This is a genomic window from Streptomyces sp. NPDC006134, assembly GCF_040628835.1.
Classification (GTDB): Bacteria; Actinomycetota; Actinomycetes; order Streptomycetales; family Streptomycetaceae; genus Streptomyces.
The window spans coordinates 1-115,343 of the sequence record NZ_JBEXTV010000003.1 but is presented as its reverse complement, the minus strand read 5'-3'; the positions used below and the strand labels follow the sequence as shown (position 1 = coordinate 115,343).

Annotated in this window: 94 protein-coding genes, 4 tRNA genes, 3 pseudogenes and 1 riboswitch (1 of these 102 running past the window's edge); of the genes and pseudogenes, 72 read left to right on the top strand and 29 right to left on the bottom strand. The window is 71.8% G+C overall.

The genetic code is table 11. The features are described 5' to 3' along the window. The 5 genes in view from ABZ340_RS03065 to nuoN are tightly spaced (at most 16 nt apart) and all read left to right on the top strand, a layout consistent with a single transcriptional unit that may run on beyond the window. Window positions 1-463, top strand: partial view of an NADH-quinone oxidoreductase subunit J gene (locus ABZ340_RS03065; protein ID WP_358779982.1) — the 3' portion only. It extends 380 nt beyond the left edge of the window; the window shows 463 of its 843 coding nt (coding positions 381-843); the start codon falls outside the window, past its left edge; the stop codon is at window positions 461-463. Further along, window positions 460-759, top strand: coding sequence for an NADH-quinone oxidoreductase subunit NuoK (gene nuoK, locus ABZ340_RS03060; RefSeq protein ID WP_030401737.1), 300 nt, complete (start codon window positions 460-462; stop codon window positions 757-759). Before ABZ340_RS03065 ends, nuoK (ABZ340_RS03060) begins: the two co-directional genes overlap by 4 nt. A gap of 16 nt (window positions 760-775) precedes the next feature. Beyond that, entirely contained in the window at window positions 776-2,746 is a 1,971-nt protein-coding gene (gene nuoL / locus ABZ340_RS03055; RefSeq protein WP_358779981.1) for an NADH-quinone oxidoreductase subunit L, read from the top strand. Window positions 2,747-2,751: 5 nt separating this feature from the next. Continuing rightward, complete coding sequence (locus ABZ340_RS03050; RefSeq protein WP_358779980.1) at window positions 2,752-4,323, top strand: NADH-quinone oxidoreductase subunit M; 1,572 nt, start codon at window positions 2,752-2,754, stop codon at window positions 4,321-4,323. Beyond that, window positions 4,320-5,978: an NADH-quinone oxidoreductase subunit NuoN gene (gene nuoN / locus ABZ340_RS03045; RefSeq protein WP_358779979.1), complete on the top strand. Its 1,659-nt coding sequence runs from the start codon at window positions 4,320-4,322 to the stop codon at window positions 5,976-5,978. The genes ABZ340_RS03050 and nuoN overlap by 4 nt, the downstream gene beginning before the upstream one ends. 91 nt (window positions 5,979-6,069) lie before the next feature. Here nuoN and ABZ340_RS03040 read toward each other — a convergent pair whose 3' ends face one another. Beyond that, entirely contained in the window at window positions 6,070-6,756 is a 687-nt protein-coding gene (locus tag ABZ340_RS03040; protein WP_358779978.1) for a hypothetical protein, read from the bottom strand. Window positions 6,757-7,043: 287 nt separating this feature from the next. Here ABZ340_RS03040 and recQ point away from each other — a divergent pair, with 287 nt between their 5' ends. Then, entirely contained in the window at window positions 7,044-9,038 is a 1,995-nt protein-coding gene (recQ, locus tag ABZ340_RS03035; protein ID WP_358779977.1) for a DNA helicase RecQ, read from the top strand. Between the two features lie 55 nt (window positions 9,039-9,093). Here the strand turns inward: recQ and ABZ340_RS03030 are convergent, their stop codons facing one another. Together ABZ340_RS03030 and fahA are read right to left on the bottom strand one after the other, a co-directional pair. After that, window positions 9,094-10,032: a M56 family metallopeptidase gene (locus ABZ340_RS03030; RefSeq protein WP_358779976.1), complete on the bottom strand. Its 939-nt coding sequence runs from the start codon at window positions 10,030-10,032 to the stop codon at window positions 9,094-9,096. Window positions 10,033-10,259: 227 nt separating this feature from the next. Further along, window positions 10,260-11,471 carry a fumarylacetoacetase gene (gene fahA, locus ABZ340_RS03025; protein ID WP_358779975.1) on the bottom strand — a complete coding sequence of 404 codons (1,212 nt, stop codon included), beginning with the start codon at window positions 11,469-11,471 and terminating at the stop codon, window positions 10,260-10,262. A gap of 452 nt (window positions 11,472-11,923) precedes the next feature. Here fahA and ABZ340_RS03020 point away from each other — a divergent pair, with 452 nt between their 5' ends. The 5 genes from ABZ340_RS03020 (at window position 11,924) to ABZ340_RS03000 (ending at window position 20,043) form a co-directional block, all read left to right on the top strand. After that, on the top strand, window positions 11,924-13,186 hold the full coding sequence (locus tag ABZ340_RS03020) for a DegT/DnrJ/EryC1/StrS family aminotransferase (protein WP_358779974.1): 1,263 nt from the start codon (window positions 11,924-11,926) through the stop codon (window positions 13,184-13,186). Then, window positions 13,179-15,827, top strand: coding sequence for a lipopolysaccharide biosynthesis protein (locus tag ABZ340_RS03015; RefSeq protein WP_358779973.1), 2,649 nt, complete (start codon window positions 13,179-13,181; stop codon window positions 15,825-15,827). The genes ABZ340_RS03020 and ABZ340_RS03015 overlap by 8 nt, the downstream gene beginning before the upstream one ends. A 503-nt stretch (window positions 15,828-16,330) precedes the next feature. Then, window positions 16,331-18,265: a glycosyltransferase gene (locus tag ABZ340_RS03010; protein ID WP_358779972.1), complete on the top strand. Its 1,935-nt coding sequence runs from the start codon at window positions 16,331-16,333 to the stop codon at window positions 18,263-18,265. 15 nt (window positions 18,266-18,280) lie between these two features. Continuing rightward, window positions 18,281-18,898, top strand: coding sequence for a hypothetical protein (locus tag ABZ340_RS03005; protein ID WP_358779971.1), 618 nt, complete (start codon window positions 18,281-18,283; stop codon window positions 18,896-18,898). Then, on the top strand, window positions 18,895-20,043 hold the full coding sequence (locus ABZ340_RS03000) for a glycosyl hydrolase (protein ID WP_358779970.1): 1,149 nt from the start codon (window positions 18,895-18,897) through the stop codon (window positions 20,041-20,043). The genes ABZ340_RS03005 and ABZ340_RS03000 overlap by 4 nt, the downstream gene beginning before the upstream one ends. A 228-nt stretch (window positions 20,044-20,271) precedes the next feature. On the opposite strand, the gene ABZ340_RS02995 is transcribed toward ABZ340_RS03000, so the two are convergent. The 3 genes from ABZ340_RS02995 to ABZ340_RS02985 all read right to left on the bottom strand — a co-directional run bounded on the left by ABZ340_RS02995 (window position 20,272) and on the right by ABZ340_RS02985 (window position 24,058). Continuing rightward, window positions 20,272-21,027: a polysaccharide deacetylase family protein gene (locus tag ABZ340_RS02995; RefSeq protein WP_358780075.1), complete on the bottom strand. Its 756-nt coding sequence runs from the start codon at window positions 21,025-21,027 to the stop codon at window positions 20,272-20,274. A gap of 95 nt (window positions 21,028-21,122) precedes the next feature. Further along, the gene (locus ABZ340_RS02990) at window positions 21,123-22,292 is read right to left on the bottom strand and encodes a glycosyltransferase (RefSeq protein WP_358779969.1); all 1,170 of its coding nucleotides are present in this window, start codon (window positions 22,290-22,292) and stop codon (window positions 21,123-21,125) included. Window positions 22,293-22,993: 701 nt separating this feature from the next. Then, on the bottom strand, window positions 22,994-24,058 hold the full coding sequence (locus ABZ340_RS02985; RefSeq protein WP_358779968.1) for a GNAT family N-acetyltransferase: 1,065 nt from the start codon (window positions 24,056-24,058) through the stop codon (window positions 22,994-22,996). A 330-nt stretch (window positions 24,059-24,388) separates the two neighbouring features. Here ABZ340_RS02985 and ABZ340_RS02980 point away from each other — a divergent pair, with 330 nt between their 5' ends. Then, window positions 24,389-25,201, top strand: coding sequence for an HAD family hydrolase (locus ABZ340_RS02980; RefSeq protein ID WP_358779967.1), 813 nt, complete (start codon window positions 24,389-24,391; stop codon window positions 25,199-25,201). A gap of 120 nt (window positions 25,202-25,321) precedes the next feature. On the opposite strand, the gene ABZ340_RS02975 is transcribed toward ABZ340_RS02980, so the two are convergent. Beyond that, a complete protein-coding gene (locus tag ABZ340_RS02975; RefSeq protein ID WP_358779966.1) occupies window positions 25,322-25,813 on the bottom strand; it encodes a transglycosylase SLT domain-containing protein in 492 nt (163 codons plus the stop codon). Window positions 25,814-25,817: 4 nt separating this feature from the next. Then, window positions 25,818-25,987, bottom strand: a riboswitch (cyclic di-AMP (ydaO/yuaA leader). 765 nt (window positions 25,988-26,752) lie between these two features. Here ABZ340_RS02975 and ABZ340_RS02970 point away from each other — a divergent pair. From ABZ340_RS02970 to ABZ340_RS02955, 4 genes are all read left to right on the top strand, one after another. Next, a complete protein-coding gene (locus ABZ340_RS02970; RefSeq protein ID WP_358779965.1) occupies window positions 26,753-27,763 on the top strand; it encodes a polyprenyl synthetase family protein in 1,011 nt (336 codons plus the stop codon). A gap of 494 nt (window positions 27,764-28,257) precedes the next feature. Further along, entirely contained in the window at window positions 28,258-29,526 is a 1,269-nt protein-coding gene (locus ABZ340_RS02965) for a DUF2092 domain-containing protein (protein WP_358779964.1), read from the top strand. Window positions 29,527-29,577: 51 nt separating this feature from the next. Next, window positions 29,578-30,582, top strand: coding sequence for an ABC transporter ATP-binding protein (locus tag ABZ340_RS02960; protein ID WP_358779963.1), 1,005 nt, complete (start codon window positions 29,578-29,580; stop codon window positions 30,580-30,582). After that, a complete protein-coding gene (locus ABZ340_RS02955) occupies window positions 30,569-31,603 on the top strand; it encodes an ABC transporter permease (RefSeq protein WP_358779962.1) in 1,035 nt (344 codons plus the stop codon). The genes ABZ340_RS02960 and ABZ340_RS02955 overlap by 14 nt, the downstream gene beginning before the upstream one ends. Before the next feature lie 30 nt (window positions 31,604-31,633). Here the strand turns inward: ABZ340_RS02955 and ABZ340_RS02950 are convergent, their stop codons facing one another. After that, window positions 31,634-32,245, bottom strand: a complete 612-nt coding sequence (locus ABZ340_RS02950; protein ID WP_358779961.1) for an NAD(P)H-dependent oxidoreductase — start codon at window positions 32,243-32,245, stop codon at window positions 31,634-31,636. Window positions 32,246-32,402: 157 nt separating this feature from the next. Between ABZ340_RS02950 and ABZ340_RS02945 the strand changes: the two genes are divergently transcribed. Next, window positions 32,403-33,158, top strand: a complete 756-nt coding sequence (locus tag ABZ340_RS02945; protein WP_358779960.1) for a flavin reductase family protein — start codon at window positions 32,403-32,405, stop codon at window positions 33,156-33,158. A 192-nt stretch (window positions 33,159-33,350) separates the two neighbouring features. On the opposite strand, the gene ABZ340_RS02940 is transcribed toward ABZ340_RS02945, so the two are convergent. Continuing rightward, on the bottom strand, window positions 33,351-34,931 hold the full coding sequence (locus ABZ340_RS02940; protein WP_358779959.1) for an MFS transporter: 1,581 nt from the start codon (window positions 34,929-34,931) through the stop codon (window positions 33,351-33,353). A 284-nt stretch (window positions 34,932-35,215) separates the two neighbouring features. On the opposite strand from ABZ340_RS02940, the gene ABZ340_RS02935 reads away from it, so the two are divergent. Both ABZ340_RS02935 and ABZ340_RS02930 read left to right on the top strand, forming a co-directional pair. Further along, the gene (locus tag ABZ340_RS02935) at window positions 35,216-35,587 is read left to right on the top strand and encodes a helix-turn-helix domain-containing protein (protein ID WP_358779958.1); all 372 of its coding nucleotides are present in this window, start codon (window positions 35,216-35,218) and stop codon (window positions 35,585-35,587) included. A gap of 383 nt (window positions 35,588-35,970) precedes the next feature. Beyond that, a pseudogene (locus tag ABZ340_RS02930) lies at window positions 35,971-36,555 on the top strand (tetratricopeptide repeat protein); the annotation flags it as partial. Here the strand turns inward: ABZ340_RS02930 and ABZ340_RS02925 are convergent. Next, on the bottom strand, window positions 36,552-36,995 hold the full coding sequence (locus ABZ340_RS02925; protein WP_358779957.1) for a VOC family protein: 444 nt from the start codon (window positions 36,993-36,995) through the stop codon (window positions 36,552-36,554). The pseudogene ABZ340_RS02930 and the gene ABZ340_RS02925 sit on opposite strands and share 4 nt — an antisense overlap. 108 nt (window positions 36,996-37,103) lie before the next feature. On the opposite strand from ABZ340_RS02925, the gene ABZ340_RS02920 reads away from it, so the two are divergent. Then, on the top strand, window positions 37,104-37,715 hold the full coding sequence (locus ABZ340_RS02920; protein ID WP_358779956.1) for a CGNR zinc finger domain-containing protein: 612 nt from the start codon (window positions 37,104-37,106) through the stop codon (window positions 37,713-37,715). A 138-nt stretch (window positions 37,716-37,853) separates the two neighbouring features. Here the strand turns inward: ABZ340_RS02920 and rarD are convergent, their stop codons facing one another. The 6 genes from rarD to ABZ340_RS02890 all read right to left on the bottom strand — a co-directional run bounded on the left by rarD (window position 37,854) and on the right by ABZ340_RS02890 (window position 46,385). Next, the gene (gene rarD / locus ABZ340_RS02915) at window positions 37,854-38,894 is read right to left on the bottom strand and encodes an EamA family transporter RarD (RefSeq protein ID WP_358779955.1); all 1,041 of its coding nucleotides are present in this window, start codon (window positions 38,892-38,894) and stop codon (window positions 37,854-37,856) included. Between the two features lie 239 nt (window positions 38,895-39,133). Next, window positions 39,134-40,213 (bottom strand): 2-oxoacid:ferredoxin oxidoreductase subunit beta, encoded by a 1,080-nt coding sequence (locus ABZ340_RS02910; RefSeq protein ID WP_358779954.1) that lies wholly within the window; start codon window positions 40,211-40,213, stop codon window positions 39,134-39,136. Further along, complete coding sequence (locus ABZ340_RS02905; protein ID WP_358779953.1) at window positions 40,206-42,134, bottom strand: 2-oxoacid:acceptor oxidoreductase subunit alpha; 1,929 nt, start codon at window positions 42,132-42,134, stop codon at window positions 40,206-40,208. The genes ABZ340_RS02910 and ABZ340_RS02905 overlap by 8 nt, the downstream gene beginning before the upstream one ends. A 285-nt stretch (window positions 42,135-42,419) precedes the next feature. Continuing rightward, window positions 42,420-43,109 (bottom strand): response regulator transcription factor, encoded by a 690-nt coding sequence (locus ABZ340_RS02900; protein ID WP_358779952.1) that lies wholly within the window; start codon window positions 43,107-43,109, stop codon window positions 42,420-42,422. 460 nt (window positions 43,110-43,569) lie between these two features. Continuing rightward, window positions 43,570-44,934, bottom strand: coding sequence for a sensor domain-containing protein (locus ABZ340_RS02895; RefSeq protein WP_358779951.1), 1,365 nt, complete (start codon window positions 44,932-44,934; stop codon window positions 43,570-43,572). 260 nt (window positions 44,935-45,194) lie between these two features. Further along, window positions 45,195-46,385 carry a sensor domain-containing protein gene (locus ABZ340_RS02890; protein WP_358779950.1) on the bottom strand — a complete coding sequence of 397 codons (1,191 nt, stop codon included), beginning with the start codon at window positions 46,383-46,385 and terminating at the stop codon, window positions 45,195-45,197. A gap of 426 nt (window positions 46,386-46,811) precedes the next feature. Between ABZ340_RS02890 and ABZ340_RS02885 the strand changes: the two genes are divergently transcribed. The 13 genes from ABZ340_RS02885 (at window position 46,812) to ABZ340_RS02825 (ending at window position 59,522) form a co-directional block, all read left to right on the top strand. Next, window positions 46,812-47,222, top strand: a complete 411-nt coding sequence (locus ABZ340_RS02885) for an NADH-quinone oxidoreductase subunit A (RefSeq protein WP_358779949.1) — start codon at window positions 46,812-46,814, stop codon at window positions 47,220-47,222. After that, a complete protein-coding gene (locus tag ABZ340_RS02880) occupies window positions 47,213-47,905 on the top strand; it encodes an NADH-quinone oxidoreductase subunit B family protein (protein WP_358779948.1) in 693 nt (230 codons plus the stop codon). Before ABZ340_RS02885 ends, ABZ340_RS02880 begins: the two co-directional genes overlap by 10 nt. Then, entirely contained in the window at window positions 47,902-49,155 is a 1,254-nt protein-coding gene (locus ABZ340_RS02875) for an NADH-quinone oxidoreductase subunit C (protein ID WP_358779947.1), read from the top strand. Before ABZ340_RS02880 ends, ABZ340_RS02875 begins: the two co-directional genes overlap by 4 nt. Continuing rightward, on the top strand, window positions 49,152-50,120 hold the full coding sequence (locus ABZ340_RS02870; RefSeq protein ID WP_358779946.1) for a complex I subunit 1 family protein: 969 nt from the start codon (window positions 49,152-49,154) through the stop codon (window positions 50,118-50,120). Before ABZ340_RS02875 ends, ABZ340_RS02870 begins: the two co-directional genes overlap by 4 nt. Window positions 50,121-50,122: 2 nt before the next feature. Continuing rightward, window positions 50,123-50,848 carry a 4Fe-4S binding protein gene (locus ABZ340_RS02865; RefSeq protein ID WP_358779945.1) on the top strand — a complete coding sequence of 242 codons (726 nt, stop codon included), beginning with the start codon at window positions 50,123-50,125 and terminating at the stop codon, window positions 50,846-50,848. After that, window positions 50,845-51,678 (top strand): NADH-quinone oxidoreductase subunit J, encoded by an 834-nt coding sequence (locus tag ABZ340_RS02860; RefSeq protein ID WP_358779944.1) that lies wholly within the window; start codon window positions 50,845-50,847, stop codon window positions 51,676-51,678. Before ABZ340_RS02865 ends, ABZ340_RS02860 begins: the two co-directional genes overlap by 4 nt. Then, window positions 51,678-52,067, top strand: coding sequence for an NADH-quinone oxidoreductase subunit NuoK (gene nuoK / locus ABZ340_RS02855; RefSeq protein ID WP_358779943.1), 390 nt, complete (start codon window positions 51,678-51,680; stop codon window positions 52,065-52,067). Before ABZ340_RS02860 ends, nuoK (ABZ340_RS02855) begins: the two co-directional genes overlap by 1 nt. Then, window positions 52,064-54,058, top strand: coding sequence for an NADH-quinone oxidoreductase subunit L (locus ABZ340_RS02850; protein ID WP_358779942.1), 1,995 nt, complete (start codon window positions 52,064-52,066; stop codon window positions 54,056-54,058). Before nuoK (ABZ340_RS02855) ends, ABZ340_RS02850 begins: the two co-directional genes overlap by 4 nt. 6 nt (window positions 54,059-54,064) lie before the next feature. Beyond that, window positions 54,065-55,639: an NADH-quinone oxidoreductase subunit M gene (locus ABZ340_RS02845; RefSeq protein WP_358779941.1), complete on the top strand. Its 1,575-nt coding sequence runs from the start codon at window positions 54,065-54,067 to the stop codon at window positions 55,637-55,639. Continuing rightward, entirely contained in the window at window positions 55,636-57,171 is a 1,536-nt protein-coding gene (locus tag ABZ340_RS02840; protein ID WP_358779940.1) for an NADH-quinone oxidoreductase subunit N, read from the top strand. Before ABZ340_RS02845 ends, ABZ340_RS02840 begins: the two co-directional genes overlap by 4 nt. A gap of 334 nt (window positions 57,172-57,505) precedes the next feature. Next, window positions 57,506-58,369 (top strand): zinc metalloprotease HtpX, encoded by an 864-nt coding sequence (gene htpX / locus ABZ340_RS02835; protein WP_358779939.1) that lies wholly within the window; start codon window positions 57,506-57,508, stop codon window positions 58,367-58,369. Continuing rightward, window positions 58,366-58,758: a YccF domain-containing protein gene (locus ABZ340_RS02830; RefSeq protein ID WP_358779938.1), complete on the top strand. Its 393-nt coding sequence runs from the start codon at window positions 58,366-58,368 to the stop codon at window positions 58,756-58,758. The genes htpX and ABZ340_RS02830 overlap by 4 nt, the downstream gene beginning before the upstream one ends. Before the next feature lie 170 nt (window positions 58,759-58,928). After that, the gene (locus ABZ340_RS02825) at window positions 58,929-59,522 is read left to right on the top strand and encodes an SMI1/KNR4 family protein (RefSeq protein WP_358779937.1); all 594 of its coding nucleotides are present in this window, start codon (window positions 58,929-58,931) and stop codon (window positions 59,520-59,522) included. A gap of 259 nt (window positions 59,523-59,781) precedes the next feature. Here the strand turns inward: ABZ340_RS02825 and ABZ340_RS02820 are convergent, their stop codons facing one another. Continuing rightward, a complete protein-coding gene (locus ABZ340_RS02820) occupies window positions 59,782-61,032 on the bottom strand; it encodes an APC family permease (protein ID WP_358779936.1) in 1,251 nt (416 codons plus the stop codon). A 223-nt stretch (window positions 61,033-61,255) separates the two neighbouring features. Here ABZ340_RS02820 and ABZ340_RS02815 point away from each other — a divergent pair, with 223 nt between their 5' ends. Next, complete coding sequence (locus ABZ340_RS02815; protein WP_358779935.1) at window positions 61,256-61,522, top strand: GlsB/YeaQ/YmgE family stress response membrane protein; 267 nt, start codon at window positions 61,256-61,258, stop codon at window positions 61,520-61,522. A gap of 225 nt (window positions 61,523-61,747) precedes the next feature. Here ABZ340_RS02815 and ABZ340_RS02810 read toward each other — a convergent pair whose 3' ends face one another. Further along, complete coding sequence (locus ABZ340_RS02810; RefSeq protein ID WP_358779934.1) at window positions 61,748-62,236, bottom strand: YajQ family cyclic di-GMP-binding protein; 489 nt, start codon at window positions 62,234-62,236, stop codon at window positions 61,748-61,750. 225 nt (window positions 62,237-62,461) lie between these two features. Between ABZ340_RS02810 and ABZ340_RS02805 the strand changes: the two genes are divergently transcribed. Together ABZ340_RS02805 and ABZ340_RS02800 are read left to right on the top strand one after the other, a co-directional pair. Next, window positions 62,462-62,543, top strand: a tRNA-Tyr gene (locus ABZ340_RS02805). Window positions 62,544-62,841: 298 nt separating this feature from the next. Further along, window positions 62,842-63,063, top strand: coding sequence for a hypothetical protein (locus ABZ340_RS02800; RefSeq protein ID WP_358779933.1), 222 nt, complete (start codon window positions 62,842-62,844; stop codon window positions 63,061-63,063). An 87-nt stretch (window positions 63,064-63,150) separates the two neighbouring features. On the opposite strand, the gene ABZ340_RS02795 is transcribed toward ABZ340_RS02800, so the two are convergent. Continuing rightward, complete coding sequence (locus ABZ340_RS02795) at window positions 63,151-63,807, bottom strand: SDR family oxidoreductase (RefSeq protein WP_358779932.1); 657 nt, start codon at window positions 63,805-63,807, stop codon at window positions 63,151-63,153. 332 nt (window positions 63,808-64,139) lie between these two features. After that, a complete protein-coding gene (locus ABZ340_RS02790) occupies window positions 64,140-65,405 on the bottom strand; it encodes an amidohydrolase family protein (protein ID WP_358779931.1) in 1,266 nt (421 codons plus the stop codon). 281 nt (window positions 65,406-65,686) lie between these two features. On the opposite strand from ABZ340_RS02790, the gene ABZ340_RS02785 reads away from it, so the two are divergent. The 9 genes from ABZ340_RS02785 (at window position 65,687) to ABZ340_RS02745 (ending at window position 71,091) form a co-directional block, all read left to right on the top strand. Beyond that, a tRNA-Thr gene (locus ABZ340_RS02785) sits at window positions 65,687-65,759 on the top strand. 47 nt (window positions 65,760-65,806) lie between these two features. Next, a tRNA-Met gene (locus tag ABZ340_RS02780) sits at window positions 65,807-65,879 on the top strand. A gap of 88 nt (window positions 65,880-65,967) precedes the next feature. Further along, entirely contained in the window at window positions 65,968-66,132 is a 165-nt protein-coding gene (gene rpmG, locus ABZ340_RS02775; protein ID WP_003948671.1) for a 50S ribosomal protein L33, read from the top strand. Between the two features lie 175 nt (window positions 66,133-66,307). Then, window positions 66,308-66,760, top strand: coding sequence for a MaoC family dehydratase N-terminal domain-containing protein (locus tag ABZ340_RS02770; protein ID WP_358779930.1), 453 nt, complete (start codon window positions 66,308-66,310; stop codon window positions 66,758-66,760). Between the two features lie 8 nt (window positions 66,761-66,768). Then, window positions 66,769-67,197, top strand: a complete 429-nt coding sequence (locus ABZ340_RS02765) for a MaoC family dehydratase (protein ID WP_358780074.1) — start codon at window positions 66,769-66,771, stop codon at window positions 67,195-67,197. 115 nt (window positions 67,198-67,312) lie between these two features. After that, window positions 67,313-67,906: a TetR/AcrR family transcriptional regulator gene (locus ABZ340_RS02760; RefSeq protein ID WP_358779929.1), complete on the top strand. Its 594-nt coding sequence runs from the start codon at window positions 67,313-67,315 to the stop codon at window positions 67,904-67,906. Window positions 67,907-68,006: 100 nt separating this feature from the next. Further along, on the top strand, window positions 68,007-69,464 hold the full coding sequence (locus tag ABZ340_RS02755) for an MFS transporter (RefSeq protein WP_358779928.1): 1,458 nt from the start codon (window positions 68,007-68,009) through the stop codon (window positions 69,462-69,464). Window positions 69,465-69,549: 85 nt separating this feature from the next. Further along, window positions 69,550-69,930, top strand: coding sequence for a DUF3291 domain-containing protein (locus ABZ340_RS02750; RefSeq protein ID WP_358779927.1), 381 nt, complete (start codon window positions 69,550-69,552; stop codon window positions 69,928-69,930). A gap of 105 nt (window positions 69,931-70,035) precedes the next feature. Further along, window positions 70,036-71,091 carry a UDP-N-acetylmuramate dehydrogenase gene (locus ABZ340_RS02745; protein ID WP_358779926.1) on the top strand — a complete coding sequence of 352 codons (1,056 nt, stop codon included), beginning with the start codon at window positions 70,036-70,038 and terminating at the stop codon, window positions 71,089-71,091. A gap of 21 nt (window positions 71,092-71,112) precedes the next feature. Here ABZ340_RS02745 and ABZ340_RS02740 read toward each other — a convergent pair whose 3' ends face one another. Further along, window positions 71,113-71,745 (bottom strand): NAD(P)H-binding protein, encoded by a 633-nt coding sequence (locus ABZ340_RS02740; protein WP_358780073.1) that lies wholly within the window; start codon window positions 71,743-71,745, stop codon window positions 71,113-71,115. Window positions 71,746-71,854: 109 nt separating this feature from the next. Between ABZ340_RS02740 and ABZ340_RS02735 the strand changes: the two genes are divergently transcribed. Beyond that, window positions 71,855-72,445, top strand: coding sequence for a helix-turn-helix domain-containing protein (locus ABZ340_RS02735; RefSeq protein WP_358779925.1), 591 nt, complete (start codon window positions 71,855-71,857; stop codon window positions 72,443-72,445). 370 nt (window positions 72,446-72,815) lie between these two features. Here ABZ340_RS02735 and ABZ340_RS02730 read toward each other — a convergent pair whose 3' ends face one another. Both ABZ340_RS02730 and ABZ340_RS02725 read right to left on the bottom strand, forming a co-directional pair. Next, window positions 72,816-73,874, bottom strand: a complete 1,059-nt coding sequence (locus tag ABZ340_RS02730; RefSeq protein WP_358779924.1) for an adenosine deaminase — start codon at window positions 73,872-73,874, stop codon at window positions 72,816-72,818. Window positions 73,875-74,006: 132 nt separating this feature from the next. After that, entirely contained in the window at window positions 74,007-75,233 is a 1,227-nt protein-coding gene (locus ABZ340_RS02725; RefSeq protein ID WP_358779923.1) for a pyridoxal phosphate-dependent aminotransferase, read from the bottom strand. A gap of 282 nt (window positions 75,234-75,515) precedes the next feature. Here ABZ340_RS02725 and ABZ340_RS02720 point away from each other — a divergent pair. From ABZ340_RS02720 to ABZ340_RS02675, 10 genes are all read left to right on the top strand, one after another. Beyond that, window positions 75,516-75,588: transfer RNA gene (locus ABZ340_RS02720), tRNA-Trp, on the top strand. 108 nt (window positions 75,589-75,696) lie between these two features. Then, window positions 75,697-75,984 (top strand): preprotein translocase subunit SecE, encoded by a 288-nt coding sequence (gene secE / locus ABZ340_RS02715; protein WP_358779922.1) that lies wholly within the window; start codon window positions 75,697-75,699, stop codon window positions 75,982-75,984. A gap of 80 nt (window positions 75,985-76,064) precedes the next feature. Beyond that, a complete protein-coding gene (nusG, locus tag ABZ340_RS02710; protein ID WP_358779921.1) occupies window positions 76,065-76,922 on the top strand; it encodes a transcription termination/antitermination protein NusG in 858 nt (285 codons plus the stop codon). Window positions 76,923-77,104: 182 nt separating this feature from the next. After that, window positions 77,105-77,539 carry a 50S ribosomal protein L11 gene (gene rplK, locus ABZ340_RS02705; protein WP_028420794.1) on the top strand — a complete coding sequence of 145 codons (435 nt, stop codon included), beginning with the start codon at window positions 77,105-77,107 and terminating at the stop codon, window positions 77,537-77,539. Between the two features lie 76 nt (window positions 77,540-77,615). Next, a complete protein-coding gene (gene rplA / locus ABZ340_RS02700) occupies window positions 77,616-78,341 on the top strand; it encodes a 50S ribosomal protein L1 (RefSeq protein ID WP_029386970.1) in 726 nt (241 codons plus the stop codon). Between the two features lie 207 nt (window positions 78,342-78,548). Further along, on the top strand, window positions 78,549-79,400 hold the full coding sequence (locus ABZ340_RS02695; RefSeq protein ID WP_358779920.1) for a DUF1396 domain-containing protein: 852 nt from the start codon (window positions 78,549-78,551) through the stop codon (window positions 79,398-79,400). Between the two features lie 297 nt (window positions 79,401-79,697). Further along, window positions 79,698-80,228: a 50S ribosomal protein L10 gene (gene rplJ, locus ABZ340_RS02690; RefSeq protein WP_358779919.1), complete on the top strand. Its 531-nt coding sequence runs from the start codon at window positions 79,698-79,700 to the stop codon at window positions 80,226-80,228. Window positions 80,229-80,342: 114 nt separating this feature from the next. After that, window positions 80,343-80,732 carry a 50S ribosomal protein L7/L12 gene (gene rplL, locus ABZ340_RS02685; RefSeq protein ID WP_103781429.1) on the top strand — a complete coding sequence of 130 codons (390 nt, stop codon included), beginning with the start codon at window positions 80,343-80,345 and terminating at the stop codon, window positions 80,730-80,732. Window positions 80,733-81,280: 548 nt separating this feature from the next. Next, window positions 81,281-84,766: a DNA-directed RNA polymerase subunit beta gene (gene rpoB / locus ABZ340_RS02680; RefSeq protein ID WP_358779918.1), complete on the top strand. Its 3,486-nt coding sequence runs from the start codon at window positions 81,281-81,283 to the stop codon at window positions 84,764-84,766. A gap of 94 nt (window positions 84,767-84,860) precedes the next feature. Then, window positions 84,861-88,760, top strand: a complete 3,900-nt coding sequence (locus ABZ340_RS02675; RefSeq protein WP_358779917.1) for a DNA-directed RNA polymerase subunit beta' — start codon at window positions 84,861-84,863, stop codon at window positions 88,758-88,760. A gap of 89 nt (window positions 88,761-88,849) precedes the next feature. Here the strand turns inward: ABZ340_RS02675 and ABZ340_RS02670 are convergent, their stop codons facing one another. Beyond that, window positions 88,850-90,211: a glycosyltransferase family 39 protein gene (locus ABZ340_RS02670; RefSeq protein WP_358779916.1), complete on the bottom strand. Its 1,362-nt coding sequence runs from the start codon at window positions 90,209-90,211 to the stop codon at window positions 88,850-88,852. A gap of 174 nt (window positions 90,212-90,385) precedes the next feature. Between ABZ340_RS02670 and ABZ340_RS02665 the strand changes: the two genes are divergently transcribed. From ABZ340_RS02665 to ABZ340_RS02615, 11 genes are all read left to right on the top strand, one after another. Then, a complete protein-coding gene (locus ABZ340_RS02665; RefSeq protein WP_358779915.1) occupies window positions 90,386-91,411 on the top strand; it encodes a glycosyltransferase family 2 protein in 1,026 nt (341 codons plus the stop codon). A 369-nt stretch (window positions 91,412-91,780) separates the two neighbouring features. Next, the gene (rpsL, locus tag ABZ340_RS02660; protein WP_003948652.1) at window positions 91,781-92,152 is read left to right on the top strand and encodes a 30S ribosomal protein S12; all 372 of its coding nucleotides are present in this window, start codon (window positions 91,781-91,783) and stop codon (window positions 92,150-92,152) included. 2 nt (window positions 92,153-92,154) lie between these two features. Next, entirely contained in the window at window positions 92,155-92,625 is a 471-nt protein-coding gene (gene rpsG / locus ABZ340_RS02655; protein ID WP_003998848.1) for a 30S ribosomal protein S7, read from the top strand. 39 nt (window positions 92,626-92,664) lie between these two features. Further along, window positions 92,665-94,791, top strand: coding sequence for an elongation factor G (gene fusA, locus ABZ340_RS02650; protein ID WP_358779914.1), 2,127 nt, complete (start codon window positions 92,665-92,667; stop codon window positions 94,789-94,791). Between the two features lie 156 nt (window positions 94,792-94,947). After that, window positions 94,948-96,141, top strand: a complete 1,194-nt coding sequence (gene tuf, locus ABZ340_RS02645; protein WP_358779913.1) for an elongation factor Tu — start codon at window positions 94,948-94,950, stop codon at window positions 96,139-96,141. Between the two features lie 574 nt (window positions 96,142-96,715). Then, window positions 96,716-96,826 carry a keywimysin-related RiPP gene (locus ABZ340_RS02640; protein WP_104532192.1) on the top strand — a complete coding sequence of 37 codons (111 nt, stop codon included), beginning with the start codon at window positions 96,716-96,718 and terminating at the stop codon, window positions 96,824-96,826. A gap of 26 nt (window positions 96,827-96,852) precedes the next feature. Then, entirely contained in the window at window positions 96,853-98,730 is a 1,878-nt protein-coding gene (locus ABZ340_RS02635) for a lasso peptide isopeptide bond-forming cyclase (protein ID WP_358779912.1), read from the top strand. A 32-nt stretch (window positions 98,731-98,762) separates the two neighbouring features. After that, complete coding sequence (locus ABZ340_RS02630) at window positions 98,763-99,017, top strand: lasso peptide biosynthesis PqqD family chaperone (protein ID WP_358779911.1); 255 nt, start codon at window positions 98,763-98,765, stop codon at window positions 99,015-99,017. Then, complete coding sequence (locus ABZ340_RS02625; protein ID WP_358779910.1) at window positions 99,014-99,466, top strand: lasso peptide biosynthesis B2 protein; 453 nt, start codon at window positions 99,014-99,016, stop codon at window positions 99,464-99,466. Before ABZ340_RS02630 ends, ABZ340_RS02625 begins: the two co-directional genes overlap by 4 nt. Beyond that, window positions 99,463-101,562, top strand: a complete 2,100-nt coding sequence (locus tag ABZ340_RS02620; RefSeq protein WP_358779909.1) for an ABC transporter ATP-binding protein — start codon at window positions 99,463-99,465, stop codon at window positions 101,560-101,562. Before ABZ340_RS02625 ends, ABZ340_RS02620 begins: the two co-directional genes overlap by 4 nt. 160 nt (window positions 101,563-101,722) lie before the next feature. After that, window positions 101,723-104,851: a glycosyl hydrolase 115 family protein gene (locus ABZ340_RS02615; protein WP_358779908.1), complete on the top strand. Its 3,129-nt coding sequence runs from the start codon at window positions 101,723-101,725 to the stop codon at window positions 104,849-104,851. A gap of 66 nt (window positions 104,852-104,917) precedes the next feature. Here ABZ340_RS02615 and ABZ340_RS02610 read toward each other — a convergent pair whose 3' ends face one another. The 3 genes from ABZ340_RS02610 to ABZ340_RS02600 all read right to left on the bottom strand — a co-directional run bounded on the left by ABZ340_RS02610 (window position 104,918) and on the right by ABZ340_RS02600 (window position 108,072). Then, a complete protein-coding gene (locus ABZ340_RS02610; protein WP_358779907.1) occupies window positions 104,918-106,306 on the bottom strand; it encodes an alpha-lytic protease prodomain-containing protein in 1,389 nt (462 codons plus the stop codon). Between the two features lie 67 nt (window positions 106,307-106,373). Then, window positions 106,374-107,366 carry a LysR family transcriptional regulator gene (locus ABZ340_RS02605; protein ID WP_358779906.1) on the bottom strand — a complete coding sequence of 331 codons (993 nt, stop codon included), beginning with the start codon at window positions 107,364-107,366 and terminating at the stop codon, window positions 106,374-106,376. A gap of 76 nt (window positions 107,367-107,442) precedes the next feature. Beyond that, entirely contained in the window at window positions 107,443-108,072 is a 630-nt protein-coding gene (locus ABZ340_RS02600) for a Uma2 family endonuclease (protein WP_358779905.1), read from the bottom strand. A gap of 157 nt (window positions 108,073-108,229) precedes the next feature. Here ABZ340_RS02600 and ABZ340_RS02595 point away from each other — a divergent pair. Beyond that, window positions 108,230-108,981: pseudogene (locus tag ABZ340_RS02595) on the top strand (IS5 family transposase); the annotation flags it as partial. Here the strand turns inward: ABZ340_RS02595 and ABZ340_RS02590 are convergent. Continuing rightward, on the bottom strand, window positions 108,968-109,480 hold the full coding sequence (locus ABZ340_RS02590; RefSeq protein WP_358779904.1) for a MarR family transcriptional regulator: 513 nt from the start codon (window positions 109,478-109,480) through the stop codon (window positions 108,968-108,970). The pseudogene ABZ340_RS02595 and the gene ABZ340_RS02590 sit on opposite strands and share 14 nt — an antisense overlap. A gap of 114 nt (window positions 109,481-109,594) precedes the next feature. Between ABZ340_RS02590 and ABZ340_RS02585 the strand changes: the two genes are divergently transcribed. Then, complete coding sequence (locus ABZ340_RS02585) at window positions 109,595-111,097, top strand: MFS transporter (RefSeq protein WP_358779903.1); 1,503 nt, start codon at window positions 109,595-109,597, stop codon at window positions 111,095-111,097. A 144-nt stretch (window positions 111,098-111,241) separates the two neighbouring features. Here ABZ340_RS02585 and ABZ340_RS02580 read toward each other — a convergent pair whose 3' ends face one another. Then, window positions 111,242-112,177 carry a helix-turn-helix domain-containing protein gene (locus ABZ340_RS02580; protein WP_358779902.1) on the bottom strand — a complete coding sequence of 312 codons (936 nt, stop codon included), beginning with the start codon at window positions 112,175-112,177 and terminating at the stop codon, window positions 111,242-111,244. 386 nt (window positions 112,178-112,563) lie between these two features. Between ABZ340_RS02580 and ABZ340_RS02575 the strand changes: the two are divergent. The 3 genes and pseudogenes from ABZ340_RS02575 (at window position 112,564) to gdhA (ending at window position 115,193) form a co-directional block, all read left to right on the top strand. Next, a pseudogene (locus ABZ340_RS02575) lies at window positions 112,564-113,438 on the top strand (helix-turn-helix transcriptional regulator). Further along, complete coding sequence (locus ABZ340_RS02570; protein WP_358779901.1) at window positions 113,435-113,647, top strand: DUF397 domain-containing protein; 213 nt, start codon at window positions 113,435-113,437, stop codon at window positions 113,645-113,647. Before ABZ340_RS02575 ends, ABZ340_RS02570 begins: the two are co-directional and overlap by 4 nt. A gap of 187 nt (window positions 113,648-113,834) precedes the next feature. After that, window positions 113,835-115,193, top strand: coding sequence for an NADP-specific glutamate dehydrogenase (gene gdhA / locus ABZ340_RS02565; RefSeq protein WP_358779900.1), 1,359 nt, complete (start codon window positions 113,835-113,837; stop codon window positions 115,191-115,193). The last annotated feature ends 150 nt before the right edge of the window (window positions 115,194-115,343 follow it).

Here is a 115,343-nt window from a genome sequence, read left to right as displayed (position 1 = left end):
GGAGTTCAGCGGCATCGGCCAGGCGAATGCCGGAGGCAACGTCGAGGGCCTCGCGGCCCTCCTCTTCACCCGGTACGTCTTCGCGTTCGAGATCACCGGCGCGCTGCTCATCACGGCCGCCGTCGGCGCCATGGTGCTCACCCACCGGGAGCGCACCGAGCGGGCCAAGACCCAGCGGGAGCTGGCCGAGCAGCGGGTGCGGGAGGGCACGTACCTGCCGCCGCTGCCCGCGCCCGGCGTGTACGCCCGGCACAACGCCGTCGACATCGCGGGCCTGCTGCCCGACGGCACCCCCTCCGAGCTCACCGTCAGCAAGACGCTGCGCGAGCGGGGCCAGGTCCGGGACGTGTCGCAGGAGGCCCTCAACGACCTGCGGGCCCTCGAGCAGCGTGCCGAGGAGCGCCTGGAGCGCAAGGGCATCGCTCCGGCGACCTTCAAGCGGTCCGAGGAGGCGTCGAAGTGAACCCCGTCAACTACCTGTATCTCGCGGCCCTGCTGTTCACGATCGGCGCCACCGGCGTGCTGGTGAGGCGCAACGCGATCGTCGTCTTCATGTGCGTGGAGCTGATGCTCAACGCCTGCAACCTCGCGTTCGTGGCCTTCTCCCGCATGCACGGCAACCTCGACGGCCAGATCATCGCCTTCTTCACGATGGTCGTCGCCGCCGCGGAGGTCGTGGTCGGACTCGCGATCATCGTGTCCCTGTTCCGTTCCCGCCACTCGGCCTCGGTCGACGACGCCAGCCTGATGAAGCTGTAAGGGGCGCTGGACCCGAATGAACACTGAGAACCTGCTGGCGCTGCTGGTGGCGGCGCCCCTGCTCGGAGCGGCGGTCCTGCTGTGCGGCGGACGCCGGCTGGACGCCGTCGGCCACTGGATCGGCACGCTGCTGGCCGTCGTCTCCTTCGCGCTCGGCCTGGTGCTGTTCACCGACATGCTCGGCACGGACGCCGCCCACCGCACCCTGACGCAGCACCTGTTCAGCTGGATCCCCGTCGAGGGCTTCCAGGCCGACGTCGCCTTCCGGCTCGACCAGCTCTCGATGACGTTCGTGCTGCTGATCACCGGCGTCGGCTCCCTGATCCACCTGTACTCGATCGGGTACATGGAGCACGACGAGCGGCGCCGCCGCTTCTTCGGCTACCTGAACCTGTTCCTCGCGGCGATGCTGATCCTCGTCCTCGCCGACAACTACCTGCTGCTGTACGTCGGCTGGGAGGGCGTCGGTCTCGCCTCCTACCTGCTGATCGGCTTCTGGCAGCACAAGCCGAGTGCCGCGACGGCCGCGAAGAAGGCGTTCCTGGTCAACCGCGTCGGTGACATGGGCCTGTCCATCGCGATCATGCTGATGTTCCTGTGGTTCGGCACCTTCGCCTTCGGGCCGGTGCTCGGCACCCACGAGGACCCCGGGCTCGCCGGGGCGGCCGGCGAGGGCAAGCTGACCGCGATCGGCCTGATGCTGCTGCTCGCCGCCTGCGGCAAGTCCGCCCAGGTGCCGCTCCAGTCCTGGCTCGGGGACGCGATGGAGGGCCCGACCCCGGTCTCGGCCCTCATCCACGCCGCGACCATGGTGACGGCGGGCGTCTACCTGATCGTCCGCTCCGGCGCGATCTTCGACGGCGCCCCCGACGCGCAGCTCGTCGTCGCCATCGTCGGCGCGGTCACGCTGCTGTTCGGTGCGATCGTCGGTTGCGCCAAAGACGACATCAAGAAGGCGCTGGCCGGGTCGACCATGTCGCAGATCGGCTACATGGTGCTCGCCGCGGGCCTCGGCCCCGTCGGCTACGTCTTCGCGATCATGCACCTGGTGACGCACGGCTTCTTCAAGGCCGGGCTGTTCCTCGGCGCGGGCTCGGTCATGCACGGCATGAACGACGAGGTCGACATGCGCCGCTACGGCGGCCTGCGGAAGTACATGCCGGTCACCTTCGTCACCTTCGGCCTCGGCTACCTCGCCATCATCGGCTTCCCGGGCCTGTCCGGCTTCTTCTCCAAGGACAAGATCATCGAGGCGGCGTTCGCCAAGGGCGGCACCGAGGGCTGGATCCTCGGCGGCGTGGCCCTGCTGGGCGCGGCCATCACGGCGTACTACATGACGCGCGTGATGCTGATGACCTTCTTCGGCGAGGAGCGCTGGCGCCACGCCCCGACGCCGTCCCCGGCCGAGCCGGACGTGGAGCCCGCCGCCGCGACGCGCGGCGAGTACAGCGCACCGCACCCGCACGAGTCCCCGAAGATCATGACGATCCCGATGATCGTGCTGGCGGTCGGATCGGTGGCCGGCGGTGCCTTCTTCAGCATCGGCGACCGCTTCCTGCACTGGCTGGAGCCCATCACCGGCCACGACCACGGGCACGCGCCGGTCAGCGCCCTGACGGTCACGCTGTGCACGGTGGCCGTGATGGTCGTCGGCGTCGCGCTCGCCTGGGCGCAGTACGGCCGCCGTCCGGTCCCGGCCGTCGCCCCGCGCGGGTCGCTGCTCACCCGGGCCGCCCGGCGGGACCTGCTCCAGGACGACTTCAACCACGTCGTCCTGGTCCGCGGCGGCGAGCACCTCACGCGCTCCCTGGTCTACGTCGACCACACCCTGGTCGACGGCGTCGTCAACGGCACGGCGGCCTCGGTCGGCGGCCTGTCCGGGCGGATGCGCAAGCTGCAGAACGGCTTCGCGCGCTCGTATGCGGTCTCGATGTTCGGCGGTGCGGCGGTCCTCGTCGCCGCGACCCTGCTGATGAGGGCGGTCTGATACCGATGTCCTTTCCCCTGCTGACAGCGACGGCGGTGCTCCCCGCCGTCGGGGCGATCGCCACGGCCGCCGTGCCGGCCGCGAAGCGCACCGCGGCCAAATGGCTGGCGCTGCTGTTCTCGCTGGCCACGCTCGTCCTGGCGATCGTGGTGCTGGTGCGCTTCGATCCGGACGGCGACCGCTACCAGCTCACCGAGTCCCACTCCTGGATCGCGGAGTTCGGGGTCCGCTACGAGCTCGGTGTGGACGGCATCGCGGTGGCGCTGATCGCGCTGACCGCCGTGCTCATCCCGTTCATCGTCCTCGCGGGCTGGCACGACGCCGACCCGCTGGAGACCGGGAGCAAGCGCTGGCGGCCCACGCAGGGCTTCTTCGCCCTGATCCTGGCCGTCGAGGCGATGGTGATCCTCTCCTTCGCGGCCACCGACGTCTTCCTCTTCTACATCTTCTTCGAAGCCATGCTGATCCCGATGTACTTCCTCATCGGCGGCTTCGGGGACCGGGCCCACGAGCACGGCGAGAAGACGGCGGCGACGCAGCGGTCGTACGCGGCGGTGAAGTTCCTCCTCTACAACCTGGCCGGCGGCCTGATCATGCTGGCCGCGGTGATCGGCCTGTACGTCGTCGCCGGGAACTTCTCCCTCACCGAGATCGCCGAGGCGCGCGCCAGCGGCGAGCTGACCATGGCGACCGGCACCGAGCGCTGGCTCTTCCTCGGCTTCTTCCTCGCCTTCGCGGTGAAGGCGCCGCTGTGGCCGCTGCACACCTGGCTGCCCAACGCGATGGGGGAGGCCACCGCCCCGGTCGCCGTGCTCATCACGGCGGTCGTCGACAAGGTGGGCACCTTCGCAATGCTCCGCTTCTGCCTCCAGCTCTTCCCGGAGGCGAGCAAGTGGGCGACGCCCGTCGTCCTCGTCCTCGCCCTGATCAGCATCATCTACGGGGCGCTGCTCGCGGTCGGCCAGCGCGACATCAAGCGGCTGGTGGCGTACGCGTCGATCTCGCACTTCGGCTTCATCATCATGGGCATCTTCGCGATGACCAGCCAGGGCCAGTCCGGCGCCACGCTCTACATGGTCAACCACGGCATCTCCACCGCCGCGCTGATGCTGGTGGCGGGCTTCCTGATCTCGCGGCGCGGCTCGCGGCTCATCGCCGACTACGGAGGGGTGCAGAAGGTCGCCCCGGTCCTCGCCGGCACGTTCCTGATCGGGGGCCTGGCGACCCTGTCGCTGCCGGGCCTGGCGCCCTTCGTCAGCGAGTTCCTCGTCCTGGTCGGCACGTTCACGCGCTACCCGGTCATCGGCATCATCGCCACCTTCGGCATCGTCCTCGCCGCGCTCTACACCCTCGTCCTGTACCAGCGGACGATGACGGGCCCGGTGAAACCCGAGGTCGCCACGATGCCCGACCTGCGCGTGCGTGAGCTCGCGGTCGTCGCGCCGCTGATCGCCCTGCTGCTCTTCCTGGGCGTCTACCCGAAGCCCGTCACGGACATCGTGAACCCGGCGGTCGAGCAGACCATGTCCGACGTACAGAAGAAGGACCCCCAGCCCGAGGTGGAGGCGGCCAAGTGAGCGCATCAGCCGTCCACAGCCTGTGGACAACGGCGGCCACCGCGGCCGAACCGATCTCGAAGATCGACGCGCCCAAGTTCGAGTATGGGCAGATGGCGCCCACCCTGATCGTCGTCGGCGCGGCGATCGTCGGAGTGCTCGTCGAGGCGTTCGTCCCGCGCAAGTCCCGCTACGTCGCCCAGATGTTCGTGTCCGTCGTCGCGCTGGCCGCCGCGTTCGCCGCGGTGGTCGCGCTTGCGGCCGACGGATACGGCACGACCAAGGCGCGGATCGCGGCGATGGGCGCGATCGCCGTCGACGGACCGGCCCTGTTCCTGCAGGGCACCATTCTGCTGGCCGCGCTGGTCGGCCTGTTCACCTTCGCCGAGCGGCGGCTGGACCCGGCGGCGCACGGCAACCGGGTCGACTCCTTCGCCGCGCAGGCCGCCTCCGTGCCGGGCAGCGACAGCGAGAAGGCGGCCGTGAAGGCCGGGTTCACCACCACCGAGGTGTTCCCGCTGCTGCTGTTCGCGGTCGCCGGCATGCTGGTCTTCCCGGCCGCCAACGACCTGCTGACCCTGTTCGTGGCCCTGGAGGTCTTCTCCCTCCCGCTGTACCTGCTGTGCGCGCTGGCCCGCCGCAAGCGCCTGATGTCGCAGGAGGCCGCGGTCAAGTACTTCCTGCTCGGCGCGTTCGCCTCCGCGTTCACCCTGTTCGGCATCGCGCTGCTGTACGGCTACGCGGGCTCGATGTCGTACGCGCGGATCGCCCAGGTCGTCGACGGCACGGTCCCCGACATCACCCCGGCCCTCGCCGACACCATGGGCAACGACGCGCTGCTCCTCGTCGGCGCCGGGCTGCTCGTGATGGGCCTGCTGTTCAAGGTGGGCGCGGTGCCGTTCCACATGTGGACGCCGGACGTGTACCAGGGCGCGCCGACGCCGGTGACCGGGTTCATGGCGGCGGCGACCAAGGTCGCGGCCTTCGGCGCGCTGCTGCGGATCCTCTACGTCGTCCTGCCCGGCCTGCGCTGGGACTGGCGGCCGGTGATGTGGGGGGTGGCGATCGTCACCATGCTGGGCGGCGCGATCGTCGCGATCACGCAGACCGACATCAAGCGGCTGCTGGCGTACTCGTCGATCGCGCACGCGGGCTTCATCCTCGCGGGTGTCATCGCGACCACGCCGGATGGCGTCTCGTCGGTCCTCTTCTACCTGGCCGCGTACTCGTTCGTGACGATCGGCGCCTTCGCGGTGGTGACGCTGGTGCGGGACGCCGGCGGCGAGGCGACGCACCTGTCGAAGTGGGCCGGGCTGGGCCGCCGGTCGCCGCTGGTGGCCGCCGTGTTCGCGGTGTTCCTGCTGGCCTTCGCGGGCATCCCGCTGACCTCCGGTTTCGCGGGGAAGTTCGCCGTGTTCAAGGCGGCGGCGGAGGGCGGCGCGGCGCCGCTGGTCGTGGTCGGCGTGATCTCGTCGGCGATCGCGGCGTTCTTCTACATCCGCGTCATCGTGCTGATGTTCTTCAGCGAGCCGCGCCCGGAGGGGCCGACGGTGGCCGTGCCGTCGCCGCTGACGATGACGGCGATCGGGGTCGGGGTCGCGGTGACGCTGGTGCTGGGTGTGGCGCCGCAGTACTTCCTGGATCTGGCGGGGCAGGCGGGCGTGTTCGTGCGCTGACGCTCCACCGGGCCGTACACGCCGGCGGGACCCGGCCTCCTCGGGGGAGGCCGGGTCCCGCCGTACGTCCGGGCTCAGCCGCGCGGGCCGGTCACGGGCACGTCACCTTCGGGTTCCAGGGGTAGAAGACGCCGCGGGGGTTGTCCTTGTAGATCCACGCGTGCAGCGTGTAGACGACGCCGAGGCCGGGGAGCTTCTGCGGCCCGTCGAACTTCACGTCGCCGAACATGACCGGGCGGTCCCAGTCGGTCTTCACGTTCTGGTCGGCGTCGCGGACGATCCACTCCACGGCTCCGAGGCGGAGCTTTCCGTGCTCGTCCTTGTGGCCGTGCTCGTCGTTCTTGCCGTCCTTGCCGTCCTTGCCGTTCTCGTCCTTCTGGCTCTTGTGGCCCTTCTCGCCCTTGTGGCCGTTCCCTTCCTTGTGGTCCTTGTGGCCCGTCTCGTTCTTGTGGCCGTTCTCGTCCTTCTTGTCCTTGTGGTAGACCATCGCGGCGGGCCGGGCCGGGTCGGTGGAGTTGATGAGCTGCTGGTTGACGTAGTGGTACCCCATGCCGCCCTCGCCGGGGAGCTCGGTGCACGGGCCGAGCGGACGGTAGCCGTCCTTCCGGGCGTGCGACACGTCCCGGTACTGGTTCGTCGCGGCGTAGGTCTTGTCGAGCTGGTTCCGGTCGCCCTTGTCGCCGTGACCGTGACCGTGGCCGTCGGCGTGGGCGGGGACGGCGACGAGTGAGAGGGCGGTGGTCAGGGCGAGGGCACAGGCGGCCTTGAGAGGGGACATGTTCTCTGTCGCTCCTTGCAGGAGGAAGGGCGCCGAGAGGCACCCGTCGGGGGCGCCGAGGGGCGCCGGTACAGGGAATGGCGGGCCTCCCCCGTCCCGCGTCAGCAGCATGGCCCGGCGTGTGGCGGTGTGCCAGGCGAGCCGCCCATTGGGCTGAGAGCGGGCGTGTCGGCCCCGGAGGGCACAGCCTGTGGATAACTCCGGGGCTGTCGGTGCGGGCCCCTATCGTGGACGCAGTGGAGGCAGTGCACGCAGTGGACGAGGCAGGACATACGGGGGACGGGACGATGAGCGGGACGGGCGTGATCGGCGAGATGACAGGGACGACGGCGAGCGAGGCACTGGCCACACTGCACCGGGTCTTCGGGTACGAGGCGTTCCGGGGTGAGCAGGAAGCCGTCGTCGAGCATGTGATCGCGGGCGGCGACGCCGTCGTGCTCATGCCCACCGGCGCCGGGAAGTCCCTGTGCTACCAGGTTCCGGCCCTGGTCAGGCCGGGCACGGGCGTCGTGGTGTCCCCGCTCATCGCGCTGATGCAGGACCAGGTGGACGCGCTGCGGGCGCTCGGGGTCAACGCCGGGTTCGTGAACTCCACCCAGGACTTCGACGAGCGGCGGGTGGTGGAGGCCGAGTTCCTCGCCGGTGAGCTGGACCTGCTGTACCTGGCCCCGGAGCGGCTGCGCCTGGACAGCACCCTCGACCTGCTCTCGCGCGGCAAGATCTCGGTCTTCGCGATCGACGAGGCGCACTGCGTGTCCCAGTGGGGCCACGACTTCCGGCCCGACTACCTGGCCCTGTCCCTGCTCGGCGAGCGCTGGCCGGACGTCCCCCGGATCGCCCTCACGGCGACGGCGACGCACGCCACACACCGGGAGATCACCGAGCGGCTGAACATGCCGGCGGCCCGGCACTTCGTGGCCAGCTTCGACCGGCCCAACATCCAGTACCGGATCGTTCCCAAGACGGACCCGAAGAAGCAACTGCTGGGCTTCCTGCGGGAGGAGCACCCCGGCGACGCGGGCATCGTGTACTGCCTCTCGCGTAACTCCGTGGAGAAGACGGCCGAGTTCCTGACCCGCAACGGCATCGAGGCGGTGCCGTACCACGCCGGGCTGGACGCGGGCACCCGCGCCGCGCACCAGTCCCGGTTCCTGCGGGAGGACGGCCTGGTGGTCGTGGCGACGATCGCCTTCGGCATGGGCATCGACAAGCCGGACGTGCGCTTCGTCGCCCACCTCGACCTGCCCAAGTCGGTCGAGGGCTACTACCAGGAGACGGGCCGCGCCGGACGCGACGGACTGCCGTCGACGGCCTGGATGACGTACGGGCTCAACGACGTCATACAGCAGCGCAAGCTGATCCAGTCCGGCGAGGGCGACGAGGCGTTCCGGCGGCGGGCCGCCCAGCACCTGGACGCGATGCTCGCGCTGTGCGAGACGGTCCGGTGCCGCCGCGGCCAGCTGCTCGCCTACTTCGGCCAGGAGGCCGACCCGGCGGGCTGCGGCAACTGCGACACGTGCCTCACCCCGCCGGAGACCTGGGACGGCACGATCGCGGCGCAGAAGCTGCTGTCGACGGTGGTGCGGCTGAAGCGGGAGCGCGGGCAGAAGTTCGGCGCCGGGCAGATCATCGACATCCTGCTGGGCAAGCGCACCGGCAAGGTGATCCAGTTCGACCACGACCAGCTGTCCGTCTTCGGCATCGGTACGGAGCTGACCGAGGGCGAATGGCGGGGCGTCGTGCGGCAGTTGCTGGCGCAGGGGCTGCTCGCGGTCGAGGGGGAGTACGGCACGCTGGTGCTGACCGACGCCAGCGGGGCGGTGCTGCGGCGGGAGCGGGAGGTGCCGCTGCGCAAGGAGCCGAAGAAGCCGGCGGCCTCGCGGGCGGCGGCGTCCGGCTCCGGGCGCGGCGAACGCAAGCCGCGGGCCGCGGCGGCCGAGCTGCCGGAGACGCTGCTCCCCGCGTTCGAGGCGCTGCGGTCCTGGCGCGCCGAGCAGGCCCGCGAACAGGGCGTCCCGGCCTACGTCATCTTCCACGACGCCACGCTCCGGGAGATCGTCACGGCCTGGCCCACGTCGGTGGCGGAGCTCGGCGGGATCAGCGGGGTGGGGGAGAAGAAGCTGGTGACGTACGGGGAAGGGGTGCTGGAGGTCCTGGCCTCACTGGGCGGGCCGGCTGGTGGACCGGCCGGCGGACCGGCCTCGGCGTCCGCGCCGGAGGAGGACGCCGAGCCGGCGCCGGACGCCTGGTCCGAGCCCGAGCCGGAGCCGGTGGACTGGTGACGTGAACCGGGCTCCGTGCGGCTGACGCGGGCCGGCTCCCGGCGGCGTGCCGCGGTTACGCCAGCGCCGTCAGCCCCGGCGCGAAGGTGATCAGCACGGGCAGCAGGGGGACCAGCGCCGCCACCGTCGTCGTCAGGGCCCGGTGGCGGCGGCCGAGGCGGGGCGGGGGCTCCAGGAGGCGGTCCACCCGTTCGCCGAGGAGGCGGTGGCTGGAGGCGCAGGACAGCACGCCCCGGTGCTGGTTCAGCTCGATCAGGGCCAGGGCCGTGGTCAGGTGGCCGCAGCGGCGGGAGGCGGTGTCGTCGGCGGCGAGTTCGACCAGGCGGTGGGTCTGGTCGCAGAAGTGGGTGAAGAGCGGGATACGGGGGAAGCCGGTGGCCAGTGCGGTGGACAGGTGCAGCAGCCAGTCGTGGCGGGCACGGGCGTGGCCGCGCTCGTGGGTGAGGACGGCGTCGAGCTGGTGGTCGGTGAGGCGGTGCAGGGCGCCGGTGGTGACGATCAGCTGGGGAGGGGTGCCGGGCATCCACCAGGCGTCCGGGTACTCGTCCTCCAGCACCAGGAGGGGGCCGCGCGCGTGGGGGAGGTCGCCGGGCAGGTCGGGGGCGCGTTCGCGCAGGTGGGCGCGGGCCTGGGCGTGGCGCCGGCGGGCCTCGACGAGCTGGCGGGCGAGCATCGCGGTCGTCCAGGCCGCGCCGCAGGCCAGCAGCACCGTGAGGGCGGCGGCCCACGGCGAGCCCGAGGAGAGGTCGTACGCCGCGGTCACCGCGGGCGGCGCCGGGGCGAACAACTGGGCGCGGACGGTGCCGAAGACGGCCGCGGCGGCCAGCGCCAGTGCCGTCAGGCAGCACAGCAGGACGGTCGCGACCAGGCACTGCCACACCCACAGCGCGACCACGGGTTCCCGCTCGGGCCACGTGGCCCGCGTCAGCGCACGCGGGACCGGTACGGCGGCGGTCAGGGCGACGACGCTCAGCAGGAGCAGGCAGACGGTCATGCCACGGGCTCCGGATCCTGGTCGGAAGGGCGGCTTCGGCTCTGGGACGTGCTCGGGGGCGGAGGGGCGCGGCGGACACCGCGACCGCGACGACCGCGTCCGGCGTGCCGCCGCGCACACCGCCCGCCGCCAGTATGACGGGGGCGGGCGGCGGGAGTCAGGCCTCGGCGGTCACCGGTTCCGTGACGGCGGTCACCGGGTACGTGACGGCGTTCGCACGCCCGGCGTCACCCGGCGACCACCCGTCCGGTCACCTCGCCGAGGCCCACCCGGGTCCCGGCCGGTCCCGGCGCCCACGCCGACAGGGTCACCACGTCTCCGTCCTCCAGGAACGTGCGCTTGCCGTCGGGGAGTTCCAGCGGGTCGCGGCCGTTCCAGGTCAGTTCCAGCAGCGAGCCGCGCTCCCGCTCGGACGGGCCGCTGACCGTGCCCGAACCGTACAGGTCGCCGGTGCGCAGACCGGCGCCGTTGACGGTCATGTGGGCGAGCTGCTGGGCGGCCGTCCAGTACATGGTGGAGAAGGGCGGCTCGGACACGACGTGACCGTTGACGGCGACGGAGAGGCGCAGGTCGTAGCCGCCGGGTTCCTCACCGGTGTCGTCGAGGTAGGGCAGCAGCCCGTGCGTCCGCTCCGGCGGCGCCACCCGGGCCTCCTCCAGGGCGTCCAGCGGCGTGATCCACGCCGACACCGACGTGGCGAAGGACTTGCCGAGGAACGGGCCGAGGGGCACGTACTCCCAGGCCTGGATGTCGCGCGCGGACCAGTCGTTCAGCAGGCACAGGCCGAAGACGTGCTCGCGGAAGCCGCCGAGCGGCACCGGCCGGCCCAGCTCCGACGGCACACCGACCACGAAACCGACCTCGGCCTCGATGTCCAGGCGGACGGACGGCCCGAAGACGGGGGCGGGATCGGCGGGTGCCTTGCGCTGGCCCGAGGGCCGCACGATGTCCGTGCCCGACACGACGACCGTGCCGGAGCGGCCGTGATAGCCGATCGGGAGGTGCTTCCAGTTCGGGGTGAGGGAGTCCGGGGCGTCGGGGCGGAAGATGCGGCCGACGTTCCGGGCGTGGTTCTCGGAGGCGTAGAAGTCGACGTAGTCCGCGACCTCGAAGGGCAGGTGCAGGGTGACCGAGGAGAGCGGGTGGAGCAAGGGCTCGACGGTCTCCCGGTGGGAGGGGACCGTCACCCACGCCGTCAGCGCGCGCCGGACGTCCGACCACGCGGTGCGGCCCGCGGCGAGCAGCGGGTTGAGGGTCGGCCGGGCGAGCAGGGAGGCGTACGGCGAGCCGAGCGCCCGCGCCGCCGCGCCGGCGTCGAGGACGTGGTCGCCGAGACGGACGCCCACCGTCCGTTCCTGGCTGCCGGGGATCGAGAACACGCCGTAGGGAAGGTTGTGCGGACCGAAGGGGTGGCCCTCGGGGACATCGAAGGGGGGCATGGGGTGCTGCCTCGCTTTCGTGCTCGATGTGCTCGATGTGCTCGATGTGCTTGAGGTGTCTGACGTGCTCGATGTGCTTGAAGTGCCTGGCGTGCTTGAAGTGCCTGATGTGCTTCAAGTGTCTGGCGTGGTTGTGGTGTCTGGCGTGGTTGTGGTGCCTGTTGTGCTTGATGTGTACGCGGGGACGCGGGTACGCGGGGTGTGCCCCCGTGCTCCGTGGTCTGTGGTTCGCGGTCTGTGGCCGGGCCACACGTTACGGGCGGCACCGGGGTCTTGGGCAGAGCACGAGGGCGTGCCGGGGCCCGGCAGGTGGCGCTCCGCTTCCGTTTGAGTGCGGGAAGTTGTCCACGGAGCGGTACGCAATCTTGACGGAGCGGTGCGAACGGGGTGACTCTGGGCGGGTGCCGGAAGGCCTCGGGGAGGGGGCGTTCCGATGGCACACAGGGGGGCGAATGGCCATGCGGGAGGGGGCCGGCCCGGGTTCGGCGCGGCCGGGATCACAGCCGGAACGGCTGGAAGAGACCATGCGCCGGCGACTCGGCCGGGAATGCGTGTACGTGCCGTCGTGCCGGTACGGGCTGTATGTGGCGCTGCGCCACTGGTGTCCGCCGGGCGGCAGGGTGCTGATGTCACCGGTCAACGACGACGTCATCTTCTTCGTCGTGCTCGCGGCAGGACTGCGGCCGGTGCAGGCGCCGGTGAACCCGGTGGACGCGTCCATCGACATCGATGCCGTGCCCGACGAGGTGTGGGGTTCGCTGTCCGCCGTGCTCACGACGAACCTGTACGGGAACCCGGACCCGGCTCCCCAACTGCGGGAGAGATGCGACGCGTTGGGCATCCCGCTGTTCGAGGACGCGGCACACGCCATCGGCAGCGAGATCGGCGGGCGCCCCGTCGGAGCCTGGGGCGACGCCTCCGTTTTCAGCCTGTCCAAGCACGTCGGCGCCCAGGCCGGGGGCATGCTGTCCGTCGCCGACCCGGGGCTGCGGGAAGCGCTGGCCAAGTCCTGCGAGGACCTGCTCCTGCCGCAGCGGGCGACGGCCGAAGCCGCCTACGCCGTACGGCCCTACGCGGAGGCCGCCGTGCGGGCGCTGCGGCTGCGGCGCGCCGCCTGGGCGACGATGCGGCTGCTGGGGCTGGCGGAGCGCGAGGAGATCCGGATGCCGTTGCGCCCGCGGGAGCTGGCCCGTGCGGTCGCCGCGGCGCCGGACCTCGGGGCGCACGATCCCTGGGTCCGGGTGGACATGCACGACTACCGGCTGCGCTCCGGCCGGCTGCGGCTGGCCCGCATCGGCCGCAGGCTGGACCGGCTGGACGAGGTGCTCGCGGCCTGCCGGGCAGGCACGGAGCTGCTGCTGTCGACGCGCTGGGCGCCGCCCGCCGCACGGGGGGCGACGGGGCAGCGGACGCGGCCACCGGAGCGCGCGCAGCCGTTGTTCCGGGTGCCGTTGCTGGTGGCCGACCGGGACGCGGCGATCGCGGCGCTGGCGAGGCGGGGCATCGTCGTCGGCTACCTCTACGACCCGCCCCTGGACGACTACGCGGGCGAGGAGTTCACCGACGTGTCTCCGGCTCCGGAGGGGGCGCGCTGGTTCGCGCGGCACGCGCTGCCCGTCGATCCGCTGCACGCCCGGGCGGCCGTAGAGGTGCTGGAGGAGTCCGGGGTACGGCCTGCCGGGTTGCCGGAGGGGCGGGGTCCGTCCCGTGGCTGAGACACAGGTGCACGAGGCCGCCGCGGCTCCCGCCGGCGGCGGCTCGAAGGCGCCTGGCGGCGGGCCCGCCGCCGACTCGCTGTTCAAGAACGCCTACTTCCTCATGCTCAGCACCGGCGTGTCCGCGGTGCTCGGGCTGGGGTTCTGGCTGGTGGCCGCGCGCTACTACTCGGAGGAGGCCGTCGGCCAGGGGTCGGCCGCCATCGCCGCGATGCGGCTGCTCGCCAGCATCACGGCGACGACGATGATCGGCGCGGTCGTCCGTTTCGTGCCGCGCGCCGGCCGGGCCACCGCGTCCCTGGTGTGGCGTACGTACGCGGCCAGTTCGGTCGTCGTCATCCTGGCCGCCCTGGTGTTCCTGCTCACGCTCGACCTGTGGGGCGCGTCGTACGCGCCGCTGGGCACGCCCGCCGCGGGCGCGGTGTTCGTCGCGGCGTGCGCGGCGTGGGCGCTGCTCACCCTTCAGGACGGGGTGCTGACCGGGCTGCGCAAGGCCGAGTGGGTGCCGGCCGGCAACGCGGTCTTCTCGGTCGGGAAACTGGTCCTGCTGGCCGTCTTCGCCGGCACCCTGCCGGTGCTCGGCGTCTTCGTCTCCTGGGCCGTGGCGATCGCCTTCTCCACCCTGCCGCTCGGCTGGCTCATCTTCCGCCGGCTCATCCCGCGCCAGGCCGCCGCCGACCGCCATCTGGAACCGCCCGGACTCACGGAGATGGGCCGCTTCCTGGCCGGGGACTCGCTGGGCGCGCTGTTCAGCCTCGCCATGATCAACCTGCTGCCGGTGATGGTCGCCGTGCGCTTCACCGCCGCGGAGAACGGCTACTTCTACGTGGCGTACACCGTCGGCGGGACGATGGAGTTCATGGCCATCAACATGGCCTCGTCGCTCACCGCCCACGCCTCGCACGACCCGCGCCATCTGGCCGACGGAGTCCGCGGGGCGCTGCGCCGCATGACGCTGCTGCTGGTGCCCGTGGTGCTGGTGCTGGTGGTCTTCGCCCCGCAGATCCTCGCCCCCTTCGACGCGGACTACGCCGAACACGGCTCCGCGGTGCTGCGGCTGCTCGCCCTCGGAGCGCTGCCGCGCGTCGTGGTCGAGCTGTACATCGGGGTGCTGCGGGTCCAGGGCCGTACCGGGGTGCTCGCCGTCGTCCAGGGCACCATGTGCACCCTCGTGCTGGGCAGCGCGGCCGTGCTGTTCACCCCGGCCGGGATCGCGGGAGCGGGCTGGGCGGTGCTGCTGAGCATGACGGTGGTCGCCGCCGGCTGTGTCCCCGGCCTGCGTACCGCGCTGCGCGGAACCGGCAGACCTGGCGGGCTTGGCGGGCTTGGCGGATCTGGCGGATCTGGCGGAACCGGTGCCTCCGGCAGCTCCGGTCCCGTCGGCCGCCTGCGCGGCGACCGGAAGGCGGTCTCCGGCACCCCCGCCTACGGAACCCGGTGGGCCCGGCTGAACGCCACCGCCGGATACGGCACGGCCTGGGCCCGCCGGGCGGCGTACGAAGACGGACAGGCCGGCGGGGAGCCGCGTGAGGACACCGTCACCCTGTTCATCGGGGTTCCGGGGTACGAGCGGGAGGCGCTGGAAGCGGACACCCTCGCGGTGATCGTGCGGCCCCAGGAGCCGGGCGGACCCGAGGCCGAGGCCGAGGACGAGTCCGGGACCGGGGCCGGGTCTGGCTCCGGTACCGGATCCGATTCCGGTACCGGATCCGATTCCGGCTCCGGGGCCGGGTCCGGCTCCGGAGCCGGGCAGGTCCCCGAAGGGCGGAGCCGGGCGGAATCCCGGCCGGAGGAGCTTGGTGAGCGGGAGAGACCCGCAGGGCGTGAGAAGGCCGTGGGAGGCGGGGAGCCCGCACGCGGCGAAGAGCAACCTGGTCGGTGGGAGGGGACCGGTCGGCCGGAGGGGTCCGGTCGGCGGGAGGGGGCTGAGTGGTCCGCCGGGCCCGGTGAGCAGGCGTTCGAGGATGATTTCTGGGAACGGCGTCTGCGGCCGGTCCTGTGGGCGGTACTCGGCATCGCCACCGTGGTGTTCTGGGCGGTGCTGCGCGACCTTCCGTGGCTGGGCGGCGGAACGTCCGGCACCGCCGCCGGGGAGGAACTCACCGGGCGGCGCCTGCTGGACGGTCTGCCCCTGCCGGCGCTGGTCGCCGGGGGTCTGCTGCTCGTCGTGTTCGCGGCGTCCGTGACACTGACCACCCGGCGTGACCTGTGGCTGCCCGGAGCAGCGCTGGGCTCGGCCGTCCTCGCCCTGTACGCCGCGCCCGTCGCCCTCGGCCGGGAACCACGCCCGGTCGGTGGGACGTTGTACACGGAGACGGCCGGATTCCTCGCGGACGCGATCGGGCTCGACGGGCCCGGGCCGCTGCTGCGCTGGTCGCCGCTCGTCTTCCAGCTGCTGTGTCTCGTACCGCTGTGGCTGCTGCTCGCGCACGTGGGCGGGCGGCTGCCGTGGGCGGGACACTGGGGGGTTCTTTATCTCGCCGCGGTGGGGGGCTGGGTGTGGCGGGAGGCGCTCGCGCCGGCAGCGCCGCCCCTCCTTCTGCTGCTCGTCCTGACCGTCCTGCTTCTCTCACTGCGCCGTCCGGCACCGTCGGCGGATCCCCCACACCGCACCAGACCGAACGGCAGATCCAGGGACTGATCAAGCACAGAGCCGAATTCCGCCAGGGGGGAACCGTCGTGCGTCCGCCAGCAACTCCACGGGAGAGAACCAGCTCAGAGCCCGCGCCCGAGTCCGGGCGGGAAACCCCGGGCGCGCCGGAAATCCCGAAGACCTCAGAGGTCTCGGAGACACCGGAAACGGGAGAGGCTTCGGAAGCGGCAGGGACCACCGCGGTCACGGAGGGGCCGGTAGTTCCGGAGGAACCAGAGGGCTCAGGGGGGTCGGCGGGTCCAACGTGTACAACGGGTCCAGTGGGTTCAGCGGGGGCAAAGGGTCTGGTGGGTTCAGCGGGGGCAAAGGGTCTGGTGGGTTCAGCGGGGCCAGTGGATCCAGCAGAGCCAGTGGGAGCAGCGGTTCCAGTGGGGTCAGCGGGTCCAGCAGGTTCCGAGGGTGCGCATGAAGCGGCTGCCGCTCGGACCTCGCAGGAATCCGCCGGCCGGAGTACGGAGGAGACCTCCCCCCGCCCCACCGGAAAGGTGGCCGTGCAGGATCCCGACCCCCGCCCCGGACGGACCCCGGACACCCGGCAGCCGGCCACCACCACCCCGGAGTCCCCCGGCTCCACACCCGAGCCCGTGAGCGATCTCTCCGACCTCTCGCCCGCCCCGTCCCGGCGCGGTGCCGCCGTCTGGCCCGCCGTGCCGCTGCTCGCCGCCCTCGCGCTGTGGGCGTACGCGGTGTGGCACACGGACGTCTCCGCCCTCGACGACTTCGGCCTCGTCACCGCGGTGCACCCCGCCTTCTGGGCCGGGCTCGGCGTGCTGACCGCCGGCTTCTGGTTCACCGTCCGCGACCCGCGGCGGCGCGGCGGCTGGCCGGCGGTGTACGTCCTCGGGCTGCTGGTGATGGAGCGGGCCACCCAGGCCCTGGTCTATCCCACCCCGCTGTACGCGTGGGCGTGGAAGCACGACGCGGTCATCGACCACCTGCTGACGTCCGGCGGACTCGGCACCGAGGAACAGCTCGGTGACATGGCCGTCTACGACCAGTGGCCGGGCTTCTTCGCCGCCCAGGCGGCACTGGTGCGGCTGCTCGGCGTGGACAACGCCGCGATGTACATGGCCTGGTGGCCGCTGGTCTCCAGCGTGCTGCTGCTGCTTCCGCTGCTGCTGATCTACCGCACCTTCACCGAGGACCGCCGGCTGATCTGGACCGCGGTATGGCTGTTCTGCGTCGGCAACTGGGTGGGCCAGGACTACTTCTCCCCGCAGTCCGTCGCCTTCGCGCTGCACCTGGGCGTCCTGGCCGTCGTACTGCGCCGGTTCGGCCGTTCCGGCGGGCGGCGCGGGCGGCAGGGGCAGGCCGTGTGGACGGTGGTGATCACGCTGCTGGTCACGGCCGTCGTCATCTCCCACCAGCTGACACCGGGCATGCTGGTCGTCTCGCTGGTGGCCCTGTGCCTCACCCGCCGCTACCGGGACTGGGTGCCGCTGGTCACCACGGTGGTCCTCTTCCTCGCCTGGTGCCTGACGGCCGCGCTGCCCTTCCTGTCCGCCGCGATGCCGGACATGATCCGCTCGGTCGGTGACGTGGGCGGCAACGTCGCCACCGGATACGGCGCCACACCGACCGGCACCGGAGCGGTGGCGACCTCCTGGGCGGCCCGGCTGCTGTCGGGCTCGGTCCTGCTGCTCGCGCTGCTCGGCGTGGTGCGCCAGCGGGTGCTGCGGCGCCGGGCGCTGCCGCTGCTGCTGGTCGCGGCGGCACCGCTGCCGATGATCGTGGCGAGCAGCTACGGCAGCGAAATGATCTTCCGGGTGCTGATGTTCATGCTGCCCGGTGCCGCGTTCTTCGGCGCCGCCGCGCTGCTGCCCAAGGTGCGCACCCTGGCCGCCGACGCCGCCGACGCCGCCGCGCGGGAGGCCGGTGAGCGAGTGCCCGCCCTGGCCCCGGCCCCGGCAGGGCGCCGCAGGGCGTTCGGGGTGCCGGTGCCGCGGTACGGCACCTGGTTGCCGCTGCTGGTCCTGCTCGGCGGAACGCTCGCGTTCGTGCCGAGCTATTCCGGCAAGGACCGGATCAACTACTTCCCACCGCAGGAAGTCGCCCTCGTACGCCAGCTGTTCGACCAGGCGCCCGACGGGTCCCTCGTCGTCGCCGCCAACCGGAACTACCCGCTCGCCTACGACTCGTACTGGCGGATCGACCACTACTGGTTCCTCGACGACGACCGGCGCCACGTCGACCGGATCGTGCGGGACCCGGCCGCCACCCTGGCCCGTGACATGGCCGGGGTGGAGTCGCCGGGCCGGGCCTACGTGCTGCTCACCCAGGGACAGTGGGCCAACTCGGAGATGAACGGGCAGCTCGGCGAGGCCCAGTTGAGACGGATCCAGGAGTCCGTCGCCGCCTCGCCGCGCTTCGAGCTGGTGGCGCGCAACAGCGCCGGCGTGCTCTACGCCCTGAAGCCGGCGAGCTGAGGAGGGAGCCAGCCGATGCGCCGGTCCTCGCCCCACGACACGGTCGGCAATCCGGCCGACCACACGACCGACCACACGACCGACCACACATCCGACCACACGACCGACATGCCCGACAGGACCGACTCGACCGAGCGGACGGCCCACTCCATGACTCCGCAGGACCTCGTGATCCGTATGCTGCCCCCGTTCGGCGGCTGGCTGGCCCTGGCCGCGCTCGCCCTGCCCGGCGGGTCGCCGCTGCGCGGCGCGGCGGTCGCGGTGTTCCTGGCCGTGGGCCCGGGTGCCGCCTTCGTCAGAATCTGCGGGCCCGCGCTGCGGGCGCGGCCCGCCGAGAAGCCCGTCGAACGCCGGGACCCCGATTTCGAACGCCACTCCGGCCTGCTGGAACGGCTGATGCTGGCCGTCCTGCTGAGTGTGAGCGCCGCGATGCTCGTCTCCACGGTGCTGATCTCCGCGCATGCCTTCAGCGGGCAGCGGGTGCTGCTGACGCTCACCCTGCTGACGACGCTCGCCGCGTTCTGCCCGCGCCTGCGCGCCACATCGACGCCGACGCCGAGGACGGGAACGGGAACGGGGACGGGGGCGGGGACGGGGACGGCGCAGAGGACACGGAAGGGATCGGCTCTGTGAAATTCGCCCGTCCCTTTCGCCGCCCCCCTGCGGCGAAGGCCCCCGCGGGCCCGACCGGCCGGCACCGCCGTCCGATCGGCCACGGCCGGCGCCGGCTGCTGCTCACGTCCGCCGCGGTGACCTGCGCGGTCCTCTTCGCCGTACTCGCTCTCCGCAACGCCTCCGGCCCCGACGACGGTTCGGAGGCGCAACCCTCCGCACACGGCGGCGAGTGCCGTCCCACCGCCCTCCTCGAACCGCCCTGCGGCGCCTGGTTCGGCGCGTTCGTGCCGCACGACAAGTCGAACCTCGGGGAGAAGGTGCGCGCCTACGAGAAGCGCGTGGGCCGCAAGCTCGACATCGTGTACACGTACCACGACATGTCCGCGGTCGAGGGCACCCGGCTGGAGGGCCAGCTGCTGACCGAGGAGGAGCAGCGCGTCGGCGAGGACCGCATGCTGCTGCTGTCCTGGGAGAGCAAGTGGTGGGGCGGTACGAAACGCCAGCAGCCGACCTGGAAGCAGATAGCCGACGGTGAGCTGGACGCCTCCGTCATCGACGTCCAGGCCCGGCGCGTCAAGGACTACGGCGAGCGCACCGGCAAGAAGGTCTTCCTCTCCTTCGACCTGGAGATGGACACCCGGACACCGGACAACGGCACCCCGGCGGAGTACGTCCGGGCCTACCGGCACATCCACGACCGGTTCCGCGAACTGGGCGTGGACAACGTCGTGTGGACCTGGATCATCACCGGCTATCTGGGGCACGCCGACCTGTTCGAGCGGATGTACCCGGGGGACGAGTACGTCGACTGGATCGGCTACAACCAGTACAACTACTACCTCTGTCACAAGACCGGCTGGCTGTCCTTCGCCCAGACCCAGCGGGCCACGCACGACTGGATCCGCACCCACCTGTCCGCCGACAAACCCCTGATGCTGTCGGAGTTCGGCAGCGCGGCCGACCCGGACCGGCCGGACCGGCAGGCCGACTGGTACGCGCAGGTGCCCCCGGTGCTCAAGAGCCTGGACGGCGTCAAGGCGGCGCTCCAGTGGAACTACCGGGACCCCGGACCGCACTGCAACCTCGCCCTGGCGAACGACCGTTCCTGGGCCAGCCTGCGCAAGGCGGTCTCCGACCCCTACCTCAACCAGCCACGGAAGTGAGGGGACCGGCCACGGGAGGGGGAGGGGGTGCGGGTGGGGTGGGGCGGACATCTCGCTCCCACCCCTCCCGCACCCCCTCCCGCTTCCCTTCCCGCCGCTCGCTCAGCCCGCGAAGACCCGTCCGCTTCCCTTCCTGTCGCTTGCTCAGCCCGCGAAGACCCGCCCGCTTCTCTTCCTGTCGCTCGCTCAGCCCGCGAAGACCCGCCCGCTTCTCTTCCCGCCGCTCGCTCAGCCCGCGAAGGACGGCCCCTGCACGGCCGTCCGGGCCCGCCGGTACCAGCGCCAGGCGACCGTCTTCGGCCCGTCGCGGTAGGGGGCGACGCGCGCGCCCCCGCCCGCCAGCCAGGCCCGGACATCGGCGACCGTGTGGCTGCGCCGCACGATGAGCCGGGCGATGCGGTACCGCTCGTCGCGGTCGGAGCTGAGCGCGTGCCGCACGGCGGTCGCCGTCTCGTAACCGGCGCGGGCGGCCATGGCCCGGACCTTCGCGCTGTTGTAGCCGTGCGGGTAGGCGAGATGCCGGACCGCGTGACCGAGGGTGTCCTCCAGGACGTCCTTGGAAGCGCGCAGTTCGTACGCCAGCCGCCGGGCGGACAGGGTGTCCAGCTGGGCGTGGGTGACGGTGTGGCTGCCGATCTCCATGCCGGAACGTTCCAGCTCCGCCACCCGGTCCAGCGTCATCATCGGGGCGGGCGGCAGCAGACTGCGCCCGCCCGGCGCGAGGGCACCGGTGGTGAGGTAGGCGGTGGCGGGCAGGGAGCGCGCGGCCAGGGCCTCGGCGGTGGGGCCGGGCAGGTCGGCGAAGCCGTCGTCGAAGGTGAGCAGCACCGGCCGGGGCGGCAGCGGCGCCCGCCCGGCCAGATGGTCGGCGAGCGCGCTGATGGTCAGCGGAGTACGGCCGCTGTCGACGACGGCGTCCAGATGAGCGGCGAACTCCTTGGGACCGACCGTGAACTCGGCGATCCAGGACGGCGGGTCGTCCATCACGGCGTGATAGAGGAAGACGGGGATGGCGGCCCTGTTCCCGCCCTCGGTGCCGGGACCCGCCGGCCGTCTGCCGCCGCCGTCCGCCGCTGTCGTCATCTCGCCTCCCGGGTGAGCGTGCGCAGGGCGCGTCGCGCCCGCAGATAGCCGACGGGGCCGTACAGCATCCCCCGGCGCTGCAGGCGGGAGAGGCGGTGCGGCCAGGGGTGCGTGCGTGCGTCGTGTGCGCCCGGCGCGCCGGTCGTGCCGCCCGCACCGGTTGCGTTGACCCAACCGGCCGTGCTCTCCGTGCCGTTCGCGCCTGCCACCGTGCCGTTCGCGCCTGCCACCGTGCCGTTCGCGCCTGCCACCGTGCCGTCCGCGTGCCGGGCGGCGCTCAGGGCGCGGGCGTGGGCCAGGCCGCGGGGCAGCCGGGCGAGGAAGGCCGGCAGCAACGTGGGGCGGTTCACCAGGATCGCCGTGAGATAGGCGGTGAGGCCGGCGCCGTAGCCGTACGCCTGGGTCTCCAGGTCCTTCCAGGTCTCCCGGTGGTGGTGCCACACGAGCGCCTGCGGGGTGTAGTGCAGCCGATGCCCCTGGGCGAGGACCCGGACGAAGCCGTACAGGTCGTCGCCGCCCCGGGCGCGTGTGCCGGCGCCGGTGGCCGGGTCGAAGCCGCCGACGGAGCGCAGTACCTCCGTGCGGAAGGCCATGTTGGCGCCCGAGCCGAACCGGCCCGCGGTGAACGGGAACAGCGGCTCGTCGTCGGGCGGGTCCTTCGGGTCGTACGTCCGCGGCGTGAAGCCCTTCGCGAAGCCGCCGTGGCTCTCCAGCAGCACCTGGGCCGGGGTGCGCAGCCGCGCGGGCAGGATCAGCCCGGTGGCGCAGCCCAGGCGCGGGTCGGTGGCGAAGGGCGCGGTCAGCTCGGTGAGCCAGCGTGGGTCGGCGACCACGTCGTCGTCGGTGAAGGCGACCACCTCGCCCCGGACGGCCGCGAGCCCCCGGTTGTGCGCGATGGCGAGCCCGGGCACCGGTTCGCGCACGTACCGCACGCGCTCGCCGTACTTCCGCTCGACCAGTTCCCGGGTCTCGTCGGTCGCGGGCGCGTTGTCGACGACGACGATCTCGAAGTCCGGGTGGTCCTGGGCGAGGAGCGAGTCGAGGGCGCGGGCGAGCTGCCCGGCACGCTCCCGGGTGGCGACGACGACACTGGCGGACGGTGGCGCGTGTGACGGCGGCGCGGATGACGGTGGCGCGTGTGACGGCGGCGCGGATGACGGTGGCACGTGTGACGGCGGTGCGGATGACGGTGGCACGTGTGACGGCGGTGCGGATGACGGTGGCACGTGTGACGCCGGCGCGGACGACGGTGGCGCGGACGACGGCACCACCTCGCGCGCCGTGTCTCCGGCCCCTTGACCACCGCTCTCGGCGCCCCGGCTGCCGCCCCCGGCCCCTTCTCCGCCGGATGCCCCTTCCGCGCGCTCCACATCCCGGCGCTCAGCATCCCGATGCTCCGCGTCCCGGCGTACCGCGTCCCGGCGTACCGCGTCCCGCGCGAGCCCGGCGAGCACCTCCTTCGGGTCGGCGCCCTCGGGTACCCGGCCGAGCAGCGTACCGACGGGCCGTCCGCCCCTCCTGACCAGCACGAACACCTCTCCGGACGTCACCGGAGGACTGCCCGGCCCGGGTCTGAGGGAGACCTCCGGGTCCCGGCCGGCCGCCCCCTCCCCTCCGTCCGGTCCCAGGTCCAGCTCGGCGACCTGCACGGGCTCGATGCCCTGGAACAGCGCGATCTCCCGCCGCACCCGCGCGGTACGGGCCGCACGCCCGCCCCCCTCCGTCACGCGCCCTCCCCCTTCGTCACGCGTCTTTCCTCTCCCCGTCACGTTCCTTCCCCCTCCGCCATACGCCCTCCCCCTCCGTCACCCTCCGTCATCCCGGATCTCACCCCTGAATCCGATGTCGGGGGCGACCGGACCTGACATCAGGGCCGGCGCAGCCGTGCCGCGCCCTTCAGCGTCCGTGCCGCCAGCGAGGCCAGTCGCGGCCGGCTCCGGACGAAAGCGTGCGTGCGGCGGGCCGGCTCGCGGCCCAGCCAGTGCAGCGCGGCCCCCGCACCCGGACGCGTCACCGCCCCTTCGTACACGGGCAGTTCGCCCGTCCTCAGCGATTCCTTGTACTCGGCCCGGCCCCGCCCCATGTCCAGCAGGCCGATGCCCTGCGCGGCGGCGGCCTCGGCCATCCGCAGATGCAGCACCAGCCCCGGCGAGTACTTCGCGAAGTGCGGGTCGTAGGCCGGGAACCAGCAGGCCAGTACGGACGCCGAGCGCAGCCCGAAGTGGGCGGCGACCGGCCGGCCGCCGGCGTAGAGCACGGACAGCGTGCCGCTGCACTCCGCTGCCCGGGTCGCGGCGAGCCGCCCGACGAGCCGGGTGATCCACTCCTGCGCGAACCGGTCCCGGCGGCCCGTACGGCGGTACTGCGCCGACTTCCACGCCATGAGCGTGCGCAGCGCGGCCGGGTCGCGTTCGTCGAAGACGAACCGGACCTCCCCGACCTGGCGGCCGAGCCTGCGCTCCTTGGCGAGCGTGGTCTTCAGGAACTTCGGCGACTGGGTGCGCAGGACGGACTCGTAGGCCTCGTACCCCTTCTCCACGTCGATGACGTAGGCGGGGTGCTCCTCGGCGGCGTACGGCACGAACAGCCCTTGTTCCGCTTCGAGGTTGTCGAAGGCGAAGCTGGACAGCGAGCAGGATCGCAGCAGTTCGCGGGTGTCCGGCCGCAGGCCCGGACGCAGCACCACGCCCTGGCAGTCCGACACCCCGAGCCCGATCGCCCGGCCCTGGCCCAGCGGCCCGCGCTCGTGCGGCAGGAAACCGGCCGCCTCGCCGCCCTCGTAGAGCACCGCCACCCGGGCCCGCGGCCGCACCAGGCCCACGGCGTCGGCGAACTCCGGTTCCATGAAAGGGTTCCGCGGCGCCGAGGACTTCGCGCGCAGTTCCCGCCAGTGCTCCCGTTCCCCCTCGCCCAGCTCCTGTGGCCTCAGCACACGGATACGTCCACTGCTCAACCTGACCCCCCGATCAAGTCCCCCCTGGACACATGGGACGGTACCGCCGAGCCCGCCCGGGCGGTAGGTAGCGGAAGATGTTGTTGCCAACCGGTGCAGACGCCCTCAACCGTGCGCAGCCGGTGATGCGTCAGCTTTCGGACACCCGGTTCCCTCCCCCGGGGTCCATGTCCTCTTCCGGTTCACGGTGAGGACGGACGGCCGGGCGGCCCCGCCGGCCGCCGCCCGCCGCCCTCGGGCGTGCGGGGAGCCGGGAACCGGCCGCTTCCGCGGTGAAACGGCGGGGCGTGTTGTCCGTATTCTCTGATCATGGACCGGACTGCGTATGCCCTCATCGCCACCGACCTGGACGGAACGCTGCTGCGCGGCGACGACACCGTCTCCGACCGGTCGCGCGCGGCCCTCGCGCGGGTGGCCGAGGCCGGCGCCCGCCACCTGGTGGTCACGGGCCGCCCGGCACCGAGAGTGCGGTCACTGCTCGACGACCTCGGCTGCACGGGGCTCGCGGTGTGCGGTCAGGGGGCACAGTTGTACGACGCCGGCGCGGACCGTCTGCTGTGGTCGGTCACGCTGGACCGGGAGCTGGCCGAGACCGCGCTCGGCAAGATCGAGGCCGAGGTGGGGCAGGTCCACGCCGCGGTCGACCAGGACGGCGTCGACGGGCTCACCCTCATCGAGCCCGGGTACCTGATGCCGCACCCGACCCTGCCCGCGGTGCGGATCGAACGGCGCGACGACCTGTGGTGCGCGCCCATCAGCAAGGTGCTGCTGCGCCATCCCGAGCTGTCCGACGACGAGTTGGCGGCGACGGCGCGCGCGGTGATCGGCTCGCTGGCGACGGTCACCATGTCGGGTCCCGGGACCGTCGAGCTCCAGCCGTGCGGTGTCACCAAGGCGACCGGTCTCGCGCTGGCCGCCGAGCACCTCGGCCTGAGCCCGTGGCAGACCCTCGCCTTCGGGGACATGCCCAATGACATCCCGATGTTCGACTGGGCGGCGCACGGCGTCGCGATGGCCAACGCCCATCCCGAGCTCAAGGCGGTCGCCGACGAGGTCACGGAATCGAACGAGGACGACGGCATCGCCGTCGTCCTCGAACGACTGTTTCCCGCGGTTCGTTAGGGCCCGGAGCGGCCCGTCAGCACCTGGCGCGGTCCGTCAGCACCTGGAGCGCCCGTCAGCACCTGGAGCGCCCGTCAGCGCCCGGCGCGGTCCGTCAGCACCCGGAGCGCCCGTCAGCGCTCAGTACGCCCCGAAGACGTTGTCGATCGAGCCGTACCGGTGGGCCGCGTAGTTGCAGGCGGCGGTGATGTTCGCGACCGGGTCGTACGGGTCCCACGAGGTGCCGGGCACGTGGTAGGCCCGGAACGTCGGGTCGATGACCTGGAGCAGGCCCTTGGACGGGGTGCCGTTGATGGCGTTGATGTCCCAGTTGTTGATGGCGTACCGGTTGCCGGACGACTCGCGCATGATGTTGCGGTGGATGCCGTTGTACGTCCCCGGGATGCCGTGCTGCGCCATGACGTCGAGCGACTGCCGGATCCAGCCGTCGAGGGTGTTCGTGTAACCCGCCGTCCCGGTGACGACGGTGGGCGTGGCGGCCGGGGTGGCCGCGGAGGCGGTGGCGGCGCCGGCGAGCGGCAGGGCGAGTACGGCGGCGCCCGTGCCGAGGAGGGCCAGCTTGCGGGCGAGTCGGGCGGTGGTGGCGTGCCGGTTCTGACCGGATGCGCGCATGACGAGTTCCTCTCCTGCCGCCTGCGAGGTGAGCTGTCGGGTTCGGGCGGGAGGTGCCCGGCCGTGGCCCTGACGGGCACGGCTTCACCCCAAGCCGCTCCGGTGTGGTGTCCGGCGCGGCGACTTACCTGGGTCCCCCGCTCCTGCCGTGCGTGAGTTGGTCGGTCGATGGGTGTGCGTCCGGGCGGCGGCAGGATTCGGCGTCCGCCCGACAGGCCGGGAACGTATGCGAGGGCACATGTCCGAAACAAGTGCAGGAATCACCTCTCGGGCATGTTGACCTTGTTCTGAGGTGTTTGGGGTGCTTGATCCTTTACGGCCGCCAAGGGTCAACTGGCTTGCGGGGTACAGGGAGGCGGGCGGATGTGGGGGGTGTGGCCGCCCGGGCGTCGGCGTGAGCCAATTCACGGCAAGCGGAAAGAGTGGCAAATCGGGCAATAAGGCCAACTAGTCCTTAAATGGCTTCTCGTGGGGACTGTTGTCGTATGCGGGCGGGCGGGCGGGCGGGCGGGCGGGCGGGCGAGCGGGCGGGCGGTGCGGTGAGGGGTGGGTCCTGGAGTCGCGCCGAGGAGCGGAACGCGGGTTTGCGTGTCGAATGGGTGACCTTCCCGGGGTGCCGGCCGTTGGGCGCGGGGGCGGGGTCTTCCGTGCGGGGTCTTCCGTGCGGGATCTTCCGTGCGGGGTCTTCCGCGCGGGAGCTTCCGTGCGGGAGCTTCCGGGCGGGCCTCCGGCGCGCCGCGTCCGCTTGGGGGCCCGGCTCATGTCTGCTCATATCTGCTGATCACAAATATGCCGGTCATGATCCGATACCGACCGGCCTGTAACCGTGGGCGCTATCGGTGATCGAAACGTGACCGGATACGCTGACTTGAGTGATGGCAGCGACCTATCGACAAACCGTGTAAGCGCCAGTAGACACCAGCAGACAGGAGACCCCTCGTGACCGTCGTCGGGCCGTTCGGGCTGAGCGTGCGGGACCAGGCACTGGAAGCCGATGTCCAGGCCGGACTGGCGGCTGTCGAGGAAGGGTTGCTTGAGGCAACCAAAAGTGAAGTGCCGTTCATCACAGAGGCCGCCCAGCACCTGGTGCGGGCGGGCGGGAAGCGTTTCCGGCCACTGCTGGTGATGCTCGCGGCCCAGTTCGGCGACCCGTACGCCCCGGGGGTCGTGCCGTCGGCCGTCGTCGTCGAGCTGACCCATCTGGCGACGCTGTACCACGACGACGTGATGGACGAGGCCGCGGTACGGCGCGGGGTGGCCAGCGCCAACACCCGCTGGGGCAACTCGGTGGCGGTCCTCACCGGCGACTTCCTGTTCGCGCGGGCCTCACAGATCCTCGCCGACCTCGGCCCGGAGGCCGTCCGCGTCCAGGCACTGGCGTTCGAACGGCTGGTCACCGGGCAGATCCTGGAGACGGCCGGACCGCAGGACGGACGGGACCCGGTCGAGCACTACCTCGACGTCCTCGGCGGCAAGACCGGATCGCTGGTGGCCGTCTCGTGCCGGTTCGGCGCGATGATGTCCGGGGCCCACGAGACGCACGTGGACGTGCTGACCCAGTACGGCGAGCGGCTCGGCGTCGCCTTCCAGCTCGCGGACGACGTGCTGGACATCGCCTCCGACTCGCACGAGTCGGGCAAGACGCCGGGGACGGACCTGCGCGAGGGCATCGCGACCCTCCCCGTGCTGCGCCTGCGTGAACGGGCCGCCCGGCTGGGGCTGGCCGAGGACGTCGAGCTGTGCGAGCTGCTCGGCTCCGACCTGACCGACGACGAGCGCCACGCGGAGGCGCTGCGCCTGCTGCGCGCCCACCCCGCGCTGGAACAGGCCCGCCGGGACACCGTCCGCTACGCGGAGGACGCGCGCGCCGCGCTCACCCCGCTGCCGGAGTGCGAGGCGAAGACCGCGCTGGTGGAGCTGTGCGACGCGGTGGTGCACCGAGCCGGGTAGAAGCCGGGTGGGAGCCGGGTGGAAACGGCCGGCCGGTCCGTCTGCCTTGCTGGTCTCGTCTGCCCTGCCGGTCCGCCTGTCCTGCTGGTCTCGTCTGCCCTGCCGGTCCGCCTGTCCTGCTGGTCTCGTCTGCCCTGCCGGTCCGCCTGTCCTGCCGGTCTCGTCTGCCCTGCCGGTCCATCTGTCCGGCCGGCGCCCCGGCTGCTCGGCCGGCCCCGTCGGCCGGGTCGCTGTCCCCTACCGGGCGGGGGAGCCGCCGTCCCCTACTGGACGGGGGAGTCGCCGTCCCCTCGCGTCATACCGCAGCAGTAGGCGGAGTTGAGTCCGCAGTCTGACGAAACCACCTGTCCGATTTGGTCAGATGGAGACCGCGGACATCACCACTCCTCACCGATTCGGGTGAGAATGGCGGCTCACGGTGAGACCGGCGCGAGAGCACACGACGCGAGGACACGACACGGGCAGCCGCCGCCGACCACGGAGGTAGGGCACACATGGCACCGTACGCATCCGACGACAGCACGACGGCCGCCGGGGCCGGGGAACCCGGGACCCGGCGGCGCAGGGCCGCGCGGTACGTCGTCCCGGTCGTGGTGACGGGGGTGGCGGCGGCGACGATCGGGCTCGTCCCCGCGCTCGCCGACTCCGGCGACCCCGACCTTCCGGACATCACGGCGCAGCAGCTCATAGAGAAGATCGCCGGGTCGGACGTGCAGCAGCTGTCCGGCACGGTGAAGATCAGCACGGACCTCGGTCTGCCGGACCTGGGCGGCCTGGTGGGCGACATGGCGGGCGGTATGGCCTCCGGCTCCGCGGGGCAGGGTGACGGCGGCTCCGCGGCGGACCCGTCGGCCAAGCTCACCGAGCTGGTGTCCGGCACCCACACGCTGCGGGTCGCGGCCGACGGCCCGGACCGGCAGAAGCTGTCGCTGCTGGAGAACGCGGCCGAGTACAGCCTGATCCACGACGGCAAGGACGTCTGGGGCTACGACAGCGAGTCGAACGAGGTCTACCACGCCACCGTCCCCGAGACCGCCGACGGGCGGGCGAAGGAGCGCCGGGAGGTCCCGGCCACGCCCCGGGACCTCACCGAGGAGGCGCTGAAGGCGGTCGACGACACCACGTCCGTGACCGTCGACGGCACCGCGCAGGTCGCCGGCCGGGACGCGTACAAACTGCTGATCAAGCCCCGGCAGGAGGGTTCCACGATCGGCGCTATCAGCGTCGCCGTGGACGCGAGCACCGGACTGCCGCTGAAGTTCACCCTCACCCCGGCGAGCGGCGGCGCCGCCGTGGTGGACGCCGGCTTCACCCAGGTCAGCTTCGCGAAGCCGCCCGCCTCGACCTTCGACTTCACCCCGCCCGAGGGGGCGAAGGTCACCGAGGGCGGCGAGGCGGACCAGGCGCCCGGGGCGCCCCGGGCCGAGGGGAAGACCGGCGGGGGTCCCGACGGGGACCTCGGCGGAGACCTCGCCAAGGGGGCCGACGGCCTGAAGGTCATCGGCGAGGGCTGGAACGCGATCGCCTCCTTCGACACGGGCGGGCAGGGCCTGCCGGCTGCGTCCGCGGGCGGTGACCTCGGCGAGTCGGGAGCCCTCGGCGGCTTCCTCGGCTCGTTCGGCGACGAGGTCTCCGGCAAGTTCGGCTCGGGCACGGTGTTCACCACCCGCCTCGTCAACGCCCTGATCACGGAGGACGGCAAGGTCTACGCGGGCGCGGTCACGAAGGACGCGCTGGTGAAGGCGGCCGACGCCGGGAAGTGAGCGCCGAGAGCGCCGAGAGTGGCTAGGGAGCCGAGGGAGCCGAGGGAGCCGATGGACGAGCCGTCCGCCGTGGAACCGGACCGGGCTGGTGCCGGCGCCGGTGCCGGTGACGGTGCTGGTGCCGGTGACGCGGTCATCGCGACCCGGGCGCTGACCAAGCGCTACCGCGGCGGACAACTCGCCGTCGACGGCCTGGATCTGACCGTCCCGGCGGGCAGCGTCTTCGGCTTCCTCGGCCCCAACGGCTCCGGCAAGACCACCACCATCCGCATGCTGATGGGCCTGATCGAGCCGACCTCGGGCACCGCCCGCGTGCTGGGCCGGCCCATGCCCCGCGCCGCCCGCGCCGTACTGCCGCAGGTCGGGGCGCTCATCGAGGGACCGGCCCTGTACGGCTTCCTGTCCGGGCGCGACAACCTGCTGCGGTACGACGCCGCCGACCCGACCGCCGATCCCCGCACCCGGCGCCACCGCGTCGCCGACGCGCTGGACCGCGTCGGCCTCACCGCCGCGGCGGGCAAGAAGGCGAAGGCGTACTCCCTCGGCATGAAGCAGCGCCTCGGCCTGGCCGCGGCGCTGCTCCGGCCCCGCCGGCTCCTCGTGCTGGACGAGCCGACCAACGGGCTCGACCCGCAGGGCATGCGGGAGATCCGCACCCTGATCCGGGAACTGGCCTCCGACGGCACCACCGTCTTCCTCTCCTCCCACCTCCTCGACGAGATCGAGCAGGTGTGCACGCACGCCGCGGTGATGGCGCGAGGGCGCCTGATCGCCCAGGGCACGGTCGCCGGCCTGGCGGCGGGGCTGCGCGGCCGGCTGGTGGTGACCACGCCGGACCCCGGGGAGGCGGCGCGGGTGCTGAAGGAGCAGGGGGCCGCGGAGGTGACCGTCACCGAGGACCGGGTCACGGCCGAGCCGCCCGACCGCGACCTCGCGGACGTCAACGCGGCGCTGGTGGCGGCGGGCGTGAGGGTCCGTGGCTTCGGGACGGAACGGGTCTCCCTGGAGGACGCGTTCGTGGCGCTGACGGGGGAGGGGTTCGATGTCGCGGGCTGAGACAGGGGAGACGGGGCAGACCGCGGAGGCGGGGGAGGTCGCGGAGGCGGGGGAGGCCGGAGCGATCGGAGAGGCCGGAGCGATCGGAGAGGCCGGGGACGCCGCGGGCGCCGTGAGGGTGGCGGGAGCGGTACAGGCACGGTCCGGGCTCGGACCGCGGCCCCTGTGGACTCTCGGACCGCGGTCTCTGTGGACCCTCGGACTGCTGCGCAGCGAACTGCGGACCACCTTCCGGCGCTGGCGCACCCTGGCGCTGCTGGGCGTGCTGGCCGCCGTACCGGTCCTGGTCGGGGTCGCCGTCCGGATCGAGACGGGTGACGGCTCGCCGGCCGGTGGCGGGGGCGGCCAGGGACCGGCGTTCATCTCGCAGATCACCAACAACGGCCTGTTCCTGGTCTTCACCGCGCTGGCCGCCACGCTCCCGTTCTTCCTGCCGATGGCCGTCGGAGTCGTCGCGGGCGACGCGATCGCCGGCGAGGCGAACGCGGGCACCCTGCGCTACCTGCTGGTCGCCCCCGCCGGCCGTACCCGCCTGCTGCTCACCAAGTACGCCGCGGTGCTGGCGTTCTGCCTGGCGGCCACCCTGGTGGTCGCCGTGTCCGCGCTCGCGGTCGGGGCGCTGCTCTTCCCGCTCGGCGATCTGACGACCATCTCCGGGACGCGGATCGGCCTGGGCGAGGGCATGGGGCGGGCGCTGCTGATCGCCCTGGCCGTCGCCGCGTCACTGACGGGCGTGGCGGCCCTCGGCCTGTTCGTCTCCACGCTGACGGGCAGTGGGATCGCGGCGATGGCGACCACCGTCGGGCTGGTGATCACCGTCCAGATCCTCGACCAGATCCCGCAACTGGACGCCCTCCAGCCCTACTTCTTCTCCCACTACTGGATGTCCTTCGCCGACCTGATGCGCGAACCCGTCTACTGGGACGACCTGGAGCGGAACCTCGGCCTCCAGGCCCTGTACGCGGCGGTGTTCGGGTCGGCGGCGTGGGCGCGGTTCACGGCGAAGGACATCACGACGTAGAAGCGACGTACAAGGACGTGGAGAAGGACGTCACGGCGCAGGGATGTGCGGGGCGGCGCGGCCGGTCTCGTACGGGAAGCGGGCGAACGGCGCCTCCTGGGCGAAGAAGGTCTTGGCGCGTGCCAGTGCCTCGGTGTCCCGCAGCACGTCACCCGGCTTGCTGCCGTTGCCGAGCAGCACGCCGCCGAAGCGCATCCCCATGTACGCCGCCGAGTTGTTCAGCGTGCCGATCAGCGGGTCGGCGACCTCCTGCTCCTCGTGGGCGAGCGCGGTGACGCCCCACAGGGTGCGGCCGGCCAGGGTCGCCTTGAAGTCCAGCCCGGGGGTACGCAGCCAGCCCGACCAGTAGTCGAGGTAGCGCTTGGTGAGGGCGGACACCGAGTACCAGTACAGCGGCGAGGCGATCACGATGTCCGTGGCGGCGAGGGTGGCGTCGAGCAGCAGCGCGGCGTTGCCCTCCCGGGGGCGGACGTGGTCGCTGTCGTGGCGCAGGTCCTCGAAGTCGGGCAGCGGGTGCTCGGCGAGGTCGATCCACTGCTGCTCGACGCTCTCGGGCAGTTGTTCGGCGGCTCGGCGGGCCAGCGACTTGGTGTTGCCGTCGGGGCGGCTGCTGCCGAGGACGAAAAGGAAGCGGCGGCTCATGGTGGTCCCCCAGAAATACGCTATGCGGCGTGCGACGATTACGCGCTCATGCATCATATGCACGTGCATGGATCGAGGGAAGGGGGTGCGGCGACCGGGATCTCGACGTCCGTTTTCCGCCGGTCCTCCGGGGCGCTCGCGAGCCACCCTGAAGCCCATGAATCCTGCACACGCCGTATCCGCTTCGAGGCACGTGCCGCCGTCCGCCGCCATCGAGCCGGGCATCCTCTACTTCGGGACCCCCGTCGTCCTGCTCTCCACGGCCGACGAGGACGGCACGCCGAATCTCGCTCCCATGTCGTCCGCGTTCTGGCTGGGGTGGCGGGGTGTCCTGGGGCTGGGCGCCGCGGCGAAGACGGCGCAGAACATGCTGCGCACCAGGGAGTGCGTCCTGAACCTGCCGTCCGACGCGCTCGCTCCCGCCGTCGACCGTCTGGCGCTGACCACCGGCTCCGCTCCGGTGCCGCCGCGCAAGTACGAGCGCGGTTACCGGCACGTGGCGGACAAGTTCGGCCGGGCGGGGCTGACGCCGGTGCCGTCCGAGACGGTCGGGCCGCCCCGCGTGGGGGAGTGCCCGGTGGCGATGGAGGCGGTGGTGGAGGCGGTCCGCCCGATCGGGGAGGACGACGAGGAGCTGCGCGGGAAGATCCTCACCTTCGAGGTGCGGGTGCAGCGGGTCCATGTGCACGAGGCCATCCGCGCCGAGGGTGCGGCGGACCGGATCGACCCGGACCGGTGGCGCCCGCTCATCATGAGCTTCCAGCACTTCTACGGCCTGGGACCCCGGGTCCACCCGTCCACGCTCGCGTCCATACCGGAGCGGCTGTACCGCGGCCCCGACATCGAGCGGGCCCGCCGGGCCGAGCGCCGGGCCGGGCACCAGACTGAGCACCGGGCCGAGTACCGGGACTGACGGCGGGGACGAGAGCGCGCGGCCGTGCGGGTCCCGGCCGTGCGGGTCCCGGCCGCCCGTCGGCAGGGCGACGCGGGGCCCGCACGGAGACGAGGCCGACGGAGAGCCGGGTTGGCCCGGTTGGCCGGAGCGGCCGGGTCAGCCGGAGCGGCCGGGTCAGCCGGAGCGGCCGGGTCAGCCGGAGCGGACGGGTCAGCCGGAGCGGACGGGCGCGGACGCCTCCGGGGAGCCGTCCGGGTCGCTGGATGCGCCTGCGGACGCACCCGAGGCCGTACCGGTGGCCGGCCGGCCGCTCCGGAGCGGGTCTGGGACCGTCGCACGCGCGGTGCGCGGGGTGTGCTGGGTGCGCGGGGTGTGCGGGGTGTGCGGGGTGCGCGGGGTGCGCAGCGCGAGGGTCACGGCCAGGCCCAGGACCATCCCGGCCGCCGTCAGCAGGACGACACGGAACTCGCCCCGGGCGGTGGCGTCCACCAGCACCTCGCCGGTCTTGCCCTCGGTGCCGACGTCGGCGAGGACGGTGAAGACCGCGAGCCCGATGGCGTTGCCGATGTTGAGGGCCGTGGAGGCGATGCCGTTGGCGACGCCCTGCTCGCGGTCCGCCGTGCCGGTGGCGGCGGCGATCCACATGGCCGTCCAGACGACGCCCTGGCCGACGCCGGAGACGACGAGCCCGGGGACGAGTGCCGCGTACCCCGCGTCGGGGTCGAAGCCGAAGGCGAGGGCGACGGTCCCGGCCGCGCCGACCGCGAAACCGGCCAGCAGGGTGCTGCGGGTCCCGATACGGGTGGTGAGCCGCTCGCCGAACTGCGTGCCGGCCGCGATGGCGACGGACGGCACGAGGAAGCCCAGCCCGGTCCCGAGCGCGCTGAAGCCGTGCACGGTCTGCATCAGCACCGTCAGGAAGTAGGGCAGCACGCCGAAGGTCGCCATGTAGACGAAGGTGACGGCCATGCCGACGGTCAGACTGCGGTTGCGGAACAGCCGGAAGGGCATGAGCGGGTCGGCGCTGCGGGCCTCCAGCGCGGCGAACAGCCCGAGCAGGACGACCGCCGCGACGAGGGAGCCCACCACCAGCGGACTGCCCCAGCCGACTTCGGGTCCCTCGACCAGCCCGAGGACGAGCAAGGTCGAGCCGCCGGTGACGCTGAGCGCGCCGGGCAGGTCGAAGCTGAGGCGCTCACCGCTCGGCAGGCCGCGGGGAATCACGGCGACGGCGGCCAGGGCGACCAGCCCGGCCAGCGGCACGTTGACGAAGAACACCGCCGGCCAGCCGAAATGCTCCGTCAGCAGGCCGCCGAGCAGGGCGCCGATCGTCAGCCCACTGGCTCCCGCTCCGCCCCAGACCGCCAGGGCCCGGTTTCGCCGGGGGCCCTCCTCGAACAGGGTGTTGATCAGGGAGAGGGTGGCGGGCAGGAGCAGGGCGCCGCCGATGCCCTGGACCGCACGGGCCGCGACGATGACGCCGGGGGTCGCGGCCAGTCCGCCGGCCAGTGAGGAGACGGCGTAGAGGAGCAGGGCGAAGACGAACATGCGGCGGCGGCCTAACAGGTCGGCGGCGCGCCCGCCGAGCAGCAGGAACCCACCGGCGAGCACGACGTAGGCGCTCACCACCAACTGCTGTGTCTGGCCGGGGAAACCGAGGTCGGCCCCGATCTCGGGCAGGGCGACGAAGACGATGTTGAGGTCGAGCGAATAGATCAACTGGGCGAGCGCGAGCAGCGCCAGGATCGGACCGGTGCGTGGTCGCGCCGCTGGTGACGGTGGTGCGGACATGCGAGAGCCCTTCTCGACGGGGGGTGAACCTTGATGAGCTGGCAGGCCGACAATTCGACGGACTGGCACGCCGGCGGACTGACACGTCGACAGACCGGCGGACTGACACGTCGACAGACCGGCGGACTGACACGACGACAGACCGGCAGGCAGGCAGGCAGGACGACGGCCCGACGGGTCGGCGAACCCGCGGACGATTCGACTGTACGTATGCTTACGTACGGTCGTACCGTCAGGCAAGGAGGAGCCGGAATTCAGTACGACTGTCCCGGTACAGTGGGCGTATGACGCTGCGCCATCCGGACCGCGACCAGATCCGCATCGACGGGGTGCTGAACGCTCTCGGGAACCCGGTCAGACTGGCCGTCGTGCGTGTCCTCGACCGCGGTGGAGAGCACAACTGCGGTAGCGTCCTGCGCCTGATCGGTGTGTCGTCGAAGTCGACCATGACTCACCACTGGCGGGTACTGCGGGAGAGCGGGGTGATCCGGCAGGAACCGTCGGGCCGGGAGAACCTCCTCTCCCTGCGCCGCGCCGACCTCGACGCCCGCTACCCGGGCCTGCTCGACGCCATCCTCGCGGGGGCGGCCGAGGACGAGCGCGCCGAGGAGGCCGGGAAGGCCGAAGGGCGGCGGGAAGTGTCGGCCAAGGGGTGAAGCACGGCTCACTCCGCGAGCTGCGCGAGCTACGTGAGGTGCGAGAGTTGCGCGAGGTGTGCGTGCTGCGCGTGCCGGAGATGTGGGCCGTGGCCACTGGGACGAGCCTGTGACGTCCCGGTGACCGGGGAGCCCCAGCGGGTGGAGACACTCGACAGCGAGCGTGTGGCCGATTGCCCGGCCGTGGAAGTGAGGGCGAGATGACTTGGTTCAGCCGCGGGAGGAAGCGGGAAGGGGCGCGCCGGGCGTCCTGGCCGGATGAGGGCGGGGCGCCCGTCGAGGTTCCGGCCGAGGAGTGCGGCCCGGTGGTGGGTCTGGGCGCAGCCGGATACCGTGCCGTGCCGCAGGACGACGTCCCCGGTCACGCCGCCGAATCCGGTCGGCCCCGCGGTTTCGACGCCGTCGCGGAAAGCGTGCTCGGTGTCCCCGATCCTGGTCCCGGCTCCGGCTCCGGCTCCGGCTCCGGCCCCGGCACCGCCCCGGCCTTCCTCGCCGAGCCCACGGCCCGCATCAACGAGGCCGTCAGGACGGGGCGGACGGACACTGCGGCACATCTCGCGGAGCAGACGGTGGCGCAGGCGTCGGAAGCACTGGGGCCGGAACATCCCGAGGTGCTCCGGCTGCGCGAACTGACCGCGTACATCGCCTACTTGTCCGACGACCCGGTCCGCGCCCTGCGTATCTGCCTCGGCCTGGCCCGGGCCCACCGCCGCGCGGGCGACGCGGAGGCCGCGTACGGCAGTATCCACGGCGCGGTCACCGCCTGGCGCGCCGTACGCGACCCGGAGCAGGGGCTGGAGCTGGGGCGCGACCTGATCGGCCTGTGGACCGGGCTGGCCGCCGAGGGCGGACCGGCGGCCGGCGACACCGAGCGGCTGGAGTCGGCCTACGCCCGCATGGGCCGCCTGGCCGAACGCGCCCGCGCACACCGGCCGGGCGCCGCCGCCTGTTCCCCCCAGTCCACCTAGTGGACGCAGAACTCGTTCCCCTCCGGGTCCGCCATCAGCACCCACTCCCCGCCCTGCTCCTTCACCCGCCGCAGCACGCTCGCCCCCAGCCCCTCCAGCCGTACGACCTCCTCCTCGCGCCGCCCCTCACCCGGGTGCAGGTCCAGGTGGAGCCGGTTCTTGCCGGTCTTGGCCTCCGGCACGTGCTGGAACAGCAGTCGCCGCCCCAGGCCGGTGCCGCTCTCCTCCTGGTACGGGTCCTCGGGGTGCCGTACGGCGATCAGGTCCCGCCAGGCGCGCCGGCCGTGTGACTCGACGGTCAGCTCGGCCGGTACGGCCCCGAATCCCAGCAGCTTCTCGATGAGCGCGCTGTTGTCCTCCACCTCGTAACCGAGGGCGGCGGCCCAGAAGTCGGCCTGTGCGTGCGGATCGGTGGCGTCGATGACGAGCTTCCAGTGCATGGGTGCAGGTGCAGGTGCAGAGGTGGGCGCTGATGGCTGAGTCATGTAACCATTTATAGTGGTTACGTGAGTGAGTGGGCAATGAAATCGCCGGGATGTTCGCCCGGCATGACACTGATCTCCTTCGACGGACGGCCGTACCGCTTCGACCCGGGCGCCCTGTGCCTGGAACTGCTGACGACGGGCGGGCCGGGCCCCTTCGCCCGGTACGAGGTGCTGCACGCGCCCGCCGACCTGGCCGCCTGGGCCGCCCGGAGCCGGTTGCCGGACGGACTGGACCCGGTCGTCGACGAAGGGGAGGTGGAGCGGGCGCGAGCCCTGCGCGACGCCCTGTTCCTGCTCACCGCCGATCGCGCCCACGGCCGTCCGCTCCGGCCGCACCACCTCGACGTCGTCAACGCCGCCGCGGCCGAGCCCCCGCTCGTCACCCGCATCGAACCGGACGGCACTCGCGGCTGGGCCCCGGGCGCCACGGGCACCCGGCTGCTGTCGACGGTCGCCCGCGACGCGATCGACCTGTTCACCGGCCCGTACGCCGACCGCATCCGGGAGTGCGACGCCCCCGACTGCCGCCTGCTCTTCGTCGACACCTCTCGCCCGGGCCGCCGCCGCTGGTGCGCGATGGAGCACTGCGGCAACCGCGAGAAGGCGCGGGCGCACCGCGCCAGGGCGGCCGGCGGCCACCGCCGGGAACCGGACGCCGAGTCCCCTCCGCCGTAACCACCTTCTCCCTTTCCCCTTCCCCTTCCCTTTCCTTTCCCTTTCCCCCTTTTCCCGTCCCTCTCGGGGACTGCCTCGGGGGACTGCCTCGGGGGACTGCCTCGGCTCGATGGCCGAGCCCTGGGCGGTGACGGTGGTCTACGGCTTGGCGTCGAGAGGCGCGGCCTTCTCGTCCCTTGCGGCCGTCTCGGACCTCTCGGCCGTCGTGGCCCTCTCAGCCGCCCTGGCCGTCTCGGCCCTCTCGGCCGCCCTGGCCGTCTCGGCCCTCTCGGCCCTGAGCGCCCGTGCGGACCGGCGGGCGGTGCGCAGCGCGTCCCAGGTGAGCAGCGCGAGCGCCAGCCACACCAGCGCGAAGCCGGCCCAGCGCTCGGGCGGCATGGCCTCGTGGAAATAGAGGATGCCGAGCAGGAACTGGAACACCGGGGCCAGGTACTGGAGCAGTCCCAGCGTCGACAGCGGCACGCGGATCGCCGCCGCGCCGAAGCAGACGAGGGGGACCGCGGTGACCAGGCCGGTCGCGGCGAGCAGGGCCGCGTGCCCGGGACCCTCGGCGGTGAAGGTGGAGTCTCCTTGCGCGGACAGCCACAGCAGATAGCCGAGGGCGGGCAGGAACTGCACGGCGGTCTCGGCGGCCAGCGACTCGACGCCGCCGAGGTTGACCTTCTTCTTCACCAGCCCGTAGGTGGCGAAGGAGAAGGCGAGGACGAGCGAGATCCACGGCGGACGGCCGTAGCCGACGGTGAGGACCACGACGGCGGCGAAACCGACCCCGACGGCCGCCCACTGCGCGGGACGCAGCCGCTCCTTCAGCAGCAGCACGCCCATGGCGATGGTGACCAGGGGGTTGATGAAGTAACCGAGCGATGCCTCGACGACATGGCCGCTGTTCACGGCCCAGATGTAGACGCCCCAGTTGACCGTGATGACGGCGGCGGCGACCGTGATGAGCGCCAGCTTGCGGGGCTGCCGCAGCAGCTCGCCGGCCCAGGCCCAGCGCCGTACGAAAAGCAGTGCGACGGCGACGAGGGCGAGGGACCACACCATCCGGTGCGCGAGGATCTCCACCGCCCCGGCCGGCTTGAGCAGCGGCCAGAACAGGGGGACGAGGCCCCACATGCCATACGCCGCGAAGCCGTTCAGCAGGCCTATTCGTTGCTCTCCCCTGGACGTCCCGGCCACGGGCCCTCCTTCCGACGGTGTCGTGCTCGCTGCACGAAGGTAGCGCCGGGGAACCTCGCCTGTCATGTCCGTATCCTCATACGGTCATGACAGGTGGGGTAAGAGCCACCGGAGTTCCCTTCTGGACGCGGCGAGGCCCGGGCGCTGTCGTCCCGGGCCTCACGAATCACCGGCGGTCTCTGTCACCGCCTTGCCACTGCCTTGGTGCCGACTTGCCACTGCCGTGGCGCCGCCTGATCTCAGCCGACGACCGTCCAGGTGTCGCCGCCGGCGAGCAGGGCGGCCAGGTCGCCCTTGCCCTGCTGTTCGACCGCGGTGTCGAGCTGGTCGGCCATCTGCGTGTCGTAGACGGGCCGCTCGACGGAGCGGAAGACGCCGATCGGAGTGTGGTGCAGGGTGTCCGGATCGGCGAGGCGGGAGAGGGCGAAGGCGGTGGTCGAGGACGCCGCGTGGGCGTCGTGGACCAGGATGTCCGCCTCGTTCCCGGGCGTGACGGTGACGACCTCCAGGTCGCCGGTCCGCGGGTCCCGTACGACGCCCCGGGAGCCGTCGGCGCCGAAGCGGATCGGCTGCCCGTGCTCCAGCCGGATCACCGCTTCCTCGGCCCGCTGCTTGTCCTTGAGGGCGTCGAACGCGCCGTCGTTGAAGATGTTGCAGTTCTGGTAGATCTCGATGAGGGCCGTGCCCGGGTGGGCCGCGGCCTGCCGCAGCACCTCGGTGAGGTGCTTGCGGTCGGAGTCGATCGTGCGGGCGACGAAGGTCGCCTCGGCGCCGAGCGCCAGGGACACCGGGTTGAACGGCGCGTCCAGGGAGCCCATCGGCGTCGACTTGGTGATCTTGCCGACCTCGGAGGTCGGGGAGTACTGGCCCTTGGTCAGGCCGTAGATCCGGTTGTTGAACAGCAGGATCTTGAGGTTGACGTTGCGGCGCAGGGCGTGGATGAGGTGGTTGCCGCCGATGGACAGCGCGTCGCCGTCACCGGTGACCACCCACACGCTCAGGTCCCGCCTGCTGGTGGCCAGACCGGTGGCGATGGCCGGGGCGCGGCCGTGGATGGAGTGCATCCCGTAGGTGTTCATGTAGTACGGGAAGCGGGAGGAGCAGCCGATGCCGGAGACGAAGACGATGTTCTCCTTCGCCAGCCCCAGCTCGGGCATGAAGCCCTGCACGGCGGCGAGAACGGCGTAGTCGCCGCAGCCCGGGCACCAGCGCACTTCCTGGTCCGACTTGAAGTCCTTCATGGACTGCCGGCCCTCGGCCTTGGGGACGAGGGAGAGCGCCTGGACCGTGCTCGTGCCCGACGTGGACGTCTCAGCCATCGATGGCCTCCTTCAGCGCCGTGGCGAGCTGCTCCGCCTTGAACGGCATGCCGTTGACCTGGTTGTACGAGTGGGCGTCGACCAGGTACTTCGCCCGGATGAGAGTGGCGAGCTGCCCGAGGTTCATCTCGGGGACCACCACCTTGTCGTACCCCTTGAGCACCGTGCCGAGGTTGCGGGGGAAGGGGTTGACGTGCCGCAGGTGGGCCTGCGCGATCGGCTCCCCGGCCGCGCGCAGCCGCCGCACCGCGGCCGTGATCGGCCCGTACGTCGATCCCCAGCCCAGGACGAGCGTGCGCGCCCCGTGCGGGTCGTCGACCTCGAGGTCGGGGACGTCGATGCCGTCGACCTTGGCCTGGCGGGTGCGGACCATGAGGTCGTGGTTGGCGGGGGCGTAGGAGATGTGGCCGGTGCCGTCCTCCTTCTCGATGCCGCCGATGCGGTGCTCCAGACCCGGCGTGCCCGGGATCGCCCACGGGCGGGCCAGGGTCTGCGGATCGCGCTTGTACGGCCAGAAGACCTCGGTGCCGTCGTCCAGGGTGTGGTTCGGGCCCTGCGCGAACTGCACGGTGAGGTCGGGCAGCTCGTCGGTCTCCGGGATACGCCAGGGCTCGGAGCCGTTGGCCAGGTAGCCGTCGGAGAGGAGGAAGACCGGGGTGCGGTAGGTCAGCGCGATCCGGGCCGCCTCCAGGGCCGCGTCGAAGCAGTCCGCCGGCGTGCGCGGCGCGATCACCGGCACCGGCGCCTCGCCGTTGCGGCCGTACATCGCCTGCAGCAGGTCCGCCTGCTCGGTCTTGGTCGGCAGGCCGGTGGACGGGCCGCCGCGCTGGATGTCCACGATCAGCAGCGGCAGCTCCAGCGAGACCGCCAGCCCGATGGTCTCGCTCTTGAGCGCCACCCCGGGACCGGAGGTCGTGGTGACGGCCAGCGAACCGCCGAAGGCGGCACCCAGCGCCGCGCCGATGCCGGCGATCTCGTCCTCGGCCTGGAAGGTGCGCACACCGAAGTTCTTGTGCCGGCTGAGCTCGTGCAGGATGTCCGAGGCCGGCGTGATCGGGTACGAGCCCAGGAACAGGGGCAGGTCCGCCTGGCGGGAGGCGGCGATCAGGCCGTAGGCCAGGGCCAGGTTGCCGGAGATGTTGCGGTACACGCCGGGCGGGAACGCCTTCGCCGCCGGCGCCACCTCGTAGGAGACGGCGAAGTCCTCGGTGGTCTCGCCGAAGTTCCAGCCCGCCCGGAACGCGGCGATGTTCGCCTCCGCGATACCGGGCTTCTTCGCGAACTTGGAGCGCAGGAACTTCTCCGTGCCCTCGGTGGGCCGGTGGTACATCCAGCTCAGCAGGCCCAGCGCGAACATGTTCTTGCTGCGCTCGGCCTCCTTGCGGGTGAGGTCGAAGTCCTTCAGCGCCTGGACCGTCAGCGTCGTCAACGGCACCGGGTGCAGGTTGTAGCCGTCGAGGGACCCGTCCTCCAGCGGCGAGTTCTCGTAGCCGACCTTCTGCATCGCCCGCTTGGTGAACTCGTCCGTGTTGACGATGATCTCCGCGCCGCGCGGCAGGTCGCCGATGTTCGCCTTCAGCGCGGCCGGGTTCATCGCGACCAGCACGTTCGGCGCGTCACCGGGGGTGAGGATGTCGTGGTCGGCGAAGTGCAGCTGGAAACTGGAGACGCCCGGCAGGGTCCCGGCAGGGGCCCTGATCTCGGCGGGGAAGTTCGGCAGCGTCGACAGGTCGTTGCCGAAGGACGCGGTCTCGGAGGTGAAACGGTCGCCCGTGAGCTGCATACCGTCACCCGAGTCACCCGCGAACCTGATGATCACTCGGTCCACCCGGCGGACGTCCTTGGTCCCCGCCGGTTTGCGCTGTTCTCCCACGACGGTTCCGTCGGCCTGCTCCGCTGGGCTGCTGACCTGGCTGGTCACTGAACTGGACCTCCCTCTGGGCGGCTGTCCGGGGACTGGTCTCCCACGACCTCCCCAGGATCAACCCTACGACCGTAAGGCTCGCCTTCCTGGGGAGAATCACATGATGGACAGGGCGTTGGGACGGATTGCCCGCCCCGGGCGTCCCGCCACGGCGGGACGGGAGATCGCCGGATCCGCGCCGGGAGCCCTCCGCCGGACGGGTGACACCGGCCCGGCGGCGGCCCGAGGCCGGTGAGGTGGTGAGGAGGCGAACAGGTGAGCAGGCGGGCAGGTGAGGAAGGGTTACGAGTTCAGGTAGGTCAGCACGGCGAGGACCCGCCGGTGGTCGCCCTCGCTCGGGGACAGCCCCAGCTTCAGGAAGATGTTGCTGACGTGTTTCTCGACGGCGCCGTCGCTCACGACGAGCTGCTTGGCGATCGCCGAGTTCGTCCGCCCCTCCGCCATGAGGCCCAGCACCTCCCGCTCCCGCGGGGTGAGGCCGGCCAGTACGTCCTGCTTGCGGCTGCGCCCCAGCAGCTGCGCGACCACCTCCGGGTCGAGCGCGGTACCGCCCCGGGCCACGCGCACCACCGCGTCCACGAACTCCCGCACCTCGGCCACCCGGTCCTTGAGCAGGTAACCGACGCCCCGGCTGGAGCCGGCCAGGAGCTCGGTGGCGTACCGCTCCTCCACGTACTGCGACAGCACCAGCACGCCCAGGTCCGGATGCGCCTTGCGCAGCTCCACCGCGGCCCGCACGCCCTCGTCGGTGTGCGTCGGCGGCATCCGTACGTCCGCGACGACGACGTCCGGCAGCTCGCCCAGCGCGTCCAGCTCGGTGATCGACTTGATCAGTGCCTGGCCGTCGCCGACACCGGCCACGACCTCGTGCCCGCGGTCGGTCAGCAACCGGGTCAGGCCCTCCCTGAGCAGCACTGAATCCTCGGCGATGACCACCCGCACCCTGTCCTCCACGTTTCTTCGGCCCCCCATAGCCCATGCCGGCTCGTGCCCGCCCCTGCAAACAGATCCAGCATCCCAGTTTCGGGGACCGCGCGTGCCCGGGCGACGTGATCGGCGATGCGATGCGCGTCCTGGGGACTGAGTGGCGGGGACTGAGGGAGGGCGGAGGAGGGGTGGGCGGAGGAGGGGTGGGTGGAGGAGGGGAGGGCGGAGGAGGGGTGGGTGGAGAGAGGGGGAGGGACGGCTGGGCGCTTCCACTCCCCTCGGCGTGTTACGAGCGGGCGGGGGCACCCCCCACCCGCGCCACCCCCCACCCACGCCACCCCCCGCCCACGCCACCCCCCCACCCGCGCCACTGCCGATCAGCTCTGCCGATCGGTTCTGCAGATCAGGTTCCGCCGATCGGATTCTGCCGGTCGGATTCTGCCGGTCGGATTCTTCGGATTCTGTCGGTCGGATTCTGCGGGTCGGTTTCCGGTGCGGTGGCAGCTCATCCCGCCTGTTCCGACCGCCACGGCAACTCCGCCGTCACCCGCGTGGGCCCGCCGGCCGGCGAGTCCACCACGAGGATGCCGTCGACCGCGTCGATCCGTTCCGCGAGTCCGGCCAGCCCTGAACCGGGGGAGGGGGTGGCTCCGCCCACGCCGTCGTCCGTGACCTGCAGCATCAGCCGGTTCTCCACCCGCCACACCTCGACGGCCGCCGACGTGGCCCGCGCGTGCTTGCTGATGTTCTGCAGCAGCTCGGAGACGGTGAAGTACGCGATGCCCTCGATCGCCGGAGCCGGCCGCTCCGTCAGGTCCACCTCCACCCGCACCGGCACGGTGCACCGCGAGGCGACCGACGACAGGGCCGCGTCCAGACCGCGGTCGGTCAGGACGGCGGGGTGGATGCCGCGGGCCAGGTCCCGCAGCTCCTGCAGCGCGGTCTTCACCTCGCCGTGCGCCTCGTCCACCATCCGCGCCGCCGCTCGCGGGTCCTCCTTGAGCTTCTCCTTCGCCAGCCCGAGGTCCATGGCCAGGTTGACCAGGCGGGCCTGCGCGCCATCGTGCAGGTCCCGTTCGATGCGCCGCAGATCCGCCACGGCGGTGTCGATCACGACCCCGCGGTCCGACTCCAGCTCCACCACCCGCTTCACCAGCCGTGACGGCCCGAGCAGCCCGTGCACCAGCACGCGGTCCACCATGGTCAGCGCCCGCACGATCCACGGCGTGACCAGCACGAACAGCAGGCCCACCAGCGCGGTCACGGTGATCTCGAAAGGATTGTCCAGGTAGACCCGGTGCCTCTCGTCGCCGTACAACTGCAGCCCGCCCTGCCCGGCGTACAGGGGGAAGACCCAGAACCACAGCGGATATGTCAGCATCATCCAGCCCCATGCCCAGACGGTCACGGCGACGATGAACGAGAACACCGCCCACGGGAACTGCAACAGCGCGTACAGCAAGGCCCGCCACGAGGTGCCGCTCTTCAGCACGGCCCCCATCCACGCCATCACGCCGTTCCTCTTCACCCGCAGCGGCTCCGGGTCGGCCACCCGCAGACCGAGCAGTCCTCGCGCCCGCGCCCGCTCCAACGCGCCGAAGCCCCGGCATCCGGCGAGCGCGGCGGCCAGCACCGGGATGCCCAGGAACGTCACCAGCAGGCCCGCCCCCAGCGACACCATCGTGACCGCGTACGTGAAGAGCAGAATGCTGACCGGCAGGCCCAGCAGCACATACCCGAACTCCCGCCAGGCCCGCGCCTCGAACGGTGCCCGCAGCCCTGCCGGCAGCCGGTGCCGTCGCTCCCCGGCGCCCTTGTACAGGCCGGGCCCGTCCCCGAGCCCGTAGCCTCGTCCGTACTCCGTGGCCATCGGCGTCGTCCTTCTCTCGTCGTCCTGCACCTGTGCTCTCGTACCTCCACCCTGCTGGGCCCCGGCCGCCTGGACCATGCGGCCCATCGGCGTCTCGGACGGGGGGTTTTCCCCACCCTCCGAGGCGGGCGGGGACGGGGAAACGCATGCCGAGGACGTCCGGGCGACACCGATGCGGGCGATACCGATGCGGGCGGCGGAGACCGCGGAGGCGGCGGAAGCCGCGGAGGTGCCGTGCCCGCCACCCGCGGCCGGAGGGCTTACGCGCGATCCCGCCACGGCAGTTCGGCCGTGACCGTCGTCGGGCCGCCCTCCGGTGAATCCACGACGAACAGGCCGTCGACGGCGGCCAGCCGGTCGGCGAGGCCCTTCAACCCCGTACCGCCGTCGAGGCGAGCGCCCCCGCGTCCGTCGTCCTCCACCTGGATGAGGAGCCGGTCCTCCGTGCGCCACACCTCCACGGAGGCGGACCTCGCCCCGCTGTGCTTGCTGATGTTCTGCAGCAGCTCGGAGACGGTGAAGTACGCGATGCCCTCGATGGCCGCCGCCGGCCGCTCCGTCAGGTCCACCGTCACCCGCACCGGCACGGTGCACCGCGAGGCGACCGACGACAGGGCCGCGTCCAGACCGCGGTCGGTCAGGACGGCGGGGTGGATGCCGCGGGCCAGGTCCCGCAGTTCCTGGAGGGCGAGTTTCACCTCGCCGTGCGCCTCGTCGACCATGGCCGCGGCGGCGTCGGGGTCCTCCAGCAGCTTCTCCTTGGCCAGGCCCAGGCCCATGGCCAGGTTGACCAGGCGGGCCTGTGCCCCGTCATGCAGGTCCCGTTCGATGCGCCGCAGATCCGCCGCGGCCGTGTCGACCACCGCTCCCCGGCCGGACTCCAGCTCGGCGATGCGCCGCTCCAGCTCGTCGGACGGCGACAGCAGCCCCCGCACCATCGCCCGGTCGGCGTTGGCCAGGCCCCGCGCGATGAACGGCAGCACCGGCCACAGCACGAACAGCGAGGTCAGCGTGATGGTGAAGGTGAGGATGCCCCAGGGCAGCCGTATGAAGTCGTACAGGGCCGTGCGCCAGCCCACCGGGTCCTTCAGGGCCATCCACAGCTGCGGGAGGAACCCGCCGGCGCCCCGCAGCGGCAGCCGGCTCGGCTCGGCCACCCGCACCCCGAGCAGCGCCCTGGCCCGCGCCCGCTCCAGCCTGCCCAGTTGCCGCGCGCCCATCAGCCCGACCGCCAGCAACGGGAACCCGATCACCGTGACCGTCAGCCCGACTCCGGTCAGCAGCACGGTCATGACGTAGACGAACCCGAACAGCGCAACCGGAAGATTCGCCAGAAGATGGGCGATCTCCTTCCAGGTGTGCCGGTCGTAGGCGAACCGGGCCGGTGGCAGACGTGTGCCGTCCGCGTCCCGGACGCGGGTACGGGCGCGACCTGCGCCGGCTTGCCCCATCCGGCCGGCGGCCGCATCTCCCGCAGGACCTGCGGGTACTTCCCCAATAGGGCCGGCGGCTCGCCCGGTGGGTCCGGCGAGGGCTTGCCCGGTGCGGCCGGTGGGAGCTCGCCCGACACGGCCGGCGGGGGTTTGCCCGGCGCGGCCGGTGACGGCTTCCCCCGCGTGGTCCGGGGACGAGAGACGTTCGGTCATACGGGCCAGCGTGCCGCGTGGCGGGGCCCCACGCCATGAGGTGGACCGCCCGATCCCCCTGAGGAAAACCCCACCCCGCCGGGCCTCGTCCGTGTCTCAAGGCACGATGGGCTGCTTACCGCATCTTTAGCAACGCCTAGACTCCCTTGCGTAGGGCCGTAGGGCCGTAGGGCTGTAGAGCCGTAGAGATCGTCGAACAGCAGCGTTCGGAAGAGGGAGCGAGGGAAGGACGTGCGGACACCGACCGTCGTCGATACGACCGTCGTCGTCGCGGCGGACTACTTCCAGTCCTACTCGGTCGTCGGACTGCTCGCCGTCGTGGGCGTGCTCTTCGTCGCCGTGGCCTTCGGCGCGGGACGCCTGCTGAGGCCGGTGGTCCCCACCCCGGAGAAACTCCTGACGTACGAGTGCGGCGTCGACCCCGTCGGCGAGGGCTGGGCCCACACCCAGGTCCGCTACTACGTCTACGCGTTCCTCTACGTCATCTTCGCGGTCGACTCGATCTTCCTGTTCCCCTGGGCGACCGTCTTCGCCGCTCCCGGCTATGGCGCGACCACCCTCGTGGAGATGTTCATCTTCCTCGGCTTCCTGGCCGTGGGCCTGCTGTACGCATACAAGAAGGGCGTCCTGACATGGACGTGACCCCGACCCCCGCCCCCGTGCCGCTCCCCGAGCCCGAGCGTCTCCCCACGGCAGGCACGGGCAGGTTGGGCACGCTCGCCCGCCTGGCCCCCGAGCCGATGAAGGTGATCCTCAACTGGGGCCGCCGCTACTCGCTCTGGGTTTTCAACTTCGGCCTGGCCTGCTGCGCGATCGAGTTCATCGCCGCGTCGATGGCCCGCCACGACTTCATCCGCCTCGGCGTCATCCCGTTCGCGCCGGGCCCGCGTCAGGCCGACCTGATGGTGGTCTCCGGCACGGTCACGGACAAGATGGCCCCCGCCGTGAAGCGCCTGTACGAGCAGATGCCGGAGCCGAAGTACGTCATCTCCTTCGGTGCCTGCTCCAACTGCGGCGGCCCCTACTGGGACTCGTACTCCGTGACCAAGGGCGTCGACCAGATCATCCCCGTGGACGTCTACGTCCCGGGCTGCCCGCCCCGCCCCGAGGCGCTCCTCCAGGGCATCCTGAAACTGCAGGAGAAGATCGCGCGGGAGTCGCTGGGGGAGCGTTACGGCACGTCCCCCCGTCCGTCGGCGGCCGCCCTGCAGAGCGGCCTGGTGAAGCCGCCGGTCCCGGACGCGACGTCCGGTCCGGCGTCCCGTCCGGTCTCCGGCACGGTTTCCGGCACGGGGTCCGGCACGGTTTCCGAGGAGGACCGATGACCACGGCCGGCTGGCTGCCCGCCGACGTCGAGGAACTCTTCGGTGCGCAAGCCACGGCCGAGGAGTCGTACGACGTCCTGACGGTGGACGTACCGCCCACAGCCTGGACCACCGCCCTGGAGGCCGCGCGCGACCGGCTGGGCTGCACCTACTTCGACTGGCTGAGCGCGGTCGACGAACCGGGCACGGGCTTCCGCGTCGCGGCGCACGTCGCTGCCCTCGCCCCGGTACGCCGGCTGCTGCTGCGCACCACGGTCCCGCACGAGGCCCCGGCCCTCCCCACCGCGGTCGGGGTGTACGCGGGCGCGGCCTGGCACGAGCGCGAGACCCACGAGATGTTCGGCGTCGTCTTCGAAGGCCACCCGGCACTGGACCACCTGCTGCTCCCGGAGGGCTTCGAGGGCCACCCGCTGCGCAAGGACTTCGTCCTGGCGGCGCGGGTCGCCAAGGCATGGCCCGGAGCGAAGGAGCCCGGCGAGTCCGACCACGGTGGCCCGCGGCGCCGCCAGATGCTGCCCCCCGGCGTCCCCGACCCCAACGAATGGGGCCCTTTGAAGGGCCAGCTCCCGCCCGCCCCGGCCCGGCCCGCCCGGAGCGCCGGCCGCGCGGCACCCGCCGGCCGCCCGGCCCGCGCGGCGGGCGACCGCCCGGTACGCCGTACCCGTACGGCCGCGGAGGGCTCCGCCAGCCAGGCGTCACCGGCCGCCGCCCCCACCGCTCCCACCGAGTCCCCGTCGGCACCGACGCCCCGCCGCGCACGCAGTGCGAGCGAGGGCTCGGCGTCCCAGCGGGCCACCGAGGCCCCGGGCCGCCCGGCCGGTCCCCGGCGTGCCCGCAGCGCCTCCGAGGGCTCCGCGAGCCAGCGCGCCGCGTCGCCCGGTGCCACGTCGTCAGGTGCCGCGTCGCCCGGCACCACCTCGCCCGGCGCCGCGGTGCCGGACAAGGGAGCCGCGAACACCCAGGCCGCGGCATCCGACGGAACGACGCCCTCACCCGCCACCCCGAAGGCCGGGGCGACGGCCCCCTGGACACCCCCGCGCAGCCCGGACGCCCCGTGGCACCACGCCCGCCCGGCCTTCGGCGAACCGGACTCCGAGCCGAGCCCGGGTTCCGAACCGCGCCCGGCCTCCGAGCCGCACACGGAACACTCCGCAGAACCGGAGCACCCCGCAGAACCGGAACACCCCGCAGAACCGGAACGCCCCGAAGCCCCTGAAGACCCCGAAGCCCCCCAAGGAGGCCCGCAGTGACCGACGCGCTCGACGTCACCCTGCGCCTCCTGGCCGTCTTCGTCGTCTTCCTGGCCCTCCCCCTGGTGGTCGGCCAGACCGAGCACAAGGTGATGGCCCACATGCAGGGCCGCCTGGGCCCCATGTACGCCGGCGGCTTCCACGGCTGGGCGCAGCTCGTCGCCGACGGCGTGAAGTTCGCGCAGAAGGAGGACGTCGTCCCGGCGGGCGCGGACCGCCGTATCTTCCAGCTGGCTCCCGCGGTGGCCCTCCTGCCGTACCTCCTGGTCCTCCTCGCCATCCCCATCGGCCCCGGCGAGGGCGCCGTCGGCCAGGTCGTCGACGCCGGCATCTTCTTCGTCCTCGCCGTCATGGGCGTCGGCGTGCTCGGCTCGCTCATGGCCGGCTGGGCCTCCGCCAACAAGTTCTCCCTCCTCGGCGGCCTGCGCACCGCCGCCCAGCTCCTCGCCTACGAACTCCCGATGCTGCTCGCCGCCGCCTCCGTCGCGATGGCGGCCGGCACGGTCTCCCTCCCCGGCATCCTGGACGCCTTCGAGTGGTGGTGGCTGCCCTGGCAGATCGTCGGCGCGATCGTGTTCTTCGTGGCGGGGCTGGCCGAACTCCAGCGCCCGCCCTTCGACATGCCCGTCGCCGACTCGGAGATCATCTTCGGCGCCTACACCGAGTACACCGGCCTGCGCTTCGCCCTGTTCCTCCTCGCCGAGTACGCCGGGATCGTCGTCCTGTGCGGCCTGACCACCGTCCTCTTCCTGGGCGGCTGGCACGGCCCCTGGGGCGCCGACGGCCTCGGCTGGGTGTGGACCCTGCTGAAGACGGCCGTCCTCGCCTTCGTCGTGATCTGGCTGCGCGTGACCTACCCCCGCCTGCGCGAGGACCAGCTCCAGAAACTCTCCTGGACCCTCCTCGTCCCCCTCGCCCTCGCCCAGATCGCCCTCACCGGCGTCGTCAAGGTGGTGATCCAGTAGCCATGGCCGAGCCTCTTTCGCCCACCCGGCGTCGCATCCCCGGCAGCGGCCTCGCCAAGGGCCTGGCCGTCACCCTGCGCACGATGACGAAGAAGACCGTCACCGAGCAGTACCCGGACGTCCAGCCCGACCTCCCGCCGCGCAGCCGCGGCGTCATCGGGCTGTTCGAGGAGAACTGCACGGTCTGCATGCTGTGCGCCCGCGAATGCCCGGACTGGTGCATCTACATCGACTCCCACAAGGAGACGATCCCCGCCGCCACCCCCGGTGGCCGCGAGCGCAGCCGCAACGTCCTCGACCGTTTCGCGATCGACTTCTCCCTGTGCATGTACTGCGGTATCTGCATCGAGGTCTGCCCTTTCGACGCGCTGTTCTGGTCCCCCGAGTTCGAGTACGCCGAGACCGACATCCGTGACCTCACCCACGAGCGCGACAAGCTCCGCGAGTGGATGTGGACGGTCCCGGCCCCGCCCGCCCTCGACCCCGGCGCGGAGGAGCCGAAGGAACTCGCCGCCGCCCGCAAGACCGCCGACAAACTCGCCGCCCAGCGACAGACCGAAGCAGCCGTACCCACCGAAGCAGCCGAAGCCACCGGGGCTCCCGCGGAGCCGAAGTCCCCCGCCGAACCGCACGCCGACGAGCAGGCCCGCGAGGCCGAGCAGCCGACGCGGCCGATGGGGGAGTCCCGGCAGCAGACGGACCAGCCGAGGCAGGAGGGCCGGGAATGACCCTCGCCGCGACCGTCGGCGGCCTCGCCGCGCCCCTGGCCGCCGAGTCCCACGGCTTCCTCTCACCGACCGGTGTCGAGATCGCCTTCCTCCTCGTCGGCCTCGTGACCTTCGGCGCCGCGATCGTCACCGTCACCACCAAGCAGCTCGTGCACGCCGCCCTGTGGCTGGTGGTGGCCCTCGGTGGCCTGGCCGTCGAGTACCTCCTGCTCACCGCCGAGTTCATCGCCTGGGTGCAGGTCCTCATCTACGTCGGTTCCGTCGTCGTCCTCCTCCTGTTCGGACTGATGCTCACCAGGGCCCCGATCGGCCGTTCACCGGACGCCGACTCCGGCAACCGCTGGGCCGCCCTCACCGTGGCCGTCGCCGCGGCGGCGGCTCTGGTGTGGGTCGTCGTCGACGCCTTCCGGACGACCTGGATCGACCTGGACGGCCCGGCCGCCGGTTCCACACAGGTGACCGGCGCGAGCCTCTTCCAGAACTGGGTCCTCCCCTTCGAGGCCCTCTCCGTCCTCCTCCTCGCCGCCCTCGTCGGCGCGATCGTCCTCTCCCGGAAGGCCAAGGCGGACGCGTCCGGCACCGCCACGAGCCCCGCCGGTACCGCCACGAGCCCCGCCGGCACCGCCGCGAACCCCACCGGCGTCCGCGGCGACACCCCGGACACGCCGCATACGGCGAGCACACCGCGTACGGCGCCCACGGCACCCACGGCAGGTACCGCAGGCACGGCGCCCACGGCAGGCACCCGAGGCAGCGCGGACCGCGAGGACAGCCGCCCGGGCACCGCCGACACGCCCGGGCAGACCGGCGACAAGGACGGTGACCGCTGATGCACCTCGCCTATCCCGCCGTCCTGTCCGCCCTCCTGTTCTGCACGGGCCTGTACGGCGTCCTCGCCCGGCGCAACGCGATCCTGGTCCTGATGTCCGTCGAGCTGATGCTCAACGCCGTCAACCTCAACCTGGTCGCCTTCGACGTCTGGCTCGGCAAGGCCGCCGAGGAGACCCTGCACTCCGGTCAGGCCCTGACCCTGTTCACCATCGCCATCGCCGCCGCCGAGATCGGCATCGGCCTGGCGATCGTCCTCGCCGTCCACCGCAACCGCGGCACCGCGGACATCGACAAGCTCCGCGACACCGCCGAGGGCCACGGCACCGACGGCCCCGACCACGACGCCCTCACGGCCACCGAGGCCGAGAAGGCTGAGGCCACCGCGTGACCACGACCACCCTCGCCGTCCTCGTCCCCCTCCTTCCGTTCCTGGGCGCCGTCGCGGGCCTCCTCCTGGGCCGCACCGCCCCCGGGTTCGTCCGCCCGCTCGCCGTCCTGCCGGCGCTCGCCTCCCTCGTGCTCGCCGCGCTGGTCGCCGCGGGCCAGGGCGGTGACCGGGCCGTCGACGCCGCCACCGAACTCACCCCCACCGGTTCGGTCCCGATCGAGCTCGCCCTGCACATCGACGGCTTCGCCGCGCTCACCGCCGTCCTGGTCGCCCTCGTCGCGACCTGTGTGCAGATCTACTCCACGGGCTACCTGCGCGAGGACCCGCGCTACCCCTCCTACGCCGCGCTCGTCTCCCTCTTCACCTCCGCCATGCTCCTCGTCGTCTACTCCGGCGACCTGATGGTGCTGCTGGTCGGCTGGGAGATCATGGGCATCTGCTCGTACTTCCTGGTCGGCCACTACTGGGAGACCCCGGAGGCCCGCGCCGCCTCCCTGAAGGCCTTCCTGGTGACCAAGCTCGGCGACGTCCCCTTCCTCATCGGCCTGTTCGCCCTGGCCGGCGACGCCGGCTCCTTCCGCGTCACCCGCATCCTCGGCACGGTCGCGAGCGGCGGACTCGACCACCCGACGCTGATCGCCCTGCTGCTCCTGGCCGGCGTGGCGGGCAAGTCGGCGCAGTTCCCGCTGCACACCTGGCTCCCCGACGCGATGGCGGGCCCGACACCCGTCTCCGCGCTGATCCACGCCGCGACGATGGTCGCCGCCGGTGTCTACTTCATCGCCCGGCTCCTCCCGGTGTTCGAGGCCTCGCGGGCCGCGATGGCCGTCCTCGCCGTGATGGCCGCCGTCACCATGGCGGGCTCGGCGCTCGCCGCGCTCGCCCAGGACGACATCAAGCGCGTCCTCGCCTACTCGACGATCGGCCAGCTCGGCTACATGACCGGCGCCCTCGCCGTCGGCGACCGGTCGGCCGCCGTCTTCCACCTCCTGTCCCACGGCGCCTTCAAGGCGCTGCTGTTCCTCGCGGCCGGCGTGATCATCCACGCCGCCGGCACCAACTCGCTGGCCGCCATGTCCCGCATGCGGAACCTGCGCGACCGCGTCCCCGACGCCTACTGGACGATGACCGTGGCGCTGCTGGCGCTCGCCGCGATCCCGCCGTTCAGCGGCTTCTTCTCCAAGGAGTCCGTCCTCGGCGCCGCCGAGCACGTCGCCGGCGGCCACACGGAGCACGTCCCCGGCGCCGCGGGCTGGACCGTCCTGCTCGCCGGCCTGCTCACGGCCCTGCTCACCGCCGCGTACGCGATGCGCCTGTGGTTGCTCGCCTTCCGCGGCCACGGCACCGAAGCCCCCGACCACGGCCGGCAGCCGGTCACCATGAACGCGGTGCTCTGGCTGCTCGCCGTGCCCTCCCTCGCCTTCGGCGGGCTCGCGTTCCGCCTGCTGCCCGACTGGTTCGACGGCCGTGACCTGACCCCGACCCTCACCACCTCCGTGCTCGGCACGGGCGTGGCCCTGGTCGGCGGCATCGTCACCTACGCGGCCTGGCGGCACACCACCGCGCTCGCCGCCCGGTACCCCCTCGGCGCGGTCGCCGCCCACCCGGAAGGCGACGCCGGCCAGGTCGAGGCCGAGGCCATCGCGGCCCACGCGCCCGCCTACGGCGACGTGGCCCACGCCCCCGACCCGTCGGACCCCGGGCGGCTCCTGCTCGGCCCGCTGCACCGGCACGCGGCCGTCGGCTTCCACCTGGACGCCGTGTACACGGCCCTGTTCGTCCGCCCGGTCCGCGCCGGGGCGAGCCTCGTCCGGTTCCTGGACCGCGAGGTCGTCGACACCTACGTCCGCGGGGCGGGCGCCCTGCCGCGCCGGCTCGGGGCCGCCGTACGCCGGGCCCAGACCGGCAACGTCCAGACCTATGTGAGCGCGCTGCTCGCCGGCACCGTCGTCCTCGCGGTCGCCGCCGTCCTCGTCGCCACGGGAGCGTGAGCAGGCGTGATCGATATCAGCGAGTCCGTGATGCAGTTCCTTCTGGCATTCGTCGTCGTCGGCCCGCTCCTCGGCGCCGCCGCCGCTCTCCTGCCCGCCCCGCCCGGGCTGAAGGGGAAGTCACCCGAGCAGGCCGTGCTGCGGCACGGCGTCACCGTCACCGGTGCCGTCCTCGCCGCCGCGATCGTCCTCGCGCTCGGCTTCGACCACGCCCACCCGTCGAAGATGCAGGCGAGCACGGACATCAGCTGGATCCCCGCACTCGACGTGCGGATCCACCTCGGCATCGACGGCATCTCCCTCCCCCTCCTGGTCCTGACCGCGCTGCTGACCTTCCTCTGCGCGCTCTACAGCTACTTCAAGCTGCCCTCGGGCCCGTCCCCGAAGGCGTTCGTCGCCCTGCTGCTCGTCCTGGAGTCCGGCACCCTCGCCACCTTCGCCGTCCTCGACCTGCTGCTGTTCTTCCTCGCCTTCGAGATGGTCCTCATCCCGATGTACTTCCTCATCGCCCGCTGGGGCGGCGAGGGCCGGGCCGAGGCCGCCTGGAAGTTCATCCTGTACACGCTGCTCGGCTCCGTGGTCATGCTGCTCGGCCTGCTCCTGGTCGGACTCAGGGCGGGCACGTTCGACATGGTGGCACTCGCCACTGACAACGGCCGGTCGCTGACCACATCCGTGCAGGTCATCGCCGTCCTGGCGATCGGGATCGGGCTCGCGGTGAAGACCCCGATGTGGCCGCTGCACAGCTGGCTGCCCGACGCCCACACCGCCGCGCCGACCGTCGGCTCGGTCCTGCTGGCCGGCGTCCTGCTGAAGATGGGCACGTACGGCTTCGTCCGCATCCTCCTGCCCGTCGCCCCCGACGGCTTCCGCGCCTTCGCGCCCTACCTCGCCGCCTTCGCCGTCGTCGGGATCATCTACGGCTCCCTCGCCTGCCTGGCCCTCGCCAGGCGGGGCGCGAAGGGCGACCTCAAGCGGCTCATCGCCTACTCCTCCGTCGGCCACATGGGCTTCGTCCTGCTCGGCATCGCCACCATGACCCCGACCGGCGTCAACGGCGCCCTGTTCGCCAACATCGCCCACGGCCTCATCACCGGCCTGCTCTTCTTCCTGGTCGGCGCCCTGAAGGACCGCACCGGCACCACCGACCTCGACACCCTCGCCGAGGAGACCGGCGCCGCGCTGTACGGCAAGGCCCCCCGCCTGGGCGCCCTGCTCGCCTTCGGCGCGGTCGCCTCGCTCGGCCTGCCGGGCCTGGCCGGCTTCTGGGGCGAGATGCTGGCCCTGTTCGGCGCCTTCGACCCGCACGCCGGCCTCAGCCGCCCCGCCTTCCTCACCTTCATGGCGATCGGCGCCTTCGGCACCCTGCTGACCGCCGCGTACCTGCTGACCGTGGTCCGCCGCGTCTGCATGGGCACCGTCCGGCACGACGCCCCGGCCCTCACCGACGTGCGCCGTTACGAGTTCGCGGCCTGGACGCCGCTCGTCGTCCTCACCGTCGTCGCCGGGCTGTGGCCCAAGGCCCTCCTCGGGCTGACCGACCCGGCCGTGCAGCAGCTCCTCGCAGGAGGCACCCGATGAGCACCCCGGTCCAGCTCCTGGCGCAGCCCTCGGCGGCGTCGCTGGTCCAGTCCGTCGACTGGCTCGCCATCGCGCCGCCGACCATCGCGGCGGTCGTCGGCCTCGTCGTTCTCGTCGCCGATCTCTTCGTCGCCGAACGGAACAAGCCGCTCCTCGGCTGGGCGTCGGTCGCCGGTCTCGCCGCGTCCCTCCTCATGCTGCTGCCCCTCCTCGACGGCGACCGCTCCACCTTCTGCCTGACCGGCGACCCCGGCGTCTGCAGCTACACCGCCGACCCGTTCACCCTGGTCGTCCAGTTCCTGGTCCTCGGCGGCGCCCTGGTGGCCGCCCTGCTGTCGGTCACCGCCCTGAAGGACGCCGACCGGGGACTGCCCGAAGGGGAGTACTGGTTCCTGCTGCTGTCCTCCGCGGCCGGTGCCGCCCTGCTGCCCGCCTCCCGTGACCTCGCGACCCTCGTCGTCGCCCTGGAGGTCGCCTCCCTGCCCGCCTTCGCCCTCGTCGGCCTGCGGCACGGCGACCGCCGCTCCTCGGAGGCGGCCCTGAAGTTCTTCCTGTCCTCGGTCACCGCCACCGCGGTCAGCCTCATGGGCATCAGCTTCGTCTACGCCTCCACCGGCACCCTCCATCTCACCGAGATCGCCGGCCGGATCCAGCACGTCGACGGGCAGCTCACCACGCTCGCCCACACCGGCGTCGTCCTCACCCTCGTCGGCTTCGCCTTCAAGACGGCCGCCGTGCCCTTCCACTTCTGGGTCCCCGACACCTACGTCGGCGCCCCCCTGCCCATCGCCGCCTACCTGTCCGTCGTCGGCAAGGCGGTCGGCTTCTCCGGCCTGATCCTCGTCACGGTCGTCGCCCTCCCCTCGTACGCCGACGTCTGGGGCCCGGCCCTCGCGGTACTGGCCGCGCTCACCATGACCATCGGCAACGCGGGCGCCCTCCGCCAGCAGGCCACGCGCGCGTACAGCGCGGTACGCCTCCTCGCCTGGTCGTCCGTCGGCCAGGCCGGCTACCTCCTGGTGCCGATCGCCGCCGCCGCGTACTCCGACGACGCCGAACGGTCCGTCGGCTCCACCGTCGCCTACGCCCTCATGTACGCCGCCGTGAACCTCGGCGCCTTCGCGGTGGCCGCCCTGGTGGGCCGTACCCGTTCCCTCAACCGCGTCTCCGACTACCGCGGCCTGTACGCGACCAACCCCCTCACGGCGCTGCTCCTGGCGTTCTTCCTGCTCTGCCTCGCCGGGCTGCCGCCGGGCATCATCGGCCTGTTCGCCAAGGTCACCGTCTTCTCCGCGGCCGTCGACGCGGGCCTGGGCTGGCTCGCGGTGGTCATGGCCGTCAACGTCGTCGTCGCGCTGTTCTACTACCTCCAGTGGACGGCCCTGCTGTTCCGCGCCCCCGAGGGAGAGGCGGTCCGGCACCGCCTCCCCGCCCCCCTCACGGCCGCGATCAGCGTCACCGCGGTCCTCGCCGTCGTCCTCTCGGGAGCACCCCAGCTGGTCCTGCGCTTCGCCGACACCGGGCTGTTCTGAACCCCGGCCCCTCCTCACCCAGGGCACCCGGCGCTCCTCGCGCACCGGCTCCACCGAGCACCGGTCCGCCTGCCCCACGCGCGCGTGGGGCACCCGACACCCACGCGCGCGTGCCGCGCGTCCCACCCGCCATCACCCGTACGGCGGGTGCGCACCACCGCGGGCACCAGGGAACTGGCGGCCCTCGCCTGGCGTTGACCAGTACGGGAGGGTCCACTGGACGTGCTGGACGTGCCACCACGGCACCAGTGGGATTCGGAGACCGGAAAGCAGGACCAGCAAGCGAGAGCGCCAAGCAAAGGGTTCCCCTGCTGCACCACTTGGAGGGCGTACCGTGCACCGCCGGCACAACGGGCTCAGGACCGCAGTACTCCTCGGGGGACTGTCCGCACTCATCATCCTCATCGGCAGCTTCTTCGGCCGAGCCGGGCTCGTCGTCGCCGTCCTGGTCGCCCTGGGCACGAACGCCTACGCGTACTGGAACAGCGACAAGCTGGCACTGCGCGCGATGCGCGCCCGCCCGGTGAGCGAATTCGAGGCTCCCGGCCTGTACCGCATGGTCCGTGAGCTCTCCACCCAGGCCCGCCAGCCCATGCCGCGCCTGTACATCTCCCCGACGGAGGCGCCCAACGCCTTCGCCACCGGCCGCAACCCGCGCAACGCCGCCGTGTGCTGCACCGAGGGCATCCTGCGCCTGCTGGACGAGCGGGAACTGCGCGGTGTCATCGGCCACGAGCTCAGTCACGTCTACAACCGCGACATCCTGATCTCCTCGGTCGCCGGCGCCCTGGCCTCCGTGATCATGTTTCTGGTCAACTTCGCCTGGCTGATCCCCGTCGGGCGCTCCGACGACGACGACGGACCCGGCCTCTTCGGCATGCTGCTGATCATGATTCTGGGCCCGCTCGCCGCCACCCTCATCCAGCTCGCCATCAGCCGTTCCCGGGAGTACGAGGCCGACACCTCGGGCGCCCGGCTCACCGGCGACCCGATCGCTTTGGCCAGCGCCCTGCGCAAGCTGGAGCTCGGCACCAAGCAGCTGCCGCTGCCTCCGGAACCCCGCATCGAAACCGCCAGTCACATGATGATCGCCAATCCTTTCCGCCCAGGTCAGGGGATGTCGAAGATGTTCTCCACCCATCCGCCGATGGCTGACCGCATCGCCCGGCTCGAGAAGATGGCAGGCCGCCCGCAGTGAAAACCGTCCTGAACCTCATATGGCTCGTCCTGAGCGGCTTCTGGCTGTTCCTCGGTTACCTGCTGGCCGGTGTGCTCCTGTGCGTCACCGTCATCGGCATCCCCTTCGGCATCGCCGCGTTCCGCATCGGCGTCTACGCCCTGTGGCCCTTCGGCTACACGACCGTCGAACGCCGGGACGCCGGGGCGCCCTCCTGCGTCGGCAACGTCCTGTGGCTCGTCCTCGCCGGCTGGTGGCTGGCCCTCGGCCACATCGTCACCGGCATCGCGCTCTGCGTCACGATCATCGGCATCCCTCTCGGCATCGCCAACTTCAAGCTGATCCCGGTCTCGCTGCTTCCGCTCGGCCGCGAGATCATCCGCACGGACCAGCCGTTCGCGGCCCGCTGACCGTACAGGGCAGCCGACGGCTCACCCCGGCGGCTCGTCCCCGCCCGGGCACGGCGTGGCCACAGACGCTCCGCCGGCCCGGTCGGCCCGCCCTGCCTGCCCGTTTTCCACAGGCCCCTGGTTGTCCACAGGCCGGCCCGGCTGTCAGTGGCGGCCTGCATGATGAACCCATGACCGAGAGCGAGCAGTTGCTGGCACGGGTGGCGGCCAAAGCCCGCGACACCCGCCCATGGGGCTGGACTTCCCTGCCCGAGCCTGTCGACACGGCCACGTTGGCCCGTGCCGAGGCCGCCCTGGGCTTCACCCTGCCCCCACTGCTCGCCGAGCTCTACTTGCGGATAGGGGACGGCGGATTCGGCCCGGAGTACGGCCTGCTGCCCCTCCTCGACAGCCCTCCCTCCGGCGAGCCCGCCGCCGTCCCCCACTACCTCTCCCACCGAGAGAGCGGCCGCAAGGACCCCGCCTGGCCCTGGCCCGAGGGCGTACTGCCGATATCCCACTGGGGCTGTGCGATGTACGCCTGTGTGGACTGCCGCTCCCCGCAGGCCACCGTCCTGCTCTTCGACCCCAACCCGGGCGATCCCGGCCACGCCTGGTTCGTCGACGCGCCCGGCCTGGAGGACTGGCTGCGCGCGTGGGTGGACGGCACGGGCTGGTACGAGGAGACGAACGAGGACGCGGAGATGGCGCTCTGGACCGATTTCCTCATACGCACGGAGCCACCGGCCGCACCAGGCGCCCGTCGGCACCCCGAGGCCCCCTGAGAACCAAGGAACAGCGGACTCGGGGCAGCGGCCCGGCCACAGCCCCGCTGCACACACGGCCACCGGCCGACGGCCGATGCCACCCGGCCGACAGCCCGTGACCGATGAGCCGATGGGCTATCGCTGACCCCGGACCCCGGACCCCTGACCCTTGACCCCTGATCACCGATTACCGATCACTGACCCCCGACAGCGGCGCACAGCCGACCGCCCGAGGCCCGCGCCACCGGGCGGGGCTACCGCGACACCGCCCACCGGGCTACCGCGACACCGCCCACCGCCGCACCCCGTACGTGCCCACGCCCACCGCCAGTACACCCGCGCCCACGGCCACCGGCACCACCGGAAGGGAGACCGCCATCACCACACACCCGACCAGCCCCACCGCCGGCACGACGCGGGCCGCCGCAACCGGGGACAGCGTCCAGGCCGACGCGTTGGCCACCGCGTAGTAGACCAGCACCCCGAAGGAGGAGAATCCGATCGCGCCCCGCACGTCCACCGTGCCGGCCAGGGCGGCGACCACCGCCCCCACCATCAGCTCGGCCCGGTGCGGCACCTGGAAACGCGGATGCACGACCGCCAGCGCGCCGGGCAGGTGACGGTCGCGGGCCATGGCCAGCACCGTGCGCGACACGCCCAGGACCAAGGCCAGCAACGAGCCCAGCGCGGCCACGGTGGCGCCCACGCGCACCACCGGCACCAGCCCTGGTACGCCGGCCGCCCGGACCGCGTCCGTCAGCGGTGCGGCCGCCCGCCCGAGACCGCCCGGACCCAGCACCGAAAGGACAGCCACCGCGACACACACGTACACGAGCAGAGTGATGCCCAGGGCTAGCGGGATCGCCCGGGGGATGGTGCGCGCGGGGTCCCGCACCTCCTCGCCGAGGGTCGCGATACGCGCGTACCCCGCGAACGCGAAGAACAGCAGACCCGCCGCCTCCAGCACCCCGCCCACCCCAGCGCCCTCCGGCGTCCATGCCTCCCACCGCCCGGCGTCGGACCGCCCGGACGCCAGGCACACGGCCACCACGGAAGCGAGGACAGCCAGCACGACCACGACGATCACCCGTGTCAGCCAGACCGACTTCTGGATGCCGCCGTAGTTCACCGCGGTCAGCGCCACCACGGCGGCGACCGCCACCGCGTGCGCCTGCTCCGGCCAGACGTACGCGCCCACGGTGAGCGCCATGGCAGCGCAGGAAGCCGACTTGCCGATCACGAAGGACCAGCCCGCCAGGTACCCCCAGAACTCCCCGAGCCGCTCACGTCCGTACACGTACGTGCCGCCCGAAGCCGGGTACAGGGCGGCCAGCCGCGCCGACGACGTGGCGTTGCAGTAGGCGACCACGGCGGCCAGTGCCAGGCCGAGCAACAACCCGGACCCGGCAACGCGGGCCGCGGGCCCCAGCGCGGCGAAGATCCCGGCCCCGATCATCGCGCCGAGCCCGACGACCACGGCATCGCCCACGCCCAGGGTGCGCCGCAGCTCCGAACCCGCAAGTGTCATGGCTCGCACCCTACTGACCAGCGCAACCACCGGGTGTGAGCCTGACGTCCCCTCCACCAAGGGGGCATGAACACACAACGGCGCTCATCACCAACCGCAGCCGGTGACCGGCCGTCGGCCACCGATCACCGGCCACCGATGACCGGCAGCCGACGACCGTGAGAGCGAAATGGCTCGCGACGCCGGAAGGATGCGGCCGAGCGAGAAAGGGCAGGTACAGGGCATGACGATCATCAGCTGGATCATCCTCGGGCTCCTGGCCGGAGCCATCGCCAAGTTCCTGCTGCCGGGCCGAGACCCGGGAGGGATCATCGGCACGACGGTCATCGGCGTCGCCGGTGCGTTCATCGGGGGCTGGATCTCGGCCCGCTGGCTGGACCACCCGATCACCAGGGACTTCTACGACGGTGCCACCTGGGCCGCGGCGATCGGCGGCTCGCTGGTCCTGCTGATCGCCTACCGCCTCCTGTTCGGCCACTCGCGCGACTGAGCAGGCCGCGCCCGCCCCGGACCGCCGCCCCTGCCGGAAGGACCCCGCAGTGCTCGCAGCGGACGAGAAGCCGAGAAGACACGACGAGGGCTGCCGCCGAGGCGGTCAGGCCGTGAGGAGGCCGGACCCGGCGGTCCGCCCCGTTGTGCCGGCGTGCCGCATGCCGCGTACTCGGCAGCGCCGGCGCGGACCGGGCCGGGCCGGGCCGGCCGGTAGGTCAGTCGGTCACCGGTAGTTGACGAACTGCATCGCGAAGTCGAAGTCCTTGCCCTTCAGCAGGGCGATCACGGCCTGCAGGTCGTCCCGGCTCTTCGAGCTGACGCGCAGTTCCTCGCCCTGGACCTGGGCCTTCACACCCTTCGGGCCCTCGTCGCGAATGATCTTCGCCACCTTCTTCGCGTTCTCCTGGGAGATGCCCTCCTGGATCGTCGCGAAGATCTTGTACTCCTTGCCGGAGAGCTGCGGCTCACCCGCGTCCAGCGCCTTCAGCGAGATCCCACGCTTGATCAGCTTGGACTGGAAGACGTCGAGGACAGCCTTCACCCGGTCCTCGGAGTTGGCCTCCATGAGGATCTTCTCGCCGGACCACGAGATCGAAGCACCCACGCCCTTGAAGTCGTAGCGCTGAGAGATCTCCTTGGCGGCCTGGTTGAGGGCGTTGTCGACCTCCTGCCGCTCGACCTTCGAGACGATGTCGAAACTGGAGTCGGCCATGTCCTGTGGCTCCTTGTATCGGGGTGCGTATCGGGTGCGTACGGCGTACGTGGGCGGCCACGGAGCCCGGGAAAGGCGTCCCCGGCCGCATCCGGACAAGCCTAGCCACCCCCCGCCCTCCGGGCGCACGATCAACCGGGTGGCGAAGCACCCCTCCACATCGGGTATTGTTTACGTCGTTGCCACGGAGCACCGCCGAAAAGCGGTTCGACGGGCAGCTACCCCGGCGGTGTGCCCGAGCGGCCAAAGGGAGCAGACTGTAAATCTGCCGGCTCAGCCTTCCTAGGTTCGAATCCTAGCGCCGCCACACGGGAAACAAAGGGCCCGTGACCTGCGTAAACAGCAGGTCACGGGCCCTTTGCCATATCGTCTCGGAGACGGCTCGCGCTCTTGTCGCGGGGATGCCCGGCACCCCGCTGCCTTGTCCGGCGCCGCGGGGCCGACGGGCGGCGACCCGGTCCAGCGTGCGGCGAAGCAGCCCATGCCGCCCATGACCCACGCTTCGGCGCTGCGTCTGCCCGAGCGCGAGGTCAGGCGGCCGATGCGAGGCCGCAGACCCGCGCTGATCCCGCGTCAGGCCCTTCCGGCTGCGGCACACTGGCCCCATGTCCTCCACGTCCTCCCGCCGCAGGGCCTGCCCCGAGTGCCGCCGAGAGATCGCCGTCGTCGCCGGGCGGTACGCGCGTCACGATCCGCCGGGCGCGCGGGAGAGCGGTGAGCTGACGTCCTGTCCGGGGTCCCGACGGCCGGCTCGACTCGGGGCCGTGCAGCCGTCACTGGACGGGTACGTCGTTCCCGACTTCCCTGGCCAGATGCCCCTGTTCTGAGATCCGGGCCCTGCCCGCCCAGGGCGCGCGGATCCGGCAGGACGGCACGGCGCGGCCGGGCCCGCCCTCCCCAGTCGCCGGCCACCCTCAGTTCCCCGCCACCGACTTCACCGCCACCGACACCGGCGTCGACCCGCCGATCAGTTCCAGTGTCAGGCCCGCCGTCGCCGGGGTGTCCGCCAACTCGGCGAGGACGGCGGCCACGTCGTCGCGGGGAACCGGCCCGCGGCCCGTGTGCGCCTCCAGACGGACCAGGCCGGTGCCGGCGTCGTCCGTCAGCCGACCGGGGCGCAGGATCGTCCAGTCCAGGGCGTCCAGGCCACGCACGTACGCGTCCGCCTCGCCCTTGGCGCGCAGATACACGTCGAAGACCTCGTCGCCCTCGTGGGCCGGGTCCGCGCCCATGGACGACACGACCAGGAAGCGCCGTACGCCCGCCCGGACCGCCGCGTCGGCGAAGAGGATCGCCGCGGACTTGTCCACCGTCTCCTTGCGGGCCGCCCCGCTGCCCGGGCCCGCGCCCGCCGCGAAGACCGCCGCGTCGGCGCCCCGCAGCCGTTCCGCGACCTCCTCGACCGAGGCCGACTCCAGATCGAGCACGACCGGCTCGGCACCGGCCTGGCGCAGATCACCGGCCTGTTCCGGCTTGCGGATGAGGCCCGCGACCTCGTCCCCGCGCGCGGCGAGCAGCCGCTCCAGCCGCAGCGCGATCTGACCATGACCACCAGCGATGACAATGCGCATGTCTTCGACCGTACGCCCCGACGGCCGCCTCCGCCGCACGGCTTCGGCGGCCCTGAGCCCGGCCGGCCGCGCCGGCCGCACCGACCGCGCCGACCGCGCCGACCGCGCCGACCGCGCCGACTGGCCCGGCCGCGCCGACCGCGCCGACTGGCCCGGCCGGCCCCGCACGACTCCGATGGCCTCGAACCCGGCCGGGCCGGACCACCGGTCTGCGCGAGCCCCATCCGCTCTACGCGGCTCCGGCCCCGTCCACACCACGCGACTCCGGCCCCATCCGCCCCGCGCGACGCCGGCGGCCCGCCCCGGCGCGAACGCGCGCCCCGCCGCGTCCCTCACGAGAGCTCCCCCCGCCCCTGCCGGGGCAGCCCCGGCTCCGCCGGCGCGGTCGTCGAGTCGCCGTACTCCCGTACCGCGCTCGTGCGCGCCACCACCCGCCCCCGGTGCACCACGATCCGGCTGTACGCCAGGGACAGCGCCCCCGCCAGCCGCTCCCCGCGCACCGCCAGCAGCTCGGCCGGGAAGCCCGCCTCCACCCGCACCTCGGGCAGGCCGAGCACCGCCCGCGCCGAGGCGCTCACGGCGTCGTACGCGTCCTCGGGGCGCAGCCCGTGGCGGGAGGCCAGCAGGTAGGCCGCCTCCAAGGGGTCGCCGCGCCCCACCGGGTTGCTCACGTCCCGCAGGGCGCCGCTGCCCGCGGCGACCCGGACGCCGGCCGCCCGCAGCAGCCGTACCGGAGCCGTGCCGTCGCGGCGGTCGACGCCGCCGCAGCCGCCCTGCGGCAGGCACACCACCGCCACCCCGGCCGCCGCCAGCTGGTCGGCGGTCCGCGAGGCCACCTCGGCGGGCAGCCGGCCCAGGCCCCCGCACGGACCGAGGGTCACCCCGGGGCGCAGCCCGCCCGCCATCGCCGCGAGCCGGGCCAGCCGTGCCGGGTCGGCGGCGTCCGTGTGCAGGTCGACGGGGCGGCCGTACTCGGAGGCGACCTCCAGGACCGTCTCCACGTAGCCGGTCGGGTCCGGATCCAGGTCCGGGCACCCGCCCACCGCACAGGCACCCGCCTTCAGCGCGTCCCGCAGCATCGCCAGCCCGTCGGCCCCGGCCGCACCGGTGAGCACCCGCGGCATCGCCACCGTCGTCAGCCCGGCCAGCCCGCGCAGCGAGCGCCGCGCCCGGAGTACGGCGGTCAGGGCGCCGAGCCCCTGGACGTCGTCCACGCGCACGTGGGCCCGCAGCGCGGTCGCGCCGTGCCCGAGCTGGAGCAGCGCCGCCTCCGTGACGCGGCGCTGGACGTCCTCGGCGGCGTACGAGACCGGGCCGCCGGTGTCGGCGGTCAGCGCGGTGTCGCCGTGGACGTGGGGGTCGGCGGGGGCGGGCAGGAGCAGGTATCCGGTGAGGTCCACGCGGGTGCCGGTGCCGGGCGCGGTGCCCGCCGTCAGGCTCCCCGCGGTGCCGACCGCCTCGATGCGCTCGCCGCACAGCCGTACGTCCACGGTCCGGCCGTCGGTGAGCCGGGCCCCGGACAGCAGGAGCGAGCCGTGCGCGGCGGGGCCCGGCGAGGACGACGAGTGGGGCGGCTGCTGCGGCCGGCTGTCGGGCATCGCGCTCCTCGGGCTCGGGGTTGCGCAGGGGGATGCAAGATCACGGAGAGTGGGTCGAGCCTAGGACGGCGATCACGCCGGGAGCCGCAGGAGCGGAATAGTCGTACCGGTGCGGTCCGCCGTACGGGGCAGGAGCGGCCGGGGCCGGGACAGGGGGCCGGAGCGGGGGCCCGTGCCCGGTGGTCCGGCCGCCGGGCGCAGGCCCGGGAACGGGTCGCGGGCCGGAGCCGGGGAACGGATTTGGGAGTAGGGCGGCTGACCGTGTAATGTCTTCATCGCTCGCCCCAATAGCTCAGTCGGCAGAGCGTCTCCATGGTAAGGAGAAGGTCAACGGTTCGATTCCGTTTTGGGGCTCTGGTGCGGAAGGTTCCCGTCGCAAGGCGGGGGCCGGATCGCATCAAAGCGGTGTAGCTCAGTCGGTAGAGCAAGCGGCTCATAATCGCTGTGTCACCGGTTCAAGTCCGGTCACCGCTACTCTTAGTAGCCGATTGCGGGGTCGGTCCTTCGATCGGCTACTCTTCTTGCGTTAAATCAGTCCACCCGTTCGTCAAGGAGCACTCACGTGGCTGCCACCGACGTCCGCCCGAAGATCACGCTGGCCTGCGTGGAGTGCAAGGAGCGGAACTACATCACCAAGAAGAACCGGCGTAACAACCCGGACCGTCTTGAGATGAAGAAGCACTGCCCGCGTTGCAATGCGCACACCGCGCACCGCGAAACGCGATAAAACAGGCTCGTACACGAGGCCGTCCCCGCACTCCGGGGGCGGCCTCGCGTCGTTTCGGTCGTCGCCCGGCCGCCTTCCGCCTTCCCGGTCGCCTTCCTGGCCGGCCGGACGGTTGGCCGGCCGGGCGCCGACTGGATCCGGTCAACCACAGCAGACAGCAGGAGGTGCCGAGTCCATGGCGCTCGACCAGTCCTTCGTGGGGCGGACCTATCCGCCCACCGAGCCCTACGAGGTGGGCCGGGAGAAGATCCGTGAGTTCGCCGAGGCGGTCGGGGACGCCAACCCGGCGTACACGGACGCGGAGGCCGCCAAGGCGCTCGGTCACCCCGATGTGATCGCCCCGCCGACCTTCGTGTTCGCCATCACGTTCAAGGCGGCCGGGCAGGTGATCCAGGACCCGCAGCTCGGCCTGGACTACAGCCGGGTGGTGCACGGCGACCAGAAGTTCGCCTACCGCCGCCCGGTGCGCGCCGGTGACCGGCTGACGGTCACCTCGACCATCGAGTCGGTCAAGTCCATGGCCGGCAACGACATCCTGGACATCCGCGGCGAGGTCCACGACGAGGCGGGCGAGCACGTCGTGACCGCCTGGACGAAGCTGGTCGCCCGCGCGGCGGAGGAGGCGTGAGCAATCCCATGACGGCGAAGATTTCGTACGCCGACGTCGAGGTCGGCACCGAACTGCCCGCCCGGACCTTCCCGGTGACCCGCGCCACCCTCGTGCGGTACGCGGGCGCCTCCGGCGACTTCAACCCGATCCACTGGAACGAGCGGTTCGCCAAGGAGGTCGGCCTGCCGGACGTCATCGCCCACGGCATGTTCACCATGGCCGAGGCGATCCGCGTGGTCACCGACTGGACCGGCGACCCCGGCGCCGTCGTCGAGTACGGCGTCCGCTTCACCAAGCCCGTCGTCGTCCCCGACGACGACCAGGGCGCCGTCATCGAGGTCGGCGGCAAGGTCGCGGCCAAGCTCGACGACAACACGGTCCGCGTCGACCTGACGGCGACCAGCGCCGGGCAGAAGGTGCTCGGGATGTCCCGGGCGGTCGTGCGGCTGGCCTGAGGACGGCAGGGAAACCAAGGCGGTAAGGGGTGTTCGCAAAGGCGGGCGCCCCTTACGCCTTGACGGGGACGGTATCCCCTTGACGTAGTTAGTGATTGAGTACTAACTTCCTTGCATGGCCAGGATGAGCGCAGAGGAGCGTCGCGAAAGCGTCGTCCGCGCGGCGATCGGCGAGTTCGCGCGGTGCGGGTACCACGGCACGTCCACCAAGGCGATCGCCAAGCGCGTGGGCGTCTCGCAGCCGTACCTCTTCCGGCTCTTCCCCGGCAAGAAGGCGATCTTCCTGGCGGCGGCGGAGCGCTGCCTGCAGGACACGCGCCGGCATTTCGAGGAGGCGTCCGCAGGGCTGCACGGCGAAGAGGCCCTGCACGCCATGGGGGAGGCGTACACGCGGCTGATCAGGGAGCAGCCCGAGAAGCTCCAGATGCAGTTGCAGACCTACGTCGCGGTCGCGGCCGCCGAGGCGGCGGGCGACCACGAATTCGGCGCCATGGTGCGGCGGGGCTGGATGGACCTCTGGGACGCCGTGCACCTGCCGCTCGGCGCCGACGCCAAGGAGACGACGGTCTTCATGGCGTTCGGCATGCTCATCAACGCCCTGGCCGCCATGGGCTTCCCTCCGGACCACAGGGTCTGGGACGGCCTCTACGCCAGTACGCAGGTGGAGCCCGGCGATCCGGACGACTCCGGCGCCGAGACGGGCGCCTGAGGCGACCGGGCCGGCGCCCCGAAGGGCCGGGCACCGGTGTGCCGCCAAAAGTTAGTCATCAATTACTAACCAATATCCGTGAGCATCCTCTGGGGGAGCGATGTCACAGCAGAGCGCACAGCGCGGGGGAGCCGTCTGGGCCCTCGTCGTCACCAGCGTCGCCGGCTTCATGGCGGCCCTCGACAACCTCGTCGTCACCACCGCCCTGCCCGCCATCCGCGAGGACCTCGGCGGGGCGCTGCACGACCTGGAATGGACCGTGAGCGCCTACACGCTCACCTTCGCGGTCCTGCTGATGACCGGCGCGGCCCTCGGCGACCGCTTCGGCCGCCGCCGGCTCTTCCTCGCCGGCCTCACCGTGTTCACCGCCGCCTCCGCGGCCGCGGCCATGGCCCCCGGCGTCGACTCCCTCATCGCCGCCCGCGCGGTGCAGGGCGTCGGCGCGGCCGTCATGATGCCGCTGACCCTGACCCTGCTGACGGCCGCCGTGCCCGCCGACCGGCGCGGGACGGCGTACGGGATCTGGGGAGCCGTCAACGGGCTCGCGGTGGCGTCCGGGCCGCTGGTCGGCGGCAGCCTCACCGAGCACGTCTCCTGGCAGTGGATCTTCTGGCTGAACGTCCCGCTGGGGCTGGCCCTGCTGCCGCTCGCCCGGCTCCGCCTCGCCGAGTCGCACGGCACCGGCGCCCCGCTCGACGTCCCCGGCACCCTGCTGGCCGGCGGCGGCCTCTTCGGGATCGTCTACGGCCTGATCCGCGGGCCCGTCGACGGCTGGACCGGCACTCCGGTGCTGACGGGCCTGTTCGCCGGGGCCGCGCTCCTGACCGCCTTCGTCCTCCACGGCACCCGCGCCCGCGCGCCCATGCTCCCGATGCGGCTGTTCCGCTCCCGCACCTTCTCGGGCATCAACGCGGCGAGCCTGCTGATGTTCCTGGGGATGTTCGGCTCGATCTTCCTGCTCAGCCAGTACCTGCAGGGAGTGCTCGGCTACTCGCCCACCGAGGCGGGCCTCAGGATGCTGCCCTGGACCGGCATGCCGATGCTGGTCGCACCGGTCGCCGGGCTCCTCGCCGACCGCGTCGGCGGACGCCCGGTCGTCGCGGCCGGCCTCTTCCTCCAGGCGGCGGGGCTCGGCTGGCTCGCCTCCGTGATCACTGCCGACACCTCCTACGCCGTCCAGCTGCCCGGTCTGATCGCCGGCGGAATCGGCATGGCCCTGTTCTTCGCCCCGGCCGCCGCCCTGGTGATGGCCGGCGTCGCCCCGAAGGAACAGGGCATCGCCTCCGGCGCCAACAACGCGCTGCGCGAGGTGGGCGGCGCGCTCGGCATCGCCGTCATGGCGTCGGTCTTCTCGGCGCAGGGCGGCTACGAGACCCCGCAGACCTTCGTCGACGGCCTGCGGCCCGCGGTGGCGGCGGGATCCGGCGTGGTCGCGCTGGCCGGGCTCGCGGCCCTGCTGATCCCGGCCCGCGGGCGGAACACGCCACCGGCCGCGGCCGCCACGGAACGGACACCCGCCCCGGCGCCGCTCCCCGCCGCCGAACCGGCCACCCGCTGAGCCCCGTCGCCACGCGAACGCACGACACGAGAACACGGCAGAAGCACACAGCCACGCACCGGGAACGGCCGAAAGGAGCCCACCCATGCCCACCCTGCCCTGGACCACACCGAACCCCCCGTCACCGTTCGCCGAGGCCCACGTCTTCGCCTCCCGCTTCGAGACCCGCACCCTCCTGGGAGCGCTCATGTTCCTGGCCCGCACCCCGGGGGTGTGGCGGCAGGTGAGCCGTGCCCCCGGCGCGTACGGGGCCTCCCTGAAGGCCGAGCCCTTCAAGCGGACCTTCTGGACGCTGTCCGCCTGGGAGTCGCCCGAGGCCCTCAAGGACTTCGCGCGCTCGGGCCCCCACGCCCCCACCTCCCGGAAACTGGCCGCGCAGATGCGGGACGCCAGGTTCGTCACCTGGACGGCTGCCGGCGACGACCTCCCGCCGAGCTGGACGGAGGCGCAGCGGCGCCTGACGTGAGCCACGCGCGCGTGCGGCACACCGCACACCGGACCGCCCCGGCCGACCGGCCGGGGCGCTTCCCACGGCACGGGGCTGTCGGTGCCGTCTCGTAGTCTTGAGCGCGTGCAGGAACTCCACGACGCCCCGCTCGCCCCGCTGACCACCTTCCGGCTGGGCGGCCCCGCGACCCGGCTGGTCACCGCGACGACCGACGACGAGGTGATCGCGGCCGTCCGCGAGGCCGACGACACCGGCACCCCGCTGCTGCTCATCGGCGGCGGCTCGAACCTCGTCATCGGCGACAAGGGCTTCGACGGAACCGCCCTGCACATCGCCACGCGCGGCCTCACGCTCGACGGTACGACGCTGGAGCTGGCCGCCGGCGAGGTGTGGACCGACGCCGTCGCCCACACGGTCGAGGCCGGTCTCGCCGGCATCGAGTGCCTCGCCGGCATCCCCGGTTCGGCGGGCGCGACCCCCATCCAGAACGTCGGGGCGTACGGCCAGGAGGTCTCCGCCACGATCACCGAGGTGACCGCGTACGACCGCCGGGCCCGCGAGACGGTCACCCTCACCAACGCCGAGTGCGCCTTCTCCTACCGCCACAGCCGCTTCAAGGCCGACCCGGAGCGGTACGTCGTGCTGCGCGTCCGCTTCGAACTGGAGGACGCGGACGGCCTGTCGGGCCCCCTCAAGTACGCCGAGACGGCCCGCGCCCTCGGCGTCGCACCGGGCGACCGCGTACCGCTCGCCTCCGCCCGCGACACGGTCCTGAAACTGCGCGCCGGGAAGGGCATGGTCCTGGACCCGGAGGACCACGACACCTGGTCGGCCGGCTCGTTCTTCACCAACCCGATCCTCACGGACGCCGAGTTCGCCGCCTTCCGCGCCCGCGTCCGCGACCGCCTCGGCGACGGAGTGGAACCGCCCGCCTACCCCGCCGGCGAGGGCCGTACGAAGACCTCCGCGGCCTGGCTGATCGACAAGGCGGGCTTCACCAAGGGCTACGGCACGGGCCCCGCCCGCATCTCCACCAAGCACACCCTCGCCCTCACCAACCGGGGCGGGGCGACCACGGAGGACCTGCTGGCCCTGGCCCGCGAGGTCGTCGCCGGCGTCCGCGACGCCTTCGGGATCACCCTGGTCAACGAGCCGGTGACGGTCGGCGTCAGTCTCTAGCCGCACCACCCGGGAGAGCGGTCAGTACGCCACGCCCACGCCCTGCCCGACCGTCGCCGCGTCCTCGGTCATCGCCAGCATCGCGTGGGCGACATCGGCACGCCCCAGGAAACGCCCCTTGGCGGGGAAGCCCCCGACAACGGTCCGGTAGCGGCCGGTCACCGGCTTGTCCTGGAGCCGCGGCGGCCGTACGACCGTCCAGTCCGTCCCGCTGCGGGCCACCTCGGCCTCCATCTCCCGCAGATCGGCGTAGACGTCCTTCAGCACCGCGGAGACGATGCCGCGCACGCCCCGGTCGAGCAGCCCCGCGCCCTCCGGCTCCGGGCCGACCGGCGCGGCACTGACCACCAGCAGCCGCCGCACCCCCTCGGCCTCCATCGCGCCCAGCACGGTACGGGTCAGCCGGGTCGCGACCCCCGCGTCCTTGCGGCTGCGCGCGCCGAGCCCGGACAGCACCGCGTCCCGGCCGGACACCGCGTCCCGGACCGCTTCGGGGCTGCTCAGGTCGGAGCGGAACACTTCCAGCCCGGTACCGGTGACCGGCAGCCGGGCCGGATCCCGCACGACCGCCGTGACCTGGTGCCCGGCCCGCAGCGCCTGCCGGACGACCTCCTGCCCGACGCCGCCGGTGGCGCCGAAAACGGTGAGCTTCACGAGTACCCCCAGTACCGCGTCGAAGTGAGGTGGGTGAGTGCTCACTCACCTCGTCTCCCTCTAGAGTGAGTAAGTACTCACCCACCGGTCAAGGTTCCTTGGAGCAGCCATGGACTCGGTCAAGCCGGCCCGGGAACGCATCCTGGACGCCGCCCACGAACTGTGGCTGACCGTGGGGCTCACCCGCACCACGACCAAGGAGATCGCCCGCGCGGCCGAGTGCTCCGAGGCCGCGCTCTACAAGCACTTCGCGAGCAAGGAGGAGCTGTTCATCCGCGTCCTCACGGAACGGCTGCCCCGCCTGAACCCGCTGCTGGACGTCCTCACCGCCGGACCGGGCCACGGCGCCCTGGAGGACAACCTCACCGAGATCGCCCGCCGCGCCGCCCTCTTCTACGAGCAGAGCTTCCCGCTCGCCGCGTCGCTGTACGCCGAGACGCAGCTCAAGCGGCGGCACGACGACGCGATACGGGAGATGGGCGCCGGGCCGCACCTGCCGATCGAGGGCCTCGACGCCTACCTCCGCGCCGAACGGGACGCCGGCCGCCTCCGCCCCGACGCCGACACCTTCGCCGCGGCCTCCCTCCTCCTGGGCGCCTGCGCGCAGCGGGCGTTCGCCTACGACGCGACGACCGGGATGCCACCCGTGGACGACTTCGCCCGCCGACTGGCGCGGACCCTCCTGGCGGGGATCACCTGACACCGGATGCGCTCCACCGGCACCGGAGCGCCGCGCGGCCCGGCGTTCACGGTTGCCCGGCGTCGGGGTGACCGCCGGGGGTGGGTCGCGCGGCCCGGCGCTGCCGGGGTGCCGCCCGCGCCCACCCGTGCCGCCCCAGCGGCACGATTGCCCGTGGTTGGGCGACATCAGCCCGCTCGCGGCTGAGCGACACCGGCTGCCCGCGGCTGGGCGGCATGGCCGCACCCACCCCCCGTTGGGACGGAGCCGCAGTTGCCCGCGGCCCGACCCACCCCCATCGAGAAGGCGCTACGCGCACCCCCACCGAACCCGCACATGCGCCGCAGGCACCCCCAGCCCCCACCGCCGAAGGCACCCGCACCCCGCCCCCTTACCCGCAGCCGGAACCCCCCGCCCCCGCTCCCACCAGCCACCCATCGATCCCCGCCAGCAGCTCCTCCTGCACATCCTTCGGCGCCGCCGACCCCCGCACCGACTGCCGGGCCAGCTCGGCAAGCTCCGCGTCGCTGAACCCGTGATACCGCCGCGCGATCTCGTACTGGGCGGCCAGCCGCGACCCGAACAGCAACGGATCGTCCGCCCCGAGCGCCATCGGCACCCCCGCCTCGAACAACGTCCGCAACGGCACGTCCTCGAACTTCTCGTACACCCCCAGCGCCACGTTCGACGCCGGGCACACCTCGCACGTCACCCCCCGGTCCGCCAGCCGCTTCAGCAGCCGCGGATCCTCCGCCGCCCGCACCCCGTGCCCGATCCGGTCGGCCCCCAGGTCGTCCAGACAGTCCCGCACCGAGGCGACCCCGGCCAGCTCACCCCCGTGCGGCGCCGACAGCAGCCCTCCGTCCCGCGCGATCGCGAACGCCCGGTCGAAGTCCCGCGCCATGCCCCGCCGCTCGTCGTTCGACAGCCCGAACCCGATCACCCCCCGGTCCGCGTACCGCACCGCCAGCCGCGCCAGCGTCCGCGCGTCCAGCGGGTGCTTCATCCGGTTCGCGGCCACCAGCACCCGCATCCCGAGCCCGGTCTCCCGCATCGCCGACTCCACCGCGTCCAGGATGATCTCCAGCGCCGGAATCAGCCCGCCCAGCCGCGGCGCGTACGACGTCGGGTCCACCTGGATCTCCAGCCACCCCGACCCGTCCCGCACGTCCTCCTCCGCGGCCTCCCGCACCAGCCGCTGGATGTCCTCCGGCTCCCGCAGACACGAGCGCGCCGCGTCGTACAGCCGCTGGAAGCGGAACCAGCCCCGTTCGTCCGTCGCCCGCAGCCGCGGCGGCTCCCCGCCGGTCAGCGCCTCGGTCAGCGCCTCCGGCAGCCGTACTCCGTACTTGTCGGCCAGTTCCAGGAGGGTGCCCGGCCGCATCGAGCCGGTGAAGTGCAGGTGCAGATGGGCCTTCGGCAGCTCAGAGAGATCGCGTACGTGCTCCATCCCAGGATCCTGCCGTACGTCCCCGCCGCCCCGGTAGGGCTTTCCCCGCACGTGACCTGGCCCGCACAAACAAACGAAGACCCCCGCCCCGGAACGTTCCGGGGCGGGGGCCTCGACGCCGCTCGGGACGGGTCAGTCCCGCGCCTCCGCCAGCAGCTTCTGGAGCCGCGAGACACCCTCGGCCAGGTCCTCGTCACCCAGCGCGTACGACAGCCGCAGGTACCCCGGCGTACCGAACGCCTCACCGGGCACCACCGCGACCTCGGCCTCCTCCAGGATCAGCGCGGCCAGCTCGACCGTGTCCTGCGGCCGCTTGCCGCGGATCTCCTTGCCGAGCAGCCCCTTCACCGACGGGTAGGCGTAGAACGCGCCCTCCGGCTCCGGGCACACCACGCCGTCGATCTCGTTGAGCATCCGCACGATGGTCCTGCGCCGCCGGTCGAACGCCTCGCGCATCTCCGCGACCGCCTCCAGGCCCCCGGAGACCGCCGCGAGCGCCGCCACCTGCGCCACGTTGGACACGTTGGACGTGGCGTGCGACTGGAGGTTGGTCGCGGCCTTCACCACGTCCTTCGGGCCGATGATCCACCCGACCCGCCAGCCGGTCATCGCGTACGTCTTGGCCACACCGTTGACCACGATGCACTTGTCCCGCAGCTCGGGCAGGATCGCCGGCAGGGACGTGAACGTGGCGTCGCCGTAGACGAGGTGCTCGTAGATCTCGTCGGTCAGCACCCACAGCCCGTGCTCGACGGCCCAGCGGCCGATCGCCTCGGCCTCGGCCTCGCTGTAGACCGCGCCGGTCGGGTTGGACGGGGAGACGAACAGGACGACCTTCGTCTTCTCCGTGCGGGCCGCCTCCAGCTGCTCCACCGAGACCCGGTAGCCGGTCGTCTCGTCGGCGACCACCTCGACCGGCACACCGCCGGCCAGCCGGATCGATTCCGGGTACGTCGTCCAGTACGGCGCCGGGACGATGACCTCGTCGCCCGGGTCGAGGATCGCGGCGAAGGCCTCGTAGATGGCCTGCTTGCCGCCGTTGGTGACGAGCACCTGGGAGGCGTCGACCTCGTAACCGGAGTCGCGCAGCGTCTTCGCGGCGATCGCGGCCTTCAGCTCGGGCAGGCCGCCCGCCGGGGTGTAGCGGTGGTACTTCGGGTTCTTGCAGGCCTCGACGGCCGCCTCGACGATGTAGTCCGGCGTCGGGAAGTCGGGCTCACCGGCGCCGAAGCCGATCACCGGACGCCCGGCGGCCTTCAGGGCCTTCGCCTTGGCGTCCACGGCCAGGGTGGCGGACTCGGAGATCGCGCCGACTCGGGCGGAGACCCGGCGCTCGGAGGGAGGGGTTGCAGCGCTCATGGGGCCATCGTTCCAGACCGGAAACCGCCCCGGCACGCGGGTTTCACCCACTGAACAACCCCGGCGCAGGACCGCGCGAACTCCCGGTCAACAGTCCGGAACCGGCCCGCGGCCAGGTCGATCTTCGGCCAACGAGCCCTCGCGAGACGAATCACGTGTCTGTTCTGTTCGACGACCGGCCGCGGACCACGTACACTCTCACCTCGTTGGCCTTCAGCAGTCCACGCCCGACCGATGCACGCCAGGCATCCGGGGGGATGCGGTACGTTGGGGGGCACACAAAGGGTCGTAGCTCAATTGGTAGAGCACTGGTCTCCAAAACCAGCGGTTGGGGGTTCAAGTCCCTCCGGCCCTGCTACACACACCTTCGCCAGGATGTGTGCGCATGTACGTACAGCAATGCAACGCCGTGCGGCTCAGACCGGGCGCGGCACGGCCACGACCCGGAATCAGGTGAGGACGAGTGACGGACGCCGTGGGCTCCATCGACATGCCTGATGCCCAGGACGAGGCGCCGGACTCCAAGAAGAAGACCCGCAAGGGCGGCAAGCGAGCCAAGAAGGGCCCGCTGAAGCGCCTCGCGCTCTTCTACCGCCAGATCGTCGCGGAGCTCCGCAAGGTCGTCTGGCCCACGCGTAACCAGCTGACGTCGTACACCACCGTGGTGATCATTTTCGTCGCCATCATGATCGCCCTGGTGACCGTGATTGACTATGGACTCAGCAACGCCGCCAAGTACGTCTTCGGCTGAGCCGCCTGCGAAGGGCGCCGTGATACCCGGCGCCCGTTTCGCGTGTTCCACCCCCATGTATCCAGGAAGAAGCAGCCACCGTGTCTGACCCGAACGTGAACGACGCCATCGAGCCGGTCGAGTCCGTCGAGGACGAGCTCGGCACCGTCGAGGGCGCGGACAACGAGGACACCGAGACCTCCGCCGAGGTCGAGGCTGTTGACGTCGACGCGGACGAGGACGAGGCCGCCGGGGCGGAGGCCGAGGACGACGGCGAGGGTGACGCCGACGAGGAGGGCGAGGCCGAGGAGGCGGAGCCCGAGGCCGCGCCCGAGCCCGAGCTCGACCCGGTCGAGAAGCTCCGCCAGGAGCTGCGCGGCCTGCCCGGCGAGTGGTACGTCATCCACACCTACGCCGGCTACGAGAAGCGCGTGAAGGCCAACCTGGAGCAGCGCGCCGTCTCGCTGAACGTCGAGGACTTCATCTACCAGGCCGAGGTGCCCGAGGAAGAGATCGTCCAGATCAAGAACGGCGAGCGGAAGAACATCAAGCAGAACAAGCTCCCGGGCTACGTCCTGGTCCGCATGGACCTGACGAACGAGTCCTGGGGTGTCGTCCGCAACACGCCCGGCGTGACCGGCTTCGTGGGCAACGCCTACGACCCGTACCCGCTGACCCTGGACGAGATCGTCAAGATGCTCGCCCCCGAGGCCGAGGAGAAGGCCGCCCGCGAGGCCGCCGAGGCCGAGGGCAAGCCCGTCCCGCAGCGCAAGGTCGAGGTCCAGGTGCTGGACTTCGAGGTCGGCGACTCGGTCACCGTCACCGACGGCCCGTTCGCCACGCTCCAGGCCACCATCAACGAGATCAACGCCGACTCGAAGAAGGTCAAGGGCCTCGTCGAGATCTTCGGCCGCGAGACCCCGGTCGAGCTGTCCTTCGACCAGATCCAGAAGAACTAGCCCTCAGCCGGTTCGTCTCTGGACCCTCAGCGTCCGAGCAGGTCAGGTGGTTGCCTCGGCAGCTGCCTGACCTGCTCGGTTTTCAGCCGCGCATCCATACCCGTTATCGTTGTGCGGTATGCCTGCGTCCGGGCTGTCCCCCGGCACGCCGGCAGGACCCGAATGAAAGGACCCGGAGAGCCATGCCTCCCAAGAAGAAGAAGGTCACGGGGCTCATCAAGCTCCAGATCCAGGCCGGTGCCGCGAACCCGGCCCCGCCGGTCGGCCCCGCGCTGGGTCAGCACGGCGTCAACATCATGGAGTTCTGCAAGGCCTACAACGCCGCGACCGAGTCGCAGCGCGGTTGGGTCATCCCGGTGGAGATCACGGTCTACGAGGACCGCTCCTTCACCTTCATCACCAAGACGCCGCCGGCCGCCAAGATGATCCTCAAGGCCGCGGGCGTGGAGAAGGGCTCCGGCGAGCCGCACAAGACCAAGGTCGCCAAGATCACCCGCGACCAGGTCCGCGAGATCGCCCAGACCAAGATGCCCGACCTCAACGCCAACGACCTGGACGCCGCCGAGAAGATCATCGCCGGCACCGCCCGCTCCATGGGCGTCACGGTCGAGGGCTGACCCCAACCTTCAGCAGCAGAGGTGGCGGGGCCTGCTCGGCCCGGACCACAACTCCTAAGAATCCCCAGGAGCAGTAGTGAGCAAGCGCAGCAAGTCTCTCCGCGCTGCGGACGCCAAGATCGACCGGGAGAAGCTCTACGCTCCCCTCGAGGCCGTCCGTCTCGCCAAGGAGACCTCCACGACCAAGTTCGACGGCACCGTCGAGGTCGCCTTCCGTCTGGGTGTCGACCCGCGCAAGGCCGACCAGATGGTCCGTGGCACCGTGAACCTCCCGCACGGCACCGGTAAGACCGCCCGGGTCCTGGTCTTCGCGACCGGCGACCGTGCCGAGGCCGCGCGTGCCGCGGGCGCCGACATCGTCGGCGCCGACGAGCTGATCGACGAGGTGGCGAAGGGCCGTCTGGACTTCGACGCCGTCGTCGCCACCCCGGACCTCATGGGCAAGGTCGGCCGCCTCGGCCGCGTGCTCGGTCCCCGTGGTCTGATGCCGAACCCGAAGACCGGCACCGTGACCCCGGACGTCGCCAAGGCCGTCACCGACATCAAGGGCGGCAAGATCGAGTTCCGTGTCGACAAGCACGCGAACCTGCACTTCATCATCGGCAAGGTGTCCTTCGACGACACCAAGCTGGTGGAGAACTACGGCGCGGCCCTGGAGGAGATCCTCCGTCTGAAGCCGTCCGCCGCCAAGGGCCGCTACATCAAGAAGGCCGCCATCACCACCACGATGGGCCCCGGCATCCCGGTCGACCCGAACCGCACCCGCAACCTCCTCGTCGAGGAGGACCCGGCCGCGGTCTGAGCCTGAGGCTCGCCCAACCGGTTCACGGGCCCCGCACCTTCCGAGGTGCGGGGCCCGTCCCCTTTTCCCGGGGACGGGGCGCCCCGGGGACGGGACGCGGACGGCCGGCGCCGAGCGAGTCGAACAAATCGACGGCCTGTCCGGAGCGGGGCGGATACGATCATCACCTTGCTGTGGATCAACCATGTATCTCGTGGGGGGAATCAGATGAAGAGCTCCGTACGCCGTCCCGTGCGCCGGGCGGCCGGTGCGGGTGTCGCCGCGCTGCTGCTGGCCGCCGGTGCCACCGGATGCGGCGCGGGCGAGGAGTCGCCCGAGATGACGCCGGCGGCGGCCGTCGCCAAGGCGGCGAAGAACACGGAGGGCATCACGTCCTTCCGGTACCAGATGACCGGCAAGGTCCCCGAGCAGGGCCGGATCGAGGCCGAGGCGGCGATGCGGGTCAAGCCCGAGGTCGCCATGAGCATGAAGATGAAGGCGCTCGACCAGGACGCCGGCGGCACCGTCGAGATCCGCCTCGTCGACAAGGCCATGTACATGGGCGGCGGCGCCGCTGCCGCCCAGGAGATGGGCGGCAAGAGCTGGCTCAAGTTCGACCTCTCCGCCCTGGGCGCCGACAAGGCGCTGAACCAGCTCGGGACGGCCTCCCAGGCCGACCAGAACCCGGCGACCGAGTCCACCTTCCTCACCGGCGCCAAGGACGTGAAGAAGGTCGGCGAGGAGAAGATCGACGGCGTCGAGACCACGCACTACTCGGGCACCCTCTCCCTGGACGAGCTGCGGACCTCCCTGAAGGACGAGGACAAGGAGACCCGCGAGCGGCGCGAGAAGAGCGTCGAGCAGTACGAGAAGATGGGCGTCGACAAGCTCACCATGGACATGTGGGTGGACGGCGAGGACCACACCAAGCGGTTCCGCATGCGCGGGGAGGCCGACAAGGGCCCGCTCGACATGACGATCACCTTCCTCGACGTCGACAAGCCGGTGGAGATCACCGCGCCGCCCGCCAAGGACGTCGCCTCCCTGGAAGACCTGATGGCCGAAGCGTCGGCCGGCTGAGCCGCCGTACGGGCGGATTTGCCCTGCGGCGATTCATTCACGTACTCTCCTGAAGAAGCCAAAGACCGCTGGTCGTTGCCGTGCGCTCGCATGAGGGCGCGGTGGCCGAAGGATCCGCTGAACTGCGGACGACCCGCGCAGGTGACAGTGGAGAAGCTCCCGGAAAGCCGTGTGCCGCGTGCATGCGAACGTCCGGTGGTAGCTACGCCCCGTGCGCCTGCGCCGGGGCGTTTCGTTTTCCCCAGTCCTCCTTCGGGTCCGCGCGGTCCGAATCACCCGGAAGGAGGCCGAGGCTCTATGGCGAGGCCCGACAAGGCTGCCGCGGTTGCCGAGCTGACGGACAAGTTCCGCAGCTCCAACGCCGCCGTGCTGACCGAGTACCGCGGTCTCACCGTGGCGCAGCTCAAGCAGCTGCGCCGGTCGCTCGGTGAGAACGCCCAGTACGCCGTGGTGAAGAACACGCTGACCAAGATTGCGGCCAACGAGGCCGGGATCACGACGCTGGACGACCAGTTCAATGGTCCGACGGCTGTCGCCTTCATCACCGGTGACCCGGTGGAGTCGGCGAAGGGTCTCCGTGACTTCGCCAAGGACAACCCGAATCTCGTCATCAAGGGCGGTGTCCTTGACGGCAAGGCGCTGTCCGCCGACGAGATCAAGAAGCTTGCGGACCTCGAGTCCCGCGAGGTTCTGCTCTCCAAGCTGGCCGGTGCCTTCAAGGCGAAGCAGTCCCAGGCTGCCTCCGTCTTCCAGGCGCTGCCGTCGAAGCTCGTCCGCACCGTGGACGCGCTCCGTGCCAAGCAGGACGAGCAGGGCGGTGCCGAGTAATTCGGCTCGCTTTCCGATCCTCGCCGCTTGAGGCGAGGGTCGTTGCGGGCCCGACGTACGCCCGCCTTACCCAGTACATCCGGCACCTGCCGATTTAGTGGAAGGACCGCCATCATGGCGAAGCTCACCCAGGACGAGCTGCTGGCCCAGTTCGAGGAGATGACCCTCATCGAGCTCTCCGAGTTCGTGAAGGCCTTCGAGGAGAAGTTCGACGTCACCGCCGCCGCTGCCGCGCCGGTCGTCGTCGCCGGTGGTGCCGCTGGTGGCGCCGCCGCCGAGGCCGCCGAGGAGAAGGACGAGTTCGACGTCATCCTCACCGGCGCCGGCGACAAGAAGATCCAGGTCATCAAGGTCGTGCGCGAGCTGACCTCCCTCGGCCTGAAGGAGGCCAAGGACCTGGTCGACGGCACCCCGAAGCCGGTTCTGGAGAAGGTCAACAAGGAGGCCGCCGACAAGGCCAAGGAGGCCCTCGAGGGCGCCGGCGCCTCCGTCGAGGTCAAGTAAGACCTTCGCGAAGAGCGAAACAGTCCCCTAGGGCTGTAACGCGAACGCACCGAAGGGCGATCATCCATCCGGGTGGTCGCCCTTCGGCGTACCCGGGGGCGCGGCGGCGCTTGCCTTGCACCTGTGTGCGCGGGGGGTAAGGTGATCTTCGTCGTGTCTCGGGGGACCTCGGTTCGGCCAAGGGTTCGGCCAAGGAAGCCTTGACGAACCGCACGCAGCGCGCAATTCTCAGGACGCGTCGTCACAAGGATCCGAATCCGAGGCATGGATCGGCGACGAAGAGGGCAGTATCAACGTGCGTTGAGGGCAGCATGCCGCAGGCGTTGAGAACAATGAGGGTCTCAGAAAATGGGGACTGGACATCAGTGTGCCGTGTGGCTACACTGACCCTTTGCGCTGCCTGTTAGCTGCCCCCTGCCCGTCACCAGGGGTCTACCCTCACCTGAGCACGGACGACCAGAAGATCTCCGACCTGGGACTTCTGTCTCTGTGTAGGGGGAGGGGCCGGTACGCGCGTAGTGAGTCCGAGCCCTCGGAAGGACCCCCTCTTGGCCGCCTCGCGCACTGCCTCGACCGCGAATACGAACAACGGCGCCAGCACCGCCCCGCTGCGCATCTCCTTTGCAAAGATCAAGGAGCCCCTCGAGGTTCCGAACCTTCTCGCGCTCCAGACCGAGAGCTTCGACTGGCTCCTCGGCAACGACGCGTGGAAGGCTCGCGTCGAGGAGGCTCTCGAGAACGGTCAGGACGTCCCCACCAAGTCCGGTCTGGAGGAGATCTTCGAGGAGATCTCCCCGATCGAGGACTTCTCCGGGTCGATGTCGCTGACCTTCCGCGACCACCGCTTCGAGCCGCCGAAGAACTCGATCGACGAGTGCAAGGAGCGCGACTTCACGTACGCGGCCCCGCTCTTCGTCACCGCCGAGTTCACCAACAACGAGACCGGCGAGATCAAGTCCCAGACCGTCTTCATGGGCGACTTCCCGCTCATGACGAACAAGGGCACCTTCGTCATCAACGGCACCGAGCGTGTCGTGGTGTCGCAGCTGGTCCGTTCGCCGGGTGTCTACTTCGACTCCTCCATCGACAAGACCTCCGACAAGGACATCTTCTCCGCCAAGATCATCCCGTCCCGGGGTGCCTGGCTGGAGTTCGAGATCGACAAGCGCGACATGGTCGGCGTCCGCGTCGACCGCAAGCGCAAGCAGTCCGTGACCGTCCTGCTCAAGGCGCTCGGCTGGACGACCGAGCAGATCCTCGAGGAGTTCGGCGAGTACGAGTCCATGCGCGCCACCCTGGAGAAGGACCACACCCAGGGCCAGGACGACGCGCTGCTCGACATCTACCGCAAGCTGCGCCCGGGCGAGCCCCCCACGCGCGAGGCCGCGCAGACGCTGCTGGAGAACCTCTACTTCAACCCCAAGCGCTACGACCTCGCCAAGGTCGGCCGCTACAAGGTCAACAAGAAGCTGGGTACGGACACCCCGCTGGACGCGGGCGTCCTGACCGTCGAGGACATCATCGCGACGATCAAGTACCTGGTGAAGCTGCACGCCGGTGAGACCGAGACGGTCGGCGAGTCCGGTCGCTCGATCATCGTCGAGACCGACGACATCGACCACTTCGGCAACCGCCGCATCCGCAGCGTCGGCGAGCTGATCCAGAACCAGGTCCGTACGGGTCTCGCCCGTATGGAGCGCGTCGTGCGCGAGCGCATGACCACCCAGGACGTCGAGGCGATCACGCCGCAGACCCTCATCAACATCCGGCCGGTCGTCGCCTCCATCAAGGAGTTCTTCGGCACCAGCCAGCTGTCCCAGTTCATGGACCAGAACAACCCGCTGTCGGGGCTGACGCACAAGCGTCGTCTGAACGCCCTCGGCCCGGGTGGTCTCTCCCGTGAGCGGGCCGGCTTCGAGGTCCGTGACGTCCACCCGTCGCACTACGGCCGCATGTGCCCGATCGAGACGCCGGAAGGCCCGAACATCGGTCTGATCGGCTCGCTCGCCTCCTACGGCCGGGTCAACGCGTTCGGTTTCATCGAGACGCCGTACCGCAAGGTCGTCGACGGCCAGGTCACCGACGAGGTCGACTACCTGACCGCCGACGAGGAGGACCGCTTCGTCATCGCCCAGGCCAACGCGCCGCTGACCGACGAGCTCCGGTTCGCCGAGGCCCGCGTGCTGGTCCGCCGCAAGGGCGGCGAGGTCGACTACGTCGGCCCCGAGGACGTGGACTACATGGACGTCTCGCCGCGCCAGATGGTGTCGGTCGCGACCGCCATGATCCCCTTCCTCGAGCACGACGACGCCAACCGCGCCCTCATGGGCGCGAACATGATGCGCCAGGCCGTGCCGCTGATTAAGTCCGAGGCGCCGCTCGTCGGCACCGGCATGGAGTACCGCTCCGCGGTCGACGCCGGCGACGTGGTCAAGGCCGAGAAGGCCGGTGTGGTCCAGGAGGTCTCCGCGGACTACATCACCACCGCCAACGACGACGGCACGTACATCACGTACCGCCTGGCCAAGTTCGCCCGCTCCAACCAGGGCACCTCGGTCAACCAGAAGGTCATCGTCAACGAGGGCGACCGGGTCATCGAGGGCCAGGTCCTCGCCGACGGCCCGGCCACCGAGAACGGCGAGATGGCCCTCGGCAAGAACCTGCTGGTCGCGTTCATGCCGTGGGAGGGTCACAACTACGAGGACGCGATCATCCTGTCGCAGCGCCTCGTGCAGGACGACGTCCTCTCCTCGATCCACATCGAGGAGCACGAGGTCGACGCCCGTGACACCAAGCTCGGCCCCGAGGAGATCACCCGGGACATCCCGAACGTCTCCGAGGAGGTCCTCGCCGACCTCGACGAGCGCGGCATCATCCGCATCGGTGCCGAGGTCATCGCCGGTGACATCCTCGTCGGCAAGGTCACGCCCAAGGGTGAGACCGAGCTGACGCCCGAGGAGCGCCTGCTGCGCGCGATCTTCGGTGAGAAGGCCCGTGAGGTCCGCGACACCTCGCTGAAGGTGCCGCACGGCGAGACCGGCAAGGTCATCGGCGTGCGCGTCTTCGACCGCGAGGAGGGCGACGAGCTGCCGCCGGGCGTGAACCAGCTGGTCCGCGTCTACGTCGCGCAGAAGCGCAAGATCACCGACGGTGACAAGCTCGCCGGCCGTCACGGCAACAAGGGTGTCATCTCCAAGATCCTGCCGATCGAGGACATGCCGTTCCTGGAGGACGGCACCCCGGTCGACATCATCCTCAACCCGCTCGGTGTGCCGTCCCGAATGAACCCGGGACAGGTCCTGGAGATCCACCTCGGCTGGCTCGCCAGCCGCGGCTGGGACGTCTCCGGTCTCGCCGACGAGTGGGCGCAGCGCCTCCAGGCCATCGGCGCCGACAAGGTCGAGCCCGGCACCAACGTCGCCACCCCGGTCTTCGACGGTGCGCGTGAGGACGAGCTCGCGGGTCTGCTCCAGCACACCATCCCGAACCGCGACGGCGAGCGCATGGTGCTCCCGACCGGCAAGGCGCGGCTGTTCGACGGCCGTAGCGGTGAGCCGTTCCCGGACCCGATCTCGGTCGGCTACATGTACATCCTGAAGCTGCACCACCTGGTCGACGACAAGCTGCACGCCCGCTCGACCGGTCCGTACTCGATGATCACCCAGCAGCCGCTGGGTGGTAAGGCCCAGTTCGGTGGCCAGCGGTTCGGCGAGATGGAGGTGTGGGCACTCGAGGCGTACGGCGCCGCCTACGCGCTCCAGGAGCTGCTGACCATCAAGTCCGACGACGTGACCGGCCGCGTGAAGGTCTACGAGGCCATCGTCAAGGGCGAGAACATCCCCGAACCCGGCATCCCCGAGTCCTTCAAGGTGCTCATCAAGGAGATGCAGTCGCTCTGCCTGAACGTGGAGGTGCTGTCCAGCGACGGTATGTCCATCGAGATGCGCGACACCGACGAGGACGTCTTCCGCGCAGCGGAGGAGCTCGGTATCGACCTGTCCCGGCGCGAGCCGAGCAGCGTCGAAGAGGTCTGACGGGAGTCCGGGGACCTGTGCCTCACAGGTCCCCGGCCCCAGGACCCCCGTATCAGACCCCAAGACTTACGACCCTGAGAGGGATTGACGCATAGTGCTCGACGTCAACTTCTTCGACGAGCTCCGGATCGGCCTGGCCACCGCTGACGACATCCGTCAGTGGAGCCACGGCGAGGTCAAGAAGCCCGAGACCATCAACTACCGCACCCTCAAGCCGGAAAAGGACGGGCTCTTCTGCGAGAAGATCTTCGGCCCCACCCGGGACTGGGAGTGCTACTGCGGCAAGTACAAGCGCGTCCGCTTCAAGGGCATCATCTGCGAGCGCTGTGGCGTCGAGGTCACGCGCGCCAAGGTGCGCCGTGAGCGGATGGGCCACATCGAGCTCGCCGCGCCCGTCACGCACATCTGGTACTTCAAGGGCGTCCCGTCGCGTCTGGGCTACCTGCTCGACCTCGCCCCGAAGGACCTGGAGAAGGTCATCTACTTCGCCGCGTACATGATCACGTACGTGGACGAGGAGCGCCGCCAGCGCGACCTGCCCTCGCTGGAGGCCCACGTCTCCGTCGAGCGCCAGCAGATCGAGCAGCGCCGCGACGCCGACCTGGAGGCCCGCGCCAAGAAGCTCGAGTCGGACCTGGCCGAGCTGGAGGCCGAGGGCGCCAAGGCCGACGTGCGCCGCAAGGTGCGCGAGGGTGCCGAGCGCGAGATGAAGCAGCTGCGCGACCGCGCGCAGCGCGAGATCGACCGCCTCGACGAGGTGTGGAACCGCTTCAAGAACCTCAAGGTCCAGGACCTGGAGGGCGACGAGCTCCTCTACCGCGAGCTGCGTGACCGCTTCGGCACGTACTTCGACGGCTCGATGGGCGCCGCGGCGCTGCAGAAGCGCCTGGAGTCCTTCGACCTGGAGGAGGAGGCGGAGAAGCTCCGCGAGATCATTCGCACCGGCAAGGGCCAGAAGAAGACCCGTGCGCTCAAGCGCCTGAAGGTCGTCTCCGCGTTCCTGCAGACCTCCAACAGCCCCAAGGGCATGGTGCTGGACTGCGTGCCGGTCATCCCGCCGGACCTGCGTCCGATGGTGCAGCTGGACGGTGGCCGCTTCGCGACCTCCGACCTGAACGACCTGTACCGCCGTGTCATCAACCGCAACAACCGCCTGAAGCGGCTTCTCGACCTCGGCGCGCCCGAGATCATCGTGAACAACGAGAAGCGCATGCTCCAGGAGGCCGTGGACGCGCTCTTCGACAACGGCCGTCGCGGCCGCCCGGTGACGGGCCCCGGCAACCGTCCGCTGAAGTCGCTGTCCGACATGCTCAAGGGCAAGCAGGGCCGCTTCCGTCAGAACCTGCTCGGCAAGCGAGTCGACTACTCGGCGCGTTCCGTCATCGTCGTCGGCCCGCAGCTCAAGCTGCACCAGTGCGGTCTGCCCAAGGCCATGGCACTGGAGCTCTTCAAGCCGTTCGTGATGAAGCGCCTGGTCGACCTGAACCACGCGCAGAACATCAAGAGCGCCAAGCGTATGGTCGAGCGCGGCCGCACGGTCGTGTACGACGTGCTGGAAGAGGTCATCGCGGAGCACCCGGTTCTGCTGAACCGTGCGCCCACGCTGCACCGCCTCGGCATCCAGGCCTTCGAGCCGCAGCTGGTCGAGGGCAAGGCCATCCAGATCCACCCGCTCGTCTGCACCGCGTTCAACGCGGACTTCGACGGTGACCAGATGGCCGTGCACCTGCCGCTGTCCGCGGAGGCGCAGGCCGAGGCCCGCATCCTGATGCTGTCCTCGAACAACATCCTCAAGCCCGCCGACGGCCGCCCGGTGACGATGCCGACCCAGGACATGGTCCTCGGTCTGTACTTCCTCACCACGGACGCCGAGGGCCGCGAGGTCAAGGGCGAGGGCCGTGCCTTCGCCTCGGTCGCCGAGGCGATCATGGCGTTCGACGCCGGCGAGCTGTCGCTCCAGGCGCCGGTCGACATCCGCTTCCCGGTGGGCACCATCCCGCCGCGCGGCTGGGTGCCGCCGGTCCGCGAGGAGGGCGAGCCGGAGTGGCAGCAGGGTGACAGCTTCACGCTGAAGACCACGCTGGGCCGCGCGCTCTTCAACGAGCTGCTGCCCGAGGACTACCCGTTCGTCGACTACGAGGTCGGCAAGAAGCAGCTCTCCCAGATCGTCAACGACCTGGCCGAGCGCTACCCGAAGGTCATCGTGGCGGCGACGCTCGACAACCTGAAGGCGGCCGGCTTCCACTGGGCGACCCGTTCCGGTGTCACCGTGGCCATCTCCGACGTCGTCGTCCCCGAGGCGAAGAAGGAGATCGTCCGCGGCTACGAGGCGCAGGACGAGAAGGTCCAGAAGCAGTACGAGCGCGGTCTGATCACCAAGGACGAGCGCACGCAGGAGCTCATCAAGATCTGGACCAAGGCGACCAACGAGGTCGCCGAGGCGATGAACGACAACTTCCCGAAGACCAACCCGATCTTCATGATGGTGAGCTCGGGTGCGCGAGGCAACATGATGCAGATGCGTCAGATTGCCGGTATGCGTGGTCTGGTGTCGAACGCCAAGAACGAGACGATCCCGCGTCCCATCAAGGCGTCGTTCCGTGAGGGTCTGTCCGTGCTGGAGTACTTCATCTCCACGCACGGTGCCCGTAAGGGTCTGGCGGACACCGCTCTGCGTACCGCCGACTCGGGTTACCTCACCCGTCGTCTGGTCGACGTCTCCCAGGACGTCATCATCCGCGAGGAGGACTGCGGCACCGAGCGCGGTCTGCGGCTGCGGATCGCCGAGCGCAACGCCGAGGGCGTGCTCATCAAGGCGGAGGACGTCGAGACGTCCGTGTACGCGCGCTGCCTCGCCGAGGACATCGTCGTGGACGGCAAGGTGCTGGCCCCGGCCGGCACCGACCTGGGCGACGTGCTCATCGACGAGCTGATCACGCACGGCGTGGAGGAGGTCAAGACCCGCTCGGTCCTGACCTGCGAGTCCGCCGTCGGCACCTGCGCGATGTGCTACGGCCGTTCGCTGGCCACCGGCAAGCTGGTCGACATCGGTGAGGCGGTCGGCATCATCGCCGCCCAGTCCATCGGTGAGCCCGGTACCCAGCTGACGATGCGTACCTTCCACACCGGTGGTGTGGCCGGTGACGACATCACCCAGGGTCTGCCGCGTGTCGTCGAGCTCTTCGAGGCCCGTACCCCGAAGGGTGTCGCCCCGATCTCCGAGGCCTCCGGCCGCGTGCGGATCGAGGAGACCGAGAAGACCAAGAAGATCGTCGTCACCCCGGACGACGGCAGCGACGAGACGGCGTACCCGATCTCGAAGCGCGCCAAGGTCCTGGTCCGCGAGGGCGACCACGTCGAGGTGGGCCAGCAGCTCACCGTGGGTGCCACCAACCCGCACGACGTGCTGCGCATCCTGGGTCAGCGCGCCGTCCAGGTCCACCTGGTCGGCGAGGTCCAGAAGGTGTACAACTCGCAGGGCGTGTCGATCCACGACAAGCACATCGAGATCATCATCCGGCAGATGCTCCGCCGCGTGACGATCATCGAGTCCGGCGACGCCGAGCTGCTGCCCGGCGAGCTGGTCGAGCGCTCCCGCTTCGAGCAGGAGAACCGTCGTGTGGTCCAGGAGGGCGGTCACCCGGCCTCCGGTCGTCCGCAGCTCATGGGTATCACCAAGGCCTCGCTGGCGACGGAATCCTGGCTGTCGGCCGCCTCCTTCCAGGAGACGACCCGAGTCCTGACGGACGCGGCGATCAACGCCAAGTCCGACAGCCTCATCGGCCTCAAGGAGAACGTCATCATCGGTAAGCTCATCCCGGCCGGTACGGGTCTGTCCCGCTACCGCAACATCCGGGTCGAGCCGACCGAGGAGGCCAAGGCCGCGATGTACTCGGCCGTCGGCTACGACGACATCGACTACTCGCCGTTCGGCTCCGGCTCCGGCCAGGCCGTCCCGCTGGAGGACTACGACTACGGTCCGTACAACCAGTAAGCGAGTCGCCTGACCGCATGACCGAAGGGCGGCCACCCCGGAACCGGGGTGGCCGCCCTTCGGCGTGCGCGGGGGAGGAGGGCGGCGGTCTACGGCACGCCCAGCTCGAAGATGACGTAGTGCGCGTACCAGCCCGAGGCCACCGCCGCGGTCGTGAAGAACACCGCCAGACTCGGCGTCTTCAGGCGGCCCAGGGCCGCGGCCGGGGCGAGGAGCAGGGGGAAGGCGGGCAGCAGGTAGCGGCCGGTGTTGCCGAACATCTGCTGGGTGCCCAGCACGGTGACGATCGTCGCCAGGGTGTAGGCGATCAGCACCAGTGGCGGGCGTTTGCGCAGCATGAGCGCGATCAGGAAGGGCAGCGCCAGCACCAGCTGCACGGCGAGCAGGTCGGGCACGCCGAAGGCGAAGACGTAGTCGTGCCGGCCCACGGCCGTGTTCCGCAGGACGTCGAGGGTGTAGGCGCCGTAGTCGAAGAAGTGCGCCCAGCCCTCGCGCTGGAGCGTGAAGTAGGCGGTGGGCTCGCCGGTGGCGTAGCCGACCCAGGCGATGTACGCCGCCAGGCCCAGCGGGGCGACGAGCATGGCGTACACCGGGCCCGCCAGCCCGTGCTCGCGCCGGGCGGCGGGCCGCAGGACGGTCACCAGGGCGGCGAGGCCCACGGCGCCGATGAGCACCGCGGAGGTGGGACGGTTGAGGCCGGCGAGGCAGGCCAGCAGGCCGGCCGCCACCCAGCGGCGGGTCATCACGCAGTAGCAGGCCCAGGCCGCGATGGCGACGAACACGGACTCCGAGTACACCGCCCACTCGACGCCCGCGCCGGGCGCCACGGCCCACAGCCCGGCCGCGATCGTGCCCGCTCGCGCCCCGGCGACCAGGCGGATCACGGCGTAGATCCCGGCGGCGGCGACGAACGACGACACGACGGAGACCAGGATCCCGGCGCCGTACAGGCCGAGCCCGGTCACCTCCGACACCAGCCGGATCAGACCCGGGTACAGCGGGAAGAAGGCGACCGAGTTCTGCTGGACCGTGAACAGGCCGTCGGTGTTCAGCCGGACCAGCGCGGGCTGGTAGCCGTGCTCGGCGATCTGGAGGTACCACCAGCCGTCCCAGGTGGCGAGGACGTCCCACCAGTGGGCGCCGCCGCCGAACCGCGGCTGCTTGCCGCGGTAGTCGCCGGCCCACTCCAGCAGGACGGCGAAGACGGTGAGGCCGGTCAGCTTCGTGACGCCGTACAGGAGGAGCGGGGGCAGGTAGGGGCGCGCGGCGGCCGGCAGGGCCGGGCGCCGGGCCGCCCGGGGGCGTCCGGCGCGCTCGCCGGTGCCGTCCTCGCCGGAGCCGCGCTCGCCCGGCGGTGCGTCCTCAGTGGTACCGGTCTCCGTGCCGGCGCCGGTCTCCGTGTCGGTACCGGCCTCCGTGTCGGTGCCGCTCTTCGTGTCTTTCGCGGCCATGGCCATGGCTGTCGCCCCCTCGTCCCCCTCGCCGGTCGCACGCTCGCCGGCGTGGCCACGGGGTACCGGCCGGGGGACCGGACGAGACCGCGCGGAGGCCGGATGCCTGTGCTTTGTCTGTCATAAGATCGCACAAACGTCGCACGTTTGTGCTGGGGGTCTGGGGAGGGCCGCGTGGCCGAGGAACCGTACGAGACGCCCGTGCTGTCGGTCGTCATACCCGTGTACAACGAGGAAGAGGTCCTCCCCGCGCTGGTCAGCAGGGTGCGTCCGGTCCTCGCGGACCTGGAGGTGCCCTACGAGCTCGTCGCCGTGGACGACGGCAGCACCGACCGCACGGCCGAACTGCTGGCCGCCTTCCGGCTCGGCTGGCCCGAGCTGCGCGTGGTCTCCCTGCGGCGCAATTCCGGCCACCAGGCCGCGCTCACCGCCGGCCTGGACCGGGCCGTCGGCGCCTACGTCCTCACCCTGGACGCCGACCTCCAGGACCCGCCCGAGAAGATCCCGGAGATGCTCGCGCTGGCGCGCACCGAGGGCCTCGACATCGTCTACGGCGTCCGCGCCGACCGCAGCAGTGACACCGGCTTCAAGCGCTGGACCGCGACCGCCTACTACCGGCTGGTGCGCCGCCTGGCCGGGACGCAGGTGCCCGCGCAGGCCGGCGACTTCCGGCTGCTCAGCCGCGCCGCCGTGGACGCCCTGAAGGCCCTGCCCGACCAGCAGCGGGTCTACCGCCTGCTCGTGCCGTGGCTGGGCTTCCCGAGCGGCCAGGTCACCTACGAGCGCGCCCCGCGGCCCGCCGGCACGACCAAGTACCCGCTGGGCCGGATGATCCGCCTCGCCGTCGACAGCATCACCGGCTTCTCGGCGGCACCGCTGCGGCTGGCGACCTGGCTGGGCGTCGGCGCCTTCCTGATCTGTGCCGGGCTGCTCGTCTACACGCTGGTGGCCTACGCCCTCGGCCGCACCGTGCCCGGCTGGACCTCCCTCTTCACCGGGGTGCTGTTCATCGGCGCGGTCCAGCTGATCTGCGTGGGCCTGCTCGGCGAGTACGTCGCGCGGATCTATACGGCGGTGCAGAACCGGCCCACGTACTTCGTGCGGCACGACTCGGCCGGGGCCGCCGCCGGCGCGCCGTCCGCACCGGCGCCGCTCCCGGCCCCGTCGGACCCGGCCGAGGTGCCGGTCCGGCGGGGGTGAGCCGCCGCCCGGCGGGACGGGTTTCCCGGCGGGGCGAGCGGGCCGGGGCGCCGGTGTCCGGGCGGCCGGAGGGGGATGGACAGGGCCCCGGCAAGCGGGGCATTTTCACATGGACCGGGCGCCCTGGCCGGTCCTGCCCATTTGTTTTGACCGCAGCGAATGCGATAGGTACGCTCAGACCTTGTGCCTGGGGTGTGCCCTGGCTCTCGTGCGTGCCTTCACACCGCACAGGGTCCGACAGCGGCCACCGTAATCTGCGCCTTTTTCGCCCCTGCGGCGGGAGACTGCCGGATTCGACACACCCGACCGCGTGGGTCGGCGACGTTCCAGGTTAGCTGTACCCATCGGCACACAGAAACCGGAGAAGTAGTGCCTACGATCCAGCAGCTGGTCCGGAAGGGCCGGCAGGACAAGGTCGAGAAGAACAAGACGCCCGCACTCGAGGGTTCCCCTCAGCGCCGTGGCGTCTGCACGCGTGTGTTCACGACCACCCCGAAGAAGCCGAACTCGGCCCTCCGTAAGGTCGCGCGTGTGCGTCTGACCAGCGGCATCGAGGTCACGGCCTACATTCCGGGTGAGGGACACAACCTGCAGGAGCACTCCATCGTGCTCGTGCGCGGCGGCCGTGTGAAGGACCTGCCGGGTGTTCGCTACAAGATCATCCGCGGTTCGCTCGACACCCAGGGTGTCAAGAACCGCAAGCAGGCTCGCAGCCGTTACGGCGCCAAGAAGGAGAAGTAAGAATGCCTCGTAAGGGCCCCGCCCCGAAGCGCCCGGTCATCATCGACCCGGTCTACGGCTCTCCTCTGGTGACCTCCCTGATCAACAAGGTGCTGCTGAACGGCAAGCGCTCCACCGCCGAGCGCATCGTCTACGGCGCCATGGAGGGCCTGCGCGAGAAGACCGGCAACGACCCGGTCATCACGCTCAAGCGCGCTCTCGAGAACATCAAGCCGACCCTCGAGGTCAAGTCCCGCCGTGTCGGTGGCGCCACCTACCAGGTCCCGGTCGAGGTCAAGCCCGGCCGTGCCAACACCCTGGCGCTGCGCTGGCTGGTCGGTTACTCCCGCGCCCGTCGCGAGAAGACCATGACCGAGCGTCTGCTCAACGAGCTCCTCGACGCCAGCAACGGCCTCGGTGCCGCTGTGAAGAAGCGCGAGGACACGCACAAGATGGCCGAGTCCAACAAGGCCTTCGCGCACTACCGCTGGTAGTCGGAACCCCTTCGAGAACCGAGAGAAGACTGAAGCCTTATGGCTACCACTTCGCTTGACCTGGCCAAGGTGCGCAACATCGGCATCATGGCCCACATCGACGCGGGCAAGACGACCACCACCGAGCGGATCCTGTTCTACACCGGCGTTTCGTACAAGATCGGTGAGGTCCACGACGGCGCTGCCACCATGGACTGGATGGAGCAGGAGCAGGAGCGTGGCATCACGATCACCTCTGCTGCCACCACCTGCCACTGGTCGCTGGAGAACGTCGACCACACCATCAACATCATCGACACCCCGGGTCACGTCGACTTCACCGTCGAGGTGGAGCGCTCCCTGCGCGTGCTCGACGGTGCCGTGACGGTGTTCGACGGCGTCGCCGGCGTCGAGCCGCAGTCCGAGACGGTGTGGCGTCAGGCGGACCGCTACGGCGTTCCGCGTATCTGCTTCGTCAACAAGCTCGACCGCACCGGTGCCGAGTTCCACCGCTGTGTCGACATGATCTCCGACCGCCTGGGCGCGCAGCCGCTGGTCATGCAGCTGCCCATCGGTGCCGAGGCCGACTTCAAGGGCGTTGTGGACCTGGTCCGCATGAAGGCCCTGGTCTGGTCCGCGGAGGCCACCAAGGGCGAGATGTACGACGTCGTCGACATCCCGGACACCCACCTCGAGGCTGCCGAGGAGTACCGCGGCAAGCTTCTGGAGGCCGTCGCCGAGAACGACGAAGAGATGATGGAGCTGTACCTGGAGGGCACCGAGCCCACCGAGGAGCAGCTGTACGCGGCCATCCGCCGCATCACCATCGCCTCCGGCAAGGGCCAGGGCACCACGGTGACCCCGGTCTTCTGCGGCACCGCCTTCAAGAACAAGGGCGTCCAGCCCCTGCTCGACGCGGTCGTGCGCTACCTGCCGTCCCCGGTCGACATCGAGGCCATCGAGGGCCACGACGTCAAGGACCCGGAGACGGTCATCAAGCGCAAGCCGTCCGACGAGGAGCCGCTGTCGGCGCTGGCGTTCAAGATCATGAGCGACCCGCACCTCGGCAAGCTCACCTTCGTCCGCGTGTACTCCGGCCGCCTGGAGTCCGGCACCTCGGTGCTGAACTCCGTCAAGGGCCGCAAGGAGCGCATCGGCAAGATCTACCGCATGCACGCCAACAAGCGTGAGGAGATCGAGTCGGTGGGCGCCGGCGACATCATCGCGGTCATGGGTCTGAAGCAGACCACGACCGGTGAGACGCTGTGCGACGAGAAGGCCCCGGTGATCCTGGAGTCCATGGACTTCCCGGCGCCGGTCATCCAGGTCGCCATCGAGCCCAAGTCGAAGGGCGACCAGGAGAAGCTGGGCGTCGCGATCCAGCGCCTCGCGGAGGAGGACCCCTCCTTCCAGGTCTCCACCAACGAGGAGACCGGCCAGACCATCATCGGCGGCATGGGCGAGCTGCACCTCGAGGTGCTCGTCGACCGCATGCGCCGTGAGTTCAAGGTCGAGGCCAACGTCGGCAAGCCGCAGGTCGCCTACCGCGAGACGATCCGCAAGACCGTCGAGAAGGTCGAGTACACCCACAAGAAGCAGACCGGTGGTACGGGCCAGTTCGGCCGCGTCATCATCTCGGTCGAGCCGATCGAGGGTGGCGACGCGTCCTACGAGTTCGTCAACAAGGTCACCGGTGGCCGTATCCCGAAGGAGTACATCCCTTCGGTCGACGCCGGCTGCCAGGAGGCCATGCAGTTCGGCATCCTCGCCGGTTACGAGATGACCGGTGTGCGCGTGACCCTGCTCGACGGTGCCTACCACGAGGTCGACTCCTCGGAGCTGGCCTTCAAGATCGCCGGTTCGCAGGCCTTCAAGGAGGCCGCGCGCAAGGCGTCCCCCGTGCTCCTGGAGCCGATGATGGCCGTCGAGGTCACCACGCCCGAGGACTACATGGGTGACGTCATCGGCGACATCAACTCCCGCCGTGGCCAGATCCAGGCCATGGAGGAGCGGGCGGGTGCCCGCGTCGTGAAGGGCCTCGTGCCCCTGTCGGAGATGTTCGGCTACGTCGGAGACCTCCGCAGCAAGACGTCGGGTCGCGCAAGCTACTCGATGCAGTTCGACTCCTACGCCGAGGTTCCGCGGAACGTCGCCGAGGAGATCATCGCGAAGGCCAAGGGCGAGTAACGGACCTCGCGTCCACGCCGTAGGCTTGACTCCGGAGCCTCGTGGGGCAAACAACCGCAATCGCGGGGGTTTGCCCCCGGGATCCGGGCCATCCAGCAAAGATCACCTGGCGCCGATGAAGCAAGGCGTTCAGAACCACTCCACAGGAGGACCCCAGTGGCGAAGGCGAAGTTCGAGCGGACTAAGCCGCACGTCAACATCGGCACCATCGGTCACATCGACCACGGTAAGACGACCCTCACGGCCGCCATTACCAAGGTGCTGCACGACGCGTACCCGGACCTGAACGAGGCCACCCCGTTCGACAACATCGACAAGGCGCCCGAGGAGCGCCAGCGCGGTATCACCATCTCCATCGCGCACGTCGAGTACCAGACCGAGGCGCGTCACTACGCCCACGTCGACTGCCCGGGTCACGCGGACTACATCAAGAACATGATCACGGGTGCGGCGCAGATGGACGGCGCCATCCTCGTGGTCGCCGCCACCGACGGCCCGATGCCGCAGACCAAGGAGCACGTGCTCCTGGCCCGCCAGGTCGGCGTTCCGTACATCGTGGTCGCCCTGAACAAGGCCGACATGGTGGACGACGAGGAGATCCTGGAGCTCGTCGAGCTCGAGGTCCGTGAGCTCCTCACCGAGTACGAGTTCCCGGGCGACGACGTTCCGGTCGTCAAGGTCTCCGCTCTGAAGGCCCTCGAGGGCGAGAAGGAGTGGGTGGACTCCGTCCTCAACCTGATGAAGGCCGTCGACGAGGCCATCCCGCAGCCGGAGCGCGACGTCGACAAGCCGTTCCTCATGCCGATCGAGGACGTCTTCACCATCACCGGTCGCGGTACGGTCGTCACCGGCCGTATCGAGCGTGGTGTCCTCAAGGTCAACGAGACCGTCGACATCATCGGCATCAAGCCGGAGAAGACCTCCACCACGGTCACCGGCATCGAGATGTTCCGCAAGCTGCTCGACGAGGGCCAGGCCGGTGAGAACGTCGGTCTGCTCCTCCGTGGCATCAAGCGCGAGGACGTCGAGCGCGGCCAGGTCATCATCAAGCCGGGCTCGGTCACCCCGCACACCGAGTTCGAGGCGCAGGCCTACATCCTGTCCAAGGACGAGGGTGGCCGCCACACGCCGTTCTTCAACAACTACCGTCCGCAGTTCTACTTCCGTACGACGGACGTGACCGGCGTCGTGACCCTCCCCGAGGGCACCGAGATGGTCATGCCGGGTGACAACACCGAGATGAAGGTGGAGCTCATCCAGCCCGTCGCCATGGAGGAGGGCCTGAAGTTCGCCATCCGTGAGGGTGGTCGCACGGTGGGCGCCGGCCAGGTCACCAAGATCGTCAAGTAAGTACCGCTTGCTTGACGGCCTGAAGGTCACCTGACCTGCAACGGCCTGAAGGGGCCCGTACGACTTCGGTCGTGCGGGCCCCTTCTGCATGTCCGCGTGCGGGCGGGTCACGCGTACGTGAGGGCCGGGCGGGTCATCGGGTGTCCGGGCGTGCGGGCCGGGCGGGTCATCGGGTGTCCGGGCGTGCGGGGCCTCGCGTGCCCGGGTGTGCGGGGCCTGCGCGCTTGATCCGGGCCCGGTGCGGCGTGGCTGCGGTTGCGTGTGCCGAGCGGAACGCGCCGGGCGGCGCCCCCCGGGGGACGTTTCCGGGCGCGTCTTCCCGCCGGTTTCCCCCGCTGCTGCGCAAGGGCAGGTGGAAACGTTTCTGCTCCTCAATCGCCTCCCTGCGCCACCCCACCGCTTCGCCGGTGGGGGCGGGAGGAGGGCGAAAGGGTGTCTCTACCATGCATCCTTTTGTCCGCTGATATGACTTACAGGTTCGGTCTTGCCCGGCCCGCTCGGTGCGCAGCTAGCTGGTGACACAGCCGCCGACCGCAAGGAAGGACGGCGGCACCGCTCACACCGAGGAGATGCCATGAAGAAGGCATACGAGGCCCCCACACTCGTCCGCCTGGGGTCGTTCCGCCGGAAGACCGGGCTGCTGCAGCGCAGCGGCAACGACCGTCTGATCCTCAGCAAGAACTGACGGCGGCCGGCAGGTAACGCGGCCTGATGTCCGACACGCACGAGAGTGCGGGAACGGGCCCCGGCGACGCGCACTTCGCGGTCTTCCCCGACTGCGAGGAGGCCGCCGCCGTGGCCCGCTTCTTCCGCCGCCCCGGAACACGCGTCCTCGCCCACGCCTCGGGCCGCCCGTGGCTGGTCGGCCACTGGTCCGACACGGAGATCACCACGGCCCGGGCCGGGAGGGCGGCCCTCGCCGTCGTCGGGTGGTGCCCGGCCGGCCGGGACGAACTGGAACGCCGCGCCGCCCGCCTGCGCGACCTCGCCGAACTCGACGCACTCGCCCGGTCCCTGCCGGGCAGCTTCCACCTGGTGGCCGCGCTCGACGGGCAGCTCAGGGTCCAGGGCACCGCCTCCGGGCTCCGGCTGGTCTTCCACGCGCGCGCGGGCGGGGTGCACGTGGCGGCGACCAGCGCCGACCTGCTCGCCGCGGCCCTGGGCAGCGAACCGGACACCGGGGAGCTGGCGGTGCGGCTGCTGTGGCCGGTGCCGCACCCCCTGTACGAGACCTCCGTGTGGGAGGGAGTCGACGCCGTCTCCCCCGAGGAAGCCCTCGTCGTCTCCGCCGACGGACGACGGGTACGGCACTCCCGCTGGTGGTGGCCCCCGGAACCGGTCCGCTCGCTCGCGCAGGGCGCGCCCCGGGTCCGGGAGGCGCTGGCGGAGGCGGTGGACGTGCGCACCCGGCCGGGCGGCACGGTCAGCTGCGACCTGTCCGGCGGCCTGGACTCCACGTCCGTGTGCTTCCTGGCCGCCCGTTCCCCGGCCTCCGTGGTGGCGGCCACCTGGCCGGGACGGGACCCCGCCGACACCGACCTGGCCTGGGCCCGGCAGGCGGCGGGCCACCTCCCCCAGGTCGACCACGTGGTCTGGGACGCGGACGCGTCGGCGCTGGTCTACTCGGACCTGCTGGACATCGACGACCTGCTGGACGAGCCGTCCATCGGCGTGATGGACCGCTCGCGCGTCCTGCAGCACCTGCCCTGGCTGGCCGCACGCGGCAGCCGCGTCCACCTCACCGGGATCGGCGGGGACCACGTCGCCTGGTGCTCCGAGGCGTACTACCACCGGCTGCTGCGCACGCGTCCGCTGTTCGCCGTAGGCCGGCTGCGCGGCTTCCGCGCCCTGTGGACCTGGCCGCTCGGCGCGACCGTCCGCGCGCTGGCCGACACCCGGCCGTACCCGGTCTGGCTGGCGCACTGCGCCGGCCGGCTGCGCGATCCGATGCCGCGGTCCTCGGCCACCGGCAGTCTCGGCTGGGGGATGGCGCCCCGGCTGTTCCCCTGGGCGACCCCCGAGGCGGAGCGGCTGGCCCGCCACGCCCTGCTGGAGGCGGCGGCCCGGGCCCGGCCCCTGCACACCGACCGGGGGATGCACACGGACCTGGAGCTCATCCGCACCTGCACCCGCATCATCCGCCAGTGGGAGCGGATGGCGGCCCGGGCGGGGCTCCCGATGGCCTCGCCGTTCCTCGACGACCGGGTGATCGAGGCATGTCTCGCGGTCCGTCCGGAGGACCGCGTCACGCCGTGGCGGTACAAACCCCTGCTCGCCGAGGCCATGCGCGGCGTCGTCCCGGAGGCGTGCCTGCGGCGTACGAACAAGGCCGAGGCGTCGATGGACGCGTCGGACGGGCTGCGGCGCCACCGCGGTGACCTGATGACCCTGTGGACCGGCTCCCGGCTGGAACGCCTCGGCCTGGTCGACGGCGAGGCGCTGCGCCGGCTCGCGCAGCGGCCCTCCGCACCGGGCCTGCGCGACGCGATCCTCTACTCGACCATCGCGTGCGAGGTGTGGCTGCGGACCCGGGACCGCGCGCCGCACCCGGGGCCCGCCGTCCGCCGACCGACGGAAAACCTCCGCTGACCGATGGAAAACGGCAGAAAGGCAGCGACCGTATGACTCTCCGATTCGGCGCCGACGTCTCCACCGCTCAGACCGAGTACGGAACCGTCCTCCTCGACCAGCGCAGCGGTGACTACTGGGAGCTCAACCCCACCGGCGCGCTGGTGGTGCGGACGCTGATGGAGGGCGGCGACCGGGCGGCAGCCGTCGCCGCGCTCGTCGCACGGTTCGACATCGACACCGACCGGGCGGCACGGGACGTGGACGCCCTCGTCCGCGACCTGCGGGAAGCGGGGCTGGTCTCATGACGACACCCAGCGCGCTGGACCGGCCGGCCGGGGTCCCCCTCGCCCGGCGGCTGGCCGCCCGCCTCGTCCTGGGCCCCGCCCTGGCCCTGTCGTTCCTGCCGCCGCGCCACCTGCGCGGCGTACTGGAACAGGTACGCCGGGGGGCCCGGCCCGCCTCGCCCGCCGAGGCGGCGGCGGCGCGCGAGGCGCTGTGCGCGGTGAGCCTGCGCTGCGCCGGGCCCCGGGGCTGCCTCCCGCGGTCGCTGGGCGCCGCGCTGCTGTGCCGGCTGCACGGCACCTGGCCCACCTGGTGCGCGGGGGTGCGCAGGGTGCCGCCGTTCGCGGCCCACGCCTGGATCGAGGCCGGGGGCCGCCCGGTGGGGGAGGGGGTCCCGGACGACTACTTCGCGCGGCTGGTGACGGTGGAGCCGGTGACGCGGGCCACGCGGGCGCCGCGGGCGGTGACATGAGCGGCACCGCCGTGGCGGGGGACGCTTCGGGCGCCTCGGACGCCTCCCCGCGGGGCGGCCCGGACCCCGTCGGCGGGCCGGGAGGATCCGGACGGCCGGACGGCCGCCCGCCCGCCCGCACGGTGGCCGCCCTCTTCCGGCTGACGGCGGGTCACCGGCCCTCCATGGCCCTGGCCACCGCGCTGACCCTGGCCGCGTCGGCCCTGGGGCTCGCCCAGCCGCTCGTCGCCAAGCACGTCGTGGACTCCAGCGCCCGCGGCGAGGTGCTCTGGCCGCTCCTGCTGCTCCTGGCCGGGCTCTTCACCGCCGAGGCGGCGACGGGGGCAATCGGCCGCTTCCTGCTGGACCGCATGGGCGAGGGCGTGGTGCGCATGGTGCGCCACGCCCTGGTGTCGCGGCTGCTGCGGCTGGAGATGCGGGAGCTGGACCGCCGCCGCGGCGGCGACCTGGTCTCCCGGGTCACCGCCGACACCACCCTGCTGCGGGACGTGGTGTCGCAGGCGCTGGTCGACCTGCTGACCGGGTGCCTCGTCTCGGCCGGGGCCCTGCTGCTCATGCTGTGGCTGGACCCCTTCCTGCTGCTCCTCGTCGTGGCGACGGTGTCCCTGGCCGCCGTCGCCGTCGCCACGCTCCTGAAGGGCATCCGGACGGCGTCGGAGCACATGCAGGACTCCGTCGGCGCGATCGCCGCCGAGCTGGAGCGCGCGCTCGGCGCCCTGCCGGTGGTGCGGGTGTACCGGGCCGAGGAGCGCGAGGAACGCCGCGTCGGCGGGCGCGTGGACGCGGCGTACCGCTCGGGGGTACGGGCGGCGAAGCTGGCGGCGGTCATGAGCAGCGCCGTCGAACTCGCGGTCCAGGGGTCCTTCCTGCTCGTCCTGGTCGTCGGCGGCCTGCGCGTCGGGGGCGGCGGGGCCGGGTCCCTCGGGGACCTGGTCGCCTTCCTGCTGTACGCGTCGTACCTGGTGCTGCCGCTGTCGTCGGTGTTCCGCGCGGTCGGGCTGATCCAGCGGGGCACGGGCGCCTACCGGAGGATCGACGAGGCCCTCGCCCTGCCCGAGGAGCCGGTACGGCGGACCGGGACCGCGTCTTCGGCTCCTGGGCCGTTCGCGTCTTCGGCTCCCGGGCCCTCGTCTTCGGCTCCCGGGCCCTCGTCTTCGGCTCCCGAGCCGTTCGCGTCTTCGGCTCCCGAGCCCTCGTCTTCGGCTCCCGAGCCGTTCGCGTCTTCGGCCTCCCGGCCGTCGGTGTCCTCGGCTCCCGGGCCGTCCGCGCTTTCGGCCTCCCGGGCGTCCGTGTCTTCCGCCCTCGGGCCGTCCGCGCCTTCGGCCCCCCGGTCGTCCGCGGCCGGCGCGGAGCCCCCCGCGCTGGAGCTGACGGACGTCCGGTTCGGGTACGGCCCGGAGCGGCAGGTGCTGCGCGGGGTGTCCCTCACCGTGCCACGCCACGGCCTGGTGGCCCTGGTCGGCCGCTCGGGCGCGGGCAAGAGCACCCTCTTCTCGCTGGTCGCGCGCCTGTACGAGCCGGACGCCGGGACCATCCGGTTCGACGGCCGCCCCGCCACCGCCATGAGCCGCCGGGAGAGCCGGGCCGGCCTCGCCCTGGTGGACCAGAACACGCACGTCCTGGAGGGCACCCTGAGGGAGAACCTCACCTACGCCGCGCCCGGCGCCACCGAGGACGACATCCTCCGCGTCGTACGGCTGGCCCGGCTCGGCCAGGTGGTACGGCGGCTGCCCGGCGGCCTCGACGGCCGGCTCGGGGACCGCGGCGGCACCCTCTCCGCCGGGGAGCGGCAGCGCGTCGCCCTGGCCCGTGCCCTGCTCGCCCGGCCGCGGCTGCTCCTCCTCGACGAGCCCACCTCGCACCTCGACGCCGTCAACGAGGCCGCGCTCGCCCGGGCGCTGGACGAGGTCACCTCCGAGTGCGCGGTCCTCGTCATCGCGCACCGCCTCTCCACCGTCCAGCACGCCGACCGGATCGTGGTCGTCGACGACGGCCGCACCGTCGCCTCCGGCCGGCACGACGACCTCCTCGTCACCAGCCCGGTCTACCGGGAGCTGGCCGCCACCCAGGTGCTGCGCGGGCCCCGCGACGGGTGACCGGCCGCCCGGCCGCCCACGGGACGGACGGCGGCGAAGCGGCGCGAAACCTTTCGTTGCCGCTTCGTTGCCGTCCGTCCCGTTGTCCACTCCCGGCACCGCCCCCAGCATTTGTCATGCCACTTGCAAAATTCGGGTCGGTCCACCGGAGGGTGTCGTCATGGCGCGGTACGTGTCCAGAAGAACGGTTCTCGGTACGGGCGCCGCCGTGGGGGCCGGCGCGAGCCTGCCCACGCTCGGCTCGGCCGCCCACGCCGCCGACCGCGGCCGCGAGCCCCGCCGGACCGACCCCGGCGCCTACCTCACCTTCCGCCCCGAACCCGGCGCCTTCCCCCTGGTCCGCGCCGGCCGCGCGGCCCCCGTCCTGACCGACCCCGGCGACCACCCCGGCGTCCGCCGCGCCGCCGCCGACCTGCGCGCCGACGTCGAGCGCGTCACCGGCGTGAAGCCGGCCGCCGAGCGCGGCCGGGCCCGCGAGGTCGTGATCGTCGGCACGGTGGGCCACAGCCCGCTCCTCGACTCCCTGATCGACGCCGGGAAGCTCGACGTCTCGTCGATCCGGGGAAAGTGGGAGACCTCGCTCCAGGCGACCGTGGACCACCCGCTCCCCGGCGTCGACCGCGCCTTCGTCATCGCCGGCAGCGACCAGCGCGGCACGATCTTCGGCGTCTACGACGTCTCGTACGGCCTCGGCGTCTCCCCCTGGTACTGGTGGGACGACGTCCAACCGATCCGCCGCACCCAGGTCTACGCCCGCCCCGGCGCCTGGACCCAGGGCACCCCGGCCGTGAAGTACCGCGGCGTCTTCATCAACGACGAGAACCCCAACCTCGGCACCTGGGCGCCCCGCTACTTCGGCCCCGGCAAGGCCGAGGGGTACCCGGGCGGCTTCAACGCCGACTTCTACGCCAAGGTCTTCGAGGTGCTCCTCCGCCTGAAGGGCAACTACCTCTGGCCCGCCGTCTGGGGCCGGGCCTTCGCCGAGGACGACCCGGAGAACCACGCCCGCGCCGCCGAGTACGGCATCGTCATCGGCACCTCCCACGAGGCGCCGATGATGCGCGGCATCGAGGAGTGGAACCGCCACGCCGTCCCCGCCCGGCGCGACGCCCAGGGGAACATCGTCGAGCCGGGCCGCGACCCCTACGGCGGCACCGGCGAGTGGTCCTTCCGCCGCAACCGCGCCGCGATCGAGGCGTACTGGCGCGACGGCGTCCGGCGTATGAAGGACCAGGGCTTCGAGGGCGTGGTCACCCTCGGCATGCGCGGCAACGGCGACACCAGCCTCCCCGACGGCGACGCCATCGAACTGATGGAGGAGATCATCGCCACCCAGCGGCGGATCATCGCCGAGGTCACCGGCTCCGAGACCTCCGTCCCCCAGGTGTGGACCCTCTACAAGGAGGTCCAGCGCTACTGGTCCCGCGGCCTGCGCGCCCCGGACGACGTCACGGTCGTCCTGTGCGACGACAACTGGGGCAACATCCGCATGCACCCCGACCCCGCCGAGCCGCCCCGCTCCGGCGGCTACGGCCTCTACTACCACTTCGACTACGTGGGCGACGGCCGCAACTACAAGTGGGTCGACACCGTCTCCCTGCCCAACATGTGGGACCAGCTCCACCAGGCCGTCGCCTACGGCAACAAGACCCTCTGGGTGACCAACGTGGGCGACCTGAAGGGCAACGAGCTGCCCACCCAGTACTTCCTCGACTACGCCTGGAACCCGCAACGCTGGGAACTGGACGCGATCCCGGAGTGGGAACGCCGGTACGCGGCCCTGCACTTCGGCGAGGAGCACGCCGAGGAGATCGCCGGGATCCTCGCCCGCTACGGCCACCTCCAGCAGCGCCGCAAGCCCGAGCTGCTCAACCGCCGCATCACCCTGGACCCCGCCAAGGACCTCGCCACCGACGACGACGCCGTCGTCTACGACGATCAGCAGACCCCCTTCTACTGGGGCGAGCTCGAACGGGTGACCGAGGAGTGGCGGGAGCTCGGCCGCACGGCGGCCCGCGTCGCGCGCAGGCTCCCGGACTCCGCCCGCGACGCCTGGTTCGAGCTCGTCGGCTACAACGTCCAGGCCACCGCCAACCTCTACGACCTGCGCGAGGCCGAGTTCACCAACCTCCTCTACGCCGCCCAGGGCCGCGCCGCCACCAACGACCGCGCCGCGCGCGCCGAGGCGGGCCTGAAGGAGGACTTCCGGCTCCAGGACGTCTTCAACCAGGAGATCGCCGGCGGCAAGTGGAAGGACTTCCAGCTCCAGCCGCACATCGGCTACGGCGACGTCGAACGGTACGGGCCCAACGCGCCCTGGCAGCAGCCCGAGATCGACAACGTGGCCATCCCCGACGTCCTCTTCCCGGCCGTGCGCCGCATCGACCTCCCCGGCACCGCCGAGATGGGCGTGGCGGTCGACGGCTCCGAGCAGTGGTGGCCGCGGGCCGGGGCGGCCGGTCCGGTACTGCCGGAGTTCAGCCCGTACCAGACCCGCGCCCCGCAGTACGTCGAGGTCTTCAACCGGGGCACGCGGCCGTTCCCGTACCGGATCACCTCCTCCGTGCCGTGGCTGACGGTGGACCGGCCGCGCGGCACGGTCCGGCAGCAGACCCGGGTGACGGTCGGCGTCGACTGGGCGAGGGTCCCGGCCGGGCGCGCGGAGGGCGAGCTGACGGTGGAGGGCGCGGGCCGCACGGTCACCGTGCGGGCGGTCGCCGTCGCCCCTTCCCGCCGTGGCCTGAAGGGCTTCGTCGAGGCCGGCGGGTACGTCGCCATCGACGCCGAGCACTACGCGCGCGCCGTCGGCGCCCGCGGCGTCGGCTGGCTGCGCGTGGACCGCATCGGCCGCACCGGCGCGGGCATGACCCCCACCCCGGTGACGGCGCCCGCGCAGACCCCGGGCGGGACGGGACCTCGCCTGGAGTACGACGTGACGCTCCTGACCCCCGGCGAGGTCACCGTGTGGGCGTACCTGTCCCCGCGCAACCCGGCGCTGGCCCGCCCCGGCCTGCGCTACGCCGTCTCCTTCGACGACGCGCCCCCGCAGACCGTCGACGTCATCGCCGCGACCGGCCCCGACGACGGCGGGCTGAACCGGCGCTGGGAACGCCACACCTCCGACAACGTCAACCGGACCTCCACCCGGCACACCCTCACCCGGGCGGGCGTGCACCGGCTGACGTTCTGGATGGTCGATCCGACGGTCGTGCTGCAACGCCTGATCATCGACACGGGCGGGCTGCCGGAGACGTACCTGGGGCCGCTGGAGAGCCGGCGCGTGCGCTGACGCGGCCGGCCGGGTGCGGGAACCTCCCCGCACCCGGCCGCCCCCCCTCACCGGCTCAGGGCCGGCTCACACGCGCTGCCACAGCGCGGGCGCGTTCGGCGGCTCCCAGCCCACCTGCGCCTGGTGGCCCTGGAGGCAGCGGTAGGTGGCGCCGCCGTAGGTCACCGTGGCGCCCGCCTGGTAGACGGTGCCGGCCGCCCAGGTGCCGCCCGGCTCACCGGGGTCGCCCGGGTCACCCGGGTCACCGGGGCCGCCCGTGGTCGTCTTCAGGGTGAGCCCGTAGGACTGGAGCAGCGGGTTGAGCGGCTGGAAGTACGTCGTGCCGCCCGTGCTGCAGTTGCCCGACCCGCCCGAGGTGACGCCCTGGGCCTGGCTGCCGGAGATGTAGGAGCCGCCCGAGTCCCCGGGCTCGGCGCACACCGAGGTGCGGGTGACGCCGGTGATGGTGCCCTCGGGGTAGGTCACGCTGGTGTTGAGCTGCTGGATGGTCCCGCAGTGCCAGCCCGTCGTCGAGCCCGACCGGCACACCGACGAGCCGACCGGCGCCTGCGTCGACCCGGCCACCTGCACGTTCTGGCCGCCCGCGCCCTTGACGTACGGGGTCGCGGTCCAGTTGGCGTTGGTGGCCACCCACGCCATGTCACGGCCGGGGAAGGTGGACGCCTGGAAGGTGCCCTGCGCGACCTGGTTGTAGCCGCTCGTGCTCGTCCCCGCCCGGCCGCAGTGACCGGCGGTGGCGAACCCCTGCTGGGTGCCGCGGGTGACGGGGAAGCCGACCGAGCAGCGCCCGCTGCCGTTCATGTAGTACGCGTCGCCGCCCCGCAGGTCGTACAGCGGGCGGGGCCGCTCGGCGGACGCCTCCACGCGGGTCAGGGAGCGGTCGACACCGGCGGCGGCGAGCAGGGCGCGCGCGGCGGACGGACGCACGGCCCGCACGGTGACCGTGTTGGTGCGCACGTCGACGTACCAGACCGGCGCGTCGGGGGAGCCGTGGCGCCCGGCCGCCGCCCGGTCCACGGCCGCCTTCGCCGCGTCCAGCTCGGCCAGCGAGTGGCGTACGACGGTGGCGTCGGCGCCCTGCGCCTCGATGCGCGGCACGTCGGCGGCGTCCGTGGTCGCGACGGTGAGCGTGCCCGACTCGGCACCGCCCACCCAGGCGCCCGCGAAGTCGGCGCCGAGCGCGGCGCGCAGCCGGCCCGCCGTGGCACCGGCCTCGGCCTCGTTGACCAGGCGGCGCTCCGCCTGCCGCCGGTCCAGGCCGAGATCGCGCTGGAGGGCGCCGAGCAGGGCGGGCGGGGCGGCGTCCGTGCGCAGGGTCTCGGCGGCCGACGGCGCGGTGGACGCCGCGGACCCGGCGGCCGGGGCGGCGCCCGCGGAACCGGTGAGGCCGGTCAGGAGCAGCGCGCCCGTCGCGGCCAGGGCGGCGCCCACGGCCCGGGTGTGTCTGTGGAGCATGGGGTCTCCTCGGTCTCGGTGGGGAGTGCCGAAACCGTAGGGAGGAGCGCCGGGCCCGGATAAGACGTCAGCCGGCCCTCTGCACGGCGTTATGGAAAGGGCCGTGCGAAGCCGCCCCGTCCTGGCCCGCCAGCCAGTCGGCGTAGCCGTCGCTGCGCGCCGCCGCGCCCGCGTGGGCACCGCGGGCCAGCGCCAGGACGGTCGCCGCGGTCTCGGGCCGCTGTGTCGCCGGATGCCAGCCCAGCAGGTGCCGCCAGGTCAGCGGCGTCCCGGCCAGCGGTCTGGTGGTGATGCCGGGCGTGGCGGGGAACGTGGCCCGGCACAGCCCCACGGCCCGCCCCACCTGCACCAGATGCACCAGGGAGGCGGTGTCCGTCTCGTACATGCGGCGCGGCGTGAACCCGGCACGGGCGCACGCCGCGCCGAAGCAGTCCCCGAAACACCCGTCACCGGGGACGCAGGCCCACTGTTCGCCCGCCAGCTCCGCCAGGTCGACCACGCCTCCCCGGGCCAGCGGATGGCCGTCGGCGAACATCACGAAGACGGGATCGACGGCGATCTCCCGCCACACGAGGCGCTCGTCACCGGGCGGCGCGGCCGATCCGCAGACCCCCACGAGGGCGAAGTCCAGCCGCCCCTCGACCAGCAGGCCGGCCAGCTCCCGCTCCGACCAGGAGGTGCAGGTCGTCACCTGCGCGTCGGGCGCCACGTCCGCCAGCCGGTCCACCAGCGCGCCGAGCAGCGGGCCGTGGGTGCCGCCCAGCCGGAAACGGTCCGCCGTGCGGCGCGGGGTGCGGGCGAAACGGGCCGCCTCCTGCTGGAGCTCGGTCACCGCGGGCAGCACGATCCGGGTGCGCTCCAGCACCAGTTCGCCCAGCGCGGTGGCCCGCACGCCGTGCCGCCCCCGCTCGAACAACGCACCGCCCAGGGCCCGCTCGATCCGCTTGAGCTGTGCGCTCAGCGCGGGCTGGGCGAGCCCGAGAGCCGTCGCCGCCCGGGTGAGACTCCCGGCCTCCGCGATGGCGCGGACCGTTTTGAGATGCCGCAACTCCAGCTCCATGAGGGGATGTTGCGGTGTCCGGGGAGCGGGGGCAAGGGGGTGGTCCGGACCAAGTGGGGCGGGCGGTGGAGGCGGTTCAGGAGCCCGTCCCGTCCTGCGGCCCTCCCGCACCGTCGTAACGCGGCAGGCCGCGGGTGGGGATCGTCCAGTCGCCGATGGTGACGTCCTCGCCGTAGACGAAGTCCTTGCGGGTCGCGTAGCGAGGGCCGGCGGGGGTGGTGTGGATGTCGGTGAAGACGGCGCCGGTGCCGGTGCGGGGGTCGAAGACCGCGTAGACGGGAATCCCGATCAGCGGGTAGTCGCGGGTCTTGGCGACCCAGTCGTTGTCCGGATTGGAACGGGAGACCACCTCGATGGCGGCGATGACCGTCCGGGGGTCGATGGAGCCTTCGACGTCCAGATCGGCCCAGCCGATCACCATGACATCGGGGTGCCGCATGATGCCCCGGAGTTCGTCCTCCACGTCGGGTGTCCCGGTGTGCGCCAGCAGCTCGTCCGGCATGACCTTCTCCAGACGCCGGCTGATCCGTGCGGCCGTGAGCTCGTGGGGCCCTCCCGGCGACATCATGTCGTGAACGATCCCTTCCGCGGTGATCTCGAACTTGCCGGGAAGGGTGTCGTCCATCGACTGGACGAAGTCCCGCATGACCCGGTAGAGGCGGGAGGCGGAGGCGCCCTGCCGCGTGCCGTCCGGGGCGATGGTCATGGCGCTCGCTCCTCGTCGTCGGGGCCCTCGGGCAAGCATCGTCACCGTCACCTTCATGCTAGGTGGCCCCCGGCGGACCCACCCCTTGCGGGCCACCGCCACGTACGCCCCGCCAGGCCCTGTCGTCAAATGATCTTCGTTCGGGGATCATGGCCGGGTGATACGTCGCCATGAATTGCCCGATGCCGAGTGGGCCTTCGTGCAGCCGCTGCTGCCCCGGTCCGAGCGGGGCAGCAGGCGGCTGGACGACCGGATGGTCCTCAACGGGATCGTGTGGAAGTTCCGGACCGGCACGGCCTGGCGGGAGGTGCCCGAGCGGTACGGTTCCCGGGCCACGCTGCACGCCCGCTTCTGCCGGTGGGCCAGGGACGGCACCTTCGAGCGGATGCTCCGGGCCGCCCAGTCCAGGGCCGACGCGGCCGGGGACATCGAGTGGCTGGTGTCGGTCGACTCCACGATCGTCCGGGCCCACCAGCACGCGGCCGGAGCGCGAAAAGGGGGCTCCGGACTCCGGGACTCGGCCGGTCCAGAGACGGCCTGACCAGCAAGATTCACCTGGCCTGCGACGCCCTGGGGCGACCGCTCGCCTTCACCGTCACCGGTGGGAACACCAACGACTGCACCCAGTTCACCGCCGTGATGAGCGCGATCCGCGTGCCCCGGCTGGGGCCGGGCCGACCCCGGGTCCGCCCCGACCACGTCATCGGCGACAAGGGCTACAGTTCCAAGGCCATACGCACCTGGCTGCGGCGACGCAACATCCGGCACACCATCCCGGAACGGTCCGACCAGATCCGCAACCGGCTCCGGCGCGGCAGCCGTGGCGGACGTCCGCCGGTCTTCGACAAGCAGGTCTACAAGCGGCGCAACGTCGTCGAACGGTGCTTCAACCGCCTCAAGCAGTGGCGCGGGGGGAGCGCGGTGCCGGCGAGTCCTGTTCCGAGAGGTGGCGCTCCATGGTGGTGTTCAGGTCGGCCACGAACGCTTCGAACTGTTCCAGGAACTGGGGTGGGTAGTGCGACATCGTGGCGTCGAGGCGGTGGGCGAGCGGGCCGAAGAACTCGTCCGCCCGTTCCTGGATGTGTCCGCCGCTGCGCAGCGTGACGATGCGCCGGTCGGAGTGCTCACGGGCACGGGTGATGTGCCCTGCCGCTTCGAGACGGTTCAGCAGCGCGGTGGTGGCGCCCGTGGACAAGGCGATCCGCTCGCTCAGCCGAGCCGGTGACAGGGGGGTGCCGCGCTCTTCGGCGGCGGCGATCTCCAGGACCGCGGTCGCGTCGGTGGAGTGCAGTCCCAGCCAGGTGGCGAAGCGCCGGCTGAGTTCGGCGTAGTGGCCGCCGTAGATCCTCAGCGACTCCATCAGCCGCTCACGCTGCTCCGCGACACCGTCGCGCACAGCTTCCTCCATGCCGGCCCTCCATCTTTCTCCTGCCGCGCGGTCCGCACGGTCATCCCGCTTTGACAACCTACCGCCACCATTTTACCTTCATCGTGGAGTTATTTCACCATGGAGGTATTAAGCGTGCGTGACCCATCCCCCACTACCGAAGAGTCCACTGAGCCCTACCGATGGCGGTGGCTGATCCTGGCCGTGATGATCGTCGCGGAGATCATGGATCTCCTTGACGCGTCGATCGTCAACGTCGCCGGGCCCGCGCTGGAGGAGTCCCTCGGCGCGAGCTCGGTCGGCCTGCAGTGGGTGATCGGCGGTTACGCGCTCACCCTGGGGGCCGGTCTCGTCCTGGGCGGCAGGCTCGGTGACCGATACGGCCGGCGCCGGATGTTCCTGATCGGCCTGGCGGCCTTCACCACGAGCTCGCTGCTCTGTGCGATCGCGCCGAACATCGAGTCACTGATCGCCTTCCGCCTGCTGCAGGGCACCGCCGGCGCGATGCTGCTGCCCCAGGGTCTCGGGCTGCTGCGGGAGAACTTCTCCGGGCCCGAGCTCACCAAGGTCTTCGCGATCTTCGGCCCCGTCCTCGGCCTGGGCGGCATCATCGGCCCGGTCCTCGGCGGCTTCCTCGTCGAGGGCGACTTCTTCGGCCTGGGCTGGCGGTCGGTGTTCCTCATCAACCTGCCCATCGGCCTCGCGGCGCTGATCGTCGCCGCGAAGTTCGTGCCGAAGAGGGCGGGCGACCGCACGGTCCGGGCCGACATGACCGGCGCAGCCCTGGTCGTGGCCTCCTGCGCCCTGCTGGTGCTGCCGCTCAACCAGGGGCAGGAAAACGGCTGGCCGCTGTGGACGTGGCTCTCCATGGCCGTCTCCGTGATCGGTTTCGCCCTCTTCGCCCTGCAGCAGCGCCGAACGGCCGCCGCCGGCCGTGAGCCGCTCGTGACCCCGGGCCTGCTGCGCAAGCCCGCCTTCACCGTCGGGCTCGGCGGCATCGCCCTGTTCTTCGGAGGACTGATCGGCACTCAGCTCGTACTGACCCTGTTCCTGCAGATCGGCCAGCACTTCACCGCCGGTGACGCGGGCCTGGGTAACCTGCCGCTCGCGGTGGGAACCGCGATCGGCGGAGCGATCAGCGGCGCGTTCCTGGCCGACAAGATCGGCCGCAAGGTGCTGCAGATCGGTCCCCTGGTCCAGCTCGTCGGCGCGGCCGTGCTCTGGGGCGAGCTGGACGGCCTCGGCGCCGCCTCGTTCTCGATCTGGGACATCGCTCCCGGCGTGGCGGTGGCGGGTGTCGGTGCCGGCATGGTGATCGCCGCCCTGTTCAGCTTCATCCTCGCCGCGGTCGACGACGACGAGATCGGCTCCGCCTCCGGCGTCCTGTCCGCGGTCCAGGCGGTCGGCGGCTCCATCGGCGTCGCGATCTTCGGCTCGGTGTTCTTCGCGCAGGCCGAGACCGGTGACTTCACCGGCGGCTTCCACCGCGCGCTGATCGTCCAGGCGTGCCTGCTGGTGGCCTTCCTGGCGATCACCTTCCTGCTGCCCAAGAAGGGCCGCCCCGAGGAGGAACAGCACGGCATCGTCCCCGAAGCCGCTGCCGTCGACTCCGACCCGAAGCAACACCTCACCGTGTGAAACCCGGCCGGGGCCACCCACCAGCCAGCCGCGTCACCAACCTCTCCGAACAGCACACCTAGCGCGACCGGCCGGACGAGGTCCAGCACGATCGGGTCGTTGTCGCAGTAGACGACCCGCGCGTCACGGACGGCCTCCTGCGCTTCACGCCGCCGCGCCGACGCCGAGGCCCGCGTGGCGGCAGTCGCGGCAGTAGGTCCCCGGACGCGGCGTCCGGAAGGCGCGTTCGCAGCCCTCGCAGGTGTGGAGCGGCAGAGGGGCGGCGGGTGCGCCGGAGGCCGCCGGTGCCTCCGGCGGCCGGGGCGGCAGCAGCTCGGTGAGGCGGTGCGCGAGCAGGGCCGCCGGGTGGCGCAGGGGCTCGCGGGGGAGGTTCGCGGTCAGGGCGTGGCGTACGGCGTCGGGGGAGGCGCCGCGTTCGAGCCAGGCGGCGACGGCCGGGGCGAGACGCTCGACGACGCGCTCGGAGAGCAGCAGGCGGTGGTCGTGGTGGTGGAGGCGGGCGAGGAGGGCGGTGGCGGCGCGGAGACGTTCCGGATCGGGGGCGTCGGGTCCGGGGAGAGGGAGCGGGGCCGGAGGCGGGACCGGGGAAGCGGACTCGGGCTCGAGTGCGGGCGCGGGGTCCGGAGCGGTGGGAGCGGGCGGTGGGGGTGGTACGTCGCCGGGGGCCGGGGGCGCCTCGGGCGCGCCGCCGCCGGGCTCGGGCTCGGGCGCCGGGGGCGCGGCCGTACGGGGCACGGGCTGGTTGTACGACACCGTGTGGGTGACGATCCGGCCGCTGGGGAGCCGCTCGCGGCGGCGCTCCAGATAGCCGTGGGCCTCCAGCTCGCGCAGCGCGGCGGCGATCCGGACCTCGCCCTCGGGGAAGCGGGCGGCGAGCGTCTTGATGTCGGCGCGGGTGCCGGAGGGCAGCGACTGGAGGTGGACGGCGAGGCCGATCGCCGTGAGGGACAGCTGCCGGTGCTGGGCGAGGTGGTTGCCGACCACCGTGAAGCGGGTGGTGTGGCGGGTGTTGATGTGGGTGATCCCGCGCGGACTGGGGGACGGGGCGTCCGAGGGCGAGTTAAGGTGCTGGGTATCCATCGGGAAGGGCTTTCTTCCTTGGTGGTCAGGCCCTCGATCGGGATGCCCGTCCCGGCCGGGGGCCGTCGCATGTCTGCGGCGTGGTCGCGGCGAGCATATGCCTGCGAACGGGGCCGCAAGCCAGCCGAGTTGAGGATTGCCACTCGTCCGGGTGACGCGCGGCCGCGGGGAGGCAGGCGGGGTCGGATTGGTCCGGTTCTCTTCCCCGTACGGAAAAGCATTGACCACGCGTGGGGCCGGGGCGCCGGTCACCGGGACGGGACGGACCGCGATCCGGCGGTCCCGGACCCGCTCCCTGTCGGCTTCTTGTCCGACCCTGTCCGGTCTGTCGGCACGGGAGCCGCGGGTAGGGCGTCGCTGCACACGGCACGACGGAGGGGAACGGCATGCATACGGATGGTGAGGCGGGGCGGCTCACGGGCGAGGCGGACGAGCCGGGGTGGGAGGTGGACCCGGACGACGAGTGGGGACTCGCGGTCATCACGACGGTCGGGCGGCAGCTCAGGCTGCGCCGGGAGGCGGTGGGGATGCGGGCCGCCGAGTTCGGGGCGGCGGTCGGGTACGGGGAGGACCTCGTCTACAAGATCGAGGGCGGCAAGCGGATTCCCCGGCCCGAGTACCTGGAGAAGGCGGACGAGATCTTGGGCGCGGGCGGCTGCTCGCGGCGATGAAGGAGGACGTGGCCAGGGTCCGGTATCCGAAGAAGGTGAGGGCGCTGGCGGAGGCGGAGGCACGGGCGGTGGAGATCGGGGTGTATGTGTGCAGCAGCATTCCCGGTCTGCTGCAGACCCCCGAGCACGCCCGTGCCCTGCTGGAATCCTGGCAGCCTGCTTACTCCCCGGAGGCCCTGGAACGCCGGGTGGCCGCCCGCATGGCCCGCCGGGCCATCTACGACCGCTGCCCCGCACCCGCACTCAGCTTCGTCTTGGAAGAGGCGACGCTCCGCCGCAGGGTCGGAGGCACAATGGTGCGGCGACAGCAGTTCGAACGCCTGCTGGAGGTGGGGCGGTTGAACAACGTCACCCTCCAGGTGATGCCGATGGACAGCGGACCGCACCCCGGCATGAGCGGCAGGATCGAAGTGCTGAGGTTCGAAGACGGGACGGCGGTGGGGCGCTCCGACGGTGCCTTCAACGGCCGTCCGACGCGTGAGCCGAGGCAGCTTCGCATCCTTGAACTGCGGTATGGAACCATCCGGTCTCAGGCTCTTCCACCGGAGGAGTCGCCGGCGCTCATCGAGCAACTGCTGGGAGAAACATGATCCGCAAGTCCACCGCCGGGGACACCTCCGAACTGGCGTGGTTCAAGAGCAGCTACAGCGACGGCCCCGACGGCGACTCCTGCGTCGAGATCGCCATAACCCCCCGCACCGTCCACGTCCGCGACTCCAAGCACCTCACCGTCGGCCCCCGCCTCGCGCTCACGTCGGCCGCCTGGGCCGACTTCGTGAGGTACGCGGCGCAGGGCTGAGCCCTCCCCCTCCGTCTCGGTTCTGCCCCTTTTCCGTCTCACATGGCGAGCCATTCGCGCATATGTGCTGGCCTCGGCGTTTACACGGGGGTAACACTGAAGGGTCCCGCGCGCGGCAACGGCGCCGAGCGCCGATCGGCTCACCACCGGTTCCGTGCCGGTGTCCGCCCTGCCCGAAAGGGGCCCCGTGACGACCCGACCCAAGACCCAGGACCAGCTCGACGCCCTGCGGACCGAGATCGAGCGGCGCAACCCGGCCCAGCCGGAGTTCCACCAGGCCGTCCACGAGGTGCTGGAGACGCTGGCGCCGGTCCTCGCGGCGCGGCCGGAGTACGCGGAGCCGGGGCTCGTCGAGCGGCTGTGCGAGCCGGAGCGGCAGATCATCTTCCGGGTGCCGTGGCAGGACGATCAGGGACGCGTCCACGTCAACCGCGGGTTCCGGGTGGAGTTCAACAGCGCCCTGGGCCCCTACAAGGGAGGCCTGCGCTTCCACCCCTCCGTCAACCTCGGCATCATCAAGTTCCTCGGCTTCGAGCAGATCTTCAAGAACGCGCTGACCGGGCTCGGCATAGGCGGCGGCAAGGGCGGCAGCGACTTCGACCCGCACGGGCGCAGCGACGCGGAGGTCATGCGGTTCTGCCAGTCGTTCATGACGGAGCTGTACCGGCACATCGGCGAGCACACCGACGTACCGGCCGGTGACATCGGCGTCGGCGGCCGGGAGATCGGCTACCTGTTCGGGCAGTACCGGCGGATCACCAACCGGTGGGAGGCCGGTGTGCTCACCGGCAAGGGGCTCGGCTGGGGCGGCTCGGCGATCCGGCCCGAGGCGACCGGTTACGGGAACGTGCTCTTCGCGGCGGCGATGCTGCGCGAGCGCGGTGAGGACCTGGCGGGGCAGAGCGCCGTCGTCTCCGGCTCCGGCAACGTCGCGATCTACACCGTCGAGAAGCTGCTCGCCCTGGGCGCCCACCCCCTGACCTGCTCCGACTCCACCGGGTACGTGGTCGACGAGAAGGGCATCGACCTGGAGCTGCTCAAGCAGGTCAAGGAGGTCGAGCGCGGGCGGATCGGCACGTACGCGGAGCGGCGCGGGGCCTCGGCGCGGTTCGTGCCCGGCGGCCGGGTGTGGGAGGTGCCGGGCGACGTCGCCCTGCCCTCCGCCACGCAGAACGAGCTGGACGAGAAGGACGCGGCCACGCTCGTCCGCAACGGCGTGAAGGCGGTCTCCGAGGGCGCGAACATGCCCACCACGCCCGAGGCCGTGCACCTCTTCCAGCGGGCCGGGGTCGCCTTCGGGCCCGGCAAGGCCGCCAACGCGGGCGGCGTCGCGGTCAGCGCGCTGGAGATGGCGCAGAACCACGCCCGTACGCCGTGGTCGCCGGCCCGCGTCGAGGAGGAGCTGGCGCGGATCATGGACGACATCCACACCACCTGCCACGAGACCGCCGAGCGCTACGGCGCCCCCGGCGACTACGTGACCGGCGCGAACATCGCCGGCTTCGAGCGCGTCGCCGACGCCATGCTCGCCCAGGGCGTCATCTGACGGACGGCCCCGCCGGCCGTACCACCTGACCGGCGGCCTGCCGGACCGTGCCGCCCGGCGGCGCCCCCCCCCCCCCGCCCCCCCCCCCGGCCCGGGCGGGCGGGGGCGGGCCGGGGCGGCCCCGCCCCCCCCCCCCCCCCCCCCCCCCCC

Coding starts and splice junctions, on each gene's coding strand:
- ABZ340_RS02580 (WP_358779902.1), bottom strand. CDS start 112,177: ATGGATACCCAGCACCTTAACTCGCCCTCGGACGCCCCGTCCCCCAGT.
- ABZ340_RS02765 (WP_358780074.1), top strand. CDS start 66,769: ATGACGGCGAAGATTTCGTACGCCGACGTCGAGGTCGGCACCGAACTG.
- ABZ340_RS02875 (WP_358779947.1), top strand. CDS start 47,902: ATGACCACGGCCGGCTGGCTGCCCGCCGACGTCGAGGAACTCTTCGGT.
- fahA (WP_358779975.1), bottom strand. CDS start 11,471: ATGCCCCCCTTCGATGTCCCCGAGGGCCACCCCTTCGGTCCGCACAAC.
- ABZ340_RS02825 (WP_358779937.1), top strand. CDS start 58,929: ATGACCGAGAGCGAGCAGTTGCTGGCACGGGTGGCGGCCAAAGCCCGC.
- ABZ340_RS02590 (WP_358779904.1), bottom strand. CDS start 109,480: ATGGAGGAAGCTGTGCGCGACGGTGTCGCGGAGCAGCGTGAGCGGCTG.
- ABZ340_RS02600 (WP_358779905.1), bottom strand. CDS start 108,072: ATGACCATCGCCCCGGACGGCACGCGGCAGGGCGCCTCCGCCTCCCGC.
- ABZ340_RS02625 (WP_358779910.1), top strand. CDS start 99,014: ATGACGACACCCAGCGCGCTGGACCGGCCGGCCGGGGTCCCCCTCGCC.
- ABZ340_RS02880 (WP_358779948.1), top strand. CDS start 47,213: ATGGACGTGACCCCGACCCCCGCCCCCGTGCCGCTCCCCGAGCCCGAG.
- ABZ340_RS02910 (WP_358779954.1), bottom strand. CDS start 40,213: ATGGCTGAGACGTCCACGTCGGGCACGAGCACGGTCCAGGCGCTCTCC.
- ABZ340_RS02755 (WP_358779928.1), top strand. CDS start 68,007: ATGTCACAGCAGAGCGCACAGCGCGGGGGAGCCGTCTGGGCCCTCGTC.
- ABZ340_RS02670 (WP_358779916.1), bottom strand. CDS start 90,211: ATGGCCGCGAAAGACACGAAGAGCGGCACCGACACGGAGGCCGGTACC.
- ABZ340_RS02770 (WP_358779930.1), top strand. CDS start 66,308: ATGGCGCTCGACCAGTCCTTCGTGGGGCGGACCTATCCGCCCACCGAG.
- rplK (WP_028420794.1), top strand. CDS start 77,105: ATGCCTCCCAAGAAGAAGAAGGTCACGGGGCTCATCAAGCTCCAGATC.
- ABZ340_RS02750 (WP_358779927.1), top strand. CDS start 69,550: ATGCCCACCCTGCCCTGGACCACACCGAACCCCCCGTCACCGTTCGCC.
- ABZ340_RS03040 (WP_358779978.1), bottom strand. CDS start 6,756: ATGTCCCCTCTCAAGGCCGCCTGTGCCCTCGCCCTGACCACCGCCCTC.
- ABZ340_RS02940 (WP_358779959.1), bottom strand. CDS start 34,931: ATGTCCGCACCACCGTCACCAGCGGCGCGACCACGCACCGGTCCGATC.
- ABZ340_RS02620 (WP_358779909.1), top strand. CDS start 99,463: ATGAGCGGCACCGCCGTGGCGGGGGACGCTTCGGGCGCCTCGGACGCC.
- ABZ340_RS02615 (WP_358779908.1), top strand. CDS start 101,723: ATGGCGCGGTACGTGTCCAGAAGAACGGTTCTCGGTACGGGCGCCGCC.
- ABZ340_RS02895 (WP_358779951.1), bottom strand. CDS start 44,934: ATGGCCACGGAGTACGGACGAGGCTACGGGCTCGGGGACGGGCCCGGC.
- ABZ340_RS02960 (WP_358779963.1), top strand. CDS start 29,578: ATGGACGAGCCGTCCGCCGTGGAACCGGACCGGGCTGGTGCCGGCGCC.
- ABZ340_RS02860 (WP_358779944.1), top strand. CDS start 50,845: ATGACCCTCGCCGCGACCGTCGGCGGCCTCGCCGCGCCCCTGGCCGCC.
- ABZ340_RS02955 (WP_358779962.1), top strand. CDS start 30,569: ATGTCGCGGGCTGAGACAGGGGAGACGGGGCAGACCGCGGAGGCGGGG.
- ABZ340_RS02810 (WP_358779934.1), bottom strand. CDS start 62,236: ATGGCCGACTCCAGTTTCGACATCGTCTCGAAGGTCGAGCGGCAGGAG.
- ABZ340_RS03030 (WP_358779976.1), bottom strand. CDS start 10,032: ATGACCGTCTGCCTGCTCCTGCTGAGCGTCGTCGCCCTGACCGCCGCC.
- ABZ340_RS02760 (WP_358779929.1), top strand. CDS start 67,313: ATGGCCAGGATGAGCGCAGAGGAGCGTCGCGAAAGCGTCGTCCGCGCG.
- ABZ340_RS02795 (WP_358779932.1), bottom strand. CDS start 63,807: ATGCGCATTGTCATCGCTGGTGGTCATGGTCAGATCGCGCTGCGGCTG.
- ABZ340_RS02605 (WP_358779906.1), bottom strand. CDS start 107,366: ATGGAGCTGGAGTTGCGGCATCTCAAAACGGTCCGCGCCATCGCGGAG.
- rplJ (WP_358779919.1), top strand. CDS start 79,698: ATGGCGAGGCCCGACAAGGCTGCCGCGGTTGCCGAGCTGACGGACAAG.
- ABZ340_RS02815 (WP_358779935.1), top strand. CDS start 61,256: ATGACGATCATCAGCTGGATCATCCTCGGGCTCCTGGCCGGAGCCATC.
- ABZ340_RS02735 (WP_358779925.1), top strand. CDS start 71,855: ATGGACTCGGTCAAGCCGGCCCGGGAACGCATCCTGGACGCCGCCCAC.
- ABZ340_RS02800 (WP_358779933.1), top strand. CDS start 62,842: ATGTCCTCCACGTCCTCCCGCCGCAGGGCCTGCCCCGAGTGCCGCCGA.
- fusA (WP_358779914.1), top strand. CDS start 92,665: ATGGCTACCACTTCGCTTGACCTGGCCAAGGTGCGCAACATCGGCATC.
- ABZ340_RS03050 (WP_358779980.1), top strand. CDS start 2,752: ATGTCCTTTCCCCTGCTGACAGCGACGGCGGTGCTCCCCGCCGTCGGG.
- rplL (WP_103781429.1), top strand. CDS start 80,343: ATGGCGAAGCTCACCCAGGACGAGCTGCTGGCCCAGTTCGAGGAGATG.
- ABZ340_RS02695 (WP_358779920.1), top strand. CDS start 78,549: ATGAAGAGCTCCGTACGCCGTCCCGTGCGCCGGGCGGCCGGTGCGGGT.
- ABZ340_RS02920 (WP_358779956.1), top strand. CDS start 37,104: ATGACACTGATCTCCTTCGACGGACGGCCGTACCGCTTCGACCCGGGC.
- ABZ340_RS03005 (WP_358779971.1), top strand. CDS start 18,281: ATGCGCCGGTCCTCGCCCCACGACACGGTCGGCAATCCGGCCGACCAC.
- ABZ340_RS02995 (WP_358780075.1), bottom strand. CDS start 21,027: ATGGACGACCCGCCGTCCTGGATCGCCGAGTTCACGGTCGGTCCCAAG.
- ABZ340_RS02840 (WP_358779940.1), top strand. CDS start 55,636: ATGAGCACCCCGGTCCAGCTCCTGGCGCAGCCCTCGGCGGCGTCGCTG.
- ABZ340_RS02630 (WP_358779911.1), top strand. CDS start 98,763: ATGACTCTCCGATTCGGCGCCGACGTCTCCACCGCTCAGACCGAGTAC.
- ABZ340_RS02900 (WP_358779952.1), bottom strand. CDS start 43,109: ATGGGGGGCCGAAGAAACGTGGAGGACAGGGTGCGGGTGGTCATCGCC.
- ABZ340_RS02865 (WP_358779945.1), top strand. CDS start 50,123: ATGGCCGAGCCTCTTTCGCCCACCCGGCGTCGCATCCCCGGCAGCGGC.
- ABZ340_RS02950 (WP_358779961.1), bottom strand. CDS start 32,245: ATGAGCCGCCGCTTCCTTTTCGTCCTCGGCAGCAGCCGCCCCGACGGC.
- rpsG (WP_003998848.1), top strand. CDS start 92,155: ATGCCTCGTAAGGGCCCCGCCCCGAAGCGCCCGGTCATCATCGACCCG.
- ABZ340_RS02820 (WP_358779936.1), bottom strand. CDS start 61,032: ATGACACTTGCGGGTTCGGAGCTGCGGCGCACCCTGGGCGTGGGCGAT.
- nuoK (WP_358779943.1), top strand. CDS start 51,678: ATGCACCTCGCCTATCCCGCCGTCCTGTCCGCCCTCCTGTTCTGCACG.
- ABZ340_RS02790 (WP_358779931.1), bottom strand. CDS start 65,405: ATGCCCGACAGCCGGCCGCAGCAGCCGCCCCACTCGTCGTCCTCGCCG.
- ABZ340_RS02725 (WP_358779923.1), bottom strand. CDS start 75,233: ATGAGCGCTGCAACCCCTCCCTCCGAGCGCCGGGTCTCCGCCCGAGTC.
- ABZ340_RS02945 (WP_358779960.1), top strand. CDS start 32,403: ATGAATCCTGCACACGCCGTATCCGCTTCGAGGCACGTGCCGCCGTCC.
- ABZ340_RS02890 (WP_358779950.1), bottom strand. CDS start 46,385: ATGGGGCAAGCCGGCGCAGGTCGCGCCCGTACCCGCGTCCGGGACGCG.
- ABZ340_RS03020 (WP_358779974.1), top strand. CDS start 11,924: ATGGCCATGCGGGAGGGGGCCGGCCCGGGTTCGGCGCGGCCGGGATCA.
- nuoL (WP_358779981.1), top strand. CDS start 776: ATGAACACTGAGAACCTGCTGGCGCTGCTGGTGGCGGCGCCCCTGCTC.
- ABZ340_RS02610 (WP_358779907.1), bottom strand. CDS start 106,306: ATGCTCCACAGACACACCCGGGCCGTGGGCGCCGCCCTGGCCGCGACG.
- ABZ340_RS02640 (WP_104532192.1), top strand. CDS start 96,716: ATGAAGAAGGCATACGAGGCCCCCACACTCGTCCGCCTGGGGTCGTTC.
- ABZ340_RS02935 (WP_358779958.1), top strand. CDS start 35,216: ATGACGCTGCGCCATCCGGACCGCGACCAGATCCGCATCGACGGGGTG.
- ABZ340_RS02980 (WP_358779967.1), top strand. CDS start 24,389: ATGGACCGGACTGCGTATGCCCTCATCGCCACCGACCTGGACGGAACG.
- ABZ340_RS02925 (WP_358779957.1), bottom strand. CDS start 36,995: ATGCACTGGAAGCTCGTCATCGACGCCACCGATCCGCACGCACAGGCC.
- recQ (WP_358779977.1), top strand. CDS start 7,044: ATGAGCGGGACGGGCGTGATCGGCGAGATGACAGGGACGACGGCGAGC.
- ABZ340_RS02570 (WP_358779901.1), top strand. CDS start 113,435: ATGATCCGCAAGTCCACCGCCGGGGACACCTCCGAACTGGCGTGGTTC.
- ABZ340_RS02635 (WP_358779912.1), top strand. CDS start 96,853: ATGTCCGACACGCACGAGAGTGCGGGAACGGGCCCCGGCGACGCGCAC.
- ABZ340_RS02730 (WP_358779924.1), bottom strand. CDS start 73,874: ATGGAGCACGTACGCGATCTCTCTGAGCTGCCGAAGGCCCATCTGCAC.
- ABZ340_RS02965 (WP_358779964.1), top strand. CDS start 28,258: ATGGCACCGTACGCATCCGACGACAGCACGACGGCCGCCGGGGCCGGG.
- ABZ340_RS02975 (WP_358779966.1), bottom strand. CDS start 25,813: ATGCGCGCATCCGGTCAGAACCGGCACGCCACCACCGCCCGACTCGCC.